Raw genomic sequence first — 115343 nt, 5'->3', positions numbered from 1 at the left:
CGCGAGAGCGCTTGCGATGAATCCAAAAGTGATGTTGTTTGATGAACCGACTTCTGCACTTGACCCAGAGTTAGTACAAGATGTATTAAAAGTCATTCAAAACTTATCTGAAGAAGGAATGACAATGGTCATTGTGACCCATGAAATGCAATTTGCAAAATCAGTAGCCGATCGCATTGCATTTGTTCATGATGGTATTATCGAAGAAATAGGTACACCAGAGGCTATTTTTAATCATCCACAATCTGAACATTTAAAGCGATTTTTAAATGTGATTAATGCTTAAATGGTTCATAATATTTTAATTTAATATTAATTTCGGTCAACTTTTGAATGTAATATTCATAAGTTGGCCGTTTTTTCAATACTTGTATTTAACTTTTATTATAATAGAATAGATAAAAATAAAAGTAAAAAGGGGTTTAAAATGAAACAATTATTAAATCGTTGGTTCATAAGTGGGATGAGCTATATGGCTCTTGGTCTTTTTTCAAGTTTAATTATAGGTTTGATTTTAGAAACGATTGGCATTCAGTTAAAGCCTTATTTTGATACAAGTATACTGATTGATATCGGTAAACTTGCAAAACAGTTCACCGGTGCAGCTGTTGGAGTTGCTGTTGCATATGGATTAGGTGCAAAGCCAATGGTCATTTTTTCATCGGCTGTAACGGGGATGTATGGCTATGAATTAGGCGGTGCAGCAGGTACATATGTCGTCAGTTTAGTTGTAAGTGAACTCGGTCGATTATACAGTGGGAAGACAAAAATAGATATCTTATTAACACCACTTGTAACATTGATTGTTGGTGCAATCATTGCGAAAGTAGTTGGTCCCTTTATACAAACTTTAATGTTAAAGTTAGGAGCATTTATTACGTTTTCAGTAGATCAACAACCAATGCTAATGGGTATTTTGGTTTCATTAATATTCGGTTTAACTTTATCAAGTCCAATTTCTAGTGCTGCCCTTGCATTAATGTTAAATATTGAAGGTACCGCTGCAGCCGCTGCGACAATTGGTTGCTGTTGCCATATGATTGGTTTTGCAGTAACAGGTTATAAAGACAATGGTATTGAAGGCGTTATTGCTCATGGTATCGGTACAAGTAAAATCCAAATACCAAATTATTTAAAACATCCATTTATTTTAGTGCCGCCAGTGATTGCAAGTATATTAGTTGCACCTATAATGACCGTTTTTTGGCCAATGAAAAATGTGGCAGCAGGTGCTGGTATGGGGACAAGTGGATTGGTCGGTCAAATCATGACCATAAAAGCAATGGGGAGTTCGATGCAAGTTTATTTACAAATCGCACTTTTTCACTTTATACTACCAGCAGTAGTGTGTTTTATCCTTTATCGAATATTGTATAAAGCACAAATTATTAAATCAGGAGATCAATTGATTCCTACAGGAGGTAACAATGAAACAATTAAAACAACTAAGTGATTTTAATACTCTTATTCAAAATAAGACAATTGTAATGTTTACAGCTTCATGGTGCCCAGATTGTACTTTTATCGCACCACATTTAGATGACATTGAAAATTCATTTAAAGATTATCAATTCATCTCTGTAGATCGTGATGCATTTATGGATTTAGCCATTGAACATGACGTTATGGGCATTCCGAGTTTTGTAGCTTTTAATGAAGGTAAAGAAATTGGAAGATTCGTATCTAAAGATAGAAAAACAAAAGAAGAAATTATTGCTTTCATAGAACAATTATAAGAATAAACATGAACTTAAACGGGAAACGGCTGTTTCCCGTTTTGTTTTGGCTAGTGCTTTTGTAAAGGGCATATTTATTGTACAATAGAAGTTATGTAAGGAGTGGCAAAATGAATGTTTTTGAAATGAGAGATGCACTCATTGCATCTTTAGATTTAAATGTCGTGCGCTATCAATATGATAGAAAAGAAGAAACATTAAGAGTTGAGCGACTGGACAATCAAAAAGGGTTAACAATTAAATTAAGTCCAGTCGTTGCAAAATATAAAAACAACCCAAAGATTGTGGATGAGGTTGCATATTATATCGAAGCATCGATTCGAGCAATGAAAGCACAATCAGTTGCTGGCATCGACCAGAAAAAGATTATGCCCGTTATTCGTTCTACAAGCTTTAAAAAAGAAGCAGAAGGTAAGGCATTAGTGATTACTGAGCATACTGCAGAAACGAACATCTACTATGCAGTAGATTTAGGAGATACATATCGATTAATAGATGAATCAATGCTATCTGAACTTAAATTAAGCAAAGAGGATATACATACTATTGCATTATTCAATGTTTTAAGACTGGATATGTCTTATAAAACAGATACAGTTAGTGGTAATACGTTTTACTTCTTCAATAAAAACGATGGATATGATGCTTCTAAAATATTAAATAAAAAGTTGCTTCAAGAATTTAAATCACAAATTACTGGTGAAATGATGGTTTGTGTACCTCATGGGGATTTACTTTTAATTGCAGATATTCAAAATGAAACTGGATACGATGTATTAGCGCAAATGATGATGCAATTCTTTGCTAATGGATTAATTCCAATTACATCTTTATCATTCCAATATGAAAATGACCAATTAACACCGGTATTTATTTTAGGTAAGAACAATGCAAAGAGAGATAAGGCAGCCATTGAACGCATTGAAGCTAATAGAAAACGATTTGAAGCGGAAAAACAAAATAAAAATCAATAAATACATAAAAATCTTACATACATAGGAGAATTATCATGAATATTTTTTACAATGAAAAAGTTGGCGACTACTTATTTATTACAGTTGAACCTGTGTCAGGACCATTTGAATATGAAACAAATGGTGATATCACTACAATTAAAAAAGATAATAAAGTTGTAGGATACAACGTAAAATCAGTGAAAGATGCATTACCTTTAGATGAGCAAGGTCAAGTGACATTAACAGAAGCATTTATCGAAAAATTAAATGCAGTGCTTTTAGAAAAAGGATTAGAAAAGCCTTTAGAAGTTGATTTATCACCGAAATTTGTTGTAGGTTTTGTTGAAACGTGTGAAAAGCACCCAAATGCTGATAAATTAAATATTACAAATGTGAATGTGGGTACAGAGACGTTACAAATTGTTTGTGGTGCAAAAAATATCGCACAAGGTCAAAAGGTTGTTGTTGCCAAAGTAGGCGCTGTAATGCCAAGTGGTATGTTAATTAAAGATGCTGAATTACGTGGTGTGCCTTCAAGTGGCATGATTTGTTCTGAACGTGAATTAGGTTTAACGGATTCAGAGGAGAAAAAAGGTATTTTAGTATTAGATGATCAATATGAAATTGGTCAAGATTTCTTTAAAGCGATAAAAGGGTGATGAGATGAGTTGGTTTGATAAATTATTTGGACCGAATGAGACCACATCACATAGTAATGAAGCAGACATACCAGTTGATACGAATGATGTGTATAAAAGACCAAAAGGGAAATTTAGATTCCCTTTAAATGTGGATAATGTACGTGTAAATCATGAACAAAAGGAACATATTGAAGATCATCATTCACATCATCAACAGATTCAAAAACCAGAATATGAGCATGATACGTCAGGTTTCGTAAGTGACTATGTGCCGAGAAGACAAAGAAGGCGTGAAAAAAATGGTACCTTCAACTCAGAAAGCCATCGTGATGCTGTAACACCTTCATATCAACCTAAAAGGCAAAAGACGACTTACGAGTCAATGACAGAACCAAAATATCAATCTTATGTACCTAAAAGAGAAAAACCTAAGTTTACTTCTAAAGATTATCAAGTACATAAACCGATATTTAAGGCTTCGGAAGTGCCAAGTGCGATTTATGGCACTAAAAAGCCTCCGGAAAATCGATCAATATTTCAACCTGTGAAGAAGTTAGAAGGTCAAAAGGCGATTGAAAAAAGACCTGAAACACCGACATATCGTAAAGAAGACAATACCGTAAATATAGAAAATATTTATGCGTCACAAATTGTCGCTGAAATTAGAAGAGAGCGTGAAAAGAAATTAAGACGCCAAAAAGAGTTTCAGGAGAATCGTGAACGTATTAAACTTCAAGAATCTGAAATTGAGAAAATGATGCAACAAAAAGATGATGTTGAACGTATTGAGACTGAAACACCATTACAGATTCCACATGAACCAAAGCAACATTTACCACTTGAAACTCAAGAATTTAAAGAAGAACAAGCAGTAGTGTCGACACAAGAAACGCCAGTTGAAAATGAAGTCAAAATGGTTGAAGAAGATAATGAAGTCATTGCTTTAACAGATGCAGATTTGGTTAAAGTCGATGAACCAGAAGTTACAAATGAATTCATTGAAGAAAATGTGACATTTGAAGAAGTGCAAGATGATGAAGTCGCTAATTTAGAGTTAGATACGATTGATGTATATGATGATTTATCAGAGGATACATCATTTGATGATGTCACATTTGAAGAAATGGATACAGATGATATTCAAGAAGAAACGAACTTTGAATCAGATGATAATACATCATTTGAAGACAATGAACATCAACAAAACAATGTATCACCTGTAGAAGATACATATCATGATGTTGCCCTTTCAAGAGCTATAGAAGTGCAGAATAATGAATTTACGGGCAATATTAAAGATGTGAAGTCTTTAGAACCGGTATTGAAACCAGTTATGAAAGAGCGCGTTTCTCCGTTTAATGTTGTGATGACACCAAGTGACAAGAAAAAATGGATGGAAGCGAAACGTAAGATAAAAGAAAATCAAGATATTCCAAATCAAGTTACTGCGAAACCATCCGTTGTTGAAGTGGCAACAGATGAATCGAATGTAACGAACGCACTCACGGATCAAAACACAGTACCACCTAAAACTGAAGTTGAACAACCTATTCAAAAGGTGCAACAGACTGTAGAACAAAAAGAAAAGAAACGCATTGGACCCAAATATCTATTACCACCTGTAAGTTTATTGCGTCCTGAAGATAAAATGACCTTTGATCAAGAAGCGATTGATGAGCAAGCTGCTCAATTGAATGATGCTTTTTATCATTTTAATGTCCCTGCAACTGTTGAAAATGTTGTTGTAGGACCATCTGTTACAAGGTTTGAATTATCTGTTGAAAAAGGTGTTAAAGTAAGTCGTATTACGAACTTACAAGATGATATTAAAATGGCACTTGCTGCTAAAGATATTCGAATTGAAGCGCCAATACCTGGTACAAGTTTAGTTGGTGTGGAAGTACCTAATAAAGAAACACGTAATGTTAATTTAAGTGAAGTACAACTTAGTAAGAAATTGAAGTTTGCTGAATCTCATTTAAGTGTTGCTTTAGGTGTGCGTATTAATAACGAACCAATGATTATGGATATTGCGAAAATGCCACACGGATTGATTGCTGGGGCAACAGGTTCTGGTAAGTCTGTAGCAATTAATTCAATTTTAGTATCACTTTTATATCGCAATAACCCAAATGAATTAAAATTATTATTGATTGACCCTAAAATGGTAGAACTTGCACCTTACAATGATTTACCACATTTAATCGCACCTGTGATTACAGATGTGAAAGCTGCTACAGAAAGCTTAAAATGGGTTGTTGAGGAGATGGAACGTCGTTATAAAGTGTTTGCTGATTTACATGTTCGAAATATTACAGCATACAATCAAAAAGCCGCATATCAAGATAGAATGCCAAAGATTGTTGTAGTTATTGATGAATTAGCAGATTTAATGATGGTTGCACCTCAAGATGTTGAACATGCCATTGCGCGTATTGCTCAAAAAGCAAGAGCATGTGGTATTCACTTAATCCTTGCAACGCAAAGACCATCTGTAAATGTGATTACTGGTTTAATTAAAGCGAATGTACCGACACGTATTGCGTTTATGGTATCTTCTCAAGTTGATTCAAGAACGATTTTAGATGTTGGTGGAGCAGAAAAATTGCTAGGTAATGGTGATATGCTGTACCTTGGTAATGGAATGAATAAACCAATAAGAATACAAGGTTGTTACGTATCAGATGATGAAATTGATCAAGTTGTTCAATATGTGAAGTCTCAAGGTGAGCCGAATTACTTATTCCAACAAGAAACATTGTTGAAAAAAGTATCAGAACAACCAAAAGATGAACTGTTTGATGAAATATGTGATTATATGATTGATGAAGGTCATATTTCAACATCATTGATTCAAAGACGATTCCAAATTGGATACAATCGTGCTGCACGTATCGTAGATCAATTAGAAGAACTCGGTTACATCAGCGGTCAAAATGGATCTAAGCCGAGAGCAGTGTTAATCACTGAAAAACAATCAGAGTATTAATAAGGAGTGTAAACATGTTATATCATTTTGTAGGAATCAAAGGTTCAGGAATGAGTGCTTTAGCTCAAATCTTATTTGATATGGGTGAAACAGTACAAGGTTCAGATATTGAAAAAGAATTTTTTACTGAAATTGCTTTACGCGATAAAGGGATTAAAATCTTGCCTTTTAATAAAGAAAATATTCAACCGGGTATGAAAGTCATTGCTGGAAATGCATTCAGTGATGACCATGAAGAAATTGTGGCAGCACATGAATTAGGTTTAGAAGTCGTGAGATATCATGACTTCTTAGGTCAATTTATGAATGAATTTATTTCTATCGCTGTTACAGGTTCACATGGTAAAACAAGTACGACAGGACTTTTATCTCATGTAATGAATGGTGCTAAGAAAACATCATTTTTAATTGGTGATGGGACGGGTATGGGCTTACCGAATAGTGAGTACTTTGCATTTGAAGCGTGTGAATATCGCCGTCATTTCTTAAGCTATACACCAGATTATGCTATTATTACAAATATTGACTTTGATCATCCGGATTATTTTGCATCAATGAGTGATGTATTTAATGCATTCCAAGAAATGAGTCGCAAAGTTAAAAAAGGCATTGTCGCTTGTGGTGATGATGAAAACTTAAAAGATTTAAATGCATTAGTGCCAACTTATTATTATGGATTTAATGAAGATAATAAAGTCATTGCTAAAAATGTAGAGTCATCTGAATTAGGTACTTCATTTGATGTTTACATTGATGGTGAATTTTATGAAAGATTCACAACACCGATGTTTGGTAATCATCAAGTTTTAAATGCATTAGCGGTAATTACGATTTGCTATTTAGAAAAGTTAGATATTATTTTAATTAAAGATGCATTACAAACTTTTGGTGGTGTGAAACGCCGTTTTGCTGAGAAGAAACATCAAAATCAAATTTTAGTTGATGATTATGCACACCATCCAACAGAAATCAAAGCAACATTAGAATCGGCAAACAAAAAATACCCAACTAGAAAAATTGTTGCAGTGTTCCAACCACATACGTTTTCTAGAACACAAGCTTTTTTACAAGATTTTGCTGACAGTTTAAAACCTGCAGATAAAGTATTTTTATGTGATATCTTTGGATCAGCACGTGAGGCAAGTGGTGAATTAACAATTAAAGATCTACAAAATTTAATTCCAAATGCTTCATTAATTACTGAAGAAACAGTAGCTGATTTGAAAGCATTTGAAAATGATGTCATCATCTTTATGGGTGCTGGTGATATTCAAAAAATTCAAAAAGCATATGAAAATTTAAAATAGTTTGATAAGATTGTATTGAATATGTTTTAACGTTTAATCATCGGGGTAATTTAAGAATATCAACAAGAAAAATGGAGGCGTTATTATGGAATGGTTATTACCAGTAGCAGGCATTGTGGCTGCAGTAGCATTTTTAATTTTATGTATTGGCATCGTTGTAGTTTTATTATCAGTTAAGAAAAACTTAGATCACGTTGCAAAAACTTTAGACGGTATCGAAGGTCAAGTTCAAGGGATTACGCGTGAATCAACAGATTTATTACATAAAACAAATCGTTTAGTAGAAGATGTTCAAGACAAATCATTACGTTTAAATGCAGTTGTCGATGCAGTTAAAGGTGTTGGTACAACAGTACAACATTTAAATTCTTCAGTAGACAATGTAACAAGTTCAATTACACACAACATTTCTCAAAACGAAGAGAAAATTTCTCAAGTCGTTCAATGGTCAAATGTTGCGATGGAATTAGCTGACAAATGGCAATTACGTAAAGAACGTCGTAATGCACCAAACTTTAAATCAGCACCATTAAATGAACAAGTTGTAAAAGAAGATATTCAATAAAATATTTAGTTTAATGTGTGAAATTAAGGGAATGTACTTTATATAAAGTACATTTCTTTTTTTAGGAGGCAATAATATGGAAACTTACAATAGAGATTTACATACACATACTGTGAAAGAATATGAAATGAAGAAAAATACATTACAAAGAGATTTAACAATAGGGATTAGTTTAGGATTATTTGTAGGATCTGTTATTGGTTTAATGGTTGCACAAAAATCAGGTAAAGCACTGCAACAAGATATCGGTGATAAATTTGTTGATATTAAAGATAAATTAGAACAAAAACAAAATCAAACAAATCCAGAAATTAAAGCACAACAAGATGCAATTAAAAAAGAAGTGAATAATGATCAATTAAAAGAACCAATTGCGATTGTTGATAAAGAATTGCCAATTAAGGAAGAGGCAGAAGAAGAACGTAAAAAAACAATTATTGAAACAGAAACTTTAAAGCAACAAACAAAATTAAACAAATAAATTTAAGCTTATGATAAAATAGTAGTCATTGTACTACTATTTTTTTTGAGGTGAATTATGAGCGAATTAAATCAATTACGTGAACGTATTGAAACGATCAATATTGAATTGTTAAAGTTATTATCAGAAAGAGGCGAAATCGCTAAAAAGATTGGTGTAGAAAAGCGCAAACAAGGCGTTAATATTTATGATCCTGAGCGAGAAAAAGATATGCTAAATCAATTGATTGATTTAAATGAAGGGCCATTTGATGATAATGATATTAAACAATTGTTTAAAGAGATTTTTAAAGCCTCAACAAAATTACAACAATCAGAATCTGAGAAACATTTATTAGTTTCTAGAAGGTTAAAAGAAGAAGACACGATTGTCGAGTTTAAAAATAAAGCCATTATTGGTGGCGAAGAAAAGATTTTTGTCTTTGGACCATGTTCGGTAGAATCTTATGAGCAAGTAGAAGCAGTTGCTAAGAACTTACATGCGAAAGGTGAAAAATTTATTCGCGGTGGCGCATTTAAACCAAGAACATCACCATATGACTTCCAAGGGTTAGGTAAAGAAGGATTAGAAATTTTAAAGTCAATTGGAGAAAAATATGATTTAAACGTTGTATCTGAAATTGTACATCCTGCGCATTTTGAACTTGCAGATCCGTATGTAGATGTATTCCAAATTGGTGCAAGAAACATGCAAAACTTCGAACTATTAAAAGAAGTTGGTAAAACGAACAAACCCGTATTATTAAAACGTGGTTTAAGTGCAACAATTGAAGAATTTATATATGCAGCAGAATACATTTATGCACAAGGAAACAAAAATATCATTCTTTGTGAACGCGGTATTAGAACTTATGAAAATGCAACAAGAAACACATTAGATATTTCGGCAGTACCGATTTTAAAACAAGGCACACATTTACCAGTATTAGTTGATGTGACGCACTCAACAGGCCGTAAAGACATTATGTTACCAGTTGCTCGCGCAGCAATCGCAGTTGGAGCAGATGGTGTAATGGCTGAAGTACATCCAAATCCTGAACTTGCATTAAGTGATAGTGCACAACAAATGAATATTAAAGAGTTTGATGCATTTTATGAATCAGTTAATGCATTTAGAATGAAGATGTAATTCATTAAATAGTATCATTTAAAAAAAATAATAAATATTAAATTTCTAAGATAAATAGAATTTGAAAATATTAGTAGAGCAATTGCTCTGCTAATTTTTTGTATAAAAGCATTGTTTAATTTTTTAATCTTTATTAATGAAAACTAAATGAAAACGTGCTAGAATAATAAATAAAACGATTACAATAATGGAGGCAATTATGACAATTACAATATATGATGTCGCAAGAGAAGCAAATGTATCAATGGCTACAGTTTCTCGTGTTGTTAATGGAAATCCTAATGTGAAACCAGCAACTAGAGACAAAGTCAATGAAGTCATTAAACGATTAAACTATAGACCGAATGCAGTTGCAAGAGGATTGGCAAGCAAGAAGACAACAACTGTTGGTGTGATTATTCCGGATATTTCAAATATTTATTATTCAGAACTAGCACGTGGTTTAGAAGATATTGCGACAATGTATAAATATCAAACGATTATTTCGAATTCAGACAATGATGAGCAAAAAGAAAGAGAAATATTCAATAACTTATTATCGAAACAAGTAGATGGTATTATTTTCTTAGGTGGTACTTTATCAACTGAAACAATTGAAATGATCAATTCAACAAGTGTGCCTGTCGTTATCTCAGGTTCACAAGATCAAGCATCAGTATTACCATCAGTTAATATTGACTACAAAAAAGCAGCTGAAGAAATTACAGAAAAATTAATTCAAGATGGTGCGAAAAAATTTGCATTCGTTGGTGGAGGCTATTCAGTCAAAGCACATCATGATGTATTAGAAAGCATGAAATCTGTATTGAATAAACACCAAATTAAATTTAATGAAGATGCTGTTTATATTGGTAAAGAAAAATATTTAGATGGCGAAAAAGCATTCGAGCAAATCCATAAAGAAAAACCAGATGCAGTATTATGTATTAGTGATGAACAAGCAATTGGTATCGTACATAAAGCGATAGATTTAGGATTAAAAGTACCTGAAGATTTACAAGTCGTGACATTCAATAACACACGATTAGTACATATGGTACGACCTAAATTATCAAGTGTGAAACAACCATTATACGATATAGGTGCAGTAGGTATGCGCTTATTAACAAAATATATGAACGATGAAAACATTGAAGATAAGCATGTTATATTGCCATATTCAATTGATTACCGTGGCACAACAAAATAAGTAAGGTGAGGCATAGCCTCGCCTTTATTTTATATTGAGGTGAAATGATGAAGATTCAAGTTTTACAATATGAAGTGGTATTATCGGATTTTGAGGCAAACCAACAAAAAATAATTCAATTAATGCAACAAGTTGATGAAGATACAGATATCGTTGTAATACCTGAAATGTGGAATACAGGATATGCATTAAAGACACTTGATCAATATGCTGATGAAGACATTAAGAAGAGTTATGCTTTTATTGCACAATTGGCTAAAGAAAAACATGTGAATATTATTGCAGGTAGTGTTTCAAATAAGAAAGATAGTGCAATTTACAATACAGGATTTGCAGTGGATCGAAATGGGCAACTATTACATCAAACGGATAAAGTGCATCTAGTACCAATGTTAGATGAACATTTATACTTAAAAGGCGCTTCATCTTTACCACATGCGTTTGAACTTATGGATACTAAAATGGGACAAGTAATTTGTTATGATTTGAGGTTTCCTGAAGTGATACGTCAGCCAATCAAAGAAGGCGCGGAAATTATCTTTGTTGTGGCACAATGGACGAGTAAACATGCAGTGCATTGGTCTAAATTATTACAAGCAAGAGCTATTGAGAACAGTTGCTTTGTGATAGGATGTAATGCAGTAGGACCAATTGAATCATTACAAGGAGCAACATATTGTGGTGAATCAGCAGTGGTCAATCCATATGGAGAAGTCATTGCAGCATTAGACGACCAAGAAGGAATTCTTACCGTAAATATAGATTTTAATGAAGTCGGTATGCAGCGTCAAACAGTCCCAGTGATAGATAATATGAGACGTGATTTGTATTAAAATAGCTATATAAGATGAGCCAGTGACACGATTAATGTGTCACTGGCTCATCTGTCGTTCACACTTGAGCTACAGAATTGTCTGTGGCTCATCTGTCGTTTGCACTTGAGCTGCAAAATTATCTGTGGCTCATTTGTCGTTTGCACTTGAGCTGCAGAAAGATCTGTGGCTCATCTGTCGTTTGCACTTGAGCTGCAGAATCGTCTGTGGCTCATTTGTCGTTTGCACTTGAGCTGCAGAAAGATCTGTGGCTCATCTGTCATTTGCACTTGAGCTACAGAATTGTCTGTGGCTCATCTGTCGATTGCACTTGAGCTGCAGAATCGTCTGTGGCTCATTTGTCGTTTGCACTTGAGCTGCAGAAAGATCTGTGGCTCATCTGTCGTTTGCACTTGAGCTGCAGAATCGTCTGTGGCTCATCTGTCATTTGCACTTGAGCTGCAGAAAGATCTGTGCCCTTTATTGGTAATGTCTCAATACCCGTTCCATCATTGTTTCATTTTTTTCTGTAATATCCATACGTCTTGGTATGGCTTCATATGCTTCTAAATCACTTTCGAATGTTTCCGGTAGTTTGATTTCTGACTTTGGCTGCCATTTATCTCTAAATGTTTGTGGTAATTTACCGTTTAATGCTCTACCTGTTTGCATAACAGCATAAACTTGTGCAAATACAAATGGCGCGACTTGAAAGACATTATATCCACCACCACCAACAGCAATCCATTTTTGATTTGTATATTGTTTGCTGAGTTTTAGGATGATTTCAGGTATACGTTTAAATGTTTCGTGTGTACATGATAAGTGTGTTAAGGGATCTAAGTAATGTGCATCTGCACCGTGTACACTAAAGATAATATCGGGTTTAAAGAATTCGCATGCTTGTTTAATACTTGTTTCAAATATTTCTAGAAAGCTATCATCTTCTGTATACGCATCGATTGGTAAATTCATCGTATACAAATAGCCTTCACCATCTCCACGTTCGTTGATGCCACCGGTTCCTGGGAATAAATAACGTCCAGTTTCATGGATAGAGTAGGTGAATACATCTGAGTCATTATAAAATGAAAATTGAACGCCATCTCCATGGTGTGCGTCTGTATCGATATACATTACTTTTTGGTTGTATTTTGTTGCTAAATATTTGCATGCAATGGCACTATCATTATAAATACAAAATCCTGATGCGCGTCCTGAGAAACCATGATGCAAACCGCCACCAAAGTGAACACATTTAACCATTTTGCCTTGCATGACAGCATCTACAGCTGTAAGTGTCCCTCCCACGATAAGTCGGCATGCATCATGCATTCCTTTAAAATTAGGTGTATCGGTTGTATTAAGACCATACTTTTGACACATGTCATCTGAAAGTTCATTGGTACTCGCTTTTTTGACTGCTTCGATATAGTCAGGTTGATGTATTAATTGAAGTTCCTCGTCTGTTGCATATCTAGGGATTATGATTTGATCTTGATTTAATAGGTCATATGATTCTAATAATTCTTTTGTTAGTAGTAATCGCATTTGATTGAAAGGATGCGTATCTGAAAATCGATATTTTAAAAGTGCGTCAGAATATACGAATCCTGTCATAGGCCATTATCCATCGGTTGTTGAACTTTATATCCTTTATCAATCAATGCTTGAATAATATTTCCTGGATGCATACTTTTCATTCTAATAGTGACGAGTTTATAGCCTTCATGTGATTTGTCCCGGTAGACTAAAATACTTTCAATACTCACACTTTGTTTATGGAATACTTCTGTTACGCTATGCATAATACCTGGAACATCCGGTACTTGTACTTGAATGGTTGAACCGGGAGATAAGTTGCCGGTAAGTTCAATAAATGTGTTTAGCATGTCTTTTTGCGTAACAATCCCAATTAATTGATTTCTTTTAACGACAGGGATACTACCAATATTTTCTTCATAAAAGTCTATTGCGATATCTTCAACGAAATCAAGTGGGTGACATGTTACGATATTTGTTAGCATAATTTTTGAAATCGGTGTTTGTAATAAAGCTTTTGGATCCTCAGTGGATAGAATTGAAGGTAAAGATAAATTAATGTCTTTATCTGATACTATACCAACTAACTGATTTTCAAGATTCGTAATCGGTAAATGTCTAATTTTATGTTGATGCATGATTTGCAATGCTTCTTCAATGGTGACAGAATCTAGTATTGAAATACATGGACTTGTCATAATGCGTTCTACTAACATATAAGCCTCCTAAAAAAAGAATCGATTCGTAAATCTGATTTTATCAAATGCTTCTATTTGCTCATTGGTGATGCGTTTACCAATACGTGCCATTAAACAATTGGCCGGATGACTTGTAATTTCAGGATCATTCGTCGAGAAGACTTCCATACCACCAGCAGCCATCATTTTTTGCATCATCTTTTTATATTCAAATACATTCAATCCTGTATTCTTTAAATCCCAATGCCAATAATATTCTGTCGTGATTATGATGTAATCTTCAACTTGATCATCAAGCATTGCGACTTCTAACATATTCTTGCCGATGCCAAGTGAACGATATTGATTTGAGATTTCTATTGCACCGAGTTCAAGCAAATATTCAAGGTTATCCATTGACCATCTTTCTAATGGGTCTGGGTAAAGATAGGTTGTATAACCGATAATATGGTCATTAATACGCGCAATGATGATGCGACCTTCATTAAGTTCTGCAATTTCTTGTATTGCGATAAATTGTTCTTGTGGTCTTCTAAAGGCATCTAAGTCATCATCAAATGTATATGTTTCTAATATAGTTCTTTCCACTGGACCTTCAATCGATATTGTTCCATTGGGCGTTACAAGCTTACGTTGGTAAAAGGTTTTAGTATGTTGCATAGTGCCTCCTTTCATTAAAATCAAATTATTTTGAAATTTCAATCAACTTTATTATATAATAAAGTTGTAAACTTGAAAACGATTACAAAGGGGATGTATGAATGAAGACAGAAATTTATGATGTAGTAAAAGGGGACTACAACTTAAAAGACTATGAAGCAACATATAAAAACTTTGATTGGCAATCTGTTGAATCTTATTTTTCTTGGCATAAAACAGGAAAAGTAAATATGGCTTATGAATGTATTGATCGTCACGTTGATGAAGGTAAAGGGGATAAAATTGCCTTACATTACAAAGATGCTGATCGTTTAGAACATTACACATTTAAAGAAATGCAATTATTATCTAATAAAGCGGCAAATGTATTAAAGGATGTTGCTGGGGTAAAAAAGGGGGATAGAGTATTTATTTTTATGCCACGCTCACCTGAATTATACTTTGCGCTATTAGGAACATTAAAAATTGGTGCGATTGTTGGACCATTATTTGAAGCATTTATGACACAAGCTGTTAAAGATCGTTTAGATAACAGTGATGCTAGTGTGATCATTACAACAAAAGCATTAGTTGGTAGAATTCCTAAAGAAGAATTGCCAAATCTTGAACATATTATCTTGATTGATGAAGATGTTGATGAGGCTGATGGCATTTTAGATTACAACAAACATTTTAAAGATAGTAGTGATCAATTTGATATTGAGTGGTTAGATAAAGAAGATGGATTAATCTTGCATTATACTTCAGGGTCTACTGGTCAACCTAAAGGTGTGTTACATGTACAAAATGCAATGATTCAACATTATTTATCAGCACACTATGTGTTAGATATTAAAGAAGACGATGTATATTGGTGTACAGCTGACCCAGGTTGGGTTACTGGTACAAGCTATGGCATCTTTGCGCCGTGGTTATGCGGTGCAACGAATGTTATTGCGGGTGGCAGATTCTCACCAGAAGGTTGGTATAAAGTCATTGAAACATTTAAAGTTACGATTTGGTATTCAGCACCAACGGCATTTAGAATGTTAATGGGTGCTGGGGATGGATTAATCGAAAAGTATGATTTATCTTCATTAAGACATGTTTTATCAGTTGGTGAGCCTTTAAATCCAGAAGTTATTAAATGGGGACATCAAGCATTTGGATTACGCATTCATGATACTTGGTGGATGACTGAGACTGGTGGACATATGATTGTCAACTATCCTTCAATGCCAATTAAATCAGGCTCAATGGGTAAACCTTTACCAGGCGTGATTGCAGCTATTGTTGATAATGATGGCAATGAGTTACCACCAAACAGAATGGGGAACTTGGCACTTAAAAAAGGGTGGCCATCAATGATGCGCACAATTTGGAAAAATGAAGCGAAATATGAATCATATTTCTTACCAAATGATTGGTATATTTCTGGAGATTCAGCGTATATGGATGAAGATGGCTACTTCTGGTTCCAAGGACGAGTAGATGATGTGATTATGACTGCTGGGGAACGCGTTGGACCATTTGAAGTAGAATCTAAACTTGTAGAACATCCAGCAGTTCAAGAAGCAGGTGTTATCGGTAAGCCTGATCCAATAAGAGGTGAAATTATTAAAGCATTCATTGCGCTTAGAGAAGGCTATGAACCAAGTGATGCACTTAAAGAAGAAATTAGAGTATTCGTAAAAGAAGGACTTGCAGCACATGCGGCACCTAGAGAAATTGAATTTAAAGACAAATTACCGAAAACAAGATCAGGTAAAATCATGAGACGTGTATTAAAAGCATGGGAGCTTAATTTACCAACAGGTGACCTAAGTACAATGGAAGATTAAAGCTGTACAAAAGCGTTTAGCACCGAGTAAAAATCGAACACGACCCAAAATAGCTTTTTGATTTTGAGTGAGTGAGAGATTGTTTACCGAAGGTGCTGCTTTTGGAAAGCAGAAGATTAAAGCTGTACAAAAGCGTTTAGCACCGAGTAAAAATCGAACACGACCCAAAATAGCTTTTTGATTTTGTGTGAGTGAGAGATTGTTTACCGAAGGTGCTGCTTTTGGAAAGCAGAGAATAAAAGCTGTACAAAAGCATGAGATATTTATGCATATCTCATGCCATTTTTATGATTACTGACACGTAAAAAATAATTTTTCAGAAAAGGTAAAAATTTAAACCGAAAAAGTCGACAATTTGAAAGCGTTATCTTATTATTAATATGTAAGCAAATTTTTATGTAAGGGGAATGTTAAAAATGGCTAAGTATTTATCAGATTTAGAAATTGCAAATCAAGCAACAATTAGACCAATTAATGAAATTGCTGAAGAAGCGGGTATTCCTTTAGAAGCAGTTGAACCTTATGGTCATTATAAAGCAAAGATTGATACTTCTAAAATTACGACGAACAAAGAAGGTAAAGTTGTTCTTGTAACTGCAATGAGCCCAACACCTGCTGGTGAAGGTAAATCAACAGTAACTGTTGGTATTTCAGATGCATTTAAAGAACTTGGTAAAAGTGTAATGGTTGCATTACGTGAACCAAGTTTAGGACCTGTATTTGGTATGAAAGGTGGGGCTACTGGTGGTGGCCGTGCTCAAGTATTACCGATGGAAGAAATCAACTTACACTTTAATGGGGACTTACATGCAATTACTACTGCAAATAATGCATTAGCTGCATTTATTGATAACCATATTTATCAAGGTAACCAATTAAACATTGACCCACGTCGTGTTGAATGGAAACGTGTTATTGACATGAACGACCGTACGTTACGTCAAGTAGTTGTTGGTTTAGGTGGTCCATTCAAAGGTGTACCTCGTGAAGATGGTTTTGATATTACAGTTGCTTCTGAAATTATGGCTGTATTCTGTTTATCAAATAACATTACTGACTTAAAAGAAAACTTAGGTAAAATGACAATCGGTTACACTTATGATCGTAAACCAGTTACAGTTAAAGATTTAGGTGTTGAAGGTGCATTAACATTAATTCTTAAAGATGCTTTAAAACCAAACTTAGTACAAACAATTGAAGGTACACCAGCTTTAATCCACGGTGGTCCATTCGCGAATATCGCACATGGTTGTAACTCAATTATCGCAACAAAAACTGCTCGTAAATTAGCGGATATCGTTGTTACTGAATCTGGATTTGGTTCTGATTTAGGTGCTGAGAAATTCATGGATATTAAAGCGCGTAAAGCTGAAATTCAACCTGATGCTATTGTTGTTGTAGCAACAATCCGTGCATTAAAAATGCATGGTGGTGTAGCGAAAACTGAATTAGGTACTGAAAACGTAGAAGCTTTAAAATCAGGTATTCAAAACTTAGAAAAACATATCGAAAACTTACAATTATTCGGTGTTGAACCTGTTATCGCATTAAACAACTTCGTAACAGATACAGACGCTGAACGTGAATTTGTTCAAAACTGGGCTAAAGAACGTGGCGTAAAATTAGCTTTAACTGAAGTTTGGGAACATGGTGGAAAAGGCGGCGTTGAGCTTGCTAAATTAGTACTTGAAGTATTAGAAAAACCACAATCATTCAAACATTTATATGATTTATCAATGCCTGTAGAAGAAAAAATCCGTACAATCGTACAAAAAATCTACGGTGCTGATGATGTTATTTTTGCTGATAAAGCGAAAAAGCAACTTAAAACTATTGCTGACAATGGCTGGAATGAATACCCAGTTTGTATGGCTAAAACACAATACTCATTCTCAGATGATCCAACGAAATTAGGTCGTCCATCTGGATTTAACGTAACAATTCGTGAGTTAATTCCTAAAACAGGTGCTGGATTTATCGTAGCATTAACAGGAGACATCATGACAATGCCTGGTTTACCAAAACAACCAGCAGCATTAAAAATGGATGTTGATGCAGAAGGAAATGCTGTAGGATTATTCTAATCAAAAAAATAACAACCGCCTCAATCTGAGGCGGTTGTTTTTTTTTCTTGTTTTTTAACTGCTTTATGTGTGTCTGATACATTTGTTTTTGTTGTGATTTTATCTTTCGTGTTTGGATCAAGTTTAATACCAAGTCTTGATAATACTTTATAATCATCGATTTTCTTAGGAGATAAGTCTGTATTTTTAAAGACTAAACTTGATTTCACTGGTTCTTTCGTATCACAATTGCCGCTTAAACTATTGGTGATTTGACATAATTGGACGTTAGATACGCTGCCTGGTTGTGTGAATCGTTTGTTAACGCCCATTTGATTAGGAGCAGCTTGAGTCGCACTATTAACCAAATCTCGCCAAAGTTTTAATTGGTAATGATTTTCTTCATCGAAAGTAGTTGGTTTATCATAACCCATCCAAATGCCCATAGTTACTTTAGGATTATAAGCGACAAATAAACTGTCTGTTGCATTTTGTGCTGTACCTGTTTTTCCAGCCCAATCTTGATTGTATAAGAATGTGCCTTTCAATTCACCAGCACTACCAGTGTTTAATACACCTCTAAGCATATCCGTCATGATATAAGCGGTTGCCTTTTTGAAGACGCGTTTAGGTGAAGCTTCATGTTCATAAAGTACTTTGCCACTACGTGTTTTAATGGATTCAATCATATAGCTTTCTTGATAATTTCCATCATTTGCAAGTGTTGAGAAGCCATCAACATCATCTTCTAAAGTAATATCTGTCGCACCAAGTGCTAAACTTAAGTTTTCTTTTTCATCTTTAGGGATATCGATATCCATTTTCTCTAAGAATTCCCATGGTTTACGATCTTGAATACTTGAGTATAGTCTTAAAGCACTTAAGTTAAATGAATTTTCTAATGCATATCGGGTTGTAACAGGGCCATATTCAATACGAGCGTAGTTTTCTGGTGAATAACCATTATAATCGAACTTTTTATCTAATAGCATCGTTTCTGGAGTTGTTACACCATATTCAATAGCAGGTGCATAAGCTAACAATGGTTTCATCGTAGAACCTGGTGAACGCTTCGTTCGCATTGCATGGTTGTTTTGAGATTTATCATGATCACGGCCGCCGATAAATGCTAAAATCTTACCTGTTTCATTTTCTTTTAATAAAGCACCGACTTCTTGTTGCATTGTTTGTTGTTTTCCATCAATAGTGACTGTTCTATCATATGAATAATAATTTGGATTCGATTTAATCTTATCCATTTGATCGAAAATTGGTTTATTGATAGTTGTATTAATGATGTAACCATTATTTCGAATGGCACGTTCAGCAATACCAATATATTTTTCATTCAGAATAGGGGTCTCATCTAATTCTTGCCTAGAAATATTATCTTCTTTCGCAAATTGATATTTTAAAATATCGACCGTACGTCTTTCTACTTCGGCTGTTAAATATGGATATTTTTCATTTGGGACATCAACTTTATCTTTTAAATGTTTAATGATGTCGTATTTTTTAGCTTTATTATATTCTTCTTGAGTAATTTTCTTTTCTTGAAGCATTCTTTTTAATACATATTGTTGTCTATCTAATCCTGGTTGAAGCATTGCTTTGTTTTTCAATTTACCGTTGTTTAAAAATGGCGTGTATGTATATGGATTTTGTGGCATACCAGCAATATATGCACTTTCTGCAATATTAAGAGATTTTGCAGATTTACCGAATAAACCGTTCGCTGTTGCTTCAATACCAGCAATATTTTGACCATTTGTATTGCGACCAAAACTTACAACATTTAAATAAGCTTCAATAATTTCTTTTTTTGTTAATGTCTTTTCTACCTTTGCACTGAGTAACATTTCTTTTGCTTTACGTTTAAATGAAGTTTCGTTAGTTAGCAATTGGTTCTTTATAAGCTGTTGTGTTAACGTTGAGCCACCACTTGTTACACCCATATTTAGAAATTCTTGAAGTGTTGCACGAACAAAAGCTTTCGGCACAATGCCGTTATGATGATAAAAATTTTCATCTTCAGTTGCAACGAGTGCATCAATCACATGAGGACTCATTTCATCATATTTTACGACTTGCCTCTGTAAATCGGTATTTAAGTTACCTAAAGTTTCTCCAGTACCAAAATAAACTGTCGTACTTTCACTCATTTCATATAATGCTTTCTTAAGTGAGACACTATCCTTTACTGGTTCATCTTTTACAAGTGCAAGAAAATAGCCTGTTCCAAAACCTAAAATCAAAAACATTGTAACTGTCATTGCACATATAAAAAATAAAGTAGTTTTTGTAATCGTTTCATACAAGCCGTTAAATATGACATAAGGTGTCCATTCAATGGATTGGAAAGATGTTTTTATTCTATTGTATAAATTTTGCATCTTTTCTTTCATCTTATATCCTCCATAATGGCATTATTATACCATAAGTTCTGCTTGACGTAATAAACGACATTGTTTAAACTGTTAATTAACCAATTATATATTGAATTGATATGGGACAAGTAATAAATGATTTTAGATGTAGAGAGCTAAGTGGTTGGTGAAAACTTAGACAAAATGATTTATGAATACACCCTTTATGATATCAAGCGGACAATGACCGTTTCATTGAAAGTGACAATCATTTTGATTGTAAGTATGGTGGTACCGTGCATTCAAGCACCCTTACGTTATGTAAGGGTGCTTTTTTGTATACAAATAAATTTAGGAGGATTTTTTCATGACAAATGCATTATTAGAAGACTTAAGATGGAGAGGTCTTATCTATCAAGAAACGCATCCAGAAGCGATTGAAGCATTATTAAATAAGGAGTCTGTTAGTGTATATTGTGGAACAGATCCGACTGCAGATAGCTTACACATTGGACACTTATTGCCGTTTTTAACATTAAAAAGATTTCAACAACATGGACACCGTCCAGTCGTTTTAATCGGTGGAGCAACAGGAATGATTGGTGACCCATCTGGTCGTACGGATGAACGTACATTACAAACGTTAGAACAAGTTCAAAAGAATGTTGACGGCATCAAAGCACAAATGGAACAACTTTTTGATTTTGAAGGTGAAACTGGCGCGCTTCGAGTGGATAATAAAGACTGGTTAGGCGAAATTGATTTATTAACGTTTTTACGTGATTACGGTAAACACGTTGGTGTGAATTACTTATTAGCGAAAGACAGTATTGCATCACGTTTAGAAACAGGTATTTCATTCACTGAGTTTACATATACAATTCTACAAGCCATTGACTTTGGGCATTTAAATAAAACACACAACGTGAAATTGCAAATCGGTGGTAGTGACCAATGGGGTAATATTACAAGCGGTATCGAATTGATGCGTCGTATGTACGGTGAAGTAGAAGCATTTGGATTAACAGTACCGTTAGTAACGAAATCAGATGGTAAGAAGTTTGGTAAATCTGAAGGTGGCGCGATTTGGTTAGATCGCACAAAAACAAGTCCTTATGAATTCTACCAATTCTGGATCAATACACCCGATAGTGATGTCATCAAATTCTTAAAATACTTTACATTTTTAGATAAAGATGCGATTGACGCTTTAGAAAAATCTGTAGAAACTGAACCACATTTAAGATTGGCACAAAAAACATTAGCCGAAGAAGTAACAAAATATGTTCATGATGAACATGCATTAGAAGAAGCAAAACGTATCACTGAAAGTTTATTTAAAGGTGATTTAAAAGCTTTAACAGCGGATGAATTAAGAACAAGTTTTAAAGATGTACCACAAGCAGTAGTATCAACTTCAAATTTAGTAGATTTATTAATTGAAGCAGGTATTTCACCAAGTAAACGCCAAGCACGTGAAGATATTACAAACGGCGCAATTTCGTTAAACGGTGAAAAACAACAAGACGTCAATTATGAAGTTCAAAGTTCAGATAAAATTGATAACGAATTTACAATCGTTAGACGCGGTAAAAAGAAATACTTTATGGTGAAATATCTATAGTTTAGGGAGACTTCCGTCTCTCTTTTTTTATATTTGATGATATTTGCTATATTGACAAAAATATAAACTAAAAGATTTCTATTATGACGCGTTTTAAATATAATAAAGATGGGTAATAAAAATTAATAACATAAAAGGAGATTACTTATGAAAAAATTATTAGTACCAATTATCGTAATTGTTGTGATATTAGCACTAGCTGCATCAATGTTAATTGCACCATACAATAAATTGGTGGATTACAGTCAAGAAGTAGATAAACAAGAGTCTAATATTGATACACAATTGCAACGAAGAGTGGATTTAATTCCAAACTTAGTGAACACTGTTAAAGGTTATGCTAGCCATGAAAAAGAAGTATTCCAAAGTGTGGCTGATGCTAGAAGTAAATTAGCTGGCGCTAAAACAATTGAAGAAAAATCAAGTGCCAACCAAGAGTTATCTTCAGCATTAAACCGTTTAATTGCGATTAGTGAAGCTTATCCTGAATTAAAAGCAGATGCACAATTTACTGGTTTAAGAGATGAATTAGCAGGTACAGAAAACCGTATCCAAGTTGCACGTAAAGATTACAATGATGTGGTTTCAGAATACAATAAAGTTGTGAAACGATTCCCAGGTAGTATTGCTGCCAGTATTTTAGGATATAAAGAACGTGCTTACTTTAAAGCGGATGACAATGCGAAAAATGCACCAAAAGTTGATTTTAATAAATAATACAATTTATAAATGAAAAGTTGTGATCTCATGAAAAAGTGTTTTGCTTTATTGGGTATATTCTTTTTATTCTGTACATTTCATAATGTAACCCATGCAGCATCGCCTTTACCTCAATTAGAAAAGCCAGTATATATTCAAGATCATTTGGATGTGTTCACATCATCTGAGAAAGATACATTAAATCAACGATCTGATACACTTAAAAATGGTACGACGAGTGAAATCTTGTTAATGTTAATGCCAACGATAGGGCAAGAAAACAGACAAGATTATGCGTTAAGAGCAGGGCGAGAATATGGTGTAGGTGATACTAAAAAAGAAAATGGTATTGTTATTTTATTGAATTTAGATAATGGTAATGAATACCGTAATAGAGGTATTGCAGTTGCAGTGGGTTACGGATTAGAAGGTGTCTTAAATGATGCCAAAGTAGGACAGCTTATTGATCAATATGCTTTAGAAGATATGAAAAAAGCAATTGCAATTGATCCTAAAGGAAAAGATCCACTTTCTAAGCAGTATATTAATAAAGCTGTTACAAAGCTTTACAATGCAATTGTTGATGAAGTGAACAAAGCTTATGGTTTTGACGGTAAAACTTATAAACAAAAAGAACCTGAGCAGCAAAGTGAAGGATTCAGCATATTTGAAATCATTATCGCAATATTCTTTGTCTATTTAATCATTTCGATTTTCTTTAATAATGGCGGTCGAGGTAATGGTGGTAGACGAGGTGGCAGCGGACCAATTATTTTCTTCCCAACAGGAGGCGGCTTCTCATCTGGAGGCTTCTCGAGTGGAAGTAGTGGTGGCAGCTTCGGCGATAGTTTTGGTGATAGTTTCGGTGCTGGTGGCGGCTTTGGTGGCGGCGGTGCTGATAGAGGATTTTAAATAATTAAATATTAACAATAAGAAACGAAAGGCTGATAAATCATCATGATTTATCAGCCTTTCGGTTTTATTATTATTGTGTTTTTTGGTCGTTAGTACTTCTTAAAGTGAGGTTCACTTCTTTTGTTTCACCGTCTCTTAATATTGTAAATTTCACAACATCACCGACTTTTTTCTCAGAATAAATATAACTTCTTAAATCAGAATCAGATTGCACTTCCTTACCATCTGCTTTAAGTATAATGTCATATTTCTTAAATGATTTACCAGCGTAGCTATCCGTATCGGCAACAAGTACACCTTTATGATCTTTTACTTTTAATTCTTCTAAATATTGTTCAGGGACACTTTCCATACTGATTAGAGATAGCCCCATATATGGACGAATGACTTTGCCATCTTTCACAAGCTGTTCTATGATTGTTTTTACATCATTTGATGGAATTGCAAATCCGATACCCTCAACTTCAGTTAATGCAATTTTCATTGAGTTAATACCAATCAATTCACCATTAGTATTGATTAAAGCGCCACCAGAGTTACCTGGATTAATCGCAGCATCCGTTTGTATTGCTTTAACTTTCGATGCACCTGCAGAAGTCTTCACAGTCATATCACGTTCTTTTGCACTAATAATCCCTTGTGTGACACTACCAGAGAATTCTAAACCGAGAGGATTACCAATCGCATAAACTGTATCTCCAGTATGAATGTTATTCGAATTGCTAAAGACCATTGGCTTAATATTAAATTGGCCATTTATCTTAAGTACGGCGATATCCGTTAATGCATCTTTACCAACTAAATCCGCGTCAACCGTTTTACCATTTGCGAGTTTCACTTTAATTTGACTTGCACCTTCTACGACGTGATTGTTCGTAACGATATAAGCATGGTCATTATTGACTTGATAAATGACACCAGAGCCTGTACCTGATTCTTGTGGGTCATTGGATTTCGTATCTGCATTAAAATAATCAAATATATTGTTAGATTTTTGCATATTGATTACACCAACGATGGATGGAGAAACGCTTTCTAACATTTGAGTTAAGTTAGATTTTTTCGTTTTCGTATTTGAAGTTGTAATCGTAGCTTCTTTAACACTATTATTCGTAATCCCTTGATGATCCAATAATTGTGTCGCACCAACGGTCAAACCTGACCCAAGTACCGCAGCAAGCAATAGTTTACCAAATCCTGCATTAGACTTTGATTTTGGTGGGTTTGTAAGTTGTTCTTGTCTTCTTGCTTGATACATTTCTGTTTGCTGTGTTGATTGATTTTCTGATTGATTCATTGTTGAATCGTTTTGTGGATCGTTCACATGTTCGTTATTTTGATTTTCCAAATACATTCACCTCTAAAACAAAATCATTTATCAAAATAATTTAGATAAAATAATAAAAAAATTAATCAAAAAAGAATGATTAAACAAATAAAACAGATATTACATAGATTAAACGCTATAATGAACATTAATTCAATCATGTAGAACAGTAATAATATAATACATAGATATCATGAAACAAACATAAAATTATTATTAAAATTAAATGATAATTTTATTTTCTTGAAAAAATCGTTATAATGTAATTATCAAACATTAAGGAGAGCCTATGTATTCTTTTTTAGCGCGAATCTTATATATTATATTAGTCAAATTATTTAAAAAAGTAAAAGTAAAAGGGTTGGAGCACATTCCGAAAAATGGTGGTTATATTGTAACGTGCAATCATACATCCATGGTTGAAATCATTATTCTTGCGATGGCATTGTATCCAATTGAAGTGCATTATATGGCGAAACAAGAATTATTCAAAAATAAATTTTTGAATCAATTCTTTAAATCAGTCAATGCATTTCCTGTAAACCGTGAAAATCCTGGGCCAAGCTCATTAAAGACACCTATTAAATTATTAAAACAAGATCAAGTTGTTGGTATCTTTCCAAGTGGTAGTAGAACTGAAGGAGCACCATTAAAAAAAGGTGCTGCAACGATGGCTTATTTAGCAAAGTCGACCATATTACCAGCTAAGTATGAAGGGCCGACTAGGTTTAGAGATATCTTTAAAAAACAGGGCGATTGCTATATTATCTTTGGAGAAATTATTGATACGACGAAAATAGAAGGTCATAATAAATCAGAAATCATCGATAATATTACTGCAGTACTTGAGCAAACAACACATCAACTACAAAAATAACGCGTAAACAAAAGTTTACGCGTTATTTTTATGCTTCATATACAAAAGTCTCAACATCATCAGGGTAAATAAAATCGAGTTTAATCACTTGTTTCTTGTTCGTCTGACCAGCTCGAACTTTTAATTGGTTCATTAATAAACGTTTATATTTCTGTTTTTCTTGATGAGAATTTATTAATTTATATTCTGGGAGGTAGTTTGAGCTAGGATATGTAATCTTAAGTACAATGTTATCCATACTTTCATCTCCTAATATTCGAGTTATATTCATTATTCCCTATGTTTACTCATATTAAACATTGCATAAAAAATGAATAAAATAAAAACAAAAACATAAGCTAGATGCAATCATATCAATAAAAGCATGAAAATTTAGAAAAATAATATATTAAATATTCAGAATATATAGTATAATTTTCTTATGAAAATAGAATAAGGAATGATCTCATGAATCAAGAAACAGTGTATATGGATGAATTTGTATCGAAATTATGTGATGATAAACGTACTCAATTTCAACAACTGTATCAATTGTTCAAAGAAACATCTGGTTATGAAGGAGTATTATGGGGCCCATCTATGGTTGGATTTGGTGAATATCATTATGAAATTGATGAAAAGTTTGAAGGAGATGCACCACTGGTTGCATTTGCAATTAAAAAGAACAAAATTAGTTTATATTTAGCGCCAGATAATGATGAAAGAGATGTATTATTAAAATCATTAGGAAAACATACAGTAGGTAAGACATGTGTGTATATTAATCAAATTGAAGATATCGATACTGAAGTATTAAAGGCATTGATTAAAAGTACAATGCAATATTTAAAAAAGAAATATCAAAAAACATAAAAAAAGAAACCATTGCGTACTAAGCAATGGTTTCATTGTTGTCAGATTGAATATTAAATAAACTTAATTCTAAATCTTTTAATTTAGCAAAAGCCGCATCATCTAATATATCTAAAGTTGCTGTTTCATCTAGAAGAGATTCAATGATGGTAATATCTATATCTGTTGCTGTCGAAATTTGATAAGCTGTTAACTTACCGCTAAATAATTTCGGTAGGCGTTTCATAAAATCACCCTCAATAAATATGTATTTAACTCATTATAATCAATTCTTCACAAAATGTTAATCTTTTTTTGAAATTCTACAAAATTAACTTGAAATGTTGTCCAAAATTTAGTGTAATAAAGACGAGAATAAACTTAAAAATGTATATGCATACATAACAAGGAGGAGAGCATATGTATTCTTTTTTACAAAGACTTGGTAGAAGTCTGATGTTACCCGTTGCAGTTTTGCCAGCTGCAGCATTATTAATGGGGATTGGTTATTGGATTGACCCTAGTTGGGGGGCAAATAATCCAGTTGCAGCATTTATGATTAAATCAGGAGCATCAATTCTTGATAATTTAGGAATGTTATTTGCTATTGGTGTTGCGTTAGGGATGGCAAAATCACGTGATGGTGCAGTTGCTTTAGCAGCTGTAGTTGGTTTCTTTGTCGTTACCAATGTTTTAAGTGCACCTTCAGTTGCTAACTTAATGCACATTAAACCTGAAAAAGTAGATATTGGGTTTACGAAAATTAACAATGTATTCATTGGTATTTTAATTGGTCAAATTGCTGCAATGACGTTCAATAAATTCCATAATACAGAATTACCTGCAGTATTGGCATTCTTTAGTGGACGCCGTTTAGTACCAATATTAGTTTCATTTTTTGCAATGATTTTATCAGTTGTTTTATTATTTGTTTGGCCAGTTTTATTCGGTGGTTTAGTTGCTTTTGGTAAATGGATGGTAGGATTAGGTGCAGTAGGTGCAGGTTTATTTGGTTTCTTTAACCGTTTATTAATTCCAACAGGTTTACACCATGCGTTAAATGCTGTATTTTGGTTTGATGTTGCTGGTATTAATGATATTGGTAAATTCCAAAGTAAAGATGCCGTTAAAGGTGTTACAGGTATGTATCAAGCAGGATTCTTCCCAGTAATGATGTTTGGTATTCCTGGTGCTGCTTTAGCGATGTATCATTCAGCTAAAACAGCTCGTAAAAAAGCTGTTGCAGGTATTTTCTTAGCAGGTGCGGTTACAGCATTTTTAACAGGTGTTACCGAGCCGATTGAATTTTTATTCTTATTTATTGCACCTGTTTTATATGTAATTCATGCAATTTTAACAGGTTTATCAATGTTTATCGCTGCTAGTTTCCACTGGACAGCAGGATTTGGTTTCAGTGCAGGATTTATTGATTATGTATTGTCGTTTAAAAATCCAAATGCTAACCAACCTTATATGTTATTAGTATTAGGTGCCATTTACTTTATTTTATACTATGTAATTTTCAGACTTGTGATTAAGTGGTTAGACATTAAAACGCCTGGTCGTGAATCAGAGGAAGAAATTGCACAAATGGCAGCTGATCAAGAACGTACAGATGCTTTTGAAAATGGTGATACAGTAGTTCAATCATCACAACATACAAATGGTAAATACGATCACTTAGCACAACAAGTTATTGCTGGTGTGGGTGGTAAAGAAAATATTGAAACTGTTACAAACTGTGCAACGCGTTTACGTTTTGAGTTGAAAGATAACAGTATCGTTGATGAAGCATTAATTAAGCGTGCGGGTGCTGCTGGCGTTATGAAAGTTGGTAAAAAGAACGCACAAGTAATTATCGGAACACATGTACAGCAAGTAGCAGATGTAGTAGATGAGTATTTAAAGTAATTGTATGATTATCAAAACAGTCCTTCGGGGCTGTTTTTTATTTTCTATTCTTCTTTTTTATTGGCATATGTATTACTTTATTAATTTTTCACATTTTATTTTAAAGTTTATAATTTATTTCGTTAAAGTGATAACTCAATACCATAATACAATTTTTGGATATTCTGTTGTTTTGTATGCGGTTTCATTTTATAATATATTTATCTGAATTGTTAGAATATTATAAAATCAAAAAGGGGTATTGAAATGACTTTATTATTAACTGGCGAAAACTTATCAATTGAGGATATTCGTTCTTTTTTAAATTCGAATGATAAGGTAGAAATTTCAGAAGAGGCTTTAGTTCGTGTTAGAAAAAGCAGAAAAACTGTTGAAAAGATTATTGAAAATAAAGAAACGATTTATGGTATTACGACTGGGTTTGGTTTATTCTGTGATGTTTTAATTGATCATGACAAATGTACCCATTTACAAGAACATTTAATTCGTTCACATGCATGTGGTGTGGGTCAACCTTTCCATTCAAATGTGTCTTTAGTGATGATGGTTTTAAGGTTAAATACGATGTTAAAGGGTCATTCTGGTGTGACTGAAAGTTTAGTTGATCAGTTGGTATTCTTTATCAATCATCGCATTATTCCAGTGATTCCTGGGCAAGGTTCATTGGGGGCATCTGGTGATTTGGCACCTTTATCTCATTTGGCATTGGCATTGATTGGTGAAGGGGATGTTGAATACGAAGGGAAAATCCTTCATAGTAGCGAAGTTTTAAAATCGTTAGGTAGAGGTCATCTTGAATTACAAGAAAAAGAGGGACTTGCTTTAATTAACGGCACACAAGCGATGACAGCTCAAGGAGTTATTAATTATATTGAGGCTATTGATATTGCATATCAAGCTGAATGGATTGCTGCTTTGACACATCAAGCTTTACATGGCATTACAGATGCATATCATGATAATGTTCATATTGTAAGAAACAATGACTGTCAGTTAGGTGTTGCAAGACGTTTGATGAATTGGTTAGAGGGATCAAAATTAACGACACGTCAAGGTGAGCTGCGCGTTCAAGATGCATATTCACTGCGTTGTATTCCACAAATTCATGGTGCAAGTTTTCAAGTATTTGAATATGTAAAAGAAAAATTAGAAGCAGAAATGAATGCAGCAAATGATAATCCTTTAATCTTTGATGAAGGCGATGAGACATTAGTTATTTCAGGAGGAAACTTCCATGGTCAGCCTGTAGCATTTGCTTTAGATTTCTTAAAGATTGGGTTAAGTGAATTAGCGAATGTTTCAGAACGCCGTATTGAACGTTTAGTTAATCCTCAACTTAATGGTGATTTACCAGCATTCTTATCACCAGAACCAGGCTTACAAAGTGGGGCAATGATTATGCAATATGCTGCTGCTAGTTTAGTTTCTGAAAATAAAACATTAGCACATCCAGCAAGTGTTGATTCAATACCATCGAGTGCCAATCAAGAAGATCATGTATCGATGGGAACAATCGCTTCAAGACATGGCTATCAAATCTTAGAGAACGTTAGAAATGTACTTGCAATTGAATGTGTAATTGCTTTACAAGCAGCAGAGATTAAAGGGATAGAAAAGTTATCTGAGAAAACAAAAGCAAAGTATGAAGAATACAGACATATCGTACCAACGATTGATGAAGATCGCCCATTCCATAAAGATATTAAATGTGTATCTGATTATTTGAAGAAACAAGCGTATGAGGGGCATATATTAGTGAAGTAGTTAAAGTAATTTTAAATCTAAAAGAGGCGCTATGCAATTAAGCATAGCGCCTCTTCATTTCATTATTTTGTTAAATAAGACTCGTAATATTTACGTCCTTTTTCTAAGTCTAAACGACCTTCCCATTTAGCAATAACTAATGTTGATAATGAGTTACCAACAACGTTTACTACAGTACGCATCATATCTAAAATACGGTCAATACCGATGATTAATGCTAAACCTTCTGGGTGAATGTTCATTGCTGTTAATGTTGTAATTAATACTACTATTGATGTACCTGGAACTGCAGCCATACCTTTAGAAGTTAACATTAATGTTAATAAAAGAATTAATTGCTCTGTTACTGATAAGTGTACGCCATACATTTGAGCAATTGTTAATGCTGCGATTGATTGGTACAATGCTGAACCATCTAAGTTGAATGTATAACCAGTTGGTACTACGAAAGATACGATTTCTTTAGGAGCACCGAATTTCTCCATTTTGTCCATGATAACAGGTAATACTGTTTCAGAACTTGATGTTGAGAATGCTAATAATAACTCATCTTTTAAAATACGTAATAAGTGGAAGATGTTAACCTTACACATAGCAGCAACTGCACCTAATACGACTACAATAAAGAAGACCATTGATCCTGATACAACTAATGCTAATTTACCTAATGGAATTAAAGCACTCATACCAAAGCGCATTACGGTTACTGCGATAAATGCGAATACACCAATCGGTGCATATTTCATAATTTGATTTGTCATCCAGAAGATAACGTCTAAGAATCCATCAAAGAATGCGCGTACAGGTTCACCTTTTTTACCGATTGCAGCTAATCCTAAACCGAAGAATACGGCAAAGAAAATTACTGGTAATAATTGACCTTCCGCCATTGATTTAATAATATTTGTTGGAACAATATTTACAATTGTATCAATCATATGATTACCATATGTTGTTTGTGCAGCAGCTTCTGCGTTTGTAGTATATTTTGAAACGTCACCTTTAGATAATTTTGATGTATCAATACCAACACCTGGTTTGAAGATGTTTGCAAAGATAATTCCTAAACCAATAGCGATTGTAGTGATAACTTCAAAGTATATTAATGTTTTCCAGCCATAACGACCTACAGTGTGCATATCACCTGAACCAGCAATAGAAATTACTAAAGAACAGAAAACGATAGGAACAACGATCATTTTAATTAAGTGTAAGAAAATATCACCAAATGGCAGGAAATAGTTAACGAGGTCATCACGACCGTTTAATAGGCCACCAACGATGACACCTAATACTAATGCAATTAAGATTTGCATTGGTAAACTTAAAAATTTACGTTTCTTTTTTACTTCTGTAACTGAACTCATTTTTCCATCCCTCATTTCTTGCGTACTTATAAATTTTAGTTGTAAATTGCAAATTAGTCAATGTAAATATTTAAAAATATTTATTATTCAGAAAATTGGGGGCGGTTACATTGGATGCTATTGGTTGAAAATGGTCTTTTCATTTCGAACAATTTTTATTATTTTAATATCAACATTACCTTTGACAGCACGCGTAATCATGCAGTTTTTCTCCGCTTGTTCAGTATAACGAATCAATCTTTTATCGTCATATTTCTTGTCAGTTTGATCAGTTGAATCAACTAAATGTACTTCGTATTCAATTGATTCATAATTTAACACATGATTGGTTTTTGAGACAGTAGCGGTACCTTCTACATGATTGATTTCAACAGAAATATTATTTTTGTGAAAAAATGAAGAGAGCGTAATCGTAAAACAAGTAATCGCAGCTGACAACAATAACTCATCAGGATTTGTTCCAACATCAGGACCATCCATTTCTTTCGGAATAGAAATCTTCGTCTTTAAATTCCTATTATCAATCGTACCTTGACCATGATAACCACCACTAAATTTTGCAGTGCAATGAAATTGATGTTGCATATTATTACCTCCGGATTGAATATTTTCTAATGATTCAAATTAAGTTGATCGTTTGATTCAATGAATATCTATAATACTAGATACAAAGCAATTAATGATTTTAATATATATTTTACATTAATTAAGCATTTCTTAAAAAATAATTAATATTACATTGTTAACCTAATCATATCAATGTGAGGAGGAAATGTAATGAAAAAATTAATTGCAGGATCATTATCTATTGCATTAATCTCATCATTTGCAATGGATTCAGCACAAGCAGCTTCAAAAAATAAAGTAACGAACGTGGCTCACCGTGGGGCGAGTGGATATGCACCAGAAAATACAATTGCGGCATTTGATAAAGCAGTGCAAATGGGTGCTGATTACTTTGAAATTGATGTACAAGTATCTAAAGATGGCAAGTTAGTATTAATTCATGATAATACAGTGAATAGAACAACAAATGGAAAAGGGTTTATTGGTACAAAAACACTCGCAGAATTAAAACAATTAGATGCAGGATCATGGTTTAATCCATCATTCCAAAATGAAAAAATTCCAACATTCGAAGAAGTATTAGATAGATATAAAGGGAATAAAATCGGTATCTTAATCGAATTAAAATCACCAGAATTATACCCTGGTGTTGAAGAAAAAGTAGCAAAGGCATTAAAAGATAGAAACTTAGATAAGCCAAGTAATAATAAAATTATTATTCAATCGTTTAACCATTTATCAGTACAAAAGTCTAAACAATTATTACCTAATATCCCACATGGCGTATTGTTATACAGTAAAACACCAATGTCAGATGACTTATCATTAAAACGATTTAGCCAATATGCGGATTATTACAATCCATCAAAATCATCAATCACAAAAGAATTAGTAGACAAAGTACATCGCTATGGTATGAAAGTAGAACCTTATACAGTAAGAAAATCAGAAGAAGTTGATCCATTATTACAAGCAGGCGTAGATGGAATTATTACAGATTATCCTGATTTTATGTATGGAAAAACAAAAAGAAAATAAAGATGAATTATGAGGAATTCCTCATAATTCATCTTTATTATAACTATGACTCAGCTTACGCTGAGTTTTTTAGTTTATTGATTTTGTAGTGCTTTTTCTTTTTCAATTATAGCATTATAAACTTCCTGTGCATTTGGACCGTCATAATAACCTTGCTCAATTGCATACTTCGTTTGAATTTCGCCAGATGTTAGTCCACTAGAAGCATTAGAATTTGAATCATTATTTGAATCTATATCATCTGCAGCATTACTAGATTTATATAAATGGTCATATTTAGAAGCGGCAGGATTATCTGGATAAGGATTGCTTCTATAAACTGATTTTTCTTGTCCTGATTCTACACGTAATGAGCTCTCATAGGCATTTACAGCACTACCTTCCATAACATTACCTTGTGGAATAATACCATTTTGAACGGCATTGTTATAAGCTGTAACTTTATCAATTTCTGAATAATTACCATAAATAATTTTTTCTAAATCAGCTCTAGATGTAATGTTATTAATATTAATTTGTTGAACGGTATTTTCAATTTTTTCTGGCTGTTTGATTTCATTTGAAGGGACTTCATTTGATGTTTCATTGTTATTTTCTTTTGATTGCTTAATTTTTTCTTTAGCTTTTTCAGCTTTGCTTGATTCTTTTTTCTTGTTGTCTTCTTTTGTCACTGATGTTTTTGTTTCAGTTGTTGATTTTTCTTCTTTTTTTGTATCATCGTTATTGCCGCATGCTCCAAGTAATAAAGTTGTTGCAATTAATGTACTTCCGATAACTTTATAATCCATATAAACGCACCCCTAATATTTTATATCGTTATCGTTATTGTACACATATTTTTCCTTTTGTAGTATATATTTTGAAGTCGATTTTATAAATAAATAGGGGAATAAAAAAATTGATATAAAAAAAGAGCAAAGTCGGATGACTTTGCTCTTTTTCGAAACAATGATTAACGAGAGTAGTACTCAACGATTAATTGTTCATTGATTTCAGCAGATAATTCTGAACGTTCTGGAACGCGTACGAATGTACCTTCTAATTTTTCTGCGTCGAATGTTAAGTATTCTGGTACGTGGTTTGATAACTCAACTGATTCAGCAATGATTGCTAATTTTTGAGATTTTTCACGAACTGAAATTACTTGACCTGGTTTTAATTGGTAAGATGGGATATCTACACGAGCGCCATCTACCATGATGTGACCATGGTTAACTAATTGACGTGCTTGACGACGTGTACGTGCTAAACCTAATTGGTAAACAACAGCATCTAAACGTGAAGCTAATAATGCCATGAAGTTAGCACCGTGAATACCTTTCATTTTACCAGCACGGTCAAAGATTGTGCGGAATTGACGTTCGTTGATTCCGTACATGTAACGTAATTTTTGTTTCTCTTGTAATTGTAAACCATACTCAGATAATTTTTTACGTTGGTTAGGACCGTGTTGTCCTGGTGCGTAAGGGCGTCTTTCTAATTCTTTACCAGTGCCGCTTAATGAAATACCTAAACGACGAGATTTTTTCCAAGTTGAACCTGTAAAACGAGCCATATTGTGACTCCTCCTCTTTTTTGTTTTTTATGCAAAAAACAAAAACATGATAAATGCTAAAGCCGATATAGTGTCATTCCGTGTCTTCGCCTTATAGCTTCGGTTACACAACACGCCAACATAGGGGACACCATAGCGCGACTTAATATTTATCTGCTATCTTCGTTTATTCACATAGATGTTATTATATCATGTAACGCATGTATGTCAACAACATATTACACTAATTTTGCTAGATGTTTTTCAAGGACTTTTACGAATGCTTCTAATCCGATTTGATCTTGTTCTGTAAATCGATTTTTGATTGGCGCATCGATATCTAACACGCCAAATATTGTTTGGTTGATTGTAATAGGGATAACAATTTCTGATTGGCTTCTCGCATCACATGCAATATGTCCAGGGAAGGCATGAACATCGTCGATTCGCATTGTTTTCTTTTCACTGACTGCTGTGCCACACACACCTTTACCTACTGGTATTGTGACACACGCCGGCATTCCTTGGAATGGTCCCAATTGTAATTGTCCATTTTTCATTGTGTAAAAGCCAACCCAATTGACATTTTCTAAATAGAAGTTTAATAGTGCACTTGCATTAGCCAAATGACTGACGATGTCATTTTCTCCTGTTAATAGTGCGTCTAATGTTTTATTTAATGTATCATAATCTTGAATCATCTTAGCATCAAACATAAACTCATCCTTTCGTGTGTTCATTCTATTTCGGTTTATATTGATAATAGTGTATACGATTTGTATGAAAATTAACAAGAAAATGTTTTATCCGATACTATTTTTCGTTATAATAGTAAATAGTACTGCGAGAGGAATGAATTAAATATGATTTACGTTATCGTTGGCATTATTGTATTGATATTAATAGTAGTCGGCATTTTATTTTATTTAAGAAATGCGAGACGTAAGAATTTAGAATTATTAGAAGCAAGAAAGAATGAAGTGAAAGCATTACCATTTCAAGATGAATTGGTTAAAGTAAAAGCATTAAATTTAGAGGGTCAAGCTAAAGTTAAGTTTGAGCAGTGGAAAAAAGAATGGCAAACAGTGCTTAATGAAGAGATTAAAGCAACTGAATTAACAATTAATGATGCTGATGAGGCTTTGGATAAATTTAAGTTTGCTCAAAGCGAAGAAAAGATTGCTGAAAGTAATCAAATCTTAGATCAAATTGAAAAGAAGTACAAAAACTTCACAGAGATGATTGAGCAATTTGTTAAACAAACAAAAGAAGACGAAATTAAGCATGAAACATGTAAAACGATTTACCGTGAAGCTAAGCGTGATGTATTAGCGAATCGCCATCAATATGGTGAAGCGGCAAATCCATTAGAAGAACAAATTGAAACATATGTGCCTCGTATCGCAGATTATGAAACAATGATTACTAAAGGCGATTATGATGATGCACATGCAGCCATTACAAAATTACACGAAGAAATGACGCTTTTAAAAGAAGATATGGATGAAATTCCATTATTAATTAAAGATGTTCAAAAGGAAATCCCAGGTCAATTTCAAGATATCCGTTTTGGATGTCGTGATTTAAAACTTGAAGGTTACAATTTAGAACATGTGAAAGTAGATAGTAATTTACAAACGTTAAAAGGTAAATTAAATTTAGTAGAGCCTTTAATTGCAAGATTAGAATTAGATAAAGCTGAAGATATTATTAATGAAATCAATGACTCAATTGATGAAATGTTAGAATTGATTGAATTAGAAGTTAAAGCAAAAAATAATGTGCTTAAGACGAAAGAGTCTATTACGGATCAATTATTCTATGCAAAAGATATGAATTATACGATTCGTACGGAAATTGAATATGTAAAAGAGAATTACTTTATTAATGAAGAAGATGTGCAAAAAGTACGTCAATTTGATAATGAAATTCAAAATTTAATTACAGTCTATGATGAGATTTTAATGGAAACTGCAAAGTCTAGTGTTCGTTTCACTGAAGTTGAAGACAATTTAAAGTATATTGAAGAACATGTGAAAGTCATAAACACAAATCAAGATAAGCTACAAAAACATTTAACGTCACTTCGTCAAGATGAAGAAGAAGCACAAAAGAATATCTTATCTATTCAAAGTAAGAAAGAAGAGATTTATAGAAGATTATTGGCTTCTAATTTATCGAGTGTGCCAGAACGATTCATCATTATGAAAAATGAAATCGACATCGAAACAAGAGAAGTACATCAGTTGTTTAATAAACGCCCAATTCACGTTCAAAAAGTACGTGATAAAGTCAATAAAGTGATGATTACAATGAATACATTTGAATCAGATGCTCTTGATGTATTAGAACATGCTAAATATGCTGAAATGTTAATTCAATATGGTAACCGTTATCGTAAAGATCACAGTGATGTGAATAAGGATTTAAACGAAGCAGAACGTCTATTTAGCAATAACCGTTACAAACGTGCAGTTGAAGTTGCTGAAGCTGCGATTGAACGAGTTGAACCAGGTGCTTCTAAGAAAATTGAATCACAAGCATTAAAAATGTCATAAACACAACTAAGCTGGGACTTTTGTCTCAGCTCATTTTATTGGAGGTAAACATGATTTATTTAGATAACAGTGCAACAACAAAGCCCGATCCAACGGTTTTAGATACGTTTGTTAAAGTAAATACATCGTATTATTTCAATCCAAATAGTCCACATGAAAAAGGATTAGAAACAAGCAAATTATTAGAAAACGCAAGAACACAAATAAAATCTGTTTTAAAGTTAGATAAGCAAGACGTGATCTTTACTTCAGGTGCGACTGAATCGAATAATTTATTAATTACAGGTATGGCACGTGCGAAAAAACAATTTGGGAAAACAATTATTACATCGAAACTTGAACATCCTTCAGTTTTAGAAACAGTTAGAGCACTTGAAGATGAAGGGTTTAATGTGAAGTATGTGCGTTTTAATCAAGATGGCACATTGGATTTATCACATTTTGAGTCATTGCTGAATCAAGATGTGATTTTAGTAAGTTTAATGCATGTGAATAATGTTATGGGATACATTTTCCCAATTGAAAAGGTGTATGATATATTACAAAACTATCCGAAAGTACATTTTCATGTCGATTGTGTGCAGTCTTTTGGTAAAGTCGCCTTACCGATACAATGTATGGATAGTTTTAGCTTAAGTGGTCATAAATTTAATGGATTAAAAGGACAAGGATTACTTGTATTTAATCAATTAAAAACGATTACACGTACAGTCTTTGGTGGGGGTCAAGAGTATGGTTTTCGTTCTGGTACTGTAAATGTGGCAAGCAATGTGTCATTAAGTAAAGCCATTCGTTTAGCTAATGAACATCAAGCAGTACTAAGTGGGAAATTGTATCAATTCAAATCGCATTTAGAAGAAGCGGTTAAAGTATATCCTGGCATTCAAGTGAACTCTAAGAAGGATGGCGCACCTCATATTGTAAACTTATCGTTTATTGGAGTGAAAGGTGAAGTTATTGTGAATAGCTTCTCTAAACGTGGTATTATGATTTCAACGACTTCTGCTTGTAGTTCTAAGCGAAGTAAATTAAATGAATCATTGTTATCACTTGGTGTCAGTGATGAAGCAATTACTGGAAGTGTGAGAATATCTTTCGATCAATACACTAAAGCTGAAGATATTCATCAATTTATTGAAGCATTTAAAGAAGTTTATGAAGAAATGGGAGACTTATTAAAATGAAATACGATCATTTATTAGTACGTTACGGTGAATTAACGTTAAAAACCGGTAATCGAAATACATTTGTAAATCAATTAAAAAGCAATTTGAAGTATGCTTTAATACCACTAGAAGGGTATAAAGTGTTAGCCAATAGAGATCGCATGTACATTGAATTAGAACCACATGCTGATGTTGAAGAAATTATTAAACGCGCAAGTAAAGTGTTTGGTGTACACTCAGTAAGTCCTGTAATTAAAGTAGATAAAGATATTGAAGCGATTAAAAAGGCAGCAGTTAATTTAGCACAGGATATCGATGTTGCTGGCAATACATTTAAAGTGGATGCGAAGCGTTCGGACAAAGGCTTCCCTTATGAAACGTTTGATTTACAGCAAATATTAGGTAAAGAAATATTAATGAATGTTGAGCATTTAACTGTAAAGGTGAAGCAACCTGATTATAAAATTATGGTCGAAATTAGACGTGATGCAGCATATTTATATTCACGTGTCATTGAAGGTGCAGGTGGGTTGCCTGTTGGCACAGGTGGTAAGACTTTATTAATGCTTTCAGGTGGTATTGATTCACCAGTTGCAGGGATTGAAGTGATGAAACGTGGTGTTACGATTGAAGCCATTCATTTCCATTCACCACCATTTACAAGTGAAGAAGCAAAGCAAAAGGTCATTCAATTAACAGAAATTATGGCAGAAACAACAGGCGAAATTAAATTACACTTAGTACCGTTTACTGAGATTCAAAAGACCATCCATAAAGTCGTTCCTGAGAATTTAACGATGACGTCTACAAGAAGAATGATGTTAAAGATTGCAGATCGATTTGCACATCAAATTGAAGCAAAAGCGATTGTTAACGGTGAAAACTTAGGACAAGTTGCCAGTCAAACTTTAGGTAGCATGTATGCGATTAATGCGGTTACAACAATGCCAATTTTAAGGCCATTACTTACATATGATAAAGATGAGATTGTCATTAAAGCGAAAGCAATAGGGACATTTGAAACGTCTATTCAGCCATTTGAAGATTGTTGTACGATTTTTACACCTAAAAATCCAAAAACAAATCCAAGATTAGACCGAGTAGAACATTTCGAAGAAAAATTTGATTTCGATACGTTAATAAACGAAGCAATTGAGGGTATAGAAACATTAACGATTACAAAACACCAATCACAAAATAATCAGGATTTTAGTGATTTATTGTAATGTATTTGTAAATCATTTAATGAAGAAAAGAGTGGTTTTATGTTAACGGATAACGTTGTCATTGCGCATCGAGGCGCAAGTGGCTATGCACCAGAACATACATTTTCGTCATTTGATAAAAGCCATTATGATATGCATGCAGATTATATAGAAATTGATGTACAAATGACGCTTGATGGTGAAATCATTGTAATGCATGATGAAACGACGGATAGAACGGCGAACTTACCTGGTGTCATTAAAAATATGACTTTAAAAGAAATTGAATCGTTAGATGTTGGGAAATGGTTCAACGAAAAGTTTCCTGAAATGTATCAAGAAGCTTATGATGGACAAAAAGTACCGACATTACGTGCTTTGATTGAACGTTATGGAAAAGCTAACTATTATATAGAAACAAAAGCACCAGATATTTATCCAGGCATGGAAGAGCGATTACTTCAAATATTAAATGAATATCAATTACTTACACCTGAACGCTTAAAAAATAAGCAAACTGTGATTCAGTCATTTAGTTTAGAAAGTTTAATTAAAGTCAATCAAATCAATAAAGATTTGCCATTATTGCTTCTTGCTAAAAAAGGTGTATTAAGACAAATGACGGATGAGGATTTAAAGAAAATTCATCAATTTGTGTATGCAGTTGGGCCAAATATAAAAGATTTAGATGCACCACTCATTGAAAGAATGCATCAAATCGGCTTTTTAGTGTTTCCATATACATTAAATGATGAAGTATTAATGGAACAATTGATCAATGAAGGTATTGATGGTGGATTTACGAATTACCCAGATTTACTAAGAAAACAATTTAGAAAAGACGATAGCGAAGTATTTGAATAAACGCATGGGATTTTGAAATCCCATGCGTTTTATTCTTATTTAAAAAACGTTTCTCTTTTAGATTTAATCCACTCATCTTCATCTTGATTTGAATTTTTTACAAATTCATTGACTAAAATATCATGCCAAATGAAATTTTTGAGTAAATAGATTTGTGTTGGATCTTGTGTATAATATGCTAACGACTTAACACTTAAATCATTACCGTACAGCATTTCATTTTGATTATTGATGAGTATAAACCATTTTTCGTTATGAAGATTATTTGTATAAGTTGTTTGACGATGCGTGATGACATGTTCATAGGATGCGGTCTCTTCAAACACAATGCCTTTAACTTCAATGTTTGGATTGCATGCAGCAATTTTTTCAGAAATGCATTTATAAATGGCTGGGAAGCATGATATATAAATGGTCTTTGCATTTTTAATGATTTCTTCTATTTTGTCTTTTATATGCATTTCTTGATGGAAAGTTTGAATCAGTAGAGTTTCATTTTGTGTTTTCGGTAATGCTTCAAATTGTGTTTCAAGCGAGCGGATGACATCGTTATACTGTGTTTGAAATTTTTGTAGTAATTCAGAGTAATCTAGCGCTGTGTATGTCGTTTGTTCTGCCTCATGTTTAAATACGATACCTTTTTCAATAAGCTTCGTTAATGTGTCGTATATACGTGCTCTTGGTACAGTAGATGTTTTACTGATTTGATAACCATTTGATTGACCATTTTGTATTAAAGCGATATAACATTTGGCTTCATAAGTATTTAAGCCGAAATGGGTTAATTGTTGAATCATTGTTTCTATAGAATGTTCACTCATAATCATTCTCCTATTTACGGATTTTATGTTTTATATTATAGTTACTATTATAGTAGTAACTAAAGGGGATATCAAATATGGACATACAAATATTATTGATGATCATTGTTTTTGGCTTTTTAGCTGCGTTTATTGATTCCGTTGTCGGAGGTGGAGGATTAATTTCCATTCCAGCATTGCTTGCAACAGGCATGCATCCAGCGATTGCACTCGGTACAAATAAATTGGCAAGTTCATTTGGTTCTTTAACGTCTACCATTTCATTTATTAGGTCTAGAAATGTGGATTTAAGAGTGGTTGGTAAGTTATTTCCATTAAGCTTTTTTGGATCAATATGTGGTGCGACGACTGCAACGTATTTACCTCCTGAATATTTAAAACCTATTGTAATTGTCATGTTAAGTATTGTATTAATTTATACATTAACAAAAAAAGAATGGGGCAATGAAAGTACGTATACAAAATTGACACCTAAAAAGGCATTTTTATTTGTTTTTGTAATTACATTTATCGGTTTTTATGATGGTTTTCTAGGTGGTGGTACTGGTAGCTTTTTACTATTTGCATTTTTGATGATTGGGTTTGACTTTTTAAAAGCTGCAGGCAATGCAAAGTTTTTAAATTTTGCGAGTAATATAGGTGCATTACTGCTGTTTATTATTTTAGGTAAAGTAAATTATGTTTATGGTTTAAGTATGGGTGTTTCTATGATTGCTGGGAGTTATTTCGGAAGTCAATTTGCCATCCGTAAGGGTGTCTCATATGTCAAAATATTATTTATTGTTATTACTGTATTATTGATTGGTAAAAATGCAGTCGATTTTGTAGTAAAACATTTGCTTTAAAATAAAATCAGAAACATTACGTTTCTGGTTTTATTTTTTTATACAATTATTGGTATACTATATATGAAATAAATATTAGAAGGGAAGATTTTATGTCTAAGCGAATTATTGCAATGATTATTGCAGCCGTTTTATTTATTTTTGCAATTGCATCAAGTTTATTTACATCAAGTTTTCAAGAATCATTTTCTAAAGATATGAGTCAATTAGAGAATGTAACTGATTTAAATGAATCAACCATCAGTGGTTCTGATAGTAGCAATAAAATTGCTCGTATCAACGTAGAAGGCGTGATTCAAGATGGTGGCGGTTCTTTATTTGATGAAGGTTATAATCATCAAATGACGCTAGAGGCTTTGGATAAAGTCATTAAGTCAGACAGTATTAAAGGTGTATTATTGGTTGTAAATTCACCGGGTGGTGGCGTTTATGAATCGAGAGAAATTTATGAAAAGCTATTAAAAGTTAAAGAGAAAAAGAAAAAAGTATACGTTTCTATGAAGAATATGGCTGCTTCAGGTGGCTATTATATTTCAGCTCCTGCAGATAAAATCTTTGCTTCAAATGAGACGATCACTGGTTCTTTAGGTGTTATTATGCAATCTATGAACTATAAAGAACTCGCTGAAAAATATGGCGTGAAATATAATACAATTAAAAGTGGAGCACACAAAGACATTATGAGTCCTACTAAAGAAATGGACAAAGAAGAACGAGATATTTTACAGGCATTGGTTAATGAAAGTTATGATGGTTTCGTTCAGGTTATTTCTGATGGAAGACATATGGATAAAGCAACCGTTAAAAAGATTGCAGATGGTCGTATTTATTCGGGTATGCAAGCTAAAAAATTAAAATTAATTGATGAAATTGGTTTAGAACAAGATGCATTAAAAGCATTGAAAAAAGAGATTAAATCAGATAAAGCCGAAGTGATTGAATTTAATCAAGAGGGCGATTACTTTAAAGATTTATTAAAGAAAAGTAGCATTACTTCAAGTTTATTCGGTAAATCTGATTTAGAAACAATTAAATCATTGGTAACAAAACGCCAAGGCTTACAACCAATGTATTTATATGGGGAGTAGGTGAATGAATGAACTCGTATTATGGAGACCAAAGTTTTGAAAGTTCTAAACAAACAGTAGTCACTGAAGATTCAAGATTTCGATATACAGAAGATTTAAAGTACGTTTTAAAAGCTGGTTTTGGTATAAGAATGTGTGCCTATATCATGGACTTAATTATCGTTTTTTCAATCGCTAAAATCCTAATCGGACCAATCATTCATTTTGGACATTTAGAAGATGTATACTTAGGTATAAAAATGTTCAGCATTGAGAATATATTAAATGCGATTGTATACTTTAGTTACTTTATTTTTATGACATTTTTCTTTAAACAAACGTTAGGGAAAATGATTTTTCAATTAAAGGTTCATAGTAAATTAAAGCAATTAACCTTTATGCAAGTGCTGACTCGAGAATTATTTGGTCGTTATATTTGCAATTTTATCGCTTTACTTTATTTAGTGGTGCTTTTCAATCCGAATAAAGAAGGCATTCATGATATGTTGAGTGATACTTGTGTAATTAAAGAAAATAAAGCTTATTTATTAAAGACCGTAAGAAGCTTATAGGTTTAAATAGTTTAAGTTACTTAAAAATCATGTTAAAGTATTACTATACATATAGGAGGTATAACAATGACAAACATTACATTTAAGAACAACCCGATTACATTATTAGGTGAGCAAGTTACAGTAGGTAGTGTAGCCCCTGATTTTTCAGTTTTAGCAAATGACTTATCTGTAAGAACATTAGCTGATTATGAAGGTAAGAAGAAACTTATCAGTGTCGTACCTTCAATCGATACTGGTGTTTGTGATCAACAAACACGTAAATTTAATGAAGAAGCAAGCAAAATTGAAAACGCTGTAGTATTAACGATCTCAAATGACTTACCATTTGCTCAAAGCAGATGGTGTGCAGCAAGTGGTTTAGATAATGTTGTAACATTATCAGACCATAAAGATTTATCATTTGGTATGAATTATGGTGTTGTCATCGAAGAAATGCGTTTATTAGCGCGTTCTGTATTTGTATTAAATGAAAACAATGAAGTTGTTTATGTTGAATACGTAAATGAAGGTACAGACCATCCAAATTATGACAAAGCAATTGAAGCTTTAAAATCAATTTAATAAATATAAACTGCCCTTTAGGGGCAGTTTTTCTTTGAGGTGCGAAATGATTGAAACATTATTTAAAATGATTGATGAAAAAACGAAAGCATTACAAGCAGAAAATGGACATAGCTTCATTGAAAATTTAGGATTAAGTTTAGAGCATATTTATACATCTGAACGTGAAACGTTAGAAAAAAGTACTTTAGCGGATCGACGTAAGGCATTTCAATTTGCATATTTAAGTATGTTAAAAGAAGAAATGATTCAGCCGAATCACCAAATTACGCCAGATAGCATCGGTTATTTATTAAGCTATATGGTAGGTGCATTTACGAAAGGACAAACTTCAATAGAGGTATTAGATATTACCAGTGGGACTGGACATTTATCAGCTACATTAAATGAACAAAATCCAGATTTAACATTAATCCATCACCTTGTAGAGGTTGACCCTGTTTTATCACGTGTAAGTGTTCATTTGGCCAACTTCTTAGAAATTCCATTTGATGTTTATCCAGTAGATGCCATCATGCCTTTACCAGTGCAAAATATGGATATCGTTATTGGTGATTTACCTATCGGTTATTATCCGTTGGATGAAAGAAGTCATGAGATGCGTTTAGGATTTAAAGAAGGGCATAGTTATAGCCATCATTTATTAATAGAACAAGCGATGAGTGCATTGAAACCTGGTGGATTAGCATTTTTAATTGTGCCAAGTTTATTATTTGAAGGAGACAATGTAGAACAGCTTCAAAAATTTATTGCAACAGATACAAATATGCAAGCCTTTCTAAATTTTCCATCCAACTTATTTAAAACAGAAAATATGAGAAAAAGTTTATTGATATTAGAAAAGAAATCAGAAAATAAACAGAATTCTATTGAAGTTTTACTATCAGATATCCCTGATTTTAAAAACAATCAAGGGATGCAATCATTTTTAAAAGGCTTTGATACATGGTTGACAGAAAATCGACAAAAATAACTTCTGTTATATTGTTGAAAATAATCTGTATTAATGATTAAATATGAATGAAGTAAAAATTTTAGGAGGATTCCCCCATGACAAAAATTATGGCAATTAATGCCGGTAGTTCATCGTTAAAGTTCCAATTATTCGAAATGCCAGAAGAGAAAGTATTAACAAAAGGTTTAGTAGAGCGTATTGGATTAGAAAAATCAGTTTTCTCAATCACAGTAAACGGTGAAAAACATACACGTACTTTAGACATCAAAGACCACGAGCAAGCAGTAGATATGATGTTAGAGCGTATGATTCATTATGGTGTTATCAAAAGTGTTGATGAGTTAGATGGTACAGGACATCGTGTCGTACAAGGTGGAGACTTATTCCCAACATCAGCTTTAGTTGACAGAGATGTAGAAGAAAAAATCGGTCAATTGATTGAATTAGCACCATTACACAATGCAGCAAACTTAATGGGTATTCAAGCATTTAGAAGAATGTTACCAAATATTCCTCACGTAGCAGTATTTGATACATCATTCCATTCAACAATGCCTGAATCAGCATTCTTATACAGCTTACCATACCAATATTACACACAACATAAAGTACGTAAATATGGCGCACATGGTACAAGTCATAAATACGTATCTCAACGTGCAGCTGAAATGATGGGTAGAGACGTTGAAGGATTAAAAATCATTTCTTGTCATATCGGAAATGGTGGATCAATTACTGCAGTTAAAGACGGTAAATCAATTGATACATCAATGGGCTTCACACCATTAGCAGGTATTACAATGGGAACTCGTACTGGTGATATCGACCCAGCTACAATCCCTTACTTAATGGAGAAATTAGGTAAATCAGCATCTGAATTATTAAATGTATTTAATAAAGAATCAGGTGTATTAGGTATAACAGGTATTTCAAGTGATATGCGTGATATCGAAATCGCAGCTGAAAAAGGCGAAGGCCGTGCACAAATCGCATTAGACATTTATGTTGATCGTATTTTAAAATACGTAGGTGGTTATGCAGCAGTAATGGGCGGCGTAGATGGTATCTTATTCACTGCAGGTGTTGGTGAAAATGCTGATACGATCCGTGAAGCGGTATGTGAAAAATTAGGTTACTTAGGCGTTGAATTAGATAAAGAGAAAAATACAGGTTTACGTGGTAAAGAAGCATTTATCTCTACAGAAAATTCAAAAGTAAAAGTAATGGTAATCCCAACTGACGAAGAAGTAATGATTGCACGTGACGTTATGGAATTCGGTAAAATTGGTGCTACTGGTACTGAGTATCATATTTAATTATTCATAATCAAAGCATAAATTAAATAGCATTCATAAATATTAAACCACTAACCATCAGAATTCATTTCAGATGGTTAGTGGTTTTTTATGCAAAAAATCACTCAACGATTTGTATCATTGAATGATTAAAGTACCTGGATTTATTTACAATTGAAACTCAGCTTGTTTTTTGATTGGTGCTAATCCAAAGTTTGATAGAATGCAATTTAGGTTTAAATTTTTGTTGTTATAGATAAATTTCATTTGATGTGATTTTTTTTCTAATAAATCTGTTGTTAGTTCTTTTATTTGTTTTAGAAGTTGATATTCTTGATTCATTTCGTCTTCAGATAAAGTAGTTATGACTAAAGTGTTGACTTGATGCGTGTCTTCCCAAATAACGATTTGTGTTTCTTCATTGATTTCTTCAGATACGACTTCCCACACTTCTAGGTTCTTGTTTCTGATTGTTCGGCTTAAATATTTCATCAAAATCACCTTCCTATAATTTCATAATTGTATGTAATATCTATATTATGAGTGTTATATTATCGTTTGTGAATAGAATGGCAGGATTATTAAGGTAGAAATAAGGTTACGTTCTGTATATACCGAACGGATTATCCATAATTTATTTCATTTGGAAGTGTACATCGTTTTGATTACGTTTTAAGGCTTTGTTTTATTGCTTTTTGTTTGGAGAATTTGGAAGGGAAAATAAAAAGAAAAGGGCTAAATTTTAACCCTTTTCTTTTTATTATTTACGCTTTAAAATTATTAATTATTTACGTTCTAAAATATCTTTAGTAGCAACTTCTGGTTCGAAGTTGTCTGGCATTGTTTCAGTACGTACGACTAATACATCACATTCTGCATTACGTACAATCGCTTCAGACACTGATCCAATGATGAATCGTTCTACAGCATTTAAACCTGAAGAACCACACATAATTAAATCTGCATTTAATTTTTTAGCAATTTTTTTAGGGATAATTGATTTTGGAGAACCATACTCAATTAAAGTTTCTACGTGATTTACGCCACGACTTTCTGCTGCTTTTTTGTAACCATTTAACAATGTTTCAGCAAATTCTGTTGCTCTTTCAGAAATTGAACGATCATATGCTTCCACACTTGCAAAGCTTCTTGTATCAATGACATTTAATACATGTAAAGTCGCATCGTTACGTTTAGCAACTTCTACTGCTTTGTTAAACGCCCATTCCGCTTCACTTGATCCATCGACAGCAATTAAAATATTTTTGTACACTAACATATTGATGACCTCCTAATTTTACGTCCTTTTCTTACTTTTATTATATCACTTTTTTAAATATATTACTTAAAAATATTCAGAATATAAAAAAATGTTTGCGCTTTCACGGTAAAGTGTTAATATAGATGTGTATTAAACATTATTGGGAGGAATTTTAAATGATTATTGGTATTCCAAAAGAGATTAAAAATAATGAAAACCGTGTAGGTTTAACACCAGCGGGGGTGCACGCATTAGTTGAAAATGGACACACTGTTCGTGTTGAATCTGGTGCAGGTATGGGTTCATATTTCACTGATGAAGATTACAAAACTGCTGGTGCAGAAATTGTATCTGTAGATGCAGCTTGGGATGTTGAAATGGTCATTAAAGTTAAAGAACCATTAGAAAGTGAATTCGGTTACTTTAAAGAAGGTTTAATTTTATTCACATACTTACACTTAGCACCTGAAGTAGCTTTAACTAAAGCGTTAATTGATAAAAAAGTAGTAGGTATCGCTTATGAAACAGTTCAATTACCAACAGGTGGTTTACCATTATTATCACCAATGAGTGAAGTTGCTGGTCGTATGGCTACACAAATTGGTGCGCAATTCTTACAAAAAACAAATGGTGGTAAAGGTATTTTATTAGCAGGTGTTCCTGGCGTTGAAAAAGGACGCGTTACAATCATTGGTGGGGGACAAGCAGGTACGAATGCAGCGAAAATGGCTGTTGGTTTAGGTGCAGAAGTAACAATCTTAGACTTATCTCCAGTTCGTTTACAACAATTAGATGATTTATTTGGTAATCAAGTACAAACATTAATGTCTACACCATTAAATATTGCTGAATCAGTTAAAAATTCTGACTTAGTAATTGGTGCCGTATTAATTCCTGGTGCAAAAGCGCCTAAATTAGTAACAGAAGAAATGATTAAATCAATGAACCCTGGTTCAGTAGTGATTGATATTGCAATTGACCAAGGTGGTATTTTCGAAACTTCTGATCGTATTACAACACACGATGATCCAACATTCGTGAAACATGATGTTGTTCACTACTCAGTAGCAAATATGCCTGGTGCTGTACCACGTACTTCTACTATGGCATTATCAAACGCAACAATTCCTTATGCATTACAAATTGCAAATAAAGGTTACAAACAAGCTGCTTTAGACAATGAAGCAATTCTTAAAGGATTTAACACTTTAGATGGCCATGTAACATTTAAAGCAGTTGCTGATGATCAAGGTTTAGAATACGTTGATGCAAAATCTTTATTAGTTTAATTAAATATTAAAATAAAAAATGACGGCATATCAGTTCAGTTACTGATTGCCGTCTTTATTTTGTTTAAGTTATATATATTAGATATTACACAATCTTCGTGCCGTGTACTTCTTTAAAAGGAATGAGTTCAAGTAGTTCTGGTAGATTATCTTTATTTAATCCACCACCAGGCATGATTTCAATGTTGCCTTTTGAATGTCGTAAAAGACGCGCCAATTGTGTTACGTTATCAAGGATAGAGGTTGTTGCATCATGACTGCCGTGTGTTAATATTCTTTTAACGCCTAAATCAATCAATGTGTCCATTGCTTTTAATTGTGATCGGTAAGGTATTTGATCAAATGCCATATGCATAACCACTGGGATGTTAGTTTGCTGTATTAAATAGTGCATAGTTTGTTGATCAAGTGACTGATCTCTTGTCAATGCGCCAAATACAAAGTAGTCTACATTTAATTCTGATAGGGCAATGATATCTTCACGCATGATTTCTTTTTCGAATAAATCATACGTGAAATCACCACCACGCGGTCGAATCATTACTGCAACCTCAACATTTAACGGATGACAATATTCTATTGCGAGCTTCACCATGCCATAACTCGGTGTTGTGCCACCGACTGACAAGTTGTCACATAGTTCTATACGATTGGCACCTCGGTTAACTGCATGGATGATATCTTGAAAAGTTTCAACACAAGCTTCTTTTATCATTATTTTTCGTATCCTGTTAAAATTTCATAACCTGTTTCAGTCACTAAAATATCATCTTCTACGCGTACGCCAACTTCGTTTGGATAGTAAATGCCTGGCTCAATCGTAAATACCATACCCGCTTTTAATGTGTTTTCATTTGAACTTGAAATATCCGGGAATTCATGAACACTAATTCCTAATCCATGTCCTAAACGATGCGGGAAGTATTCGCCATATCCTTTTTCTTCAATATAATCTCTTGCAGCAGCATCGATGTCTTTAATTGTTACACCTGGTTTAACCAATTGAATTGCACGTTGATTTGCTTCAGTGACAATTGCATGTATTTCTTGATGTAATGCCTTTGGTGTTCCGAAAGCAACAGTTCTTGTAATATCTGAACAATAGCCATTGTAAATGACACCTAAATCAAATAATACATATTCGTTGTCTTCTAAAGTACGTGTTCCTGGTGTACCATGTGGGCTTGCTGCATGATCTCCAAATAACACCATTGTTGAAAAACTCATGCCACTGATACCTTCAATTTTTTTCATATGCGATTCTATGATTTGCACGACTTCGCTTTCTGTAATGCCCACTTTTAAGTTTTTTACACCGATTGCTACCGCTTCATCAGCATACTTTGCAGCTTGTTTTAAAATTTCAATTTCTTCAGGTGTTTTAATATTTCTCATATCTTTAATGATTTGATCTATCGATTTGAAATGTTCAATGCCGAAATGTTTGATCATTTGTTTTTGACGCGCTACTGTAGTGTGTTCTTCTTCAATGAATAATGTTGATTCTTTAGATAATTGGATTGATGATTGTACTTTTTCATAGGCATTTTCTGTATCTAAATAGCCAATTACATTAAGTTCAGATGCTGCTTTTGCATCATTAATTTCCATATTTGGTGTGATTAACGTCGCATTTTCATTTGTTACATATAACGCCGTAACGCGTTCATGAGGATCTGAATAAAATCCTGAGAAATAATTAATATTGTCAGGGGTTGATATCCAAACATGATTGATGTTGTTTTGTTTCATCATTTCTTGTAGTTGTTTTAGTGTAGTTTTCATAATGTCCCTCCATATTTGCTTATCTATACTCTAATAGTTTATAGTTATCGTTTTATGATTACAATGAAAAGCGTTTCTTTTTCAGAACATTAATTATAAGATATAATGAGAATAATAAAACGAATAGGGGTGTCATTATGAAAATCGAATTTCACGGTCAGTCTTGTATCTATTTTGAAAACAATGGTCAAAAAGTGATAGTGGATCCATTTATTACTGGCAATCCATTATCTGATTTAAGCGCAGATACAATTGAAGTAGATTATATTATCCTTACACATGGTCATGGTGATCATTTAGGGGATACGGTTGAGATTGCTAAACGAACAGGTGCTAAAGTCATTGGGACACCTGAGCTTGGTGCATATTTAACGTCAAAAGGGATTTCAAATGTGCATCCAATGAATATTGGTGGTAAGTGGGCATTTGATTTTGGTGTTGTTAAATATGTTCAAGCGTTTCATAGTAATGCTTTATATAATGATGATGGAGAAATTATTTATTTCGGTATGCCATGTGGTCTTATTTTAGAAATAGATGGTAAAACAATTTATCATACTGGAGATACTGGTTTATTCAGTGATATGAAATTAATCGCACAACGTCATCCGGTCGATGTGTGTTTCATTCCTATCGGTGATAACTTTACAATGGGTGTAGAAGATGCTGCTTATGCGATTAATGAATTTATTCAACCAGCAATCGCTGTACCGATTCATTATGATACATTTGATTTAATAAAAGCAGATCCACAACAATTTAAAGAAGCAGTGAATTCAAAGGTTGAAATTTTAAAAAGTGGAGACGCGATAACGATTTAATTGGGAGTTAGGTGCTATTTTGACAAAACATGAACAGATTTTAGAGCATATAGAGAATTTAGCAATTGGAATGAAAATATCTGTAAGACAAATTGCAAAAGATTTACAAGTATCAGAAGGTACAGCTTATCGTGCAATTAAAGATGCAGAAATTAAAGGGATTGTATCAACCATTGAACGTGTTGGTACAGTACGAATTGAAAAGAAATCGCGTGATAAAATTGATAATCTGACATTTGCAGAAATCGTTAATATTATTGATGGTAATGTTTTAGCCGGAAAAAAAGGGTTACATAAATCATTATCAAAGTTTGCTATTGGCGCAATGGAAATTAAAGATGTTGCAAAATATATTGGCGAAAATACATTGATTATCGTAGGGAATCGTACGAATGTTCATAAACTAGCATTAAGTCAGGGTACAGCAATTTTAGTGACCGGTGGCTTTGATATCGATCCTGAAGTAAAGCAACTAGCGAACACAAAAGATTTACCGATTATTCAGTCCAACTTTGATACGTTTACAGTAGCTAATATGATTAATAGAGCGATTTATGACCAGGTGATTAAAAAAGAAGTACTTACTGTTCAAGATATATTAATCCCAATATCAAAAACAAGTTATTTAAAAGAAAATGACACGATTTCTGATTGGAATCATTTATCAGAAGTTTCTAGACATACGAGATTTCCTGTATTAGATGACAATGAGAAATTAAGTGGTATAGTGACAAGTAAAGATATCGTGAATCAAGCGCCTCAAGAAAAAATAAAACGTATTATGACAAAAGCGCCCAAAACAGTATCTATTACTACAACAATTGCAGGTTGTGCGCATATGATGATTTGGGAAGGTATTGAATTATTACCTGTAACGACAAAACAGAATAATTTAATTGGTATTGTATCTCGAGAGGACGTACTTCGTGCAATGCAAACAGCAGATAGACAACCTCAAAATGGGGAAACTATCAACGATCAAGTAGTGAAACAAATGACTTTTGGTGATATTATCACTGTAAAAATCTCACCCCAAATGTCTAATCAACTTGGAACGTTAAGTAAATCGAGCTTTGTTGCAATTATTGAAATGTCTGTGAAGCACTTTATGAAGAAAAATAAAAAAGTAGATATTATTACAGATAGTATGAATGTGCATTTTTTAAAGACCGTTCAAATCGATGAACAATTAGAAGTAAATGTTGAATTGTTAGATATGGGGCGAAAATTTGCTAAATTAGAAGTAAGTATTACTGAGTCAGATCAACTGGTTTCTAAATCAATGTTAGTAACACAAATCATTGATCATTTGTATTAATTATAAAAGAGAAGAGACATTGTCCCTTCTCTTTAACTAGTTACGCTTTTTTTTATTAAATTCTGCCCATGCTTGGTCTTCTTCTTTAAAGTGTGATTCAAAATATTTCATCGCTTTACGACCGTAATTGATATTCATTAATCCAAATGCAATTAATAAGAAACAAAAAATATACGTTACTGTACTTGGAAATAAAACAATTTGGTTAATACTGAATACGACCATAAAGATACCAAAGAAAAATCGTGCACGAGCTCTATGCCACGCTCTTCTAACTTCTTTAACTGTTCTAAAATACTTAGCAACATTGTATAAAGAAAGCATTAAAGCGAACACCATGATTGCCATTGTAAGTACGGCTAAATAAGGTAATAATTTATCCATAATAAACCCTCCACATGTCATTATACATGTGAAAAATAAAAACGTAAATGAAGGAGTTCATATGAACAATTCTGAAATAAAAATATTAATCGATAAAATTAACGCATACGATCGAATCATTTTATTTAGACATGTACGACCAGATCCTGATGCACTAGGGTCTCAGTTAGGATTTAAATACGCATTACAAAAATATTTTCCTAACAAGGCATTTTATGCTGTTGGTAGTATGACGGACAACTTAAGTTTCATTGGTGAAATGGATGAGGTTGAGGACGAAACATTTAAAGGTGCACTTGCCATAGTTTTAGATACTGCAAATGCACCAAGAATTGATGATGAAAGATACCAATTATGTAGTGAAATGATTAAAATTGATCACCATCCACCCGTTGACCAATATGGTATTTTAAATATTGTAAATACTGATAGTTCTTCAACATCTGAAATGATTTACGAAATTCTATTAAACATCGGGTTTAATACGATTGAAATTAATACAGCAATTGCAAGATGTTTATATATTGGTATTGTAGGTGATACAGGCAGATTCTTATTTAATAACACTTCAAACCGAACAATGGAAATTGCTGCTGATTTATTAAATTATGATATTAATCATACGGAAATGATTAATCAAATGTCAGAACGTGATTTGAAATCTATTCGTTTTCAAGGTTATGTACTGCAAAACTTTACGTTTGAAAATGGCGTAGGATTTATCTTTATTTCAAATGAAGACTTAATTAAAAATGAAATTTCAAGTCAAGAAGCAAGCTTGTTTGTGAATACGATGGCAGATGTGAAAGGCATTAAAGCTTGGGCGTTTGCAGTCCAAGAAGAAAAGGAAATTAGAGTAAGATTAAGAAGTAAAGGTACAGTTATTAATGAATTGGCGTCAAAATACAATGGAGGTGGCCATCCTTTAGCGAGTGGTGCAAGTGTATATAGTTTAGAGGAACTTCAAACATTAAAACATGAGTTAATTCAATTAGTAAATTAGGTGAAACGATGGTTGTTCAATTAAATATCCATACTTGTTATGATTTATTACATTCTACAGTTAGAATAGACGCTTTAATTGAATATGCAAAAAAAAATCAACAGAAGACATTGAGTATTACAGATACTAATGTCTTGTTTGGTGTGCAAAAATTTTATAAAGCCTGTATCGATAACGATATTAAACCAATCATCGGTATGGAAACTATCGTTTCAGATGGATTAAATAGGATTGAAACGGTAATCCTAGCAAAAAATATTGATGGTTATAAAGCATTGATACAATTGTCTTCAAGAATACAGTTATCAAATAAAGATGAAATTGATTTAAAAACATTTAAAACTTACTCCGAAAATTGGGTCGTCATTTACAAAAAAATTCATCATGATGCAAATCATTTTTTAGATGGCCTTAACACGATTTATGTTTGTCACAATAGTTCAATTGATGCCAATAAAGTATTCATTCAGCCAGTACGTTATTTAAAAAGTGAAACGGCTCAAGATTTAGATGTATTAAATGCAATTGACCGTAATGAAAAGTTAGTTTTAGAAACATTATCATTGAAAACGGGACGATTCGACTTTAAAACATTGGATCAATTAGAAGACATTGACCCAGAATATATAAAGAATACAGAAACCATTAGTCAAATGTGCCATATTGATTTGTCCAAATTAAAAGCGAAGATGCCAAAATTTACGACTGAAAGTGACTTACCAAGCGATAAGCTTTTACTTTCAGAAATACAAAAGAGACAACCTGATTGGATGAAACAAGATACGACGTATCAAAAACGTATTCAATATGAATATCGCATCATTCAATCAATGGGATTTAGTGATTACTTTTTAATTGTTAGTGATTTAATTAATTATGCTAAAAATAAAGGAATTCGAGTAGGACCAGGTCGTGGTTCTTCTAGTGGTAGTTTAATCAGTTATATATTAAATATTACAGAAATCGATCCCATTAAAAATGACTTATTATTTGAACGATTCTTAAATCCTGAACGTATTACAATGCCTGATATCGATATTGATTTTGAAGATAAAAGACGTGATGAAGTCATTCAATACGTAAAAGAAAAATATGGCAACTTTAAAGTAAGTGGCATTGTCACATTTGGGCATTTACTTGCAAAAGCAGTTATCAGAGATGTAGGTAGAATACTACAATTTAGTGAAACTGAACTGAAATTTGCAAGTGATCATATTCCTAAAGAGTTAGGTGTAACGATTGAGAAAGCTCTTGAACAAGAAGCATTATATTCATTTTTTAATGAAAATGAACGAAGAAAAAAATGGCTGAATATTGCACAACGTTTAGAAGGATTACCGCGACATACGTCTACACATGCAGCTGCTATAGTAATTCATGACCAATTACTTACGGATTATGTGCCATTAATGGAAGGTGATTTGGTACCTTTAACACAATGGACGATGACGGAAGTAGAAGCAATTGGCCTTTTAAAAATTGACTTTTTAGGTTTGAGAAATTTATCAATCATTGAAAATATTTTAAAGTCGATTAATCGAACGCAAGGGAAAAAAATAAATCTTCATCACATCGACTATGAAGATCCGCAAGTCTTTAAACAGCTTTCATTAGGTGAAACAACAGGGATATTCCAATTAGAATCTTCTGGTATTAGAAAAGTAATAAAGAATCTTAAACCGAATCAATTTAATGATATTGTTGCCGTCTTAAGTTTGTATCGTCCTGGACCGATGGAACAAATTCCAACTTATATTGAAAGACGTCACGGTCAGCATGTTAGTTATATTGATGATAGTATTCGAGATATTTTGCAATCGACTTACGGCGTCATTATTTATCAAGAGCAAATTATGCAAATTGCAAATACTTTCGCCGGATTCGGTTATGGTGAAGCGGATCTATTAAGACGAGCCATGAGTAAAAAGAATATGAGTGCATTGTTAAAAGAAAAAGTACACTTTATTGAAGGTGCAATTCAATTAGGACATAACCAATCAACTGCCGAAGCAGTTTATGAATTAATATTAAAGTTTGCAAACTACGGTTTCCCGAAAGCACATGCAGTCAGCTATGCGACGATTTCATATCAGATGATGTATTTAAAAGTGCATTATCCAAACCATTTCTACGCAGCTACTTTATCTAATGTCATCCATAATGAAACGAAGACGAAAGCATTAATTCAAGAAGTTAAAGCACGAGGGATTCAACTGATTGCACCGAGTATAAATCATGCACATTATTATTATCAACCTACCAATGATGGCATTGTCATTCCATTAGGCATCATTAAAGGGGTCGGACATAAGAGTGTAGAAGAAATCGTCAATGAAAGAAAAAAAGGTGCTTATAAAGATATTTATGATTTTTGTGAACGCATTTCAAGTCGTGTAAAAACAAGAGCATTATTAGAAGCGATGATATATGTAGGTGCATTTGATTGTTTTAATGAAACAAGAACGACCTTATTACAATCACTTGATGAAGTATTGAATATCGCACAAGAAGGTCATGAACAAGATTCATTATTGCAGTTAATGGGTTTAAAAAAGAAGAAAATATATCATTATGCTGAAGAAATGAGTGAGCAGCAAAAACTTGAATATGAAAAGGAATATTTAGGTTTTTACTTAACACAACATCCAATCACGCTATTATTTAATCAATATCAATATTTGCCGATTTATCAACTGAGTCATCATATTAATTATCAACATATTCTTATTTCGATTGAATCAATCAAACGCATTCGAACAAAAAAAGGTCAACCAATGGCGTTCATTAAAATCACTGATGGTATTGAAGAAATGGATGCAGTCGTCTTTCCAAAAACATTTCATATCAATGAGTCGCAATTAACCATGAATGAACCATTATTAATGAAGGGGAAATACGATGAAGAAAAAAATCAATATATCGTTGATGCGATTATTTCTCTAAAAGATTATCACCAAAACGCACTGAAACAAGCAAAGCAACTTTATGTGTTAAAAAGGCATGAAGATACAGTGTTAAATGATAAAGGTGATATTGAAGTATTTGAAAATCAAGGTAAATCATTTACTTCAATTGGTTGGATTGATAAAAACCAATTAACATCCACATTAAATCAATATCAACCTGATAAGATGAGACTCATTTAATTTTTGAAATTTAATAAGAGTATGGTATAGTAAAACTTAGTGGTCTGACCACTAAGTTTTTTTTGTTTTTTTTATGTATTATTTTGCTTATAAATTAATAAATTAATTATTTATTATTAAAAAATGCTTAAGGAGGATTCATTTGAGTCAGTTATCAGATAAAGGATTTACCGCTGTTGTCACTGAAATTCAACAAATCATCAAAGATCAAGGACTTTCATCTGGTGATAAATTACCTTCAGAACGCTATTTAAGCGAATCTTTAAAGATCAGTCGTTCTAGTGTGAGAGAAGCTCTACGCGCAATGGAATTGTTAGGTGTGATTTATACAAAAAGAGGCGAAGGCACATTTCTTTCTGAAATGAGTGAGCATCAATTATTTGAATTGATTGCAGGCTATTTGATTACTTCTAGTTCACAACAAGAACAAATTAAACAGTGTATTGCAGCATTTGAACAATATGCAGCAGTTGAAGGCACGTTTCATGAAGAAAATGAAGTATTTCAAAATAATTCAATCATGTCTCGTATATGGAAGTTATTAAAGCAATACGAAAATATTAACCAGGGGTGAAACCATGTTTAAGGATATATTTAAACGTAGTAAAAAGAAAAAATACGTTGCCGTTCAAAATATGAAAGATAGTGATGTCCCTGAAGGGATTATGACAAAGTGTCCAAAATGTAAAAAAATCATGTATACAAAAGAAATTAAAGAAAATTTAAATGTTTGTTTTCATTGTGATCATCATTTGGCACTTAGTGCATACGAACGTATTGATGCACTAGTAGATAAAGGTTCTTTTATTGAGTTTGATGTGGATATGAAAAGTAATGATCCTTTAGATTTTCCTAATTATATTGAAAAGTTAAATTCCGATACAAAGAAATCTGGATTAAATGAAGCGGTAGTTACGGGTGTTGGTAAAATGAATGGATTACCATTTGGTATTTGTGTCATGGATTCAAGATTCCGAATGGGTTCAATGGGTACAGTAGTCGGAGAAAAGATGTGTAATACGATCGATTACTGTACGCAACATCAATTGCCATTTGTCATATTTACGGCAAGTGGAGGTGCACGTATGCAAGAGGGCATTTTATCATTGATGCAAATGGCTAAAACGAGTGTATCCATTAAACGTCATAGTGAAGCTGGATTATTATTTATCTCTTATATGACACACCCAACAACTGGAGGTGTATCTGCAAGTTTTGCATCTGTAGGAGATATTAATTTTGCAGAACCAAATAGTTTGATTGGTTTTGCAGGAAGACGTATTATTGAACAAACAATTAACGAAGCATTGCCAGAAGATTTTCAAACTGCAGAATTTTTATTGGAACATGGTCAGTTAGATAAAGTTGTTCATCGCAATGATATGAAAAATACATTATATGAAATCTTTAAAATGCATCACAAAGGGGTTAAATAATGTTAGATTTTGAAAAGCCATTAAAAGAAATAGATAATAAAATAAAAGAATTAAAACAATATATGATTGAAAAAAGTGTCGATTTGTCTGATGAAATCAAAACGTTAGAAATAACGCGTGCACAAAAATTTGAAGAAATATATAATCATTTAACACCGTGGCAACGTGTGCAAATTGCAAGATTGTCTGAAAGACCGACAACATTAGATTACATTGGTCAATTATTTGAATCATTTATTGAATTACATGGTGATCGTAATTTTAGAGATGATCCTGCAATCGTGTCTGGTATTGCCTATTATCATGGGATACCCGTTACAGTGATTGGTCATCAAAGAGGTAAAGATACAAAAGACAATATTTATCGAAATTTTGGTATGGCTCATCCTGAAGGGTACCGTAAAGCATTAAGAATGATGAAACAAGCAGAAAAGTTTAATCGACCAATTATTTGTTTTATTGACACAAAAGGCGCTTATCCAGGTAAAGCTGCAGAAGAACGTGGTCAAAGTGAATCGATTGCTAGAAATTTAGTGGAAATGGCAGGTTTAAAAGTACCAGTGATTTCAATTGTAATAGGAGAAGGTGGAAGCGGTGGTGCATTAGGTTTAGGTGTATGTAATCGTTTATTAATGCTAGAAAATGCAACTTATTCAGTGATATCACCTGAAGGTGCAGCAGCATTATTATGGAAAGATGCATCTCTTGCACAATTAGCAGCTGAAAGTATGAAAATCACTGCACCTGATCTTAAAGTATTAGGCATCGTTGATACATTGATTGAAGAAGTAAAAGGTGGTGCACATGTTGATTTAATTCAACAAAGCAAGTGGATTGATATTGCTTTAAAAAGAACACTTGATGATTTATTAAAAATGTCAAAAGATGATTTGGTAAATGATCGATTTAATAAATACAGATCTATTGGACAAATTGAATCCACAACTAAATTCCCTGAAAATGTATAATGAAAACGGTTAATTGTGAAATTGTGAACAAACCGTAAAAATGTTCAAAATTAAAAACGTTTACATCTCGCAATCAAATGAGTTTTAATGGTATCCGTTATTAAATTGTGTTAATTTATAAGTAACAAACTAACAAAGTGAGGCAGATACAATGAAAAAGATTGCAGTATTAACTAGTGGAGGAGACTCTCCAGGAATGAATGCCGCTGTGCGTGCAGTAGTACGTAAAGCGATTTACCATGATGTAGAAGTTTATGGTATTTTCCAAGGTTATTATGGTTTAGTTCACAATAATATTCGCAAATTAGAACTTGGTGACGTAGGTGATAAAATTCAACGTGGAGGTACATTCTTACAATCTGCAAGATGTCCTGAATTTAAAGAACCTGAAGTACGTCAAAAAGGTATTGAAAATTTAAAAGCTTTAGGTATTGAAGGTTTAGTTGTCATCGGTGGTGATGGAAGTTACCGCGGTGCACAACGTTTAAATGAAGAAGGTATTAAAACAATTGGTATTCCAGGTACAATTGATAACGATATTAATGGTACAGACTTCACAATTGGTTTCGATACAGCTTTAAATACAATCATCGAATCAATCGACAAAATTCGTGATACTGCTTCAAGTCATGAGCGTACATTCATTATTGAGGTCATGGGACGCGATGCAGGTGACTTAGCTTTATGGTCAGGTCTTGCTGGTGGTGCTGAAACAGTATTAATTCCTGAAGTGAAAAAGGACATTAAAGAAATCGCAGATAAAATCCAACAAGGTATCGAACGTGGTAAAAAACACTCAATCATCGTTGTTGCCGAAGGCGTTATGAGTGGCCACGAATGTGGAGAAGAATTAAAGAAATACATCAATGTTGATACACGTATTTCAGTATTAGGCCATATGCAACGTGGTGGTTCACCAACAGGTTTAGACCGTGTGTTAGCAAGCCGTTTAGGTGGATTTGCTGTTGAATTATTAATGAAAGATGAAACAGGTTTAGCGGTTGGTATTCAAAAGAATGAATTAACGAAAACAACATTTGATGATATTTTTGTAGGAGAACATCAAATCGATCGTAAAATGTATGAATTATCGGATGAATTATCAATTTAATTGTTTCAAATAAATCTTAGTTTTGGTAATAAAAACACATGGAGGTCCATTTAAAATGAGAAAAACAAAAATCGTATGTACGATTGGTCCAGCTTCTGAATCACCAGAAATGTTGGAGAAATTAATCAACGCAGGTATGAACGTTGCACGTTTAAACTTTTCACACGGTAGTCATGAAGAACATGCTGCACGTATTAAAACAATTCGTGAAGTGTCTCAAAAGTTAGGTAAAACAGTTGCAATTTTATTAGATACTAAAGGTCCAGAAATTAGAACTCACAATATGGTTAACGATAAAATTGAACTTAAAAAGGGTTCAACAGTTACGATTAATATGAAAGAAGTTTTAGGGACGCCAGAAGAATTTTCAGTGACATATGAAAATTTAATTCATGATATTGAAGTAGGATCAACAATTTTATTAGATGATGGTTTAATTGAATTAACGGTTAAAGAAATCAAACTTGAGTCAGGTCAAATCGTATGTGACGTGATCAATGCAGGTGAATTAAAAAATAAAAAAGGTGTTAATTTACCTGGTGTCAAAGTAAACTTACCAGGTATTACCGAAAAAGATGCACAAGATATCAACTTTGGTATTGATCAACGTGTCGACTTCATTGCAGCTTCATTTGTACGTCGTGCAAGTGACGTATTAGATATTCGCAAAATTTTAGAAGCACGTAAATGTGACTTTATTAACATTATTCCTAAGATTGAAAACGAAGAAGGTATTGAAAATATTGATCAAATCTTAGAAGTTTCTGATGGATTAATGGTCGCTCGTGGTGACATGGGTGTTGAAATTCCAGCTGAAAGTGTACCTTTAGTTCAAAAAGAATTAATTCGTAAATGTAATGCTCTAGGTAAACCAGTCATTACTGCGACTCAAATGTTAGATTCAATGCAACGAAATCCACGTTGTACACGTGCAGAAGCATCTGACGTAGCTAACGCAATTTATGATGGTAGTGATGCTGTAATGTTATCAGGTGAGACAGCAGCTGGTTTATACCCAGAAGAATCTGTAAAAACAATGCATAACATTGCTTTTGCAGCAGAAGAAGCACAAGATTACAAAAAATTATTATCAGATCGAACTAAATTAAATGAACCATCAATGGTGAATGCTATTGGGGTTTCTGTTGCACATACAGCATTGAACTTAAATGTAACAACAATCGTTGCTGCTACTGAAAGTGGTAATACAGCGCAAACAATTTCTAAATATCGCCCACATTCACATATTATTGCAATGACACCTTATGAAGAAACAGCTCGTCATATGCAACTTGTATGGGGGGTTGTTCCAGTTGTTAAACCTGGTGATAAAAACACAGATGAATTATTAAATTCAGCTGCTGAGGCGGCAATTGAAACTGGTACTGTTGAAAATGGTGATTTAATTATCATTACAGCAGGTATTCCAACAGGTGAAGCTGGTACAACGAACTTAATGAAGATTCATTTAATCGGTGATGAAATTGCAGCTGGTCAAGGGATTGGTAGAACTGCTACAGTGGGTCACGTTGTATTAGCGAACAGCGCAAAAGACTTAGAAAATAAAGACCTTTCTCAAGCTGTTATTGTGACACCAGCAACAGATGCTGATATGGTACCTTATTTAGAAAAAGCATTGGCTGTTGTCGCTGAAGAAGGTGGTTTAACAAGCCATGCAGCAGTTGTAGGATTAACTTTAGGTAAACCAACAATTGTTGGTGTAGAAGGCGCGATGAGTCGTTTAGAAAATGGTGCATTAGTAACTGTTGATGCAAGAAACAATAAAGTATATTTAGGTCATGCAAAAATCTAATTTCATTTATAATTTAATATATTAAAAAATGCTTATCCGTTGTTAAACGGATAAGCATTTTTTGTTTGTTATATTCATTAATAAATAATCTATCAACTATTTTTGAACTGATTTTGAAACGCGTTTGTATGCAAAGAATAAGCCGACAAACCATACAATAAATAATGCTGTGAATCCAGTTAAGTAACCAATACCCTTACCTGCTTGTTCAATATAAACGAGTACGAACATAAATACAAAGAATGTATTGATCGCAATAGCAGCTTTTTTACCACCAGGTAATTTAAACTTACTAGTTTCATGTAAATCAGGGCGACGTTTTAAGTAAACCATATAACTAGCCATAACAATACTCCAAATAACGATAAAGAATACTGTAGCAACAGAAGTTATAATATCAAATACTGTCGTTGCACTTGGAATAAAGTAGTTTAATAATACTGAGATAAATAATAATACACTTGAGAAAATTACTGCATTTGCCGGTACACCAGATTTATTTGTTTTTTGGAAGAATCCTTCACCTTCAGCATAGTGTTTACTTAAACTAAATAACATACGGCTGTTAGAGAAGATACCACTGTTACAACTTGATGAAGCAGATGTAATAACAACAAAGTTAATAATATGGAATGCAACAACGATACCTATTAATTTAAAGAATTCTACGAATGGGCTCTTATCTGGTGCGATTTGATCCCATGGTGTAATACTCATTAAGATGATTAATGAACCTACATAGAATAATAAAATACGAGCTGGTACAGAGTTGATTGCTTTTGGTAATGTTTTTTCTGGATCTTTTGTTTCACCAGCTGTTACACCAAGTAACTCAATACCAACGAAACTGAAGATTGCCATTTGGAAACTGAATAAGAAACCACTTGCACCGTTTGGGAAGAACCCACCGTGTGACCATAAGTTTGAAATTGATGCTACACCGAATTGTGTTTTGTAACCGATAACGATTAATACTATACCAGTTAAAATAAGTGCAACAATTGTAACGACTTTAATAATTGCGAACCAAAACTCTAATTCTCCAAATAATTTAGCGGTCAATAAGTTTAATAGCATTAATGCAAGAATAGTAATTAATGATGTTAACCAAGTTGGAAAATCTGGTGCCCAGTTTTGAACATAACTTGCAACAGCAGTAACTTCTGCCATACCAGTAACTATCCAACAACACCAATACGTCCATCCAGTAACGTATCCCCAATAATCTCCTAAATAGTCTCTTGCAACATCTGTAAATGAATGATAATTCGAGTTTGATAATAATAATTCACCTAATGCACGCATAAATAAAAATAAAAAGAATCCAATAATTGAGTAAGTTAAAAGTATTGATGGTCCAGCTTTATGAATACTACTTCCAGCTCCTAAAAATAATCCTGTTCCTATCGCACCACCAATTGCAATTAATTGAATGTGGCGATTTGATAATGAACGTTGTAAGTCATTTTGTCCATTTGACATTATAAAAACCCCTTCAAATAAATTTTTACTTTACCATTATCTTATGAATAATCAAAAATTTCAAACTATTTTTAAAATAAATTCAAGTATAAGCAAAAGTTATCACCATTAATAATAAATTATAAGGGGCTTAATTTATTCACAAACATAATTTCGTTAGCTATAATAAAAATGTAAACGTTATTATTAACGATATATGGGAAAATATTTATCGTAAAGGGGAAATAAATATGGCAGAGATGGTTAAAGGATTAGAGGGCGTAATTGCTTCTACAACACGTGTTAGTTCAATTGTTGGAGATAAGTTAACTTATGCTGGTTATGATATTGATGATTTAACAGAAAATGCTTCATTTGAAGAAGTTGTATTTTTATTATGGAACTTTAGATTACCAAACAAAGAGGAATTAGAAGATTTAAAGCGTCAATTAATTGAAAATATGACATTACATCCACGTATGTATTCACACTTTGAAGAATATGCAGCTGATCAAGTGCATCCAATGACTGGATTTAGAACATCATTATCTTATTTAGCACATTTTGATCCACGTGCCGATGAATTTAATGAAGATGCTCATTGGAATAAAGCGATTCGTATTCAAGCGAAAGTAGCATCATTAGTTGCTGCATTTGCACGTGTGAGACAAGGTAAAGAAGTCATTAAACCTAAAGCTGATTTAAGCTATGCTGCGAACTTCTTATATATGTTATTTGGTGAAGAACCAACACCTGTTCAAGTTGAAGGCTTTAATAAAGCGTTAATTTTACATGCTGACCACGAATTAAATGCTTCAACATTCACAGCTCGTGTCGCTGTTTCAACATTAACTGATATATATTCAGGAGTATGTGCTGCTGCAGGTGCATTAAAAGGACCTTTACATGGTGGTGCAAACGAGCAAGTAATGAAAATGTTAAATGAGATTGGTTCATTAGATAATGTAGATGCATATATTGAAAAGAAAATTGAAAACAAAGAAAAAATCATGGGATTTGGTCACCGTGTTTATAAAAACGGTGATCCACGTGCGAAATACTTAAAAGAAATGTCTCGTAAAATTACAGATGAAACAGGACAAAAAGAATTGTTCGATATGTCAGTTCGTATTGCTGAAATTTTAAAAGAGAAAAAAGGCCTATTACCGAACGTTGATTTCTATTCAGCAACGGTATATCACTCTATGGGTATTGAACACGATTTATTTACTCCAATCTTTGCTGTTTCAAGAACATCAGGATGGATTGCACATATTTTAGAACAATATTCAGATAACCGTATTATTCGTCCTCGTGCTGAATATGTAGGTGAAGTTGGTCGTAAATATGTACCAGTTGAAGAAAGATAATTTTTATTGTTAACATTAAATAAAACATAAATAAGTATTTAATAAAATTGGAGGAATTGATCAATGGCTGAAAAAATTACAAACTCAAATGGTGTATTAAATGTACCAAATAATCCGGTTGTCCCATTTATTATTGGTGACGGAACTGGTCCTGATATTTGGAATGCTGCAAGTAGAGTATTAGATGCAGCAGTTGAGAAAGCATACAATGGTGAGAAGAAAATTGAATGGAAAGAAGTATTAGCAGGTCAAAAAGCATTTGACGAAACTGGAGAATGGTTACCTCAAGCTACTTTAGACACAATCGAAGAGTACTTAATTGCTATTAAAGGTCCTTTAACAACACCTATTGGTGGTGGGATTCGTTCATTAAACGTTGCACTTCGTCAAGAATTAGATTTATTTGTATGTTTACGCCCTGTTCGTTACTTTGAAGGTGTACCTTCACCAGTGAAACGTCCTGAAGATACAGATATGGTCATTTTCCGTGAAAATACAGAAGATATTTATGCAGGTATTGAATACAAAGAAGGTTCAGATGAAGTTAAAAAAGTTATTGAGTTCTTAAAATCAGAAATGGGAGTAAACAAAATCCGTTTCCCTGAAACTTCAGGTATTGGTATTAAACCAGTTTCTAAAGAAGGTACTGAGCGTTTAGTACGTGCTGCGATTAACTATGCATTAACAGAAGGTCGTAAATCATTAACATTAGTGCATAAAGGTAACATCATGAAATTTACTGAAGGTGCGTTTAAACAATGGGGTTACGATTTAGCTGAGCGTGAATTTGGAGATAAAGTGTTTACTTGGGCACAATATGACAAAATAAAAGAAGCTGAAGGTACTGAAGCAGCTGATAAAGCACAAGATGAAGCAATTAAAGCAGGTAAATTAGTAGTAAAAGATTCAATCGCTGATATTTTCTTACAACAAATTTTAACACGTCCAGCTGAGTTTGATGTAGTTGCAACAATGAACTTAAATGGAGACTATATTAGTGATGCATTAGCAGCTCAAGTTGGTGGTATTGGTATTGCTCCAGGTGCAAACATCAACTATGAAACTGGACATGCGATTTTCGAAGCAACACATGGTACAGCACCTAAATATGCTGGTTTAGATAAAGTAAACCCATCATCAGTGATTTTAAGTGGTGTATTATTATTAGATCATTTAGGTTGGAAAGAAGCTTCTGAATTAATCACAAAATCAATGGAAAAAACAATTGCTTCTAAAGTAGTAACATATGACTTTGCACGTTTAATGGATGGTGCTACTGAAGTGAAATGTTCAGAGTTTGCTGATGAATTAATTAAAAATATGTAATTAATGACATTACTGATATAATAAGAGTGAGAGCGCTTTCTCACTCTTATTTTTTTGATTAATGGGGGATAATTCATGAGACGAAAAATTTCAATTATAGGTAGTGGGCATACTGGTAGTACTGCAGCTCTTTATGCTGCTCAAAAAGGTTTAGGGGATGTTGTGTTAATTGATATTCCAGATAACGAAAATAAAGCGAAAGGTATTGCTTTAGATATTTTTGAAGCGACACCAATTTTAAGCGTTGATAGTAACGTTATTGCATCGAGTGAATATGAAGCAACGAAAGATTCTGATATCGTTATTATTACAGCTGGTGTTGCTAGAAAACCTGGTATGAGTCGAGATGATTTAGTGAAAATTAATAAAGACGTCATGATACAAGTTACTGAAAATATCATGCAATATTCAAAGAATCCAACGATTATTGTTCTAACAAATCCAGTGGATGCGATGGCTTATACGGTTTATAAGCATTCTGGATTGCCGAAAAATAAAGTCATTGGACAATCAGGCATTCTGGACACTGCACGCTTTAGAAGTTTTGTTGCTGAAAAATTAAATGTTTCAGTTAAAGATGTATCTGGATTTGTTTTAGGTGGTCATGGTGATACGATGGTACCATTAATTAGATATTCAACAGTAGGTGGTATTCCAATTACGGATTTACTTTCAAAAGAAGAGATAGATCAAATTGTAGTTCGTACGCGTAATGGTGGTGCTGAGATCGTAAACTTATTAGGCAATGGCTCTGCATACTATGCACCGGCTGCAGCGTGTGTGGAGATGGCAGAAGCGATATTATTTGATCAACGTAGAATTTTACCAACCATCGCTTACTTAGAAGGTGAATATGGCTATAATGATGTATATTTAGGGGTTCCAACATTAATTGGGGCAAATGGTATTGAAAAGATTTATGAATTGACTTTATCAGAAGAAGAAAAGCTCGCATTAGATACTTCAAAAGCAGCGGTTCAAAAAATTATTAATATCCTTTAATATTTTGCTCTAACTGTTCAATTAAATTGTAAAGATAGTGTAAATTTTAAGTGGTAAAGATTAAGTTTATTGATAATATGTAGCATTGTGAAATTAACTTAGTTTATAATATGTATGAAAGAACAGTTGGAGGGATAAAATGAGTCAAAAAGTATTAGTCGTTGATGATGAACAATCAATTGTTACTTTGTTACAATACAATTTACAACAATCAGGATTTGAAGTAATTACTGCTTATGATGGTGAAGATGGATTAAATAAGATATTTACAGAATCTCCTGACATTGTCGTACTTGATGTAATGTTACCTAAATTGGATGGCGTAGAAGTGTGTAAAGCTGTTCGTAGTGAAAAAAATCAAGTGCCGATTCTAATGTTAACAGCAAAAGATGATGAGTTTGATAAAGTCCTTGGATTAGAACTTGGTGCAGATGATTACATGACAAAGCCATTCTCTCCAAGAGAAGTCATTGCAAGAATTAAAGCAATTTTAAGAAGAGCACAAGCCATTCAACATGTAGAAGAAGTTGAAGAGAAAAAAGAAATTCAAATAGGTAAATTAAGAATTTTACCAGAACATTTTGAAGCATATCGCAATGAAGAATTATTAGATTTAACACCTAAAGAATTTGAGTTACTGATTTATTTGATTGAAAGGCAAGGTCGTGTCATTACAAGAGAACACATGTTAAATTCAGTTTGGAATTATGAATTCGCTGGTGATTCAAGAATTGTTGATGTGCATATTAGTCATTTAAGAGAAAAGATTGAAGAGAATCCGAAACAACCACAATACATTAAAACAGTACGCGGTTTAGGATACAAATTGGAGAACCCTAAACGCAATGATTAGATTTCAAAATCGATTATTATTTTTGCTTACAACCATTTTAGTTGTAAGCTTTATTTTACTTGGATTCTTTGTACATAATGCTTTAAGTAATGAAATGCAAATGACTAACCAACGTGTTTTGACGAGTATTGTTAAAGATTTAGAGTCAAATATACATCAAAGTACTGCACATACAAAAACACATTTAAAAAACTATGATATATTGAATCATAACCAAGTACTGATTTTAAAGAAAAATAATGACATTTTGTTTAAAACCGAACGTGTGAAAGTCAGTAAATTTACAACGCCATTTCAAAATTATCAAACACTTAAACCAAACGCGAAAAAATATATTTACGACGGTAAACAGAGCCAATCTAGAATGCTATATATTACAAAAGAACAATATAAAATTTATGTTATTAGCCAGTTTAATGATATTAATTTAATGAAGAACAAGTTATGGACTTATATTTTTATCATATTACTTATTCTTTTACCGATTATTTATATCATTGTACGTTATATTAATAAAAGTTATATTCAGCCGATTAATGAAGTGACATATGCTTCTAGATTATTAGCGGATGGTAATTATAAAGTGCGTGTCCCAGAGAGTAGTGTAACCGAAACGAAAGATTTATATATAAGTACTAATATTCTCGCTAGGACTTTACAAGATTTAAATAATGAGCAAAAGTTGCAACGAAATCGACTAGAAACAACGTTACAAAATATTCCTTCTGCTACGATGCTTGTTAATAATCACGGTGAAGTAGTAATTGTGAATGAAATGTATGAAACACTCTTTAATAAAGGCCGAGCGATAAAGAGCGCACATTACGAAAAAATCATTAAAATACATGAAGTAAAACGCATGATTAAAGAAGCGTTAATTACAGAAAAACCAATTAATGAGACATTAGCATTAAAGGTTAATGTACATACGAAATACTTTGACGCAGCAGTCGTACCAGTATTAAGTAGAACGAGAAAGAAATTAGAAGGTGTCGTCATTGTACTACATGACATTACACAACTTAAGACTCTAGAGCAAATGCGTAAAGACTTTGTTGCAAATGTTTCTCATGAGTTAAAGACACCGATCACAAGTATTAAAGGATTTACGGAAACATTATTAGATGGTGCAAAGGAAAATCCAGAAACGTTAGATATGTTTTTAGACATTATTTTAAAAGAATCCAATCGTATACAAGTATTGGTGAGTGAATTGTTAGAGTTATCCAAAATTGAACAAGCGAATCACTTTACGATGTCTAAAGTAAATGTTTCTAAAAAGGTATTTTCTAGTATTGAAGTGATGCATCCTTTAGCAGATAAGAAGCAAATTGAATTTGATATTCAATTAGAAAAGGATGTCTTTATTTCAGCTGAACCGAGTAAGTTAAAGCAAGTAATCATTAATTTATTAAGTAATGCCATCAATTATTCTCCTCAAAATGCAAAAGTGACTGTACATGTAAAGAAAACGGACACACATGCCATTATCGAAATCATAGATGAGGGAATTGGTATTGATGAGGAAGAAAGAGAAAGAATCTTCGAAAGGTTTTATCGTGTTGATAAAGCGAGAAGTAGAGATTCAGGCGGTACAGGTTTAGGACTTGCCATTGTTAAGCACATCGTTGAAGTATTTAATGGAGATATTGAAGTAGATAGTGAACTAGGGAAAGGCTCTATGTTTAGAGTGATATTCCCTTTAGCTTAAAATTTACACAATATTTACATTGAATTTACTATTTAATAATAATCATAAAGTACTATATATGTATAGACCCCTTCATTTTGAAGAGTTAAAAAGGGTTGCTTCGGCAATCCTTTTCAACTATGTGTCTATTTTTTTTTGTTTTTTTTAAGGTGTGATAAAATAGAAATGTTACTATAGGAGGCGCTTATGAAAGAGAAATTAATATTAATCGACGGCAACAGTTTAGCATTTCGTGCATTTTATGCATTACCTTTATTAAAGAATTCAAGTGGCATTCATACGAATGCAATCTATGGTTTTACTTTATTACTTGAAAAGATTATTAAAGACGAACAACCTACGCATTTTTTGATTGCATTTGACGCAGGAAAAACAACATTTAGACATGATACATATAAAGACTATAAAGGTGGACGTCAAAAAACACCACATGAATTAAGTGAGCAGTTTCCTTATATTCGTAAATTAGCTGAAAGTTATCATATTCAACATTATGAATTAGATCAATATGAAGCAGATGATATTATTGGTACTTTGTCTAAAGAAGCATTTGATCAAAAAATGGAAACCATTATTATTACAGGTGACCGAGATTTAACGCAGCTTGTGAATGAATATGTTACTGTTTATTATACAAAAAAAGGTGTAACTGATATCGATAAATACACACCTGAATTTATTGAAGAAAAGTATGGTTTCGGACCTGAAAAAATCATCGACTTAAAAGGATTAATGGGCGATGCATCAGATAATATACCTGGCGTTCCCGGCGTCGGTGAAAAAACAGCAATTAAATTATTGCTTGAATATGGTACGGTTGAAAATGTTGTTGCTAATATTTCAAACATTAAAGCAAAGAAACTCAATGAAAATTTAACAAATCATCAAGATGATGCGTTAATGAGTAAACAACTTGCAACAATTAACACTGATGCGCCAATTACCATTCATTTAGCAGACACAAAAATGATTGAACATGATAATAAAGCTAAAATTGAATTGTTTAAGTCATTAGAGTTTAAACAAATGCTAGATCAAATGGATACAGTCAGCGATATTGAAAGTGAGAAAGAAATAACAATTCAAGATGATTTCAATGCATTCGACTTCAGTGAAGCTACAAGTTTAACTTTAATGATGAAAACTTATGAAGCAAATTACTTAACTTCGGAAATTTTAGCTTTAGGTATTAAAGTGGATGATGCAATATTTATTGTGAATAGAGATGAAATTAAGAATAATGCATCATTTATTAAAGCATTGAACGATGAACATATCTCAAAAGTTGTTTATGACGCCAAGGCTTTAGTATGTACATTAGATCGATTAAATATTAAAGTTTTGGGCATTAAATTCGATACAATGCTTGCGAGTTTTATCATTGATCCATCTCAAACAGTTTCAGATGTAAAAGCAATGGTACATCCTTTAGGTTTAACATATGTAGAAAGTGATGAACATACTTTTGGTAAAGGTGCTAAGAAAAAAATACCTGAAACAGAAGTATTACATCAGCATATAGCTAATGAAATTGATGCAATTGATGCGAGTTATCCAATATTAAAAGAAAAATTAGAAGCATCAGAACAATTAAACTTACATGATACATTGGAATTGCCGTTATCACTTGTACTTGCAAAAATGGAAATGCAAGGGATTAAAGTTGAAAAAGAAACATTAGTTGAGATGCAAAGTGAAATTCAAGAAAGGTTAGATAGCCTTATTAAAAATATTCATGAAGCTGCAGGAGAAACATTTAATATTAATTCTCCTAAACAATTAGGGGTAGTGTTATTTGAAGTATTAAAATTACCTGTGATTAAGAAAACTAAAACAGGTTATTCTACGGCTGTAGATGTTTTAGAAGCGCTTCAAGGTCAACATCCTATCATTGAATATATTTTAGAGTACCGAACTTTATCAAAATTACAATCAACTTATATTGAAGGCTTACAAAAGTTAATAGGTGAAGACCAAAAAATTCATACACGATTCAATCAAGTTATAGCTCAAACTGGTCGATTATCATCTATTGATCCAAACTTGCAAAATATACCGATAAGACTTGAAGAAGGTAGAAAAATTAGAAAAGCATTTGTACCAAGTGAGAAAGATTGGGTCATTTTTGCTGCCGATTATTCACAAATTGAGTTAAGGGTTTTAGCCCATATTACTGATGATCCAAGTATGAAAGAGGCATTTACAAATCATATTGATATTCATACAAAGACGGCAATGGAAGTATTTGATGTGGAAAAAGATCAAGTGGATAGTAATATGCGTCGTCAAGCTAAAGCAGTCAACTTTGGTATTGTATATGGTATTAGTGATTATGGTTTGAGCCAAAGTTTAGGTATTACGCGTAAAGCAGCAAAACAATTTATAGATGACTATCTCGCTTCATTTGGCAATGTAAAACAATATATGGATGATATCGTTCAATCAGCCAAACAAAATGGTTATGTGACAACACTTTTAAATAGAAGAAGATATATACCTGATATTACAAGCAGAAACTTTAATTTAAGAGGCTTTGCTGAGAGAACTGCAATGAATACGCCAATTCAAGGTAGTGCAGCAGATATTATCAAATTGGCAATGGTACATTTTGATCAAGAGATGAAGTCAACGCAATTTAAAGCGAGAATGTTATTACAAGTGCATGATGAATTGATTTTTGAAGTACCTAAAGAAGAAATTGAAGCATTTAGTTTATTCGTTAAAAAAATCATGGAGGAAGCATTATCATTAAGTGTGCCATTAGAAGTTGAATATGATTATGGTGCTACTTGGTATGATGCAAAATAAGAATGCCCGAATTACCAGAAGTAGAACATGTAAGACGTGGTCTCACACCCGTCTTACATCAACAAATATCTAAAATCACTTTCTCGGATAAAGTGATTGAGGGTCATAAAAATCATAAACAAACCATTTTAAAAGATATGCATTTAAAAGCATTTAAAGCGGGTCTAATTAATGGTGAAATTATTAGTATAAATAGACGCAGTAAATATTTAATCTTTGAAATTAATAAACATGACAACAGTATTTATTTAGTGAGTCACCTTGGTATGAGTGGTGGATACTTTATTGTAGATACAATTGATGATATTCCAGTTGATAACTTTCGAAAGCATTGGCATGTACAATTCCAACTTAATCATAAGATTTTAGTGTATTCAGATATAAGGCGATTTGGTGAAATGAGATTGATGGATGAAGCACAATTTGAATTGTTTAATCAGAAAATTGCACCAGAACCTTTCGAGCCAGTTGCACAAGACTACTTTATGAATCGATTAAATGAGAAGAAGTTTCAAAATAAACCCATTAAAAGTGTGATTATGGATCATTCTGTTGTAAGTGGTTGTGGCAATATATACGCTTGTGAAGCATTGTTTCATGCGGGTATTTTACCAAATACAATGGTAGCATCGCTCAATGAGGAAAATTGTATCCAATTATTTAAAGCGATACAACGTGTATTACAAGAAGGTATTGAGCATGGGGGATCGACGATTTCAGATTATCGTAATGTCAATGGACAAAGTGGTCAAATGCAAAATCGTTTTTATGTATACGGTAAAAAACAATGTGGTTATTGTGGAAGTGATATAGAACATATTGTGATTGCTGGTCGAAATTCTCATTATTGTGCAACGTGCCAAAGGTAGGTGTTAATATGAAAGTTATTGGATTAACAGGTGGTATTGCAACAGGTAAATCAACGGTCAGTGCCTATTTAAAAAAGAAAGGTTTTCCCATTGTTGATGCAGATATTGCTGCAAGAAAAGCAGTGGAAAAAGGATCAGATGGATTGAATCAAATTGTGGCAACTTTTGGTAAATCCATTTTAATGCATGATCAATCGTTAGATCGTGCAAAATTAGGTGCTATAATTTTCGCAGATAGCCAAAAAAGAGAACAACTTAATCAAATTGTACATCCAATCGTTAGAGAAATTATGGAAAAAGAGAAAAATAAAGCACTTAAACATCATGAGTATGTGATTATGGACATTCCATTACTTTTTGAAAATCAATTACAAAATACTGTTGATGAAGTTTGGCTCGTTTATACTTCAGAAAATATACAATTAGAGCGATTGATGCGTAGGAATCATTTGACTGAATCCGAAGCACTAATTCGCATTAAATCACAAATGCCAATTGATGAAAAACGAAATCTGGCTGATGTGGTTATTGATAATAATCTAGAAATAGAGTATTTATATCATCAAATCGATCAAGTGATTCAAGAGAGAACAACATTAAACGTTTAATAATCAAATAAGAAGTCAAACCATGTTGTATGTTTGGCTTCTTTTTTGTTGGAAAAATACACTTGAAATCTGAAAATTAAAACTTTAAAAAACTTCAAGAAAACGCTTCCTTACAATATTAAATGTGTTATACTATTTACATATTTGAGTATAACTTATTTGATGAAGGGGTAGTTAAAATGACAAAAGTTGCAATCAATGGTTTAGGTAGAATTGGAAGAATGGTATTTCGTGCTGCTGCATTAGACAAAAATTTAGATATCGTAGCGATCAACGCGAGTTACCCACCTGAAACACTTGCACATTTAATTAAATATGATACAACTCATGGTAAATTTCCATTAAGCATTGAGCCAACTGAAAATGGTTTAATTGTAGATGGAAAAGAAATTAAATTGGTTGCTGAAAGAAATCCTGAATTATTACCTTGGGGAGAGTTAGGCATCGATATCGTTATCGAAGCAACTGGTAAATTCAATGATTCTGAAAAAGCGAAAGGCCATTTAGTAGCAGGAGCAAAGAAAGTATTATTAACTGCACCTGGTAAAGGAAATGTTCAAACAATTGTTCGTGGTGTAAACTGCAATTCTTTAGACGTTGAAACTTTTGATGTAGTTTCAAACGCTTCTTGTACTACAAACTGTTTAGCGCCTGTAGCAAAAGTATTAAACGATAAATTTGGCATTAAGAATGGTTTAATGACAACTGTTCATGCTTATACAAATGATCAAAAGAACTTAGATAATCCACATAAAGACTTACGTCGTGCGCGTGCATGTGCTCAAAGTATTATTCCAACTTCTACTGGTGCAGCGAAAGCATTGTCATTAGTATTACCTGAATTAGAAGGTAAATTACACGGTATGGCTTTACGTGTTCCTACGACAAATGTATCTTTAGTTGACTTAGTAGTTGACTTAGAAAAAGAAGTTACTGTTGAAGAAATCAATAACGCATTCAAAGAAGCGAGTGAAAACGAATTAAAAGGTATCTTAGATATCACTTTTGAACCATTAGTATCTGTTGACTTCAACACAAATCCACATAGCTCTATTGTTGATGGTTTATCAACTATCGTAATGGAAGGTAATAAAGTAAAAGTATTATCTTGGTATGACAATGAGTGGGGTTACTCTACTCGCGTTGTAGAATTAGCGCGTCAAATGGGAGAAAAATTAGCTTAATAATTTTTATTAATATAAGTAAAAATCCAGCGCTTTTAAGCGTTGGATTTTCTTTTGATTTCATATTGATTTTGAAACGTGTTTTCAATAACATTTGCCATAATATCATATCCGAGTACATGTGGGTGTAATCCATCATCTGTGAGTTCAGGTTTTAAGTAATCAATGCCATCTTTTGTTAACGTCATTGGTGTGTAGTAGTCGATAAATGTAATTTGGTGTTTCTGGCATAATTGATGAATGGATTCATTGATATGTTTGACTAGAACAGATCTTACCTTAAAGCCCTCTAAATGAGGGCGATTAGTTGAAGTCAATGATGTTACAGCAATATTAATATGATTTGTTTTGGCTTGATTAATCATGGACTCGATATCAGATAATATTTGTGTTTTTATTTTTTGTTGATTGGATTCACTTTGGTCTAAATCCAATGGTTTAGTATTATTGATGCCTATAGATAATACAATCCAATCGGGTTGAAGTTGTATAGCATCTGCTTCAAAACGATGCTTAACAAACTGTGTACGATCATTTCCAATGCCACGATTGATGATGCGTTTTTGATTATTTAATTGAAAATAACCCTCTAAATCCCAATAATCTGTAATGGAATCACCGATAAAAACAATACCCACAGGATCATGATGATATAAAATGGCTTCATTTTTTCTATTAAAACTTTCTCTTAACTTGTTTACAGGATTGCCTTCTTCTAATTTTGGTAAATGTATGTATTTTGGTCTCATAAATGCTCCTTTTAAATTGTAATTGATACATTAAGTATACCCAATTCGGTGTAATCTTATCGATTTTTAAATGTAGTTGATTCATGTATAATGAAACAATAACTATGAAATGGAGTGATTGTCTTGAAATGTCCGAAATGTGGTTACAACCAGTCTAAAGTTATCGATTCAAGGCATGCTGATGATATGACTGCGATTAGACGTCGAAGAGAGTGTGAAAAATGTAATACGCGTTTTACTACCTTTGAGCGTATTGAACTACAACCTTTAATCGTCGTAAAAAAAGATGGCACAAGACAAGCTTTCAATCGTGATAAAGTGTTACATGGCCTTGTTCGTGCATGTGAGAAAAGACCAGTACAATATGATTTATTAGAACAATTAACAAATCAAGTAGAAATGGAATTACGTGAACTAGGTAAAACAGAAGTTTCAACAAATGATATTGGTGAACGTGTGATGGATAAGTTGATGCACATTGACCAAGTATCTTATGTTAGATTTGCATCTGTTTATAAAGAGTTTAAAGATGTGGATCAACTTTTAAGTACAATGCAAGGCATTTTGAACGAAACGTCAAAGTAGGGATGTTATGAATTATTATAAAAGTTTACAACCAGCAGATAAATTTGTTGTTACATCAAACTATGTACAAACACACTTTACAAAAGATGTATTAAATACATTGTATGCGCCTTTGATTGGTTTAGAATGTATCGGTTTATATCATTACTTAGGTCAATTTTTAGATGATTTTAGTCAAAAAAGTAGTGGACACACACATTATTTATTTTTAAATGAACTACATTTTAATTTACAGCACTTTGAAGCATTGAGAAAAAAATTAGAAGCCATTGGCTTATTAAAAACATATATCACTTTTGAAAATGAAACGATTGAATATGTTTACAAATGTATTTCGCCTGTGTTACCCGATCAATTTTTCAATGACCCAATGCTAACAGTATTCTTATATCAACAAGTAGGGCAATCACGATTTCAAACTTTAAAACAACGATATATCACTGAACAAATTGATTATTCAAATTATCGTGATGTTTCTAGTAAGTATATGGATGTCTTTGCTGCGCCGAAAAAGCCTGAAAAGCATTTGTTTCATGATAATATGTCGCTACTTAAAAATAGTGCATCATATGGCATTCCTATTCACCAAGAAACGTTTGATTTTGATATGTTAGAAATGTTGTTAAATGAACACTTAATATCTAAGTCTCAATTGGACAAAAAAACAAGACAGTTAATTACGCAACTTGCAATGTTATATAACTTGGGTCCTGTTGAAATGAAGCAAATTGTCTTAAAAGCTTTAACTGCAAATCAAACTATTTCACATGAAGATTTACGTAAAAATGCTAGAGATTATTATACGATAGAACATGATGGTGCGTTACCGAGTTTACAGGTTGCTAGTAATCAACAAGCTGATCATTTAGAGCAATCAAGTGGTAAAAAAGCATCTTCTCTTCTCAATTGGTTTGAATATATGGATACGACGAGCCCTGTAGAAATGTTGACTGGTTTGTTTGAAGCGGAACCAACTTTGAAACAAAAACGAATGATTGAAAATTTACTTGAACGTGAAAGATTACCGTTTGGGGTTGTCAATGTATTGCTACAATATGTGCTATTGACGAATGATCGAAAGTTACCTCAAGCATATATCGAAGAAATTGCTTCGAATTGGAAGAAGTTAAATTTGAAATCTGCTAAAGAAGCATATGAATACAGTAAAAAAATTGAACAAAAGAAAAAGCAGCAAAACAACAAGAATTATTATCAAAAATCAAATGGTAATGCGGTAAATTCTATTGAAAAAACGCCAAAATGGCTCACTGACAAACAGTTATCAAATGCTAAAAATGAAAAGCAAAATTTGAAAAAAGAAAACGCTGAAACAAAGCAAACCAATGTGGATGAAGTTGAGAAATTAAAATTATTGAAACAATTAGATCAAATGTGGGAGGAGGATTAATATGAAACCATTAAGTGAAGTACTTAATATGAATCGTAATTTATTTGAACAAGTTAAGAAGATTCAAGATGAAATTGTTCAAGATCCATCGATTCGTGATTTTATTGATAAAAACCAAATCCCAGAGGATGTTATTGAGAGAGATTTATTTAAATTACAAGAATTTAAAGATCAAATTCACGAATGCCATGATTGTGAGCAAGAATGTAAAAATAATTTTGTCATGTATCACTTACCAAAATTAGTTTATGAACAAGGTCATATTAAAGTGACTTATCATTTATGTGAGGAAAAGCGAATAGAAAATGAAGCAAAAAAAATGAATCAATACTTAAAGGCAATTCATATGCCGAAAGATTCATTAAATGCGAAGTTGAGAGACATTGATATGGATCATCCAGATCGATTAACCATCGTTAAGGCAGCAATAGAAATTTGTAAACGTATTGCTAAAGGTGAAAACGTAAAAGGGATGTATATTTATGGGAGCTTTGGGACGGGTAAGTCTTATATTTTATGTGCAATTGCGAATGAATTAAAACAAAAAGCGATTCATACGACCATTTTATATGTGCCAGAGTTTATCAGTGAATTAAAAGGTGGCTTTAAAGACGGAAGTTATCAGCAAAAATTAGATGCTGTAAAGAAAAGCCCAGTGTTAATGCTGGATGATATAGGTGCAGAAGATGTAACACCATGGGTTCGTGATGAAGTAATTGGTCCAATTTTAAATTATCGAATGATTGAGCAATTACCGACATTTTTTAGTTCTAATTTTAATTTTGATGAATTAACATACCATTTCCAAAAAACACGCCAAGGCGATGAAACGACAAAGGCACATCGTATAATGGAGCGCGTGATGACGCTAAGTAAGCCATTTGAGCTTAATGGAAAAAACTATCGTCATGAAAATGAATGATTATTATTGTTGAGTAGGATTCTTCTTTGATTTAAATTTCAGTATTGATTAAATTTTTAGATTATGTATAATAATAGTAACAATATTACAAAAATTTCATGAATATAAATTTTTAAGGATATGATGATTGTATTTGTTTGTTTAGAGAGCCAATGTTTGCTGAGAATTTGGTCAAACGGTATGATGATTACTCCCTTATGTTAGACATTTAATAGATGTCCGGTGACACCCGTTAACGTGTATTAGAGTTGCTGCATTGCAGTAATAGGGTGGTACCGCGGAAAAGACCTTCGTCCCTTGTTGGATGGAGGTCTTTTTGTATTTATTAACTATTTATGAAATAAAAGAAAGAGGGATAATATGAGTGAAATTCAAGTAAAGTTTCCAGATGGTAACGTAAAGTCATTTGAGAGTGGCATTACAACTGATGAAATTGCAGGGTCAATTAGCCCTGGTTTAAGAAAAAAAGCTTTAGCAGGTAAGTTTAACGGTCAAATGGTAGATTTATCTACAAAATTAGAAGTTGATGGTGACATTGAAATCATTACACCAGAATCAAAAGAAGGTATTGAAGTTTTACGTCATTCAACTGCACATTTAATGGCACAAGCTTTAAAACGTATGTATGGTGAAGTTTATTTTGGTGTAGGACCTGTTATTGAAGAAGGTTTCTATTACGATGTGGATACTGAACACAAAATTTCTTCAGAAGATTTACCTCTAATTGAAAAAACAATGCGTCAAATCGTTGGTGAAAATATTACAATTGAACGCCGTGTTGTTTCTCGTGAAGAAGCGAAACAAATTTTTGCAAATGATCCTTATAAACAAGAATTAATTGATGCTATTCCTGAAAATGAAAATGTAACAGTTTATTCACAAGGTGAATTTACTGACCTTTGTCGTGGTGTACATGTACCAAGTACAGCTAAAATTAAAGAATTTAAATTATTGTCTGTTGCTGGTGCTTATTGGAGAGGTGACGCGAATAATAAAATGTTACAACGTGTCTACGGTACAGCATTCTTTGATAAAAAAGCTTTAAAAGAACATTTACAAGTATTAGAAGAGCGTAAAGAACGCGATCACCGTAAAATTGGTAAAGAATTAGAGTTATTTACAACAAGTAAATTAGTTGGTCCAGGTTTACCATTATGGTTACCAAATGGAGCTACAATTCGCCGTGAATTAGAACGTTATATTGTTGATAAAGAAGTGGCGTTAGGTTATGACCATGTTTATACACCTGTAATGGGTTCAGTAGATTTATATAAAACTTCTGGTCACTGGGATCATTACCAAGAAGACATGTTCCCTGTAATGGATATGGATAATGAGCAAATGGTATTACGACCAATGAACTGTCCACACCATATGATGGTTTATAAAAATAAACCACATTCATACCGTGAATTACCAATTCGTATTGCAGAGCTTGGTACAATGCACCGTTATGAAGCAAGTGGTGCGGTAAGTGGATTACAACGTGTACGTGGTATGACTTTAAATGATGCACATATTTTTGTACGACCAGATCAAATTAAAGAAGAATTTATCCGTGTTGTACAACTTGTAATAGATGTATACAATGACTTTAAATTTAAAGATTACAAATTCCGTTTAAGTTACCGTGATCCAGAAGATACTGAAAAGTACTTCCAAGATGACGAAATGTGGGAACGTGCACAATCAATGCTTAAAGAAGCGGTTGATGAAATGGGCTTAGATTATGAAGAAGCACCAGGGGAAGCTGCATTCTATGGTCCTAAATTAGACGTACAAGTAAAAACAGCTTTAGGTAAAGAAGAGACTTTATCTACAGTACAATTGGATTTCTTATTACCAGAACGTTTTGATTTAGAATACATTGGTAGTGATGGTGAGAAACATCGTCCTGTTGTTATTCATCGTGGTGTTATTTCAACAATGGAACGTTTCGTTGCATTCTTAACTGAAGAATATAAAGGTGCATATCCTTTATGGCTAGCACCAAATCAGTTAGAAATTATTCCAGTATCTAACGAAGTACATTATGACTATGCAAGAAGTTTATACGATGAATTAAAATCACATGGTGTACGTTGTCATATTGATGATCGTGAAGAAAAAATGGGATACAAAATCCGTGAGGCGCAAATGCATAAAGTGCCATATCAAATCGTTGTTGGTGATAAAGAAGTTGAAAATAAAGAAGTTAATGTTCGTCAATATGGTAGAAAAGAATCAAAAACAATGGAACGTGATGAATTTATTTGGTCTATCATTGATGAAATTCGTTTAAAAAAATAAAGATTAATGTTCAAAAAAGAGGGTATATAAAGAGAGAATGATAACCATTCATCAATTATTTTAAAAATCCTCTTGCATATACACATAAAATCGTGTATATTTGTACATAACTTAATATTCCTATATGGAAGTAGAGGTCGCACTGTTTATGAGTAATGGATGGATATGTCATACGCATAAACGAAGTTTATTGAAAGGAAACAGTGCCGAAGGGTCTTAATGTATGGATAAGATACCCTGGGCTAACATTGAATAAGTGTTAGACTGTCACGTATGTGATGCGCTACTGATTTAGATAAATTATTTGAATTGGGTACGTATCTCATACGTACTCAATTTTTTTAATTTAGAAAGGGAGTTTACGTATGAGTAATGAACAAAACGGAGTACAAAGAAATTTAAAACCAAGACATATCTCAATGATTGCGATTGGTGGATGTATTGGTACAGGGTTATTTATGACATCAGGAGGTGCAATTCGTGAAGCGGGTCCTGGCGGTGCTTTATTAGCATTTACGATTATTGGTATTATGGTATTTTTCTTAATGACAAGTTTAGGAGAAATGGCAACGTATTTACCGATTTCAGGTAGTTTCTCAACATATGCGACACGATTTGTAGATCCTTCACTAGGATTTGCATTAGGATGGAATTACTGGTTTAACTGGGTTATTACAGTCGCAGTAGACGTTAGTATAGCAAGTAGCGTCATTAAATATTGGGCACCAATGGATTTTATGCCCAACTGGGCGTGGAGTTTAGTATTTTTAGTTATTATCTTCTTATTAAATACTTTATCAGTTAAAGTGTATGGTGAAAGTGAGTATTGGTTTGCTTTAATTAAAGTGATTACTGTCATTTTATTTATCGGTATTGGTATTTTAACAATTTTCGGTATTTTAGGTGGCAAATTTATTGGATTTAATAACTTTACAGTTGGAGATGCACCGTTCTTAGGTGATTCAATGGTTCAAAGTTTTCTTACAATATTAGGTGTATTTTTAGTAGCAGGTTTTAGTTTCCAAGGAACTGAGCTTGTTGGTATTACAGCTGGAGAGTCTGAAGAACCTGAAAAAACAATTCCTAAAGCAATCAACCAAGTCTTTTGGAGAATTTTAATTTTCTATATTTTAGCAATTTTAATTATTGGATTAATTATTCCTTATACAAATCCAAACTTAATGGGTGGCGATGACATTGCAAAATCACCATTCACATTAGTATTTGAAAATGCAGGACTTGCATTTGCAGCAAGTTTTATGAACGCTGTTATTTTAACATCGATTTTATCTGCTGGTAACTCAGGGATGTATGCTTCAACACGTATGTTATATGCAATGGGTAAAGATGGTTTAGCAAATCGTAAATTCTCTGAAACAAATGATAAAGGTGTACCAATTCCAAGTTTATTAGCAACAGCAGTCGTTGTACTAATTATCTTTATCGTTGAGAAATTAGCAAGTGGTGCATATACATATATTGTAGCTGCATCAGGTTTGACTGGATTTATTGCATGGGTAGGTATTGCAATTAGTCATTATCGTTTCCGTCGTGCATTCTATGCACAAAACAAAGATTTATCAGTGTTGAAATATCGTGCTAAATGGTTCCCATTCGGTCCAATCTTTGCATTTATCCTTTGTGTGATTGTTATTTTAGGACAAGATGTGGATTTAGTAACAAGTGGTAAATTTGAATGGAACTCATTCTTGATTACTTACATGGGTATTCCAGTATTTTTAGGATTTTATTTATACCACAAATTAAAATATAAAACGCGTAAAATCCCATTAACAGAAGTGGATTTATCACATGATCACGATATGAGTGAATTTGAAAAAATAACTGTTGACATGAACTAAATAACTTGTTATTATTAAGTCTGTTGAATACGGATAAACAAGTAGAAGCAATCCCGCTTCTCACCCTGAGAACGCAAAAGGCAGTGAAAGGGTTAAATAACAGTTGTATTAGTTATTTATGAGAGCGGGTCTATAGACTCGCTCTTTTTGTTTGTTTCGTAAATAACTTAGGAGGTGTCAACCATAGCTAAAGATCAAACACAGATTAATGACAAAATTCGTGCGAAAGAACTTCGATTAATTGGCCATGATGGTGCTCAATTAGGTGTTAAATCTAAAAATGAAGCCATTGAAATTGCAGAACGCGTAAATCTTGATGTTGTACTTGTTGCTCCAAATGCGAAACCGCCAGTAGCCAAAATTATGGACTACGGTAAATTCAAATTTGAACAACAAAAGAAAGATAAAGAAGCACGTAAAAAGCAAAAAATCGTGACAATTAAAGAAATTAGATTGAGTCCAACAATCGAAGATCATGACTTTAACACTAAGCTTAAAAACGCTAAGAAATTCTTAGAAAAAGAAGATAAAGTTAAAGTATCAATTCGATTCAGAGGGCGTGCGATTACGCATAAAGAATTTGGTCAACGTGTTTTAGAGAAATTTGCAGAAGAATGTAAAGATCTTGCGACAGTTGAACAAAAGCCAAAAATGGATGGACGCTCAATGTTTTTAATGTTAGCGCCTATCGTAGAAAAAAAACAAAACTAGGAGGACAAAGTAATGCCTAAAATGAAAACTCACCGCGGAGCAGCGAAACGTGTAAAAAGAACTGGTTCAGGAAAATTAAAACGTTCAAGAGCGTTTACTTCTCACTTATTTGCTAACAAATCAACAAAACAAAAACGTGGTTTAAGAAAAGCAGCTTTAGTTTCTAAAGGTGATCAAAAACGCGTTGCTCAAATGTTAACTTACGTAAAATAATTAAAATAATCGGACTAAACATATCGTTATATATCTTAAGGAGGAATTATCATGCCACGAGTTAAAGGTGGAACTGTAACACGTCGTCGTCGTAAACGCGTAATCAAATTAGCTAAAGGTTACTTTGGTTCAAAACATACATTATATAAAGTAGCAAAACAACAAGTAATGAAATCAGGTCAATATGCATACCGTGACCGTCGTCAAAAGAAACGTGATTTCCGTAAATTATGGATCGCACGTATCAATGCGGCAGCTCGTATGAACGACATCAGCTACAGCCGTTTAATGAACGGTTTAAAATTAGCAGGTATCGAAATCAACCGTAAAATGTTATCAGAGATCGCTATCACTGATGAAAAAGCATTTGCTGGTTTAGTAGAACAAGCTAAAAAAGCTTTAGAAAAATAATAGATAATCACTGAGTCACATGAAATGCAAATTTCATGTGACTTTTTTTATTGGCTTTTTCATACAACAACACAGAATAAGGGTTTTCCCTATACTATCTTGTTTCGTAAGGTTATTGCTATTATACATTTGCTATATTTTATACAATAGATTTAATGAGAGGGGGAATTATGTGAAAGGGATTATTTATATTGCGCATGGTTCTAAAATGCCTGACAAAAATACTTTGTTTCGTGAATTTGTAAATGAAATCATGAAACATCGTAATGAAAGTATTCAGAAACTCGCTTTTTTAGAGAAAGCAGATGAGAATGTACCATTAATATTTAGTGAAATGATTGAAGCGGGAGTACGAGAATGTATTGTTGTGCCTATGCTATTGTTTCCAGCAATGCACGCAGTCGAAGATATTCCTGCACAGTTAGATGCAGTCATTGCGAAATATCCATTTGATATACAATATACGATTGCAGATTGTTTTGGTGATGAAAAAGAAGTCTATCAAGTTGCCAATGAACGAATACAATCTTTTAACGCAAATCATACCTTGATTGTCGCACATGGGAACAAACGCTTTACAGAACCAGATGTAAGACTTACAGAAGCAGTTAAATTAATGCAAAAGGATTCAGATCAAAACCTTATACCGGCAATGTTATATGGTGCATTAAGTTTTGAACAAAAATTAAGCGAACTCAATACAAATGAAAGTGTAGTCCTTATGCCATACTTTTTATTTGATGGGCATTTAGTAAGGAAGATTAAAAGGTTGAGTCAACCATTTATCGAAAAAGGTATGCAAATCACTTTTACTGAAACTTTAGACTTAGATTTTAATATGGTACAAAGTGTATTAAGACAAATTGAAAAGGTAGATGCAGTATGTATCCAGTAATGTTGAATTTAAATGGTAAGTCGATACTTATTGTAGGTGGCGGACGTATTGCGAAAAGAAAGCTCTCTAAATTAATTGGTGAAGGTGCACATATTACTGTGATTGCCCCAGAAATTGATGCGTGGATATTAAATCAAGATGTTCATTGTATCAAACGACAATTTGACCTTGAGGATTTATCGGCATTTGACATGGTCTTTATTACAACAAATGATCAAGCGGTGAATGATGTAGTTTATTCTAAAACGTCACCACAACAATTGGTTAATGACTGTACTAATCAGACGCGCTCATCATTTTTTAATATGGCGAGCTTTATATATGATGGCATGAAAATTATGATTTCTACAGAAGGTCAAGACGCATCGAAAAGTAAGCAATTTAAAGCGCATTTATTGCAATTATTATCAAAAGGATAATTTAATTGTTAGTCGAAATGTTAATCGAAAAGTAATATTACTTCTTTAGTATTAGGGATTTCTCTATATTTTTCTTATTTAATAATATTTGTGATTTTTATCACATGATATAGGTTATAATATTGTTACTATCTAATTAAGTGATAAATGAAATGTATCTTTAATAATAAAAGAGCATGAAGATAAAGGAGCCAATAAAATGAAACAAAGATTAGTAATGATTGGTAATGGTATGGCAGGGGTTAGAACGATTGAGGAAATTATTGAACGTAATCCAGAGTTATTTGAGATTACTATCATCGGTGAGGAACCATATCCAAACTACAACCGTATTATGTTATCAAACATTTTACAAAAGAAAATGACTGTTGATGAAACGATTTTAAATTCGTATGAATGGTATAAAGAACAAGGCATTACATTAATCAATGATGATAAAGCAGAAGAAATAGATCGAGTAAATAAAATTGTTAAAACGAAGAAAGGTGTAGAAGTTGCTTACGACAAATTAATTTTTGCGACAGGTTCTACAGCATTTATGTTACCAATCGATGGTGTTAAATTAGACGGTGTTGTTGGTTGGAGAACAATTAAAGATACTGAATATATCATCGATCAAGCACGTAAATTTAAGAAAGCGGTTGTTATCGGTGGCGGTTTATTAGGTTTAGAGTGTGCACGTGGTTTACTAGATCAAGGTATGGAAGTAACTGTAGTTCACTTAGCGGAATGGTTAATGGAAATGCAGTTGGACCGTAAGGCCGGAGAAATGTTAAAAGCAGATCTTGAAAAACAAGGTATGAAATTTAAACTTCAAGGTAATACACAAGAAATCATCGGTAAAGATCGCGTTGAAGCGGTACGTTTAAGTGATGGTACAGTCATTGAAACAGACTTAGTAGTTATGGCAGTTGGTATTCGTCCGGTTACGAAACAAGCACGTGCTGCTGGTCTAGAAATTGGCCGTGGTATTGTCGTAAATGATTTTATGCAAACGAGTGACCCAGATATTTATGCGGTTGGTGAATGTTGTGAGCACAATTCAAAAGTATATGGTTTAGTTGCACCATTATATGAACAAGGTAAAGTATTAGCAGATCATATTACTGGTAAAGATACAGATGGTTATCATGGATCTACAACATTTACTTCATTAAAAGTATCTGGTTGTGATTTATTCTCTGCTGGTAAAATTTATGAAGGTGAAAACATTCGTGGCATCGAAGTATTTAACGGTGTAGATAATATTTACAAAAAAGTATTCGTTGAAGCTGGAAAAGTTGTCGGAGCAGTACTTTATGGGGACACTGAAGAAGGTAACCGTTTCTACAACATGATGAAAAAACGTGAAGATATTGAAGAATTTACATTAGTATCTTTATTACATAAAGCCGGAGAAGTCGATGCAGTAAGTGTCGCAACAATGGATGACTCTGAGACAATTTGTGGCTGTAACGGTATTTCTAAAGGACAAATTGTACAAGCTGTTAAAGAAAAAGGATTAACAACTGTTGCTGAAGTTACTGCTCATACTAAAGCAGGGGGTTCTTGTGGTAAATGTAAAGGACAAATCGCTGACTTATTAGTACATACTTTAGGAGATAAATTTGAAGCTGGTGGACCAACAGGTATTTGTGGTTGTACAGATTTATCACGTGATCAAATCGTTACGCAAATTCGTGCTAAAGGTTTAAAAACATCTAAAGAAGTACGCCATGTATTAGGCTTTAAAAACCTTGGTGGTTGTCCAAAATGTCGTCCAGCAATTAACTATTATTTAAATATGTGCTGGCCACATGAGCATGAAGACGAAAAAGATTCACGTTATGCAAATGAACGTTTCCATGCAAATATTCAAAATGACGGTACATTCTCAGTCATTCCACAAATGCAAGGTGGGGTAACAAATCCTGATCAATTAATTAAATTAGGTGAAGTTGCGAAGAAATATGATGTACCTTTAGTGAAAATTACAGGTGCACAACGTATAGGTTTATATGGTATTAAGAAAGAAGAATTACCACTAGTTTGGGAAGATTTAGGCATGCGCTCAGCATCTGCTTATGGTAAAAAATTACGTTCAGTAAAATCTTGTGTTGGTAAAGAATTCTGTCGATTTGGTACACAATATACTACTAAATTGGCCATTCGATTAGAATCTACATTTGAATATATTGATACACCTCATAAATTTAAAATTGGGGTATCAGGCTGTCCACGTAGCTGTGTAGAATCAGGTGTTAAAGACTTTGGAGTCATCGCAGTTGAAAATGGTTTCCAAATTTTCATTGGTGGTAATGGTGGTACTGAAGTTAAAGCAGCTATATTATTAACGACAGTAGCTACTGAAGATGAAGTAGTACAATTATGTGGTGCGATGATGCAATATTACCGTGAAACAGGTATTTATGCAGAACGTACTGCGCCTTGGTTGGAGCGTTTAGGATTTGACCAAGTGAAAGAAGTATTATTAAACCCAGTAAAACAAAAAGAATTATACGATACTTTATTAGATGCAAATAAAGCACGCCAAGAAGAACCTTGGAAACAAATGCGTGAAAATGATAAAAAAATGTATGAAGTGGAGCGCGTATAACATGGAAAAAATTAAATTATTTAACGTTTCAGAATTAGAACCACAAATCGGTAAAAAAGTATTTGTTAGAGATGAAGAGATTGGTATTTTCTTATTAGAAACTGGTGAAATTAAAGCAATTGGAAATCGTTGCCCACATAAAAATGGTCCTTTATCTGAGGGGACTGTAAGTGAACATTATGTATTCTGTCCTTTACATGACAGAAAGATTGACTTAAACGATGGACAAGTTCAAGCACCAGATGAAGCAGATGGTTGTGTGAAAACTTATAAAGTAGAAGTGGAGCAAGGCGAATTATTCATATGGGTAGAATAGGTAAAGTTTACTTTATTGGAGCAGGTCCGGGTGATCCCGGACTTTGTTCTTATAAAGGGTTAAGAAAAATCAAACAAGCAGATGTCATTATATATGATCGTTTAGTCAATAAAATGTTACTTCAACTATCTAAACAAGATGCGAAACTGATTTATGTGGGGAAAAATCCAGATGTCAATTACATTAAACAACATGAAATTAACTCATTAATTTACGAATATGCCAAAGAAGGGCACATTGTCGCACGATTAAAAGGTGGAGACCCTGGTATATTTGGCAGATTATCTGAAGAAATAGATACATTGAAATCTGAAATTCCATTTGAAGTGATTCCAGGTATTACAAGTGCTAGTGCTGCAAGTTTATATGCAGGATTTCCATTAACAGATCGACAATATTCACCTCACGTTACATTTGCAACAGGTCATTTACAAAAAGATTCAGTGCGAGAAATTGATTTCCAAGCCCTTGCAAAAGGTGGAACGCTCGCTCTTTACATGGGCATGAAAGAATTACCGAATATCGTAAATATACTGTCCGAAGAAAATGAAGCAACATTACCCGTTGCTGTTATCGGTAATGGTACATATGGCTATCAAAAGACTGTGACAGGTGATTTATCAAACATTGTGGCTTTAGTTACTGAAGCGGATATTAAACATCCAGCGATGATAATTGTCGGGGATGTTGTTAAATGCAGAAAAAATGAATCTTGGTTTGAACAAATGCCAGACCATAATCGAAAGATACTTATTGTCAATGATGAGAAATCAGACGTTGAAAGTGTCTTAGAAATGTATGATGATGGCGGTTATTATTATTTAATTGATGGCTTAAATGATGCATACCATGTTCAAAAATATATTGAGATTCATCAAACACAGTTACATGAAATTCAATTTGATGAAATTAGATTTACATCAGAAAATGCAAAATATTTATTTCAAAAGACTTTTCATTTATGAGAAGTCTTTTTTTGTTGTATTCAATTTAATAAAATAATTAAAAATTAAAGTGTGTTTTACATAGCCTAGGCATATAATAAGATTAACAAATGTCGATAAGTAGGTGAGATGCATGATTGAAGTAAAACATTTAACAAAAGATTTCGGGAATCAAAAAGGCGTATTTGATTTAAATTTTACGATTGAGCCTGGGACTGTTTTTGGGTTTTTAGGACCCAATGGTGCTGGTAAATCAACAACCATTAGAATGATGATGGGATTTATGAAACCTACATCTGGACAAGTGTTGATTAATGGTATGGATGCATTTAATAATAGAGCACATATTCAAAAAAATGTCGGCTATATTTCTGGTGAAATCAGTTTATTGAATGACATGAGTGGTAAAGATTATTTAAATTTTATGTTAAAAGCGCGAGGTATTAAAGACCATACTAAAAAGAATGAACTTATCCGCCGTTTACAATTGGATGAAAAGGTGAAAATCGGCAAGATGAGTAAAGGGATGAAACAAAAAGTCGCCATCATTCAAAGTTTTATGCATGAGCCGAATATTTTAATACTTGATGAACCAACTTCAGGACTTGATCCATTAGTACAACAAATTTTCTTAGATTTGATTAATGAAGAAAAAAGTAAAGGTACAACGATATTAATGAGTTCACATAGCTTTACAGAAGTGGCACGAACATGTGACCAAATATGTATCATCAAAGAGGGTAAAATTGTCGATTTAGATGATATGCACCACATTCAGAAAAATGCGAGACAGCATTACGTGATTCACTTTAAAACCATTGAGGATGTTCGTCGTTTTTCTAATCAGTACCCACAATGTCGTGTGGAAGGTTTAACAGTGAAACTAACCATTAAAGGTGAGGCGAATGAAGTGATTCGTCAATTAAGTCATTGTGATATCGAACATATCAATATCGAAAATGAAACGCTTGAAGAAATCTTCTTACATTATTATGATCGAGGTGATCAAAATGACACTCTTTAATTATTATTTGAAACAATCATTGTCATTTATGATTGCTTTCTTAATCGGTGCATTGTTGTATTTATTGATGATAGTCGCCATTTATCCTACAGTACAGAAAATGGATGGATTGGACGAGATGATGAAACAAATGCCAAAAGAATTGAATGCGATATTTAATATGCAAGCAGGACTTCAAGATATTAATCAGTTTATCGCAATGGAATATTACGGCATGATTTTTATTATTTTAATGTTATGCTTTGCGATAATGTTAAGTAATCATTTATTTGGTAAATCGATTGAAAATAAATCTTTTGCGAATATGATGAATTTACCTTATTCACGAGTGAACATAATGACTCAAATCCAAACTGCGGCAATCATTGCGCATCTATTATTAGGTATATTTATGTCGGTAGGTTGTATGGTATTTATTCAATGGTTTGTAAAAAATCCAGATTATAAAATATCAACATTAATCCATTTAAATGTTTTAGGCGTTATTGTTTTTTTAATCATTCATTTATTTTCAATAACATGTATGTTGATATGCAAAGAAGTAAAACACGGCATATTATTAAGTAGTGCAGTTGCATTACTCATGTATGGCTTATCAATTGGTGCTAAGTTGAGTGAAGATGTCGAATGGATGAAATATTTTACGGTATTTAGCTTTTATGACAGCGCAAAAATCTCAACAGGTGATGCTTATTTAGTACTTTGTTATAGTATATGCGGTTTAATAATCATTATATTATTCTTTTTGAATACAATATTATTTAAAAATAAAAACTTACAACTATAATGAAACGAATAGATTGAGATAAAGAATAATAAGGGAGACATTCGTCTCTCTTTTTTGATTTACCTTTAATATGGCACATGTTCAAAAATAATGTATTTTATGCCATAATGAATATAAGTCAATATGAGTATAGAAAGAGGCCAGCATGATTAAATATTTAGAACAAAAGTCAGAACAAGAATTAAAAGAGATTAGAAAGTTTTTTGGATTAAAGAAAAAAGAATTGGACACATCAGACTTAAATCAAGTTGCTGAAGTATTATATACGAAAGAATACTTTAAAGAAGTGGTCGCAGTACTTACACAGACCGAAAAAGTATATTTAGAATTAATGGCAGCATCACAAGAAAGTATTTTAAAAGATCAAGTTAACAGTAAAATTATTTTACCGACTTTAGTTAAGTTTGGCTATATTGAAGATTCTAAAGGTGAAATCTTTGATATTCCAGTTAAATTAATAAATCTATATAATGAAGTAGCTCTAGAGCATAAATATGAAACGATTCAAGAACCTACTGAACAAGCTTTAAATGAAGCAGATAAGCTATTAAAAGAATTGATTAAAGAGAAATATGAGCAAGATGTATTAGAATCAAAAATCAATGCATTAATTACTAATTACAGTAATCAATCTCTAGGTTTTCATTTAGCAAGTTTAACAGTAAATGATTTAAAGGCCATTTGTAAATTTTACAGCATTTCAGGATATTCAAATAAAAATAAAACAGAAATCATTACGTTAATTACATCGCAGTTTTTTAAAGACTTTACGATGTTAGAAAAAATGCTTAAATTTGCGGATTATGATTTATTATTAAATATCGAAAATGCGATTCAATTTAACTATGATAATTTTACTTATCAAAAAGGTGCAACGAGAGAAATATTCTTGTTTGCATATGATTTTAATGAAATATTATTTATACCTTCAGATGTACTTGAACACATTCAAAAGTATGAGAAAAATCATGTATTAAATGCTGATATAGAAAAAATTAAGTTTTACCGTGGGATGCTTAATTTATATGGATTTGTGAAGTTAGACTTTATGGCAGAATCGTATAAACGTTTAATGAAACAATCGATTACAGTTGAAGAAATTAAGAAAGATATTCAACAATTCTTCCCAAATTTATTTAGAAACATTAAAGGTAATTGGATTAAACATGAAATTTATTCACATCAACAAATGGATTTAGATGTGATGTTCTCTGCGATGGATTATTATATGCCAGTGAATAAAAAGCAAGTATTCAAATATGTTCAAAATGCTTACGTTGATGAAAGTCAATTAACAGAAAAGATGTTTGTAGCATTACGTGAAAACATGAAAGGTAAGTTAATTTATGACCATCAAGTACGTGCGCTATTTAATGAAATCATCGAAACATTTAGAGTAACAGACAGCTTTGAAACGGCATTTGAATTTATTGCAGACTTAGGACATAAAGGCATCATTTCTATTGTCCCAACTGAACAACTTACACAAATATTAAAGGAAGTTTATACGCACGTAAGACTATGGCGTATTGGTGGTATGAAAGTCATAGAAATGCCTGAATATCGCCAACCTAAAGGAAAAGTTGTAAGTAAAAAGAAAAAGTCTAAGAAAAAAGCTAAGAAAAAGAAAAAATAAAAATTAAAATAAAAAAATAAATAATCAAAAAAATAACGAAAAATTAATGAACGATGTATTTTTGACAAATTTCATTTAAAAGGTGGTTAAAATATGGATCAACAACTATCATTTTTTAAAGCAATTACAGATGTGAATGCCCCTGCAGGTTTCGAACAACCGATGACGCAATTTATGAAAGATGCATTCGACGAAATGAAGCTTAATACTGTTAAAGATAACACTGGTAGTATCTTTGCAGTGAAAGAAGCGGAAAGTCAACATTCTATCATGTTATTAGGTCATTTAGATGAAGTTGGTTTTATTGTTACGGATATCACTGAAAAAGGATTTATTAAATTTACAACATTAGGGTATTGGTGGCCAAATGTATTGTTAAGTCAGAAAGTGAGCATCTTAACAAAGTCTGGGGTGATTCGAGGCATAATCGGTGGCAAACCACCACATGTATTATCACCAACCGACCGTGAAAAAGCCGTTGTCTTAAATGAATTGTTTATTGATATTGGTAGTGACTCTAAAGAAGATACTTTAGCTTCAGGCGTTCGCATCGGTGATCCAATCACACCTTATTCTGAATTTGAAGTGATGCATAATCCAAATTACTTACTTGCAAAAGCGTGGGATAATCGCTTTGGATGTGCCCTTGCGATTGATGTATTAAAGGAATTAAACAACCAAATTACAGTATATTCAGGTGCAGTAACACAAGAAGAAACATTATCAAGAGGTGCAAAAACAGCGGCACATAAAGTAAAACCATCATTAGCCATTGCCTTAGATGTCGGTATTTGTTCAAATACCCCAGGTATGGAAGGTAAGTCACAAGCAAAACTAGGTGAAGGACCAATTGTGATGCTAATGGATGTATGGCATATCGGTCATCCAAGTTTAAGACAATTTGTACTGGATATTGCTGAAAAAGAAGGTATTCAAGTACAACATGATTTCTTAACAGGCGGATATACCGATGCTGGACACGTAGCGCAAAGTTTAGATGGTGTACCTGCCATTACAATTTGTGTCCCAACGAGATACATTCATTCAAATACATCCATCATGCACAAAGAAGACTACAATCAAGCATTAAAACTTGTTAAAAAAATAACAGAAAGTTTAACAGATGAGATAGTTGAGAAAATCATAAATCAGACGTATCAATAAAGAAAACCTAGTGCGATTTTGTACGCACTAGGTTTATTTTTATGCTTTTTTATTGGCTGCTGCAAATGCTTTTGAAATATCGATTAATTTTTTCGGTGCATCTTCTACACCCATATGTACTTCTACAAAATGCATATGTTCCTGGTCTTTTTCAATTTCATCCATTACAGATTTTAATTCATTTGATGTTTTAGCTTCATAAACTTTAACTGTATCTTTTCCACCAAATACTTCAGGTAGCTTTTTGTAATCCCACATTTGAATGTCGTTGTATGGTTCTTTCATTCCGTGGATTAATCGTTCTACTGTATATCCATCATTGTTAATCACAAAAATAATTGGTTTAATATTTGTTCTAATCATTGTTGATAATGCTTGTGCTGTTAATTGTAATGAGCCATCACCGATGAGTAATACGTTGCGACGATGAACATCTGCATGTTGTGATCCTAATAATGCTGGGAATGTATAACCAATAGAACCCCATAATGGTTGTCCGATGTATTGGTTACCTTTATATAATGACATGTCATAGGCCCCAAAGAATGATGTTCCTTGTTCTGCTAATAAGATGTCATTTGGTTTTAAGAAAGCATTCATTAATTTAAAGTAATTCGCTTGTTCTAACGGTTGATCGTTTAATTCATATTTTAAGTCAGAACGGATATAAGTAGGGAATGTCGCTTTATTTTTAAAATCTATGCTTAATAACCCTTCCATAATATCGATAATACTTACGTTATTAGAAGTGATAGATTTGATTTTTACATCATTTTGATTTAAGAAATGTACATCATTGATATCAAATTCATAACTGAATCCTGCTGTTGCTGAATCTGTTAATTTTGCACCTAAATTAATAATACAGTCTGATGAATTAACATAATTTCTTACATTTTCTTCAGCAATTTTTCCGTCGAAAATACCTAAATATTGTGGTGATTCTTCATTAAATGCTGATTTTCCTAATGAAAGTTGTGCGACTGGTATGTTCGTTTTTGATGCAAATTGCTCTAATTGTTCATGTAAATCAAACGAATTAATTTCATGTCCAACGATTAATACGGGTTGTTTTGCATTCTTTAATTCATTTTCAATCGCTTCGATGTATTTTGATACATCTTTTTTATGGTGTTCATATTTTTTAGGTGGTAATGTCACTTCAATTTCAGTTAATGCAACATCAATAGGTAAATGGATATGTACTGGACGACGTTCTTCAATCGCTTTATTAATGACACGTGTGATTTCTTCTTGTGCATTGTCTACATTTAATGTTGTTGTTGCAGTTGTAATGTGTTCGTACATTTTAGAATAGCTGTCAAATACACCTTCACCTAAAGAGTGGTGCACATAACGTCCTTCTTTTTGGGCAATCGTTGAAGGACCTCCTGAAATTTTAACAACTGGTACTCGTTCTGCATAACTACCTGCAATACCATTGACTGCACTTAATTCACCAACACCAAATGTTGTGCTAAGTGCACCTAAACCATTAACGCGAGCATAGCCATCTGCTGCATAACTCGCATTTAATTCATTTGTATTACCAATCCATTCAATTTTGTCGTTACAAATGATGTCGTCTAAAAACGCTAATGTAAAATCTCCAGGCACGCCAAAGATTTTATCTACACCATTGATTGCTAATGTATCTAATAAATATTGACCAATCCTTTGTTTCATAATATCTTCCCCTTCGACTTGTATTCATTTTGTATACTTTATTAATATAACGCTTTTTGTATTTTAGGTCAATGATGTTGACCTAAAATGGTTTGCTAATATTATTTCATATTGCATATGCGTGGTTTACGTTGGCGAAAAGTACTTTTCAAGTTATAATATGTAAAGTACAAGCGAGGAGAGATGATTTTGAGGTCTGAAAAAGATTTAATGTTGTTTTATTTTGGCTATAAGACATTTATCAATGCAGCTGATGAATTAATTCAATCTTATGGTATTGGTAGGCAACATCATCGCTTTTTATTTTTTATTTGTTATTACCCTGGCATACATGTCAGTGCTTTATTAGAAATCTTAGAAATTTCAAAGCAAGGTGCACAAAGTGCATTGAAGGTTTTGAAATCGCGAGGGCTCATTATTGAAAAAACAAACCAAAATGATAAACGTTTAAAGGAATTACATCCAACTGAAGCAGGACTATCACTCATTGAATCACTTTGTAATGCACAATTACAATTGTTAAACAAGATTGAAAGTGAATATGGTTCAAATTGGACAGAGATGATGAAAGGGTTAAGTGCACCAAGACCCGGCTATCAAATGATTAAAGAAAAAAGAGGGATTGCATGGAAAAAATAGAATCAGTCAATAATCCGAAAGTTAAACAAATCGCGAAGTTACATCAAAGAAAAGAACGTAAAAAAGCAGGACAATTTTTAATTGAAGGGCATCATTTAGTTGAAGAGGCTGCGAAAAGTGGTGTATCAATTGAAATGATTTTAACGGTTGATCCTGAGAAACTAACTTATGATATGGTTCAAAACAGCAAACAACAATATGAAATCACATTCAAAGTGGCTGAGAAACTGACGCAAACAGAGGCACCACAAGGTATTTATGCAGTGTGTTCAATGGAAATGAAATATAATATTCAAGATTTAAAAAAGGTGATTTATTTAGACCGTATTCAAGATCCAGGGAATGTAGGCACGATTATTAGAACGGCTGATGCAGCCGGATTTGATGCAGTTGTCATTTCTAAAGGTACAGTTGATATATATAACGATAAAGTGTTGCGATCATCACAAGGCAGTTTGTTCCATATTCCAGTCATTGAAATGGAATTTGAAGCCATTAAAGCAGAATTTAAAGGTCACATCTATGGCACAAGTTTAGAAGGTGGCAGTGACTATCGTACGATTGACCCTTCAGATAAAGTCATGCTTGTTTTAGGAAATGAAGGACAAGGTGTAGATAAAGATATACTGAATCAAACAGATAATAACTTATACGTACCGATTTTTGGAGAAGCGGAAAGTTTAAATGTTGCAGTATGTGCTGGTATATTAATGTATTATTTTGTTTAATTATGATATTATAATTAAATACATCTACATATTGATGTACTGCAAGATTAAATTGAATACATGAAATTGATGTTTGTACTTTCTAATCGAAAGGGGACCGAGCGTATGAAAACTTTAAAAGCGTATTTGAATGTTGAGCAAGAGACCCAAAATGATTTGAACAAGGAAGAACAATTTGTTGCAAAGTTTAAAGATGTAGATCATGTAGAAGGACAAGGAACTTCTATAAAAGCTGCAATCGATGAACTTATCCAAAAGGCAGAAGAATCATATGTATTGTCATAAAATAAAACCACCGAAACCTAAATTAAATGGTTTCGGTGGTTTATTTTTATTTCATTTAATATTGCATCTTTATTAATGCAAATTAACCTTAAAATTACCTTAAAAATTTCAAGATTCCTAGAAAATGTTATTCGTACAAGTTACAATAATAGTTGTACTAATCGAAAATATAACGATTTTTACAGCTAATATAGCTAAATACAAAGAATATGACTGTAACAATAAGAAACGCAAAGATGCATGATTCAAAGTGACCTGTATAATCCTTTAACCATCCAAATAACACTGGACCTGTTGCTGCAACAAGGTAACCTAAACCTTGAGAGAACCCAGATAATTCAATTGCATCTTGAGTCGTTTTAGCACGTAGTGAGAAAGTAAGCATACATAAACTAAATGCAGAACCACTCGCAAGGCCAAGAATTATCATAGCAATTATCGTCAAAACAAACGTTTGAGTGAAGAGTAAACTGAATCCAATAATAAATAACAAAGTATAGGCATAAGCTAATATGCGTTGATCTTTTAATTTGCTCGCAATCACAGGCACAATAAAGTTCATTGGCAATTGACTAAAGATACTTAGCATCATAAAATAGCCCGCTGTTTGTTTTGAAAATCCATAGCTCATTAATATACTTGGGATCCAAGTTGCCATACAGAAAAATAACATCGATTGAAAGCCCATCATTAAAGCAACACAAACTGCGAGTTTAGACTTATAAATCTTGCGATCTGATTTTTCGACAACAATCTTTGGATTCGTTTTAAGTTGTGGTAACCAAACGATTAACGCAAATATACAAAGGATTACCCAAAACCCTAGGGCGAATTGATAACCACCATGACCAACATGAGAAAGTGGTACGGAGAACCCGCTACCAACACCGCCAAACATGGTCATCATTAAAGTGTAAATGCCAGTCATCACACCCATTTGGCTTGGGAATCGCCATTTAATAAAACTTGGGAAAATCACATTACCAAATGCGATACCAATACCAATTAATACAGTACCTAAAAATAAAAATAGTGGGTTTGGTATGACTCTAATCAACAAACCAATTAACAAAACAATCGTAGAACAAAATAATGTCTTACTCATCCCAAACTTTGCGCTCACACCTGCAACAGAGGGGGAAATAAGAGCGAACATTAATAATGGAATCGTTGTTAAAGAACCTAACAGCGTACTCGATAAATTTAAACGTGAACCAATTTGATCAATCACAGGACCAACAGAAGTAATCGGTGCACGTAAAGTAGAAGAAACAAAAATAATTCCAAGAATTAAGAGCAAGACTTCCTTTTTCTTAAACATAAAAAACGCTCCTTTTAACAATATATATTAAGCATATCATTTATTTTGGGAAAATGTAGTAAGTAAAAATAGAGAGGTGAAAATAATGAATGATTTAAAATATTTAAAAGAAAGTTACCGACTTTGGCTTGGGGGGATAACTGATTTTAATAGTGATGAGCCATTAAAGAAATATAAGAGGATTCAAAGTGTAGCGCGTTGGACATTAGTAGTTCCATTAATTGTTTTAATAATGTTATTTACAGCATTTACAATGGACTATGATATAGAGTTTAAACATGAATTTGTACTCATACTATTGCCTGTATTTTTGTTTATATGGTCATTAACATTATCGTCACATATACGTAGATTTAAATTTAGACAGAAAAACTATAAATCCTTTTTAATTGTTTCATTAATTTGCTATTTAGTTGGATTTACTTTTATTGAATTTTTCAAAAATGAATCCTGGAAGTTTATGATAGGGGTGATGGCAATATTAATTCCAGGTTTTATGACTAATACTAACGACGTAAAGACAGATCGTGATGAGTTGTTTGAAAGGATTGAAGAAGATGGCAATTAGTAACGATATTAAAGGGAGTTTAAAATTGTGGCTTGGTCGTTTGTTTGATTTGAATAGTGAATGTACGCATGTTCAATATCGTAGAGTAGATTTGATAAGTCGTATGTCTTTATTAGTAATTTTCATGCCGATTATTTTTATCGAGATGTTATATTTAGACCATTTAAATTCTAATACATCTAAAATTATTGTTTTGATTACATCATTATTATTTGTTACATTATACTATCTTGCCACATTTTCAAATGAAGTGAGAAGATTTAAATTTAGAGAGAAATCGCCAATAATCTATTTTGCATCAGTTATTTGTGGAATAGCAATTATTTGTATCTTGCTCTTTATGCATTTTAATTCAGGTTTTAAAGTAACACCAATGTTATTTGTAATGGTGATGTTAATCTCTATTTTACCAACGGTTAGGAATAGTTATAAAGTGAAGCAGGACGACAATTATTTTAGAAATTAATTATTATTTATCAGTATCAAAAAAGAAGTAGGCCTTTTGGCTTACTTCTTTTTAAATAGTAACAAGACACCTACTAAGAGTGACGCAATGATACCAACGATATATTCTTTAGGCATTTCACCTGTGATTGGTAAGAATGAGGTTTGTGTTTCTTGTTTTGTTGGTGTTTTTTTTACGCTTTCTTTTACTGTATTATCTGGTTTTAAGTCATTTGAAATGCTGTCTGCGATGTTTGTGCTAAATAAATCTGCACCACTTTGTTCTTTTTTGAGAACATCATTTAAATGTTGTACTTTTTTGTTTGTATCGATTAAATGTTGATTTAATATGTCTAGTAATTGGTGTTGGTATTTTGTATTTGATATTTCATTCTCTTTATATTTTTTTAATAATTGTTCTAATTTTTCTCTTAAAGTAGGGTTCATTTCTGATATATTAAAGCCTTTATTGATTAAGTCTTTAATGTCTATTTTTTCATGTTGTTGTATATAGTTTTTTAAGTTTTGATGTAATAGTTGTAATACTTCTAATTGTAATTTATTATCATCAATTTTACCTTGCTTCAGTTTTGTTTTTAATTTTTCTATGAATGCTTGTTGTTTTTTTGTAAACCAATCTTTATTGATAGTTACAGGTTGATCATTCACAGCAATGGTGATGATTGGAGTGCTGGTATTTTGTTTAAGTTTTTGTAGTAATGGCGTGTTTGATAGATTTCTAGCTTGTTGTTCTTTGACTTTTTCTATAAGTGATTGGCTATTCTTTTGATTATTATTGTTACTTTCAGTATATTTTTCTGAAATGTTCGTATTTGTTTGATTATTCACTCGATTGATTGATTGTCTTAGTTGATCGGTTTTATTTTTAACTTCTTGTCTAACTTGTTCTTTTTGTTGATCAATTTGTTGTATATCTTTTTTTACTTGATCGAGTTGTGTGTTGATTTTATTTTTTTCTTCTTGGATGTATTGTTTAACTGCATTCGTATCTGTTGTATTATTTGCTGTGGTATTTGCATAAGAAATACTCGGTATGATAGATAGGGCAACTGTAATATATAATGTTTTCTTTAACATATTATGACCTCGTTTAAATATTAATATAATAATTTGGTTAAATTTTGGATGTTTTTAATAAAATATATCATAATATAAAAGGTAAAAGTAATCTAGTGTTATTTTGTATATTTTATTGATATATTAATTTGTTGGTTTGTTGCTATTATTTTTCTTATAATTTTCTGTATTAATTGTTTAACCGAATATGTATAACTGAAACATTAGGAAAATTCAGTTGAATTCAGTTTTTAATTTCTATATAATTAATATCAATGAAATAGTGCCGATAAAAAGACGGAATATAAGAATTTGTTAAGAGAGCCATCGTTTGGTGTGAGATGGTCAAAGTCTTATGTTTTTTCACCTTTTTGGCTGTCTAATAAGAAGTTAGGCCGGTCGATCCGTTATCTCGAAATGAAGTGTGCACGTTTGTGCAAATTTGGGTGGTACCGCGGAATCTTTTCGTCCCTTTGTAGGATGAAAGGGTTTTTTATTTTGCCTTTAAATAAATTATTGGAGGTTCGTTATGGAACTTAAAGACAAGTTACAAGCATTGAAAGAGGAAGCAATTCAAAAAGTAGAAGCAATTACTGAGAAAAAAGATTTACAAGATATTAAAGTATCTTACTTAGGTAAAAAAGGTGTTATTACTGGATTAATGAAAGAAATGAAATCTTTACCGAATGAAGAAAAACCGAAATTTGGTGCTTTAGTGAATGATGCTCGTCAAACAGTTGAAGGTGTCATTAAAGAAAAAGAAGAAGCAATCAATAAAGCAATGATTCAACAAAAGCTTGAAAGTGAAGCGATTGATATTACTTTACCAGGTAAATCATTAACACAAGGGAGTACACATCCTTTAAATCGTATTGTTGAAGATATTGAAGATTTATTTGTTGGTTTAGGATATGAAGTTGTAGAGGGGTTTGAAGTTGAAAGTGATTACTATAACTTCGAAGCATTAAATTTACCTAAATCACATCCAGCTCGTGATATGCAAGACAGTTTCTATATTTCAGAAGATATTTTAATGCGTACACATACATCACCAGTACAAGCGAGAACTTTAGAAGCGCGCAAAGGTGAAGGACCAGTTAAGATCATTTGTCCAGGTAAAGTATATCGTCGTGACTCAGATGATGCGACACATTCACATCAATTTACACAAATTGAAGGTTTAGTTGTTGATGAAAATATTAAAATGAGTGATTTAAAAGGGACTTTAGAGTATTTCGCTAAAAAGATGTTTGGTGAAGACAGAGAGATTCGTTTACGTCCAAGTTTCTTCCCATTTACAGAGCCTTCAGTAGAGGTTGATATTTCTTGCTTCAAATGTAAAGGTAAGGGATGTAATGTATGTAAAGGAACAGGATGGATTGAAATTTTAGGTGCTGGTATGGTACACCCTAACGTTCTTGAAATGGCAGGATTCGATTCTAAGAAATATTCAGGATTTGCTTTTGGTATGGGGCCAGATCGAATTGCGATGTTAAAATATGGTATCGAAGATATTCGTCATTTCTATACAAATGATTTAAGATTTATTACACAGTTCTTACGTCTTGAAGATGGAGGTCAAACAGATGTTAGTAAGTAAAGAGTGGTTAAGTGATTTTGTTAAAGTTGATTTACCAGTGGAAGAATTAGCTGAAAAAATTACACGTAGTGGTATAGAAATTGAAGAAATCATTGATTATACAAAAGATATTAAAAATTTAGTCGTTGGTTATGTTGAATCAAAAGAGAAACATCCTGATGCGGATAAATTAAATGTTTGCCAAGTAAATGTTGGTGAGGAAACATTACAAATTGTTTGTGGTGCACCGAATGTTGATGCAGGTCAACATGTTATCGTATGTTTACCAGGTGGTCGTTTACTTGGCGGCATTAAAATCAAAAAAGCCAAATTACGTGGTGTTGAGTCTAATGGAATGATTTGTTCTTTAGGTGAATTGGGTATAAATTCAAATTTAATCCCGGAAGATTATGCACAAGGCATTTATGTATTTTCAGATCAAGTTACACCTGGTACGAGTGCGTTAGAAGCATTATCTTTAGCAGATGAAGTGATGGAATTTGGTTTAACACCAAATAGAAGTGACTGTATGAGTATGGTAGGTTCGGCTTACGAAACAAGTGCTTTATATGAAGAAACGATTTCTTTTCCAAATGTTGAAATTCATGAAACAAATGAAAATGCATCTGATTATATCTCAATTAATATTGAAGATGAATCATTAAACCCATATTATGCAGCACGTATCGTTAAAAATGTAAAAATCGGACCATCTCCTGCTTATATTCAAGGTCGTTTAATTAAAGCAGGCATTCGACCAATCAATAATGTTGTCGATGTTTCGAATTATGTAATGTTAGAATACGGTCAACCGTTACATATGTTTGATTACGATCAATTAGGATCAAAGTCAATTGTCGTTAGAAATGCACATCAAGATGAAATGATGACGACTTTAGATGATCAAGAAAGAAAATTAACTTCAGAAGATATTGTTATTACTAACGGTACAAAACCTGTTGCTTTAGCAGGGGTTATGGGTGGCGATTTCTCAGAAGTAACAGATAAAACAGTCAATGTATTAATTGAGGCAGCAATGTTTGCACCTCTTAATATCCGTAAAACAGCGAGTCGTTTAAACTTACGTTCAGAATCATCTAGCCGTTTTGAAAAAGGTGTGGCTGCTGAATTTGTTGAAGAAGCTTTAAATCGTGCAGCATATCTTTTACAAGAAAACGCACAAGGTGAAGTGTTAAGTGGAATTGTGTCTGCAGGAAAATTACCAGAGTTTACAAAACATGTTGAAATTACTGTTGATGATATCAATGGTTTAATTGGATTTGAAATTTCAAATACTGAAATTAAAGCCATTTTTGATCGATTAGGATTTGAATCTAAAGTTGATGGCGATAATTTCAATGTCGTTGTACCTAGTCGTCGTGGTGATATTTCTATTAAGGAAGACTTAGTTGAAGAAGTTGCCCGTATTTATGGTTACGATGAATTGCCAGCAACATTACCTGTAACAAAAACAAATAAACAGGTAGGATTAACAGATTATCAAATCAAACGTCGTCAAATTAAAGCATTGTTACAAGGTTATGGTTTAAATCAAGCTATTACTTACGCTTTAGTTTCAAAAGAAAAAGCAACACAATTTGCATTAAAAACAGCTGAAACTACAAAACTTTTAATGCCAATGAGTGAAGATCATGCCGAATTACGCCAAAGTTTAATTCCACATTTAGTGGATGTAGTGAAATATAATAATGCGCGTCAAATGAAAAATGTTGCATTTTATGAAGTAGGCAATGTGTTTTATCAAAATGGTACAGATACATTACCTAGTGAAGAAGAACGTGTGGCTGGTATTATCACTGGTGAAGTAATGCCAAGTTATCACCAAGGTAAAAAAGAAAATGTCGACTTCTTCCATGTAAAAGGAATTGTAGAAGCTATTTCTGAACGTATTGGCATTCCGTTTAAATATGTGCGTTCAACAGATGAATTATTACATCCAGGAAGAAGTGCAGATATTTATGTAGGCGAAGTTAAAGTGGGTATTATCGGTCAATTACATCCTTCATTTGAAGACGCAAATGATTTAAATGAAACGTATGTATTTGAGCTTGATTTAAAACAATTGTTAAACGATGTTCAAGGTCAAATTTTATACACAATGATTCCAAAGTTCCCTGGAACAAGTCGTGACATTGCTATTGAAGTACCGCGTAATGAAGATACAGGAAAATACATTGAATTAATTGAATCAATTGATCATAAATTATTACAATCAGCAAAAGTGTTTGATGTTTATCAAGGAGAACATATCGCAGAAGATAAAAAATCTGTAGCAATCAGAATGGAATTTTTAAATCCAGTACAAACGTTAACTGATGAAGACATTAAACCGATTTACGATAAAGTGATTGTATCATTAGAACAAAACGGTGCCAAATTAAGAGGATAATTAAAGTGAGGCAGAAATGTCTCGCTTTTTTATTTGTCATTTTACACTTATTGTTGTATGTTTTATTTGTGTTAACAAATGTTAAATGAGGGTGACAACATGTTTATCAAAACAAGAGTATTAAATCCTTATGAAAAATATATTTTAGAAGTTAATGGCAGAATTAAAATGGATACGCTGGATCAAACTCATTGCTTTACAATTGATAAAGGGTATACAGGTGAAAAGTATTTTTACGAGAAAATAAAAGAATGCTCGGGTGGTATTAAAATATGGGACTTCCGATTAAAAATGAACGGTGAGGCGCAATATGATTTTATTATCATCCATGACCAACATATCATTCACTTTGATATTAAGTATTATGAAGGAAATTATCATTTTCACCAATCCAATTTTATTAGTGAAAATAATTATGTCATTACAGATCCCATTAATCAATTGGTAAAAGCAGACATGAAATTAAATCAATTTGTTCAGAAATTAGGATTATCTTATAAAGTGCTAAGTTATGTAGTTTTTGTTGGACAACAGTTTTCAGTTAGTGGTTTTAATGGTGATAATAGAATACTTTTTGATAAAGATATTGATCGAATAGTCGCGTCATTAAATAAAAATGAAACTTCAGATGAAGAGACTAGAATCGGACAATTATTTTTACAGTATCACTATGATAAAGGCATTTATCAACGTATTCATTATTATCCTTTTGAAGAAATTCAAGAAGGCATTAAATGCCCGAGTTGTAATCAACTGCTCCCAAAGCTAAGCCATCGCAAAACACATGTAACATGTAGTTGTGGCTATAAAATTACTAAAAAAGATTTAGTGAAAAATGCTTTTGAGGTTATTCAGTTATTGAAAAATGCTGCTGTTACTGTAGATGATGTGGTGAGGTATACAGGAATAGGTAAAACTTTGATTAGAGAAGTGCTTTCTGAGAACTTTGAAAAAACCGGTATGAACAAGAATAGGAAATACCATCCTAAAGAAAAGCTATTTATTAAAGAAGTTAGTGAAAATGAATATGAAGTGGATATGGTTATCAATGACTCGTAATAAAGTGCTTTAATTATAAGTTAAAACTACGGTGATAAACCCAAAATATCACCGTAGATTGCAGGAAAATCTATCATAGTACCTCAACAACGGTGATAAATCCAAAATATCACCGTAGATTAACAGAAAATCTAACATAGTACCTCAACAACGGTGATAAATCCAAAATATCACCGTAGATTGCAGGAAAATCTATCATTGCACCTCAACAACGGTGATAAATCCAAAATATCACCGTAGATTAACGGAAAATCTATCATAGTACCTCAACAACGGTGATAAATCCAAAATATCACCGTAGATTAACAGAAAATCTAACATAGTACCTCAACAACGGTGATAAATCCAAAATATCACCGTAGATTGCAGGAAAATCTATCATTGCACCTCAACAACGGTGATAAATCCAAAATATCACCGTAGATTAACGGAAAATCTATCATAGTACCTCAACAACGGTGATAAATCCAAAATATCACCGTAGATTAACAGAAAATCTAACATAGTACCTCAACAACGGTGATAAATCCAAAATATCACCGTAGATTGCAGGAAAATCTATCATAGCACCTCAACAACGGTGATAAACCCAAAATATCACCGTAGATATCCTGGTAACCAATCAAACCAGCCTATCTACGGTGATAATTAACAAATAGCACTACACAATTATCATCTATTTCTTATTTCGCATCAAATTCTCTTTAATGTACCATAACAAATATACAAAAACGCCTAAACCAATTAGTACATACAAAAATGACATAATGAACCTCCATTTATTTTTTCTTATTATATATATTTAATGCTTTTTCTCGATTTTTAAAGTCTTTTTTTGTAATGCTGTCTAAATAATCGATACCTTTTTTATTAATTATCTTTGCGGCTTCTAAATCAACTTTTGGACCAGCACCTTTTGTGATGTGAATGCCTGTTTCTTTAATGATTTGATCATAATATTTTACAAAAGCATATCTTGCAATGATTGAACTTGCAGCTATTGCGATTGATTTTGATTCACCTTTTGTTTCGAATTTAGTTTTTTCTCTCTCTGGTATTGGACCGATTGCGTATCTTTCATAGACTCCTTGAACAGCGAATTGGTCAATAACGATATAATCAAGTGGCGCATTTATTTTACTCAATACATTTTTAATCGCTTGGTTATGTAGTACTGCTTTCATTTTTACTTGACTCCAACCCAATTGTTTTCTCTCATTATATTTTGGATTATCTAATGTGAGTAGTGAATGTGGTATGAATGTAATGATTTGTTCAGCTAATTCTACGATTTGTTTATCTTTTAAATTTTTTGAATCCATCACACCTAATGTCTTTAATATTGCAGCATTTTCTTTTGACACATAACTTGCAACGACTGTCATTGGTCCAAAATAATCTCCTGATCCTGCTTCGTCAGAACCAATACAATTGAAATCATCATAGTGTAAGGTTTGCTTATCAATTTTACTATGTTTTTCTGTATTTACTGTATTCGATATGCCTGCTTTTAACAAAATGTCATTTGCAATCATTTCACTTTGCGCGCCTTGTACCATAAATTTGTTAGACTTATACATTAATATTGTATGGCCATTGATTTTATTTTTATAAATTGCACCTGGTGGTAAAGAGTTACTCATATTACTCGGTAAGATTTTAATTATTTTTTGAATATCATTTGCACTTAATTGATGAACTGTTGAACTCATAATGGCCTCGCTTACGTATTTTTATTGAATTTCTACTTATAAAAATGGTAACATAAACTAAAATATATGACGACTGGGAGTTACAATATGGGGACATTTAAAAATAGAATTACTGTAACGATTTTTGATCAACACTATACAATTTTAGGTGAAGACGAACCAAATCATATTCGACATGTTGCGAGCTTAGTGGATGAAAGAATTAGAGAAGTTGCTAGTATGAGTGCTGGTTTAGATACTTCAAGAAAAGCGGTATTAGCTGCTGTAAATATTATGGATGACTATGTAAAATTACAAGAAGCACATCAGGCTTTGCTTGAGGAATTAAACAGGGACAAAGAATAATGTTAGATATTTTGATTTTATTTATTCTCATTATGGGGACTGTGATTGGATATCGAAGAGGATTTATTCTACAGTCACTTCATTTAATTGGTACTATCGGTGCATTTATTATTGCGAGAATGTTTTATATACCTCTTGCAAATAAATTAACATTGTTGATACCATTCCCATCAGCAAATACTTCTCATGATTCGTCATTTTTAAATTTATTAACGAATGAACATACTTTTTATAATCTTATAAGTTTTATCATTTTATTTGTATTTAGTAAGATGATATTACAAATTATAGGAACGGTATTTGATTACATTGCACAAATTCCAATATTAAAACAAATGAATATGGGACTCGGATTGCTATTTGGCTTTCTTGAATGTTACTTAGGACTATTTTTGTTTTTATTTTTACTTGCAATGTTACCAATATCATTTATTGAAACACATATTAACAACAGTAATTTAGCGAATATAATTGTCAACCACACGCCGTTTTTAAGCGGAATGATAAAATCTTGGTGGTTACATTAATGATGGTGAGACATTGATTTGTCCCACCTTTTCTTTTGGGAGGTACATATGACTAAAAAAGATTACATCAAATTGTTAGAAACAATTGCAACTTATATGGAATTACAAGGTGCAAATCCTTTTAAAATATCAGCCTATCGCAAAGCTGCGGCAAGTCTTGAACGATTAGATCAAGACATTAATGAGATTGAAGACTTCACGAAACTGGACGGTATTGGAAAAAGTGTCGCTTCAGTACTATTAGAATTTCAAGCAAACGGTGAATCTTCATTATTAAATGAATTAAAAGTATCTATCCCTGAAGGTTTAATTCAAATGTTAAAAATTCGAAATCTAGGTGCAAAAAAAATAGTAAAGATTCATAAAGCACTTCAAATTGATACAATAGAGCAACTGACAAAAGCTTGTGAAAATCATGAAATCAGTACACTACCTGGCTTTGGTAAAACGAGTGAAGCCAATATTTTAAAAGGCATTCAAGATTTATTAACGATGAATGAACGCATGGTCATTTACGACGTGATGAAAAGTGTTAATGAAATTGATGCCTACTTAAATCAGTGTAATGACATTGACCAGTTTGAAGTTGCGGGCAGTTACAGAAGAATGAATGAGACGAGTAAGGATATTGATTATATTATTTCTACAAAAGATAGAGAGAAAGTAAGTGAATATATCCAAACAGCACCATTTGTTTTGGAAGTTGAACTCAGTGGCAATGAAAAAATTACAATTAAATATCAACGAGAAGACATTATTTGTACAGTGGACTTTAGATTTACTGACAATAAAGGATTTGCACATATGCTGCAACATTTCACAGGCAGTAAAGATCACAACATTAAAATTAGACAATTAGCAAAGCAAAAAAATGAAAAAATTAGTGAATATGGCATTACACAAGCTGACGGTAACATCATACAATATGAAGATGAAGCATCGATTTATCGCCATTTTAATGTCAATTACATCCCACCAATGTTAAGAACGGACGGTAGTGAATTTGATTTTGATACATCTCAATTGATACACCTTCAAGACATTAAAGGTGATTTACATATGCATACCACATATTCAGATGGTGCACATACATTAGAACAAATGATTGAAGCCAATATTCAAAAAGGCTATGAGTATATGGTCATCACAGATCATTCAAAAAGTTTATTTGTAGCGAATGGTTTACCTGTAGATAAACTATTAGAACAAAATGAACGTATAAAGCAATTGAACGAAAAATATTCAGAAATCGATATTTATTCAGGTATCGAAATGGATATTTTACCAGATGGATCTTTGGATTATCCAGATGAAGTGTTATCTCGGTTGGATTATGTTATTGCAGCAATTCATCAATCGTTGAATCAACCGGAAGCTCAAATTATGGAAAGACTAAAGGTTGCTTGTGAAAATCCATATGTCCGTCATATTGCGCATCCAACAGGACGTATACTAGGTAGAAGAGGGGCATATCAGGTCAATGTCGATGCATTAATACAAATGGCAAAAGAAACGAATACGTATTTAGAATTAAATGCGAATCCAATGCGCCTGGATTTAAATAGTGAAATCTTACTGAACAATCCGGATTTAAAAATTACCATTAATACAGATGCACACCATGTAGATCAATTGAACTTAATGAAATTTGGTGTAGGTACTGCAATCAAAGGTAGAGTAAACAAAGATAATGTTTTAAACACATTATCAAGAGCAGCATTTAAAGAATTTATAATGAATGGGAAGTAATGATATGAATCAAAAAGCACTTCAAATATTAGAATATCATCGTATTATTGATCAACTTTTGTCTTTTTCACAAAACGAATTAAGTGCGATGAAAATTAAAAACATACATCCAAAAAATGAAATGAATGAAATATTGTCAATGCTTGAATGGTTAGAAGAAGCAAGACGCATTGATATGACAGAAAGTGAACCTGGTATGAGTCAATTAAGCCATATCGAGCCACTTGTTAAAAGAGCAGTAATTGGCTCAGTGTTATCTGTTGTTGAATTAAACAAGATTAAAAATAATATTAAAGTCATCAATAAATACAAAACTTATATCTTCAATTTATTTGAAGAACGTGAGTTAGAAATCGAGCAAATTTACCATCAAATGAAAAAATTGCCGAGTGCTACACCTTTATCTGAAATGATTGAAGAAAAGTGTGACGAAACAACATTATATGATCATGCGAGTCCAACACTTGCTGGTATTCGTGCAGATATTCATAGAACAAACCGTAAAATCAAAGATAAACTGGATCAAATTGTTAGGAACTCAAACAACCAAAAAAAATTATCTGATGCAATTGTTACCATTCGAAATGGTAGACAAGTAATTCCTGTACGTAGTGAATACAAACAGGATTTTCCTGGTATTGTGCACGATACATCAAGTTCTGGTCAAACATTCTATATCGAGCCAAATAGTATTGTGGAGTTATCAACAGAACTTAGCAAATATACACGTCAAGAAGAAGAAGAAGTGGAACGCATTTTATATGAATTAACAAATGAAGTCGCTTTATTTGAAAATGAATTGATTTATGGGACGGATGTTTTATCTACTTTAGATGTTTATTTTGCGAAAGCGAAGTTTGGTAACCGTAACAAAATGACAATGCCAAAAATTAAAGAAGAAAAATGCATAGATTTACCGAATGCTTGGCATCCATTATTAGATGCTAAAACGGTCGTGAAAAACAATATTACATTTTATGAAGGAATCAATTCAGTAATTATCACTGGACCTAACACAGGTGGTAAAACAGTTACACTTAAAACGGTAGGTTTAATCATCTTAATGGCGCAATCAGGATTAATGGTACCAACTGGTGAAGGTGCAATGATTAGTGTATTTGATGAAGTCTTTTGTGATATTGGTGATGAGCAATCGATTGAACAATCATTATCTACATTCTCAAGTCATATGACCAACATTGTTTCGATTTTAGATAAAATGACTGAAAACAGTTTTGTCATGTTTGATGAGTTAGGTGCAGGTACTGACCCTGCAGAAGGTGCAGCACTTGCGATGAGTATTTTAGATAAAACTTTAGAACAACAAGTAATGACCATGGCGACAACACATTATCCCGAATTAAAAGCCTACAGCTATAATCGAGATGGTGTAATGAACGCTAGTGTTGAATTTGATGTCGATACTTTGAGTCCAACTTATCGATTATTGATGGGTATTCCAGGGAAAAGTAATGCTTTCGATATTGCCAAAAAATTAGGCTTAAGTTTTTCAATCATTAAATCTGCAAGACAAATGATTCATTTAGATAATAATGAAGTCAATAATATGATTGGTGCTTTAGAGAAAAATAATAAACAAATTGAACAAGACCGTATTTTAATGGAACAATACAAACAAGAAAGTGAAACATTGTTCAAAGATTTAAAGCGTGAATACGATCAATACATCAATCAAAAACAGAAATTAATGGAAGACGCGAAATTTAAAGCAAATGAAATTATAAAAAAAGCAGATAAAGAAGCAGAAGAAATTTTAAAAACATTACGAGAACATAAACATAACGCAGATATTAAAGAAAATGAATTGATAGATGAGCGTGCAAAATTATCAGGCATGTATCATGAAACAAGTATCAAACAAAAAAAGACAACAAAAAAAGAGCAAAAGATTCAAAAAGGAGACCATGTTAAAGTTTTAAGTTATGGTCAAAAAGGTGTTATTTTAGACATTGATGATAAAGCTAAAGAAGCGGTCGTTCAAATGGGTATCATCAAAATGAAAATCCCATATAATGAATTAGAAATAGAGGCACCACCGAAAGAAGATAAAATTCGAGTAGTACCGAGAACAAATCGTACAGAAATCAAAATGGAACTTGATTTACGTGGGGAACGATTTGAGGATGCTTTAATTTTATTAGAACAATATTTAGATCAAGCAATATTAAGTAATTACGGAGAAGTCACTATCATTCATGGTAAAGGTACCGGTGCACTTCAAAAAGGTGTCCAACAATTTTTAAAACGATATAAACATATTAAATCGTTTAGAGGTGGTATGCCTTCTGAAGGTGGCTTTGGTGTAACGGTTGTTGAATTAAAATAAGAGGTGTTTAAATGGATAATTTTGATATGTATAAGCTCGCAAAAGTGTTAATTGTCATATCGATTTTGATGTTGATTAGTGGTATGATTTATTTGTTTATTGTTTAATGAGCAACTAAGATGACGTTAAATAACAAGTCTGTTATAGTATCGTTATCAAGATAATTTAGGAGGACTAAACAATGGCTTTAATTAATGCAACAGATGCAAACTTTGAAAGTAATATTAAAGAAGGCGTAACTTTAGTAGATTTTTGGGCACCTTGGTGTGGACCTTGTAAAATGATTGCGCCTGTATTAGAAGATTTAGCGAAAGATGTTGAAGGTAAAGCAAACATCGTTAAAGTTGATGTTGATGAAAACCAAGAAACAGCTGCTAAATTTGAAGTAATGAGTATTCCAACTTTAATCGTATTTAAAGACGGTCAAGCAGTTGATAAAGTAGTAGGTTTCCAACCGAAAGAACAATTACAAGCAGTTTTAGAAAAACATTTCTAAAATGTTGAAGGCAATGCATGTGCATTGCCTTTTTTTTGTGCGAAGATTATACTAAATGCACATTATGATTTAGGTGGTATTATGGAAGATTATCAATTAAAAATTAAAAATAAATTATCGGTTTTGCCGACTGAACCAGGTTGTTACTTAATGAAAGATCGCCAAGATCAGATTATTTATGTTGGTAAAGCAAAGAACTTAAGAAATCGTGTTAGATCATACTTCACTGGGAGTCACGATGAAAAGACAACGCGTCTTGTGATGGAGATTAGAAACTTTGAGTTCATCGTCACAAGTACTGAAATTGAATCATTATTATTAGAGCTCACTTTAATCAAAAAACATCATCCGAGATTTAATATTAAATTAATGGATGATAAAAGCTACCCATTTATTAAAATAACGAGTGAAAAGCATCCACGACTTCTTGTAACAAGAACCGTCAAAAAAGATAATGCCAAATATTTTGGACCATATCCAAATGGCTATGCGGCGCATGAAACAAAAAAATTATTGGATCGCATTATTCCACTTAGGAAATGTACAAATTTGCCTGACAAATTGTGTTTATATTATCACATAGGCCAATGTTTA

The 115343-nt window shown here is 32.7% G+C and carries 105 protein-coding genes, 1 pseudogene, 1 riboswitch and 2 other annotated features (2 of these 109 cut by a window edge); of the genes and pseudogenes, 82 read left to right on the top strand and 24 right to left on the bottom strand.

Annotation, left to right across the window (positions count from 1 at the left end):
• From ER639_RS06220 to ER639_RS06165, 12 genes and pseudogenes are all read left to right on the top strand, one after another.
• Nucleotides 1–286 carry the end of an amino acid ABC transporter ATP-binding protein gene (locus tag ER639_RS06220; RefSeq protein ID WP_129064909.1) on the top strand. It extends 443 nt beyond the left edge of the window, so 286 of the gene's 729 nt are visible here — the last part of the coding sequence; its start codon lies off the left edge, out of view; its stop codon occupies nt 284–286.
• Between the two features lie 141 nt (nt 287–427).
• Nucleotides 428–1453: a PTS sugar transporter subunit IIC gene (locus ER639_RS06215; protein ID WP_129064908.1), complete on the top strand. Its 1026-nt coding sequence runs from the start codon at nt 428–430 to the stop codon at nt 1451–1453.
• Nucleotides 1428–1736, top strand: a complete 309-nt coding sequence (locus ER639_RS06210; protein WP_129064907.1) for a thioredoxin family protein — start codon at nt 1428–1430, stop codon at nt 1734–1736. Before ER639_RS06215 ends, ER639_RS06210 begins: the two co-directional genes overlap by 26 nt.
• Nucleotides 1737–1846: 110 nt before the next feature.
• On the top strand, nt 1847–2710 hold the full coding sequence (locus ER639_RS06205) for a DUF1444 family protein (RefSeq protein ID WP_129064906.1): 864 nt from the start codon (nt 1847–1849) through the stop codon (nt 2708–2710).
• A 35-nt stretch (nt 2711–2745) separates the two neighbouring features.
• Nucleotides 2746–3351: a YtpR family tRNA-binding protein gene (gene ytpR, locus ER639_RS06200; protein WP_129064905.1), complete on the top strand. Its 606-nt coding sequence runs from the start codon at nt 2746–2748 to the stop codon at nt 3349–3351.
• Between the two features lie 595 nt (nt 3352–3946).
• Nucleotides 3947–6322, top strand: a pseudogene (locus tag ER639_RS06195) (DNA translocase FtsK); the annotation flags it as partial.
• A gap of 14 nt (nt 6323–6336) precedes the next feature.
• Nucleotides 6337–7629, top strand: coding sequence for a UDP-N-acetylmuramate--L-alanine ligase (gene murC, locus ER639_RS06190; protein ID WP_129064903.1), 1293 nt, complete (start codon nt 6337–6339; stop codon nt 7627–7629).
• Nucleotides 7630–7714: 85 nt separating this feature from the next.
• Entirely contained in the window at nt 7715–8194 is a 480-nt protein-coding gene (locus ER639_RS06185) for a DUF948 domain-containing protein (protein ID WP_129064902.1), read from the top strand.
• 76 nt (nt 8195–8270) lie between these two features.
• Nucleotides 8271–8675, top strand: a complete 405-nt coding sequence (locus ER639_RS06180) for a YtxH domain-containing protein (protein ID WP_129064901.1) — start codon at nt 8271–8273, stop codon at nt 8673–8675.
• A 57-nt stretch (nt 8676–8732) separates the two neighbouring features.
• Nucleotides 8733–9803: a bifunctional 3-deoxy-7-phosphoheptulonate synthase/chorismate mutase gene (locus ER639_RS06175; protein ID WP_129064900.1), complete on the top strand. Its 1071-nt coding sequence runs from the start codon at nt 8733–8735 to the stop codon at nt 9801–9803.
• Nucleotides 9804–10002: 199 nt separating this feature from the next.
• Complete coding sequence (gene ccpA / locus ER639_RS06170) at nt 10003–10992, top strand: catabolite control protein A (protein ID WP_129064899.1); 990 nt, start codon at nt 10003–10005, stop codon at nt 10990–10992.
• A 47-nt stretch (nt 10993–11039) separates the two neighbouring features.
• The gene (locus ER639_RS06165; RefSeq protein ID WP_129064898.1) at nt 11040–11825 is read left to right on the top strand and encodes a carbon-nitrogen family hydrolase; all 786 of its coding nucleotides are present in this window, start codon (nt 11040–11042) and stop codon (nt 11823–11825) included.
• Between the two features lie 459 nt (nt 11826–12284).
• Here the strand turns inward: ER639_RS06165 and ER639_RS06160 are convergent, their stop codons facing one another.
• Genes ER639_RS06160 through ER639_RS06150 form a run of 3 tightly spaced genes read right to left on the bottom strand, consistent with a single transcriptional unit; the run spans nt 12285 to nt 14704 of the window.
• Nucleotides 12285–13424: an acetoin utilization protein AcuC gene (locus tag ER639_RS06160; protein ID WP_129064897.1), complete on the bottom strand. Its 1140-nt coding sequence runs from the start codon at nt 13422–13424 to the stop codon at nt 12285–12287.
• Complete coding sequence (locus tag ER639_RS06155; protein WP_129064896.1) at nt 13421–14062, bottom strand: CBS and ACT domain-containing protein; 642 nt, start codon at nt 14060–14062, stop codon at nt 13421–13423. Before ER639_RS06155 ends, ER639_RS06160 begins: the two co-directional genes overlap by 4 nt.
• 9 nt (nt 14063–14071) lie before the next feature.
• Entirely contained in the window at nt 14072–14704 is a 633-nt protein-coding gene (locus tag ER639_RS06150) for a GNAT family N-acetyltransferase (protein WP_129064895.1), read from the bottom strand.
• A gap of 101 nt (nt 14705–14805) precedes the next feature.
• On the opposite strand from ER639_RS06150, the gene acsA reads away from it, so the two are divergent.
• On the top strand, nt 14806–16524 hold the full coding sequence (gene acsA, locus ER639_RS06145) for an acetate--CoA ligase (protein ID WP_129064894.1): 1719 nt from the start codon (nt 14806–14808) through the stop codon (nt 16522–16524).
• A 416-nt stretch (nt 16525–16940) separates the two neighbouring features.
• Nucleotides 16941–18608 (top strand): formate--tetrahydrofolate ligase, encoded by a 1668-nt coding sequence (locus ER639_RS06140; RefSeq protein WP_129064893.1) that lies wholly within the window; start codon nt 16941–16943, stop codon nt 18606–18608.
• A gap of 20 nt (nt 18609–18628) precedes the next feature.
• Here the strand turns inward: ER639_RS06140 and ER639_RS06135 are convergent, their stop codons facing one another.
• The gene (locus tag ER639_RS06135; protein ID WP_129064892.1) at nt 18629–20992 is read right to left on the bottom strand and encodes a transglycosylase domain-containing protein; all 2364 of its coding nucleotides are present in this window, start codon (nt 20990–20992) and stop codon (nt 18629–18631) included.
• A gap of 328 nt (nt 20993–21320) precedes the next feature.
• Between ER639_RS06135 and tyrS the strand changes: the two genes are divergently transcribed.
• The 3 genes from tyrS to ER639_RS06120 all read left to right on the top strand — a co-directional run bounded on the left by tyrS (nt 21321) and on the right by ER639_RS06120 (nt 24188).
• A complete protein-coding gene (gene tyrS / locus ER639_RS06130) occupies nt 21321–22577 on the top strand; it encodes a tyrosine--tRNA ligase (RefSeq protein ID WP_129064891.1) in 1257 nt (418 codons plus the stop codon).
• Between the two features lie 147 nt (nt 22578–22724).
• Nucleotides 22725–23294 carry a LemA family protein gene (locus tag ER639_RS06125; RefSeq protein WP_129064890.1) on the top strand — a complete coding sequence of 190 codons (570 nt, stop codon included), beginning with the start codon at nt 22725–22727 and terminating at the stop codon, nt 23292–23294.
• A gap of 30 nt (nt 23295–23324) precedes the next feature.
• Nucleotides 23325–24188 carry a TPM domain-containing protein gene (locus tag ER639_RS06120; protein WP_129064889.1) on the top strand — a complete coding sequence of 288 codons (864 nt, stop codon included), beginning with the start codon at nt 23325–23327 and terminating at the stop codon, nt 24186–24188.
• 73 nt (nt 24189–24261) lie between these two features.
• On the opposite strand, the gene ER639_RS06115 is transcribed toward ER639_RS06120, so the two are convergent.
• Nucleotides 24262–25539, bottom strand: coding sequence for a S1C family serine protease (locus tag ER639_RS06115; RefSeq protein ID WP_240664001.1), 1278 nt, complete (start codon nt 25537–25539; stop codon nt 24262–24264).
• 268 nt (nt 25540–25807) lie between these two features.
• Here ER639_RS06115 and ER639_RS06110 point away from each other — a divergent pair, with 268 nt between their 5' ends.
• Nucleotides 25808–26395, top strand: a complete 588-nt coding sequence (locus tag ER639_RS06110) for a lysophospholipid acyltransferase family protein (protein WP_129064888.1) — start codon at nt 25808–25810, stop codon at nt 26393–26395.
• A gap of 28 nt (nt 26396–26423) precedes the next feature.
• Here the strand turns inward: ER639_RS06110 and ER639_RS06105 are convergent, their stop codons facing one another.
• On the bottom strand, nt 26424–26633 hold the full coding sequence (locus ER639_RS06105; RefSeq protein ID WP_129064887.1) for a hypothetical protein: 210 nt from the start codon (nt 26631–26633) through the stop codon (nt 26424–26426).
• 209 nt (nt 26634–26842) lie between these two features.
• Here ER639_RS06105 and ER639_RS06100 point away from each other — a divergent pair, with 209 nt between their 5' ends.
• Nucleotides 26843–27247, top strand: a complete 405-nt coding sequence (locus ER639_RS06100; RefSeq protein ID WP_129064886.1) for a DUF1801 domain-containing protein — start codon at nt 26843–26845, stop codon at nt 27245–27247.
• A 19-nt stretch (nt 27248–27266) separates the two neighbouring features.
• Here ER639_RS06100 and ER639_RS06095 read toward each other — a convergent pair whose 3' ends face one another.
• Nucleotides 27267–27473 (bottom strand): hypothetical protein, encoded by a 207-nt coding sequence (locus ER639_RS06095; protein WP_129064885.1) that lies wholly within the window; start codon nt 27471–27473, stop codon nt 27267–27269.
• Nucleotides 27474–27646: 173 nt separating this feature from the next.
• Between ER639_RS06095 and nagE the strand changes: the two genes are divergently transcribed.
• The gene (nagE, locus tag ER639_RS06090; protein ID WP_129064884.1) at nt 27647–29137 is read left to right on the top strand and encodes an N-acetylglucosamine-specific PTS transporter subunit IIBC; all 1491 of its coding nucleotides are present in this window, start codon (nt 27647–27649) and stop codon (nt 29135–29137) included.
• Nucleotides 29138–29383: 246 nt separating this feature from the next.
• Nucleotides 29384–30901: a histidine ammonia-lyase gene (gene hutH / locus ER639_RS06085; protein ID WP_129064883.1), complete on the top strand. Its 1518-nt coding sequence runs from the start codon at nt 29384–29386 to the stop codon at nt 30899–30901.
• A 62-nt stretch (nt 30902–30963) separates the two neighbouring features.
• On the opposite strand, the gene ER639_RS06080 is transcribed toward hutH, so the two are convergent.
• Entirely contained in the window at nt 30964–32268 is a 1305-nt protein-coding gene (locus tag ER639_RS06080) for a cation:dicarboxylate symporter family transporter (protein ID WP_129064882.1), read from the bottom strand.
• A gap of 117 nt (nt 32269–32385) precedes the next feature.
• The gene (locus ER639_RS06075; RefSeq protein ID WP_129064881.1) at nt 32386–32853 is read right to left on the bottom strand and encodes an OsmC family protein; all 468 of its coding nucleotides are present in this window, start codon (nt 32851–32853) and stop codon (nt 32386–32388) included.
• Nucleotides 32854–33045: 192 nt separating this feature from the next.
• Here ER639_RS06075 and ER639_RS06070 point away from each other — a divergent pair, with 192 nt between their 5' ends.
• Nucleotides 33046–33873, top strand: coding sequence for a glycerophosphodiester phosphodiesterase (locus ER639_RS06070; RefSeq protein WP_129064880.1), 828 nt, complete (start codon nt 33046–33048; stop codon nt 33871–33873).
• A 74-nt stretch (nt 33874–33947) separates the two neighbouring features.
• Here ER639_RS06070 and ER639_RS06065 read toward each other — a convergent pair whose 3' ends face one another.
• The 3 genes from ER639_RS06065 to ER639_RS06055 form a co-directional block, all read right to left on the bottom strand.
• A complete protein-coding gene (locus ER639_RS06065; protein ID WP_129064879.1) occupies nt 33948–34661 on the bottom strand; it encodes a hypothetical protein in 714 nt (237 codons plus the stop codon).
• 164 nt (nt 34662–34825) lie between these two features.
• Nucleotides 34826–35428, bottom strand: coding sequence for a 30S ribosomal protein S4 (gene rpsD, locus ER639_RS06060; protein ID WP_129064878.1), 603 nt, complete (start codon nt 35426–35428; stop codon nt 34826–34828).
• A 218-nt stretch (nt 35429–35646) separates the two neighbouring features.
• Nucleotides 35647–36123, bottom strand: a complete 477-nt coding sequence (locus ER639_RS06055) for a GAF domain-containing protein (protein WP_129064877.1) — start codon at nt 36121–36123, stop codon at nt 35647–35649.
• Between the two features lie 147 nt (nt 36124–36270).
• Here ER639_RS06055 and ezrA point away from each other — a divergent pair, with 147 nt between their 5' ends.
• Genes ezrA through ER639_RS06035 form a run of 4 tightly spaced genes read left to right on the top strand, consistent with a single transcriptional unit; the run spans nt 36271 to nt 41200 of the window.
• Nucleotides 36271–37965: a septation ring formation regulator EzrA gene (ezrA, locus tag ER639_RS06050; RefSeq protein WP_129064876.1), complete on the top strand. Its 1695-nt coding sequence runs from the start codon at nt 36271–36273 to the stop codon at nt 37963–37965.
• Between the two features lie 50 nt (nt 37966–38015).
• Entirely contained in the window at nt 38016–39149 is a 1134-nt protein-coding gene (locus tag ER639_RS06045) for a cysteine desulfurase family protein (RefSeq protein ID WP_129064875.1), read from the top strand.
• Nucleotides 39146–40357 carry a tRNA uracil 4-sulfurtransferase ThiI gene (thiI, locus tag ER639_RS06040; protein WP_129064874.1) on the top strand — a complete coding sequence of 404 codons (1212 nt, stop codon included), beginning with the start codon at nt 39146–39148 and terminating at the stop codon, nt 40355–40357. Before ER639_RS06045 ends, thiI begins: the two co-directional genes overlap by 4 nt.
• Nucleotides 40358–40396: 39 nt before the next feature.
• Complete coding sequence (locus tag ER639_RS06035; protein ID WP_129064873.1) at nt 40397–41200, top strand: glycerophosphodiester phosphodiesterase; 804 nt, start codon at nt 40397–40399, stop codon at nt 41198–41200.
• A 35-nt stretch (nt 41201–41235) separates the two neighbouring features.
• Here ER639_RS06035 and ER639_RS06030 read toward each other — a convergent pair whose 3' ends face one another.
• Nucleotides 41236–42021, bottom strand: coding sequence for a TrmB family transcriptional regulator (locus ER639_RS06030; RefSeq protein ID WP_164993372.1), 786 nt, complete (start codon nt 42019–42021; stop codon nt 41236–41238).
• Nucleotides 42022–42098: 77 nt separating this feature from the next.
• On the opposite strand from ER639_RS06030, the gene ER639_RS06025 reads away from it, so the two are divergent.
• The 6 genes from ER639_RS06025 to ER639_RS06000 all read left to right on the top strand — a co-directional run bounded on the left by ER639_RS06025 (nt 42099) and on the right by ER639_RS06000 (nt 47340).
• Nucleotides 42099–42866, top strand: coding sequence for a sulfite exporter TauE/SafE family protein (locus tag ER639_RS06025; protein ID WP_129064871.1), 768 nt, complete (start codon nt 42099–42101; stop codon nt 42864–42866).
• A 92-nt stretch (nt 42867–42958) separates the two neighbouring features.
• Nucleotides 42959–43954, top strand: coding sequence for a signal peptide peptidase SppA (sppA, locus tag ER639_RS06020; protein WP_129064870.1), 996 nt, complete (start codon nt 42959–42961; stop codon nt 43952–43954).
• Nucleotides 43955–43962: 8 nt separating this feature from the next.
• A complete protein-coding gene (locus ER639_RS06015) occupies nt 43963–44505 on the top strand; it encodes an RDD family protein (protein ID WP_129064869.1) in 543 nt (180 codons plus the stop codon).
• Between the two features lie 66 nt (nt 44506–44571).
• Entirely contained in the window at nt 44572–45069 is a 498-nt protein-coding gene (tpx, locus tag ER639_RS06010) for a thiol peroxidase (protein WP_129064868.1), read from the top strand.
• 46 nt (nt 45070–45115) lie between these two features.
• Entirely contained in the window at nt 45116–46042 is a 927-nt protein-coding gene (locus tag ER639_RS06005; protein ID WP_129064867.1) for a class I SAM-dependent methyltransferase, read from the top strand.
• 77 nt (nt 46043–46119) lie between these two features.
• Complete coding sequence (locus ER639_RS06000; protein WP_129064866.1) at nt 46120–47340, top strand: acetate kinase; 1221 nt, start codon at nt 46120–46122, stop codon at nt 47338–47340.
• Nucleotides 47341–47487: 147 nt separating this feature from the next.
• On the opposite strand, the gene ER639_RS05995 is transcribed toward ER639_RS06000, so the two are convergent.
• Together ER639_RS05995 and ER639_RS05990 are read right to left on the bottom strand one after the other, a co-directional pair.
• Nucleotides 47488–47811 carry a hypothetical protein gene (locus ER639_RS05995; protein WP_129064865.1) on the bottom strand — a complete coding sequence of 108 codons (324 nt, stop codon included), beginning with the start codon at nt 47809–47811 and terminating at the stop codon, nt 47488–47490.
• A gap of 292 nt (nt 47812–48103) precedes the next feature.
• The gene (locus tag ER639_RS05990) at nt 48104–48598 is read right to left on the bottom strand and encodes a universal stress protein (protein WP_129064864.1); all 495 of its coding nucleotides are present in this window, start codon (nt 48596–48598) and stop codon (nt 48104–48106) included.
• Between the two features lie 158 nt (nt 48599–48756).
• Here ER639_RS05990 and ald point away from each other — a divergent pair, with 158 nt between their 5' ends.
• Nucleotides 48757–49869, top strand: coding sequence for an alanine dehydrogenase (gene ald / locus ER639_RS05985; RefSeq protein WP_129064863.1), 1113 nt, complete (start codon nt 48757–48759; stop codon nt 49867–49869).
• Nucleotides 49870–49954: 85 nt separating this feature from the next.
• On the opposite strand, the gene ER639_RS05980 is transcribed toward ald, so the two are convergent.
• Complete coding sequence (locus tag ER639_RS05980) at nt 49955–50584, bottom strand: copper homeostasis protein CutC (protein ID WP_129064862.1); 630 nt, start codon at nt 50582–50584, stop codon at nt 49955–49957.
• The gene (locus ER639_RS05975) at nt 50584–51654 is read right to left on the bottom strand and encodes a M24 family metallopeptidase (RefSeq protein ID WP_129064861.1); all 1071 of its coding nucleotides are present in this window, start codon (nt 51652–51654) and stop codon (nt 50584–50586) included. Before ER639_RS05975 ends, ER639_RS05980 begins: the two co-directional genes overlap by 1 nt.
• Nucleotides 51655–51791: 137 nt before the next feature.
• Here ER639_RS05975 and ER639_RS05970 point away from each other — a divergent pair, with 137 nt between their 5' ends.
• Nucleotides 51792–52475 (top strand): metal-dependent hydrolase, encoded by a 684-nt coding sequence (locus tag ER639_RS05970; protein WP_129064860.1) that lies wholly within the window; start codon nt 51792–51794, stop codon nt 52473–52475.
• Nucleotides 52476–52494: 19 nt separating this feature from the next.
• Nucleotides 52495–53793: a DRTGG domain-containing protein gene (locus tag ER639_RS05965; protein WP_129064859.1), complete on the top strand. Its 1299-nt coding sequence runs from the start codon at nt 52495–52497 to the stop codon at nt 53791–53793.
• Nucleotides 53794–53829: 36 nt separating this feature from the next.
• On the opposite strand, the gene ER639_RS05960 is transcribed toward ER639_RS05965, so the two are convergent.
• A complete protein-coding gene (locus tag ER639_RS05960) occupies nt 53830–54177 on the bottom strand; it encodes a YtpI family protein (protein ID WP_164993371.1) in 348 nt (115 codons plus the stop codon).
• A 61-nt stretch (nt 54178–54238) separates the two neighbouring features.
• Here ER639_RS05960 and ER639_RS05955 point away from each other — a divergent pair, with 61 nt between their 5' ends.
• From ER639_RS05955 to pyk, 7 genes are all read left to right on the top strand, one after another.
• A complete protein-coding gene (locus ER639_RS05955; RefSeq protein WP_129064857.1) occupies nt 54239–55180 on the top strand; it encodes a DHH family phosphoesterase in 942 nt (313 codons plus the stop codon).
• Between the two features lie 8 nt (nt 55181–55188).
• The gene (locus tag ER639_RS05950; protein ID WP_129064856.1) at nt 55189–58326 is read left to right on the top strand and encodes a DNA polymerase III subunit alpha; all 3138 of its coding nucleotides are present in this window, start codon (nt 55189–55191) and stop codon (nt 58324–58326) included.
• Between the two features lie 142 nt (nt 58327–58468).
• Nucleotides 58469–58900 carry a FadR/GntR family transcriptional regulator gene (locus tag ER639_RS05945; RefSeq protein ID WP_129064855.1) on the top strand — a complete coding sequence of 144 codons (432 nt, stop codon included), beginning with the start codon at nt 58469–58471 and terminating at the stop codon, nt 58898–58900.
• Nucleotides 58901–58904: 4 nt separating this feature from the next.
• Nucleotides 58905–59762, top strand: coding sequence for an acetyl-CoA carboxylase, carboxyltransferase subunit beta (accD, locus tag ER639_RS05940; protein ID WP_129064854.1), 858 nt, complete (start codon nt 58905–58907; stop codon nt 59760–59762).
• Nucleotides 59762–60730, top strand: coding sequence for an acetyl-CoA carboxylase carboxyl transferase subunit alpha (gene accA / locus ER639_RS05935; RefSeq protein WP_129064853.1), 969 nt, complete (start codon nt 59762–59764; stop codon nt 60728–60730). Before accD ends, accA begins: the two co-directional genes overlap by 1 nt.
• Nucleotides 60731–60881: 151 nt before the next feature.
• Entirely contained in the window at nt 60882–61841 is a 960-nt protein-coding gene (gene pfkA, locus ER639_RS05930) for a 6-phosphofructokinase (RefSeq protein WP_129064852.1), read from the top strand.
• 55 nt (nt 61842–61896) lie between these two features.
• The gene (gene pyk, locus ER639_RS05925; protein WP_129064851.1) at nt 61897–63654 is read left to right on the top strand and encodes a pyruvate kinase; all 1758 of its coding nucleotides are present in this window, start codon (nt 61897–61899) and stop codon (nt 63652–63654) included.
• 96 nt (nt 63655–63750) lie between these two features.
• Here pyk and ER639_RS05920 read toward each other — a convergent pair whose 3' ends face one another.
• Complete coding sequence (locus ER639_RS05920) at nt 63751–65136, bottom strand: amino acid permease (protein ID WP_129064850.1); 1386 nt, start codon at nt 65134–65136, stop codon at nt 63751–63753.
• Between the two features lie 230 nt (nt 65137–65366).
• Between ER639_RS05920 and ER639_RS05915 the strand changes: the two genes are divergently transcribed.
• From ER639_RS05915 to ER639_RS05875, 9 genes are all read left to right on the top strand, one after another.
• Nucleotides 65367–66485, top strand: a complete 1119-nt coding sequence (locus ER639_RS05915; RefSeq protein WP_129064849.1) for a citrate synthase — start codon at nt 65367–65369, stop codon at nt 66483–66485.
• 63 nt (nt 66486–66548) lie between these two features.
• Complete coding sequence (gene icd, locus ER639_RS05910) at nt 66549–67811, top strand: NADP-dependent isocitrate dehydrogenase (protein ID WP_129064848.1); 1263 nt, start codon at nt 66549–66551, stop codon at nt 67809–67811.
• A 75-nt stretch (nt 67812–67886) separates the two neighbouring features.
• Entirely contained in the window at nt 67887–68813 is a 927-nt protein-coding gene (gene mdh, locus ER639_RS05905) for a malate dehydrogenase (protein WP_129064847.1), read from the top strand.
• 139 nt (nt 68814–68952) lie between these two features.
• Complete coding sequence (locus tag ER639_RS05900) at nt 68953–69666, top strand: response regulator transcription factor (protein ID WP_129064846.1); 714 nt, start codon at nt 68953–68955, stop codon at nt 69664–69666.
• A complete protein-coding gene (gene pnpS / locus ER639_RS05895; RefSeq protein WP_129064845.1) occupies nt 69659–71377 on the top strand; it encodes a two-component system histidine kinase PnpS in 1719 nt (572 codons plus the stop codon). The genes ER639_RS05900 and pnpS overlap by 8 nt, the downstream gene beginning before the upstream one ends.
• 186 nt (nt 71378–71563) lie before the next feature.
• Nucleotides 71564–74185 carry a DNA polymerase I gene (gene polA / locus ER639_RS05890; protein WP_129064844.1) on the top strand — a complete coding sequence of 874 codons (2622 nt, stop codon included), beginning with the start codon at nt 71564–71566 and terminating at the stop codon, nt 74183–74185.
• A gap of 2 nt (nt 74186–74187) precedes the next feature.
• Complete coding sequence (mutM, locus tag ER639_RS05885; protein ID WP_129064843.1) at nt 74188–75054, top strand: bifunctional DNA-formamidopyrimidine glycosylase/DNA-(apurinic or apyrimidinic site) lyase; 867 nt, start codon at nt 74188–74190, stop codon at nt 75052–75054.
• Between the two features lie 8 nt (nt 75055–75062).
• A complete protein-coding gene (gene coaE / locus ER639_RS05880; protein ID WP_129064842.1) occupies nt 75063–75662 on the top strand; it encodes a dephospho-CoA kinase in 600 nt (199 codons plus the stop codon).
• Between the two features lie 179 nt (nt 75663–75841).
• On the top strand, nt 75842–76846 hold the full coding sequence (locus tag ER639_RS05875) for a glyceraldehyde-3-phosphate dehydrogenase (protein WP_129064841.1): 1005 nt from the start codon (nt 75842–75844) through the stop codon (nt 76844–76846).
• A 35-nt stretch (nt 76847–76881) separates the two neighbouring features.
• On the opposite strand, the gene ER639_RS05870 is transcribed toward ER639_RS05875, so the two are convergent.
• Nucleotides 76882–77595 (bottom strand): SGNH/GDSL hydrolase family protein, encoded by a 714-nt coding sequence (locus ER639_RS05870; protein WP_129064840.1) that lies wholly within the window; start codon nt 77593–77595, stop codon nt 76882–76884.
• A gap of 123 nt (nt 77596–77718) precedes the next feature.
• Here ER639_RS05870 and nrdR point away from each other — a divergent pair, with 123 nt between their 5' ends.
• The 17 genes from nrdR (at nt 77719) to ER639_RS05785 (ending at nt 95777) form a co-directional block, all read left to right on the top strand.
• Nucleotides 77719–78180, top strand: coding sequence for a transcriptional regulator NrdR (nrdR, locus tag ER639_RS05865; RefSeq protein WP_129064839.1), 462 nt, complete (start codon nt 77719–77721; stop codon nt 78178–78180).
• Between the two features lie 7 nt (nt 78181–78187).
• Complete coding sequence (locus ER639_RS05860) at nt 78188–79588, top strand: replication initiation and membrane attachment family protein (protein WP_129064838.1); 1401 nt, start codon at nt 78188–78190, stop codon at nt 79586–79588.
• A gap of 1 nt (nt 79589) precedes the next feature.
• Entirely contained in the window at nt 79590–80510 is a 921-nt protein-coding gene (gene dnaI / locus ER639_RS05855; protein ID WP_129064837.1) for a primosomal protein DnaI, read from the top strand.
• 360 nt (nt 80511–80870) lie between these two features.
• A complete protein-coding gene (gene thrS / locus ER639_RS05850; protein ID WP_129064836.1) occupies nt 80871–82799 on the top strand; it encodes a threonine--tRNA ligase in 1929 nt (642 codons plus the stop codon).
• Between the two features lie 123 nt (nt 82800–82922).
• Nucleotides 82923–83093: riboswitch (Lysine riboswitch) on the top strand.
• Nucleotides 83094–83164: 71 nt separating this feature from the next.
• Complete coding sequence (locus ER639_RS05845) at nt 83165–84661, top strand: amino acid permease (RefSeq protein WP_129064835.1); 1497 nt, start codon at nt 83165–83167, stop codon at nt 84659–84661.
• A 33-nt stretch (nt 84662–84694) separates the two neighbouring features.
• Nucleotides 84695–84817: a sequence feature (ribosomal protein L20 leader region), on the top strand.
• Nucleotides 84818–84835: 18 nt separating this feature from the next.
• Entirely contained in the window at nt 84836–85372 is a 537-nt protein-coding gene (gene infC / locus ER639_RS05840; RefSeq protein ID WP_129064834.1) for a translation initiation factor IF-3, read from the top strand.
• Nucleotides 85373–85384: 12 nt separating this feature from the next.
• Nucleotides 85385–85585, top strand: a complete 201-nt coding sequence (rpmI, locus tag ER639_RS05835; protein ID WP_129064833.1) for a 50S ribosomal protein L35 — start codon at nt 85385–85387, stop codon at nt 85583–85585.
• Nucleotides 85586–85636: 51 nt separating this feature from the next.
• Complete coding sequence (gene rplT / locus ER639_RS05830; protein WP_129064832.1) at nt 85637–85996, top strand: 50S ribosomal protein L20; 360 nt, start codon at nt 85637–85639, stop codon at nt 85994–85996.
• Between the two features lie 172 nt (nt 85997–86168).
• Nucleotides 86169–86891 carry a sirohydrochlorin chelatase gene (locus tag ER639_RS05825; RefSeq protein WP_164993370.1) on the top strand — a complete coding sequence of 241 codons (723 nt, stop codon included), beginning with the start codon at nt 86169–86171 and terminating at the stop codon, nt 86889–86891.
• Nucleotides 86879–87310, top strand: a complete 432-nt coding sequence (locus ER639_RS05820) for a precorrin-2 dehydrogenase/sirohydrochlorin ferrochelatase family protein (protein WP_129064830.1) — start codon at nt 86879–86881, stop codon at nt 87308–87310. Before ER639_RS05825 ends, ER639_RS05820 begins: the two co-directional genes overlap by 13 nt.
• 199 nt (nt 87311–87509) lie before the next feature.
• Nucleotides 87510–89906, top strand: coding sequence for a nitrite reductase large subunit NirB (gene nirB, locus ER639_RS05815; RefSeq protein WP_129064829.1), 2397 nt, complete (start codon nt 87510–87512; stop codon nt 89904–89906).
• Between the two features lies 1 nt (nt 89907).
• A complete protein-coding gene (locus tag ER639_RS05810; protein WP_129064828.1) occupies nt 89908–90222 on the top strand; it encodes a nitrite reductase (NAD(P)H) small subunit in 315 nt (104 codons plus the stop codon).
• Nucleotides 90210–91187, top strand: coding sequence for a uroporphyrinogen-III C-methyltransferase (gene cobA / locus ER639_RS05805; RefSeq protein WP_129064827.1), 978 nt, complete (start codon nt 90210–90212; stop codon nt 91185–91187). The genes ER639_RS05810 and cobA overlap by 13 nt, the downstream gene beginning before the upstream one ends.
• 112 nt (nt 91188–91299) lie before the next feature.
• The gene (locus ER639_RS05800; RefSeq protein ID WP_129064826.1) at nt 91300–92190 is read left to right on the top strand and encodes an ABC transporter ATP-binding protein; all 891 of its coding nucleotides are present in this window, start codon (nt 91300–91302) and stop codon (nt 92188–92190) included.
• Nucleotides 92177–92977 carry a hypothetical protein gene (locus ER639_RS05795; RefSeq protein ID WP_129064825.1) on the top strand — a complete coding sequence of 267 codons (801 nt, stop codon included), beginning with the start codon at nt 92177–92179 and terminating at the stop codon, nt 92975–92977. Before ER639_RS05800 ends, ER639_RS05795 begins: the two co-directional genes overlap by 14 nt.
• 145 nt (nt 92978–93122) lie before the next feature.
• Complete coding sequence (locus tag ER639_RS12245) at nt 93123–94613, top strand: hypothetical protein (protein WP_164993369.1); 1491 nt, start codon at nt 93123–93125, stop codon at nt 94611–94613.
• A 93-nt stretch (nt 94614–94706) separates the two neighbouring features.
• Nucleotides 94707–95777, top strand: coding sequence for a M42 family metallopeptidase (locus ER639_RS05785; protein WP_129064823.1), 1071 nt, complete (start codon nt 94707–94709; stop codon nt 95775–95777).
• 39 nt (nt 95778–95816) lie between these two features.
• Here the strand turns inward: ER639_RS05785 and ER639_RS05780 are convergent, their stop codons facing one another.
• Nucleotides 95817–97463 carry an alpha-keto acid decarboxylase family protein gene (locus tag ER639_RS05780; protein WP_129064822.1) on the bottom strand — a complete coding sequence of 549 codons (1647 nt, stop codon included), beginning with the start codon at nt 97461–97463 and terminating at the stop codon, nt 95817–95819.
• Nucleotides 97464–97646: 183 nt separating this feature from the next.
• On the opposite strand from ER639_RS05780, the gene ER639_RS05775 reads away from it, so the two are divergent.
• The 3 genes from ER639_RS05775 (at nt 97647) to ER639_RS05765 (ending at nt 99115) form a co-directional block, all read left to right on the top strand.
• On the top strand, nt 97647–98102 hold the full coding sequence (locus ER639_RS05775; protein ID WP_205757699.1) for a MarR family winged helix-turn-helix transcriptional regulator: 456 nt from the start codon (nt 97647–97649) through the stop codon (nt 98100–98102).
• The gene (locus ER639_RS05770; RefSeq protein ID WP_129064821.1) at nt 98090–98830 is read left to right on the top strand and encodes a TrmH family RNA methyltransferase; all 741 of its coding nucleotides are present in this window, start codon (nt 98090–98092) and stop codon (nt 98828–98830) included. Before ER639_RS05775 ends, ER639_RS05770 begins: the two co-directional genes overlap by 13 nt.
• A gap of 105 nt (nt 98831–98935) precedes the next feature.
• Nucleotides 98936–99115, top strand: coding sequence for a hypothetical protein (locus ER639_RS05765; RefSeq protein ID WP_129064820.1), 180 nt, complete (start codon nt 98936–98938; stop codon nt 99113–99115).
• Nucleotides 99116–99272: 157 nt separating this feature from the next.
• Here ER639_RS05765 and ER639_RS05760 read toward each other — a convergent pair whose 3' ends face one another.
• Nucleotides 99273–100436, bottom strand: a complete 1164-nt coding sequence (locus ER639_RS05760; RefSeq protein WP_129064819.1) for a CynX/NimT family MFS transporter — start codon at nt 100434–100436, stop codon at nt 99273–99275.
• An 85-nt stretch (nt 100437–100521) separates the two neighbouring features.
• On the opposite strand from ER639_RS05760, the gene ER639_RS05755 reads away from it, so the two are divergent.
• A complete protein-coding gene (locus tag ER639_RS05755; protein ID WP_129064818.1) occupies nt 100522–101004 on the top strand; it encodes a hypothetical protein in 483 nt (160 codons plus the stop codon).
• On the top strand, nt 100994–101470 hold the full coding sequence (locus ER639_RS05750; RefSeq protein ID WP_129064817.1) for a hypothetical protein: 477 nt from the start codon (nt 100994–100996) through the stop codon (nt 101468–101470). The genes ER639_RS05755 and ER639_RS05750 overlap by 11 nt, the downstream gene beginning before the upstream one ends.
• A 41-nt stretch (nt 101471–101511) precedes the next feature.
• On the opposite strand, the gene ER639_RS05745 is transcribed toward ER639_RS05750, so the two are convergent.
• On the bottom strand, nt 101512–102546 hold the full coding sequence (locus ER639_RS05745) for a hypothetical protein (protein ID WP_129064816.1): 1035 nt from the start codon (nt 102544–102546) through the stop codon (nt 101512–101514).
• Between the two features lie 259 nt (nt 102547–102805).
• Nucleotides 102806–103001, top strand: a binding site (T-box leader).
• A 53-nt stretch (nt 103002–103054) separates the two neighbouring features.
• On the opposite strand from ER639_RS05745, the gene pheS reads away from it, so the two are divergent.
• The 3 genes from pheS to ER639_RS05730 all read left to right on the top strand — a co-directional run bounded on the left by pheS (nt 103055) and on the right by ER639_RS05730 (nt 107573).
• Nucleotides 103055–104125 (top strand): phenylalanine--tRNA ligase subunit alpha, encoded by a 1071-nt coding sequence (gene pheS, locus ER639_RS05740; protein WP_129064815.1) that lies wholly within the window; start codon nt 103055–103057, stop codon nt 104123–104125.
• Nucleotides 104112–106514 carry a phenylalanine--tRNA ligase subunit beta gene (pheT, locus tag ER639_RS05735; protein WP_129064814.1) on the top strand — a complete coding sequence of 801 codons (2403 nt, stop codon included), beginning with the start codon at nt 104112–104114 and terminating at the stop codon, nt 106512–106514. Before pheS ends, pheT begins: the two co-directional genes overlap by 14 nt.
• Nucleotides 106515–106613: 99 nt before the next feature.
• Complete coding sequence (locus ER639_RS05730; protein ID WP_164993368.1) at nt 106614–107573, top strand: nuclease-related domain-containing protein; 960 nt, start codon at nt 106614–106616, stop codon at nt 107571–107573.
• A 779-nt stretch (nt 107574–108352) separates the two neighbouring features.
• Here ER639_RS05730 and rnhC read toward each other — a convergent pair.
• Nucleotides 108353–109285 carry a ribonuclease HIII gene (gene rnhC, locus ER639_RS05725; RefSeq protein ID WP_129064812.1) on the bottom strand — a complete coding sequence of 311 codons (933 nt, stop codon included), beginning with the start codon at nt 109283–109285 and terminating at the stop codon, nt 108353–108355.
• Between the two features lie 87 nt (nt 109286–109372).
• Here rnhC and zapA point away from each other — a divergent pair, with 87 nt between their 5' ends.
• From zapA to uvrC, 6 genes are all read left to right on the top strand, one after another.
• On the top strand, nt 109373–109630 hold the full coding sequence (zapA, locus tag ER639_RS05720; RefSeq protein ID WP_129064811.1) for a cell division protein ZapA: 258 nt from the start codon (nt 109373–109375) through the stop codon (nt 109628–109630).
• On the top strand, nt 109630–110157 hold the full coding sequence (locus tag ER639_RS05715; RefSeq protein ID WP_129064810.1) for a CvpA family protein: 528 nt from the start codon (nt 109630–109632) through the stop codon (nt 110155–110157). Before zapA ends, ER639_RS05715 begins: the two co-directional genes overlap by 1 nt.
• A gap of 48 nt (nt 110158–110205) precedes the next feature.
• Complete coding sequence (gene polX, locus ER639_RS05710) at nt 110206–111906, top strand: DNA polymerase/3'-5' exonuclease PolX (RefSeq protein ID WP_129064809.1); 1701 nt, start codon at nt 110206–110208, stop codon at nt 111904–111906.
• Nucleotides 111907–111910: 4 nt separating this feature from the next.
• Nucleotides 111911–114253: an endonuclease MutS2 gene (locus tag ER639_RS05705; protein WP_129064808.1), complete on the top strand. Its 2343-nt coding sequence runs from the start codon at nt 111911–111913 to the stop codon at nt 114251–114253.
• A gap of 181 nt (nt 114254–114434) precedes the next feature.
• Nucleotides 114435–114749, top strand: a complete 315-nt coding sequence (gene trxA / locus ER639_RS05700) for a thioredoxin (RefSeq protein WP_129064807.1) — start codon at nt 114435–114437, stop codon at nt 114747–114749.
• A gap of 81 nt (nt 114750–114830) precedes the next feature.
• On the top strand, nt 114831–115343 hold the start of the coding sequence (uvrC, locus tag ER639_RS05695; RefSeq protein WP_129064806.1) for an excinuclease ABC subunit UvrC. The gene runs 1269 nt beyond the window's last position; only the first 513 of its 1782 coding nucleotides appear in the window; the start codon lies at nt 114831–114833; the stop codon falls past the right edge of the window.

This window comes from Macrococcus sp. DPC7161 (genome assembly GCF_004117835.1).
GTDB lineage: Bacteria > Bacillota > Bacilli > Staphylococcales > Staphylococcaceae > SDSC01.
This window is presented reverse-complemented; position numbering and strand designations above follow the sequence as displayed.

Coding starts and splice junctions, on each gene's coding strand:
- ER639_RS06215 (WP_129064908.1), top strand. CDS start 428: ATGAAACAATTATTAAATCGTTGGTTCATAAGTGGGATGAGCTATATG.
- ER639_RS06210 (WP_129064907.1), top strand. CDS start 1,428: ATGAAACAATTAAAACAACTAAGTGATTTTAATACTCTTATTCAAAAT.
- ER639_RS06205 (WP_129064906.1), top strand. CDS start 1,847: ATGAATGTTTTTGAAATGAGAGATGCACTCATTGCATCTTTAGATTTA.
- ytpR (WP_129064905.1), top strand. CDS start 2,746: ATGAATATTTTTTACAATGAAAAAGTTGGCGACTACTTATTTATTACA.
- murC (WP_129064903.1), top strand. CDS start 6,337: ATGTTATATCATTTTGTAGGAATCAAAGGTTCAGGAATGAGTGCTTTA.
- ER639_RS06185 (WP_129064902.1), top strand. CDS start 7,715: ATGGAATGGTTATTACCAGTAGCAGGCATTGTGGCTGCAGTAGCATTT.
- ER639_RS06180 (WP_129064901.1), top strand. CDS start 8,271: ATGGAAACTTACAATAGAGATTTACATACACATACTGTGAAAGAATAT.
- ER639_RS06175 (WP_129064900.1), top strand. CDS start 8,733: ATGAGCGAATTAAATCAATTACGTGAACGTATTGAAACGATCAATATT.
- ccpA (WP_129064899.1), top strand. CDS start 10,003: ATGACAATTACAATATATGATGTCGCAAGAGAAGCAAATGTATCAATG.
- ER639_RS06165 (WP_129064898.1), top strand. CDS start 11,040: ATGAAGATTCAAGTTTTACAATATGAAGTGGTATTATCGGATTTTGAG.
- ER639_RS06160 (WP_129064897.1), bottom strand. CDS start 13,424: ATGACAGGATTCGTATATTCTGACGCACTTTTAAAATATCGATTTTCA.
- ER639_RS06155 (WP_129064896.1), bottom strand. CDS start 14,062: ATGTTAGTAGAACGCATTATGACAAGTCCATGTATTTCAATACTAGAT.
- ER639_RS06150 (WP_129064895.1), bottom strand. CDS start 14,704: ATGCAACATACTAAAACCTTTTACCAACGTAAGCTTGTAACGCCCAAT.
- acsA (WP_129064894.1), top strand. CDS start 14,806: ATGAAGACAGAAATTTATGATGTAGTAAAAGGGGACTACAACTTAAAA.
- ER639_RS06140 (WP_129064893.1), top strand. CDS start 16,941: ATGGCTAAGTATTTATCAGATTTAGAAATTGCAAATCAAGCAACAATT.
- ER639_RS06135 (WP_129064892.1), bottom strand. CDS start 20,992: ATGAAAGAAAAGATGCAAAATTTATACAATAGAATAAAAACATCTTTC.
- tyrS (WP_129064891.1), top strand. CDS start 21,321: ATGACAAATGCATTATTAGAAGACTTAAGATGGAGAGGTCTTATCTAT.
- ER639_RS06125 (WP_129064890.1), top strand. CDS start 22,725: ATGAAAAAATTATTAGTACCAATTATCGTAATTGTTGTGATATTAGCA.
- ER639_RS06120 (WP_129064889.1), top strand. CDS start 23,325: ATGAAAAAGTGTTTTGCTTTATTGGGTATATTCTTTTTATTCTGTACA.
- ER639_RS06110 (WP_129064888.1), top strand. CDS start 25,808: ATGTATTCTTTTTTAGCGCGAATCTTATATATTATATTAGTCAAATTA.
- ER639_RS06105 (WP_129064887.1), bottom strand. CDS start 26,633: ATGGATAACATTGTACTTAAGATTACATATCCTAGCTCAAACTACCTC.
- ER639_RS06100 (WP_129064886.1), top strand. CDS start 26,843: ATGAATCAAGAAACAGTGTATATGGATGAATTTGTATCGAAATTATGT.
- ER639_RS06095 (WP_129064885.1), bottom strand. CDS start 27,473: ATGAAACGCCTACCGAAATTATTTAGCGGTAAGTTAACAGCTTATCAA.
- nagE (WP_129064884.1), top strand. CDS start 27,647: ATGTATTCTTTTTTACAAAGACTTGGTAGAAGTCTGATGTTACCCGTT.
- hutH (WP_129064883.1), top strand. CDS start 29,384: ATGACTTTATTATTAACTGGCGAAAACTTATCAATTGAGGATATTCGT.
- ER639_RS06080 (WP_129064882.1), bottom strand. CDS start 32,268: ATGAGTTCAGTTACAGAAGTAAAAAAGAAACGTAAATTTTTAAGTTTA.
- ER639_RS06075 (WP_129064881.1), bottom strand. CDS start 32,853: ATGCAACATCAATTTCATTGCACTGCAAAATTTAGTGGTGGTTATCAT.
- ER639_RS06070 (WP_129064880.1), top strand. CDS start 33,046: ATGAAAAAATTAATTGCAGGATCATTATCTATTGCATTAATCTCATCA.
- ER639_RS06065 (WP_129064879.1), bottom strand. CDS start 34,661: ATGGATTATAAAGTTATCGGAAGTACATTAATTGCAACAACTTTATTA.
- rpsD (WP_129064878.1), bottom strand. CDS start 35,428: ATGGCTCGTTTTACAGGTTCAACTTGGAAAAAATCTCGTCGTTTAGGT.
- ER639_RS06055 (WP_129064877.1), bottom strand. CDS start 36,123: ATGTTTGATGCTAAGATGATTCAAGATTATGATACATTAAATAAAACA.
- ezrA (WP_129064876.1), top strand. CDS start 36,271: ATGATTTACGTTATCGTTGGCATTATTGTATTGATATTAATAGTAGTC.
- ER639_RS06045 (WP_129064875.1), top strand. CDS start 38,016: ATGATTTATTTAGATAACAGTGCAACAACAAAGCCCGATCCAACGGTT.
- thiI (WP_129064874.1), top strand. CDS start 39,146: ATGAAATACGATCATTTATTAGTACGTTACGGTGAATTAACGTTAAAA.
- ER639_RS06035 (WP_129064873.1), top strand. CDS start 40,397: ATGTTAACGGATAACGTTGTCATTGCGCATCGAGGCGCAAGTGGCTAT.
- ER639_RS06030 (WP_164993372.1), bottom strand. CDS start 42,021: ATGAGTGAACATTCTATAGAAACAATGATTCAACAATTAACCCATTTC.
- ER639_RS06025 (WP_129064871.1), top strand. CDS start 42,099: ATGGACATACAAATATTATTGATGATCATTGTTTTTGGCTTTTTAGCT.
- sppA (WP_129064870.1), top strand. CDS start 42,959: ATGTCTAAGCGAATTATTGCAATGATTATTGCAGCCGTTTTATTTATT.
- ER639_RS06015 (WP_129064869.1), top strand. CDS start 43,963: ATGAACTCGTATTATGGAGACCAAAGTTTTGAAAGTTCTAAACAAACA.
- tpx (WP_129064868.1), top strand. CDS start 44,572: ATGACAAACATTACATTTAAGAACAACCCGATTACATTATTAGGTGAG.
- ER639_RS06005 (WP_129064867.1), top strand. CDS start 45,116: ATGATTGAAACATTATTTAAAATGATTGATGAAAAAACGAAAGCATTA.
- ER639_RS06000 (WP_129064866.1), top strand. CDS start 46,120: ATGACAAAAATTATGGCAATTAATGCCGGTAGTTCATCGTTAAAGTTC.
- ER639_RS05995 (WP_129064865.1), bottom strand. CDS start 47,811: ATGAAATATTTAAGCCGAACAATCAGAAACAAGAACCTAGAAGTGTGG.
- ER639_RS05990 (WP_129064864.1), bottom strand. CDS start 48,598: ATGTTAGTGTACAAAAATATTTTAATTGCTGTCGATGGATCAAGTGAA.
- ald (WP_129064863.1), top strand. CDS start 48,757: ATGATTATTGGTATTCCAAAAGAGATTAAAAATAATGAAAACCGTGTA.
- ER639_RS05980 (WP_129064862.1), bottom strand. CDS start 50,584: ATGATAAAAGAAGCTTGTGTTGAAACTTTTCAAGATATCATCCATGCA.
- ER639_RS05975 (WP_129064861.1), bottom strand. CDS start 51,654: ATGAAAACTACACTAAAACAACTACAAGAAATGATGAAACAAAACAAC.
- ER639_RS05970 (WP_129064860.1), top strand. CDS start 51,792: ATGAAAATCGAATTTCACGGTCAGTCTTGTATCTATTTTGAAAACAAT.
- ER639_RS05960 (WP_164993371.1), bottom strand. CDS start 54,177: ATGGATAAATTATTACCTTATTTAGCCGTACTTACAATGGCAATCATG.
- ER639_RS05955 (WP_129064857.1), top strand. CDS start 54,239: ATGAACAATTCTGAAATAAAAATATTAATCGATAAAATTAACGCATAC.
- ER639_RS05950 (WP_129064856.1), top strand. CDS start 55,189: ATGGTTGTTCAATTAAATATCCATACTTGTTATGATTTATTACATTCT.
- accD (WP_129064854.1), top strand. CDS start 58,905: ATGTTTAAGGATATATTTAAACGTAGTAAAAAGAAAAAATACGTTGCC.
- accA (WP_129064853.1), top strand. CDS start 59,762: ATGTTAGATTTTGAAAAGCCATTAAAAGAAATAGATAATAAAATAAAA.
- pfkA (WP_129064852.1), top strand. CDS start 60,882: ATGAAAAAGATTGCAGTATTAACTAGTGGAGGAGACTCTCCAGGAATG.
- pyk (WP_129064851.1), top strand. CDS start 61,897: ATGAGAAAAACAAAAATCGTATGTACGATTGGTCCAGCTTCTGAATCA.
- ER639_RS05920 (WP_129064850.1), bottom strand. CDS start 65,136: ATGTCAAATGGACAAAATGACTTACAACGTTCATTATCAAATCGCCAC.
- ER639_RS05915 (WP_129064849.1), top strand. CDS start 65,367: ATGGCAGAGATGGTTAAAGGATTAGAGGGCGTAATTGCTTCTACAACA.
- icd (WP_129064848.1), top strand. CDS start 66,549: ATGGCTGAAAAAATTACAAACTCAAATGGTGTATTAAATGTACCAAAT.
- mdh (WP_129064847.1), top strand. CDS start 67,887: ATGAGACGAAAAATTTCAATTATAGGTAGTGGGCATACTGGTAGTACT.
- ER639_RS05900 (WP_129064846.1), top strand. CDS start 68,953: ATGAGTCAAAAAGTATTAGTCGTTGATGATGAACAATCAATTGTTACT.
- pnpS (WP_129064845.1), top strand. CDS start 69,659: ATGATTAGATTTCAAAATCGATTATTATTTTTGCTTACAACCATTTTA.
- polA (WP_129064844.1), top strand. CDS start 71,564: ATGAAAGAGAAATTAATATTAATCGACGGCAACAGTTTAGCATTTCGT.
- mutM (WP_129064843.1), top strand. CDS start 74,188: ATGCCCGAATTACCAGAAGTAGAACATGTAAGACGTGGTCTCACACCC.
- coaE (WP_129064842.1), top strand. CDS start 75,063: ATGAAAGTTATTGGATTAACAGGTGGTATTGCAACAGGTAAATCAACG.
- ER639_RS05875 (WP_129064841.1), top strand. CDS start 75,842: ATGACAAAAGTTGCAATCAATGGTTTAGGTAGAATTGGAAGAATGGTA.
- ER639_RS05870 (WP_129064840.1), bottom strand. CDS start 77,595: ATGAGACCAAAATACATACATTTACCAAAATTAGAAGAAGGCAATCCT.
- ER639_RS05860 (WP_129064838.1), top strand. CDS start 78,188: ATGAATTATTATAAAAGTTTACAACCAGCAGATAAATTTGTTGTTACA.
- dnaI (WP_129064837.1), top strand. CDS start 79,590: ATGAAACCATTAAGTGAAGTACTTAATATGAATCGTAATTTATTTGAA.
- thrS (WP_129064836.1), top strand. CDS start 80,871: ATGAGTGAAATTCAAGTAAAGTTTCCAGATGGTAACGTAAAGTCATTT.
- ER639_RS05845 (WP_129064835.1), top strand. CDS start 83,165: ATGAGTAATGAACAAAACGGAGTACAAAGAAATTTAAAACCAAGACAT.
- rpmI (WP_129064833.1), top strand. CDS start 85,385: ATGCCTAAAATGAAAACTCACCGCGGAGCAGCGAAACGTGTAAAAAGA.
- rplT (WP_129064832.1), top strand. CDS start 85,637: ATGCCACGAGTTAAAGGTGGAACTGTAACACGTCGTCGTCGTAAACGC.
- ER639_RS05820 (WP_129064830.1), top strand. CDS start 86,879: ATGTATCCAGTAATGTTGAATTTAAATGGTAAGTCGATACTTATTGTA.
- nirB (WP_129064829.1), top strand. CDS start 87,510: ATGAAACAAAGATTAGTAATGATTGGTAATGGTATGGCAGGGGTTAGA.
- ER639_RS05810 (WP_129064828.1), top strand. CDS start 89,908: ATGGAAAAAATTAAATTATTTAACGTTTCAGAATTAGAACCACAAATC.
- cobA (WP_129064827.1), top strand. CDS start 90,210: ATGGGTAGAATAGGTAAAGTTTACTTTATTGGAGCAGGTCCGGGTGAT.
- ER639_RS05800 (WP_129064826.1), top strand. CDS start 91,300: ATGATTGAAGTAAAACATTTAACAAAAGATTTCGGGAATCAAAAAGGC.
- ER639_RS05795 (WP_129064825.1), top strand. CDS start 92,177: ATGACACTCTTTAATTATTATTTGAAACAATCATTGTCATTTATGATT.
- ER639_RS12245 (WP_164993369.1), top strand. CDS start 93,123: ATGATTAAATATTTAGAACAAAAGTCAGAACAAGAATTAAAAGAGATT.
- ER639_RS05785 (WP_129064823.1), top strand. CDS start 94,707: ATGGATCAACAACTATCATTTTTTAAAGCAATTACAGATGTGAATGCC.
- ER639_RS05780 (WP_129064822.1), bottom strand. CDS start 97,463: ATGAAACAAAGGATTGGTCAATATTTATTAGATACATTAGCAATCAAT.
- ER639_RS05775 (WP_205757699.1), top strand. CDS start 97,647: ATGATTTTGAGGTCTGAAAAAGATTTAATGTTGTTTTATTTTGGCTAT.
- ER639_RS05770 (WP_129064821.1), top strand. CDS start 98,090: ATGGAAAAAATAGAATCAGTCAATAATCCGAAAGTTAAACAAATCGCG.
- ER639_RS05765 (WP_129064820.1), top strand. CDS start 98,936: ATGAAAACTTTAAAAGCGTATTTGAATGTTGAGCAAGAGACCCAAAAT.
- ER639_RS05760 (WP_129064819.1), bottom strand. CDS start 100,436: ATGTTTAAGAAAAAGGAAGTCTTGCTCTTAATTCTTGGAATTATTTTT.
- ER639_RS05755 (WP_129064818.1), top strand. CDS start 100,522: ATGAATGATTTAAAATATTTAAAAGAAAGTTACCGACTTTGGCTTGGG.
- ER639_RS05750 (WP_129064817.1), top strand. CDS start 100,994: ATGGCAATTAGTAACGATATTAAAGGGAGTTTAAAATTGTGGCTTGGT.
- ER639_RS05745 (WP_129064816.1), bottom strand. CDS start 102,546: ATGTTAAAGAAAACATTATATATTACAGTTGCCCTATCTATCATACCG.
- pheS (WP_129064815.1), top strand. CDS start 103,055: ATGGAACTTAAAGACAAGTTACAAGCATTGAAAGAGGAAGCAATTCAA.
- pheT (WP_129064814.1), top strand. CDS start 104,112: ATGTTAGTAAGTAAAGAGTGGTTAAGTGATTTTGTTAAAGTTGATTTA.
- ER639_RS05730 (WP_164993368.1), top strand. CDS start 106,614: ATGTTTATCAAAACAAGAGTATTAAATCCTTATGAAAAATATATTTTA.
- rnhC (WP_129064812.1), bottom strand. CDS start 109,285: ATGAGTTCAACAGTTCATCAATTAAGTGCAAATGATATTCAAAAAATA.
- zapA (WP_129064811.1), top strand. CDS start 109,373: ATGGGGACATTTAAAAATAGAATTACTGTAACGATTTTTGATCAACAC.
- ER639_RS05715 (WP_129064810.1), top strand. CDS start 109,630: ATGTTAGATATTTTGATTTTATTTATTCTCATTATGGGGACTGTGATT.
- polX (WP_129064809.1), top strand. CDS start 110,206: ATGACTAAAAAAGATTACATCAAATTGTTAGAAACAATTGCAACTTAT.
- ER639_RS05705 (WP_129064808.1), top strand. CDS start 111,911: ATGAATCAAAAAGCACTTCAAATATTAGAATATCATCGTATTATTGAT.
- trxA (WP_129064807.1), top strand. CDS start 114,435: ATGGCTTTAATTAATGCAACAGATGCAAACTTTGAAAGTAATATTAAA.